This window comes from Enterobacter cloacae complex sp. AR_0002 (genome assembly GCF_001922365.1).
GTDB classification, from domain to species: domain Bacteria; phylum Pseudomonadota; class Gammaproteobacteria; order Enterobacterales; family Enterobacteriaceae; genus Enterobacter; species Enterobacter hormaechei_C.
Genome location: NZ_CP018814.1, coordinates 4,474,470 through 4,589,812, shown reverse-complemented (window position 1 = coordinate 4,589,812; position 115,343 = coordinate 4,474,470). Strand labels below are relative to the sequence as shown.

Annotated in this window: 108 protein-coding genes, 1 tRNA gene and 3 pseudogenes (2 of these 112 cut by a window edge); 55 read left to right on the top strand and 57 right to left on the bottom strand. The window is 54.3% G+C overall.

Features of this window, described 5'->3' with window-relative positions; genetic code table 11:
* A protein-coding gene (gene serA, locus AM329_RS22815) for a phosphoglycerate dehydrogenase (RefSeq protein ID WP_032610090.1) crosses the window boundary here: on the bottom strand, positions 1-172 show its start. Its footprint begins 1,061 nt before the window's first position; the window shows 172 of its 1,233 coding nt (coding positions 1-172); it begins with the start codon at positions 170-172; its stop codon lies off the left edge, out of view.
* A 266-nt stretch (positions 173-438) separates the two neighbouring features.
* A complete protein-coding gene (gene rpiA, locus AM329_RS22805; protein ID WP_003860091.1) occupies positions 439-1,098 on the bottom strand; it encodes a ribose-5-phosphate isomerase RpiA in 660 nt (219 codons plus the stop codon).
* 127 nt (positions 1,099-1,225) lie between these two features.
* Between rpiA and argP the strand changes: the two genes are divergently transcribed.
* On the top strand, positions 1,226-2,119 hold the full coding sequence (argP, locus tag AM329_RS22800; protein WP_003860089.1) for a DNA-binding transcriptional regulator ArgP: 894 nt from the start codon (positions 1,226-1,228) through the stop codon (positions 2,117-2,119).
* A 48-nt stretch (positions 2,120-2,167) separates the two neighbouring features.
* Here the strand turns inward: argP and AM329_RS22795 are convergent, their stop codons facing one another.
* The 7 genes from AM329_RS22795 to tkt all read right to left on the bottom strand — a co-directional run bounded on the left by AM329_RS22795 (position 2,168) and on the right by tkt (position 10,556).
* On the bottom strand, positions 2,168-2,908 hold the full coding sequence (locus tag AM329_RS22795; RefSeq protein ID WP_003860087.1) for an oxidative stress defense protein: 741 nt from the start codon (positions 2,906-2,908) through the stop codon (positions 2,168-2,170).
* Positions 2,909-3,000: 92 nt separating this feature from the next.
* On the bottom strand, positions 3,001-3,636 hold the full coding sequence (gene argO / locus AM329_RS22790; RefSeq protein WP_003860085.1) for an arginine exporter ArgO: 636 nt from the start codon (positions 3,634-3,636) through the stop codon (positions 3,001-3,003).
* A 144-nt stretch (positions 3,637-3,780) separates the two neighbouring features.
* A complete protein-coding gene (gene mscS, locus AM329_RS22785; protein WP_032610091.1) occupies positions 3,781-4,635 on the bottom strand; it encodes a small-conductance mechanosensitive channel MscS in 855 nt (284 codons plus the stop codon).
* Between the two features lie 187 nt (positions 4,636-4,822).
* On the bottom strand, positions 4,823-5,902 hold the full coding sequence (gene fbaA / locus AM329_RS22780) for a class II fructose-bisphosphate aldolase (RefSeq protein ID WP_003860079.1): 1,080 nt from the start codon (positions 5,900-5,902) through the stop codon (positions 4,823-4,825).
* 92 nt (positions 5,903-5,994) lie between these two features.
* Complete coding sequence (gene pgk, locus AM329_RS22775; RefSeq protein WP_003860077.1) at positions 5,995-7,158, bottom strand: phosphoglycerate kinase; 1,164 nt, start codon at positions 7,156-7,158, stop codon at positions 5,995-5,997.
* Positions 7,159-7,207: 49 nt separating this feature from the next.
* A complete protein-coding gene (gene epd / locus AM329_RS22770) occupies positions 7,208-8,227 on the bottom strand; it encodes an erythrose-4-phosphate dehydrogenase (protein WP_003860076.1) in 1,020 nt (339 codons plus the stop codon).
* A 337-nt stretch (positions 8,228-8,564) separates the two neighbouring features.
* On the bottom strand, positions 8,565-10,556 hold the full coding sequence (tkt, locus tag AM329_RS22765) for a transketolase (RefSeq protein ID WP_003860074.1): 1,992 nt from the start codon (positions 10,554-10,556) through the stop codon (positions 8,565-8,567).
* 272 nt (positions 10,557-10,828) lie between these two features.
* Between tkt and AM329_RS22760 the strand changes: the two genes are divergently transcribed.
* Positions 10,829-11,587 carry a M48 family metallopeptidase gene (locus AM329_RS22760; protein ID WP_032610092.1) on the top strand — a complete coding sequence of 253 codons (759 nt, stop codon included), beginning with the start codon at positions 10,829-10,831 and terminating at the stop codon, positions 11,585-11,587.
* A gap of 45 nt (positions 11,588-11,632) precedes the next feature.
* Here the strand turns inward: AM329_RS22760 and AM329_RS22755 are convergent, their stop codons facing one another.
* From AM329_RS22755 to AM329_RS22690, 14 genes are all read right to left on the bottom strand, one after another.
* A complete protein-coding gene (locus tag AM329_RS22755; RefSeq protein ID WP_032610093.1) occupies positions 11,633-13,273 on the bottom strand; it encodes a thiamine pyrophosphate-binding protein in 1,641 nt (546 codons plus the stop codon).
* A 13-nt stretch (positions 13,274-13,286) separates the two neighbouring features.
* On the bottom strand, positions 13,287-14,756 hold the full coding sequence (locus AM329_RS22750) for an aldehyde dehydrogenase (RefSeq protein WP_032610094.1): 1,470 nt from the start codon (positions 14,754-14,756) through the stop codon (positions 13,287-13,289).
* A gap of 9 nt (positions 14,757-14,765) precedes the next feature.
* Positions 14,766-15,536 (bottom strand): aspartate dehydrogenase, encoded by a 771-nt coding sequence (locus AM329_RS22745; protein ID WP_023314812.1) that lies wholly within the window; start codon positions 15,534-15,536, stop codon positions 14,766-14,768.
* 9 nt (positions 15,537-15,545) lie between these two features.
* Positions 15,546-16,340, bottom strand: coding sequence for an SDR family oxidoreductase (locus AM329_RS22740; RefSeq protein ID WP_032610095.1), 795 nt, complete (start codon positions 16,338-16,340; stop codon positions 15,546-15,548).
* The gene (locus tag AM329_RS22735) at positions 16,324-17,094 is read right to left on the bottom strand and encodes an alpha/beta fold hydrolase (protein ID WP_032610096.1); all 771 of its coding nucleotides are present in this window, start codon (positions 17,092-17,094) and stop codon (positions 16,324-16,326) included. Before AM329_RS22735 ends, AM329_RS22740 begins: the two co-directional genes overlap by 17 nt.
* Positions 17,095-17,103: 9 nt before the next feature.
* On the bottom strand, positions 17,104-17,634 hold the full coding sequence (locus AM329_RS22730) for a cupin domain-containing protein (protein WP_032610097.1): 531 nt from the start codon (positions 17,632-17,634) through the stop codon (positions 17,104-17,106).
* A gap of 10 nt (positions 17,635-17,644) precedes the next feature.
* The gene (locus AM329_RS22725) at positions 17,645-18,901 is read right to left on the bottom strand and encodes an MFS transporter (RefSeq protein WP_032610098.1); all 1,257 of its coding nucleotides are present in this window, start codon (positions 18,899-18,901) and stop codon (positions 17,645-17,647) included.
* 25 nt (positions 18,902-18,926) lie between these two features.
* Positions 18,927-20,114, bottom strand: coding sequence for an NAD(P)/FAD-dependent oxidoreductase (locus AM329_RS22720; protein ID WP_032610099.1), 1,188 nt, complete (start codon positions 20,112-20,114; stop codon positions 18,927-18,929).
* Complete coding sequence (locus tag AM329_RS22715) at positions 20,111-21,037, bottom strand: VOC family protein (RefSeq protein ID WP_032610100.1); 927 nt, start codon at positions 21,035-21,037, stop codon at positions 20,111-20,113. Before AM329_RS22715 ends, AM329_RS22720 begins: the two co-directional genes overlap by 4 nt.
* 78 nt (positions 21,038-21,115) lie before the next feature.
* Positions 21,116-21,904, bottom strand: a complete 789-nt coding sequence (locus AM329_RS22710) for an IclR family transcriptional regulator (RefSeq protein WP_003860053.1) — start codon at positions 21,902-21,904, stop codon at positions 21,116-21,118.
* 12 nt (positions 21,905-21,916) lie between these two features.
* Complete coding sequence (locus tag AM329_RS22705) at positions 21,917-22,666, bottom strand: SDR family oxidoreductase (RefSeq protein WP_003860050.1); 750 nt, start codon at positions 22,664-22,666, stop codon at positions 21,917-21,919.
* Positions 22,666-23,688 carry an aromatic ring-hydroxylating dioxygenase subunit alpha gene (locus AM329_RS22700; protein ID WP_003860047.1) on the bottom strand — a complete coding sequence of 341 codons (1,023 nt, stop codon included), beginning with the start codon at positions 23,686-23,688 and terminating at the stop codon, positions 22,666-22,668. Before AM329_RS22700 ends, AM329_RS22705 begins: the two co-directional genes overlap by 1 nt.
* 10 nt (positions 23,689-23,698) lie before the next feature.
* The gene (locus AM329_RS22695; RefSeq protein ID WP_022651826.1) at positions 23,699-24,007 is read right to left on the bottom strand and encodes a recombinase-like helix-turn-helix domain-containing protein; all 309 of its coding nucleotides are present in this window, start codon (positions 24,005-24,007) and stop codon (positions 23,699-23,701) included.
* The gene (locus AM329_RS22690; protein WP_003860044.1) at positions 24,004-24,327 is read right to left on the bottom strand and encodes a non-heme iron oxygenase ferredoxin subunit; all 324 of its coding nucleotides are present in this window, start codon (positions 24,325-24,327) and stop codon (positions 24,004-24,006) included. The genes AM329_RS22695 and AM329_RS22690 overlap by 4 nt, the downstream gene beginning before the upstream one ends.
* 415 nt (positions 24,328-24,742) lie before the next feature.
* Here AM329_RS22690 and AM329_RS22685 point away from each other — a divergent pair, with 415 nt between their 5' ends.
* Positions 24,743-25,954, top strand: a complete 1,212-nt coding sequence (locus AM329_RS22685) for an MFS transporter (RefSeq protein WP_032610101.1) — start codon at positions 24,743-24,745, stop codon at positions 25,952-25,954.
* Between the two features lie 3 nt (positions 25,955-25,957).
* Here the strand turns inward: AM329_RS22685 and speB are convergent, their stop codons facing one another.
* The 3 genes from speB to yqgB form a co-directional block, all read right to left on the bottom strand.
* Positions 25,958-26,878 carry an agmatinase gene (gene speB, locus AM329_RS22680; protein ID WP_017382921.1) on the bottom strand — a complete coding sequence of 307 codons (921 nt, stop codon included), beginning with the start codon at positions 26,876-26,878 and terminating at the stop codon, positions 25,958-25,960.
* A gap of 209 nt (positions 26,879-27,087) precedes the next feature.
* Entirely contained in the window at positions 27,088-29,064 is a 1,977-nt protein-coding gene (speA, locus tag AM329_RS22675) for a biosynthetic arginine decarboxylase (RefSeq protein WP_003860039.1), read from the bottom strand.
* An 8-nt stretch (positions 29,065-29,072) separates the two neighbouring features.
* Positions 29,073-29,204 (bottom strand): acid stress response protein YqgB, encoded by a 132-nt coding sequence (yqgB, locus tag AM329_RS22670; RefSeq protein ID WP_057979949.1) that lies wholly within the window; start codon positions 29,202-29,204, stop codon positions 29,073-29,075.
* 660 nt (positions 29,205-29,864) lie between these two features.
* Here yqgB and metK point away from each other — a divergent pair.
* From metK to ruvX, 8 genes are all read left to right on the top strand, one after another.
* The gene (metK, locus tag AM329_RS22660; RefSeq protein WP_003860037.1) at positions 29,865-31,019 is read left to right on the top strand and encodes a methionine adenosyltransferase; all 1,155 of its coding nucleotides are present in this window, start codon (positions 29,865-29,867) and stop codon (positions 31,017-31,019) included.
* Positions 31,020-31,436: 417 nt separating this feature from the next.
* On the top strand, positions 31,437-32,834 hold the full coding sequence (gene galP / locus AM329_RS22655; protein WP_015571832.1) for a galactose/proton symporter: 1,398 nt from the start codon (positions 31,437-31,439) through the stop codon (positions 32,832-32,834).
* A gap of 58 nt (positions 32,835-32,892) precedes the next feature.
* On the top strand, positions 32,893-33,390 hold the full coding sequence (locus tag AM329_RS22650; RefSeq protein ID WP_003860035.1) for a SprT family zinc-dependent metalloprotease: 498 nt from the start codon (positions 32,893-32,895) through the stop codon (positions 33,388-33,390).
* Between the two features lie 94 nt (positions 33,391-33,484).
* Positions 33,485-34,192 carry a deoxyribonuclease I gene (gene endA / locus AM329_RS22645; protein ID WP_003860034.1) on the top strand — a complete coding sequence of 236 codons (708 nt, stop codon included), beginning with the start codon at positions 33,485-33,487 and terminating at the stop codon, positions 34,190-34,192.
* Positions 34,193-34,243: 51 nt separating this feature from the next.
* Positions 34,244-34,975, top strand: coding sequence for a 16S rRNA (uracil(1498)-N(3))-methyltransferase (gene rsmE / locus AM329_RS22640; protein WP_003860033.1), 732 nt, complete (start codon positions 34,244-34,246; stop codon positions 34,973-34,975).
* A 31-nt stretch (positions 34,976-35,006) separates the two neighbouring features.
* On the top strand, positions 35,007-35,954 hold the full coding sequence (gshB, locus tag AM329_RS22635; protein WP_003860032.1) for a glutathione synthase: 948 nt from the start codon (positions 35,007-35,009) through the stop codon (positions 35,952-35,954).
* A 74-nt stretch (positions 35,955-36,028) separates the two neighbouring features.
* On the top strand, positions 36,029-36,589 hold the full coding sequence (locus tag AM329_RS22630) for a YqgE/AlgH family protein (protein WP_022649353.1): 561 nt from the start codon (positions 36,029-36,031) through the stop codon (positions 36,587-36,589).
* The gene (gene ruvX, locus AM329_RS22625; protein WP_003860030.1) at positions 36,589-37,005 is read left to right on the top strand and encodes a Holliday junction resolvase RuvX; all 417 of its coding nucleotides are present in this window, start codon (positions 36,589-36,591) and stop codon (positions 37,003-37,005) included. The genes AM329_RS22630 and ruvX overlap by 1 nt, the downstream gene beginning before the upstream one ends.
* A gap of 10 nt (positions 37,006-37,015) precedes the next feature.
* Here ruvX and AM329_RS22620 read toward each other — a convergent pair whose 3' ends face one another.
* Positions 37,016-37,996 carry a type IV pilus twitching motility protein PilT gene (locus tag AM329_RS22620; RefSeq protein WP_003860028.1) on the bottom strand — a complete coding sequence of 327 codons (981 nt, stop codon included), beginning with the start codon at positions 37,994-37,996 and terminating at the stop codon, positions 37,016-37,018.
* A 17-nt stretch (positions 37,997-38,013) separates the two neighbouring features.
* Here AM329_RS22620 and AM329_RS22615 point away from each other — a divergent pair, with 17 nt between their 5' ends.
* From AM329_RS22615 to AM329_RS22590, 6 genes are read left to right on the top strand one after another with little or no spacing between them, the layout of a single operon-like run.
* Entirely contained in the window at positions 38,014-38,715 is a 702-nt protein-coding gene (locus AM329_RS22615; protein WP_032610102.1) for a YggS family pyridoxal phosphate-dependent enzyme, read from the top strand.
* Positions 38,716-38,736: 21 nt separating this feature from the next.
* Complete coding sequence (locus AM329_RS22610) at positions 38,737-39,303, top strand: YggT family protein (RefSeq protein WP_003860024.1); 567 nt, start codon at positions 38,737-38,739, stop codon at positions 39,301-39,303.
* The gene (gene yggU / locus AM329_RS22605) at positions 39,300-39,596 is read left to right on the top strand and encodes a DUF167 family protein YggU (RefSeq protein WP_003860023.1); all 297 of its coding nucleotides are present in this window, start codon (positions 39,300-39,302) and stop codon (positions 39,594-39,596) included. The genes AM329_RS22610 and yggU overlap by 4 nt, the downstream gene beginning before the upstream one ends.
* Before the next feature lie 3 nt (positions 39,597-39,599).
* Positions 39,600-40,193 carry an XTP/dITP diphosphatase gene (locus AM329_RS22600; RefSeq protein WP_032610103.1) on the top strand — a complete coding sequence of 198 codons (594 nt, stop codon included), beginning with the start codon at positions 39,600-39,602 and terminating at the stop codon, positions 40,191-40,193.
* Positions 40,186-41,334, top strand: coding sequence for a radical SAM family heme chaperone HemW (gene hemW, locus AM329_RS22595; protein ID WP_032610104.1), 1,149 nt, complete (start codon positions 40,186-40,188; stop codon positions 41,332-41,334). Before AM329_RS22600 ends, hemW begins: the two co-directional genes overlap by 8 nt.
* Positions 41,335-41,390: 56 nt before the next feature.
* Positions 41,391-41,753 (top strand): endonuclease domain-containing protein, encoded by a 363-nt coding sequence (locus AM329_RS22590; RefSeq protein WP_022651832.1) that lies wholly within the window; start codon positions 41,391-41,393, stop codon positions 41,751-41,753.
* A gap of 66 nt (positions 41,754-41,819) precedes the next feature.
* On the opposite strand, the gene AM329_RS22585 is transcribed toward AM329_RS22590, so the two are convergent.
* Genes AM329_RS22585 through trmB form a run of 3 tightly spaced genes read right to left on the bottom strand, consistent with a single transcriptional unit; the run spans position 41,820 to position 43,639 of the window.
* Positions 41,820-42,536: a DUF2884 domain-containing protein gene (locus tag AM329_RS22585; protein WP_003862419.1), complete on the bottom strand. Its 717-nt coding sequence runs from the start codon at positions 42,534-42,536 to the stop codon at positions 41,820-41,822.
* 57 nt (positions 42,537-42,593) lie between these two features.
* Complete coding sequence (locus AM329_RS22580) at positions 42,594-42,920, bottom strand: YggL family protein (protein ID WP_003862421.1); 327 nt, start codon at positions 42,918-42,920, stop codon at positions 42,594-42,596.
* Positions 42,920-43,639, bottom strand: coding sequence for a tRNA (guanosine(46)-N7)-methyltransferase TrmB (gene trmB / locus AM329_RS22575; protein ID WP_015571843.1), 720 nt, complete (start codon positions 43,637-43,639; stop codon positions 42,920-42,922). The genes AM329_RS22580 and trmB overlap by 1 nt, the downstream gene beginning before the upstream one ends.
* A 144-nt stretch (positions 43,640-43,783) precedes the next feature.
* Between trmB and mutY the strand changes: the two genes are divergently transcribed.
* The 4 genes from mutY (at position 43,784) to AM329_RS22555 (ending at position 47,885) form a co-directional block, all read left to right on the top strand.
* On the top strand, positions 43,784-44,836 hold the full coding sequence (gene mutY, locus AM329_RS22570) for an A/G-specific adenine glycosylase (RefSeq protein ID WP_023314826.1): 1,053 nt from the start codon (positions 43,784-43,786) through the stop codon (positions 44,834-44,836).
* 26 nt (positions 44,837-44,862) lie between these two features.
* Positions 44,863-45,135: an oxidative damage protection protein gene (locus AM329_RS22565; protein WP_003862425.1), complete on the top strand. Its 273-nt coding sequence runs from the start codon at positions 44,863-44,865 to the stop codon at positions 45,133-45,135.
* A 124-nt stretch (positions 45,136-45,259) separates the two neighbouring features.
* Positions 45,260-46,336, top strand: a complete 1,077-nt coding sequence (gene mltC / locus AM329_RS22560; protein ID WP_003862427.1) for a membrane-bound lytic murein transglycosylase MltC — start codon at positions 45,260-45,262, stop codon at positions 46,334-46,336.
* A 292-nt stretch (positions 46,337-46,628) separates the two neighbouring features.
* The gene (locus tag AM329_RS22555; protein WP_003862429.1) at positions 46,629-47,885 is read left to right on the top strand and encodes a nucleoside permease; all 1,257 of its coding nucleotides are present in this window, start codon (positions 46,629-46,631) and stop codon (positions 47,883-47,885) included.
* A gap of 79 nt (positions 47,886-47,964) precedes the next feature.
* Here AM329_RS22555 and citG read toward each other — a convergent pair whose 3' ends face one another.
* The 8 genes from citG to AM329_RS22515 are packed head-to-tail and all read right to left on the bottom strand — an operon-like array spanning position 47,965 to position 55,276.
* Positions 47,965-48,768 (bottom strand): triphosphoribosyl-dephospho-CoA synthase CitG, encoded by an 804-nt coding sequence (gene citG / locus AM329_RS22550; RefSeq protein ID WP_032610106.1) that lies wholly within the window; start codon positions 48,766-48,768, stop codon positions 47,965-47,967.
* Entirely contained in the window at positions 48,746-49,285 is a 540-nt protein-coding gene (citX, locus tag AM329_RS22545; protein ID WP_023314828.1) for a citrate lyase holo-[acyl-carrier protein] synthase, read from the bottom strand. Before citX ends, citG begins: the two co-directional genes overlap by 23 nt.
* Complete coding sequence (gene citF, locus AM329_RS22540; protein ID WP_023314829.1) at positions 49,282-50,805, bottom strand: citrate lyase subunit alpha; 1,524 nt, start codon at positions 50,803-50,805, stop codon at positions 49,282-49,284. Before citF ends, citX begins: the two co-directional genes overlap by 4 nt.
* A 10-nt stretch (positions 50,806-50,815) precedes the next feature.
* The gene (gene citE, locus AM329_RS22535; RefSeq protein ID WP_032610107.1) at positions 50,816-51,691 is read right to left on the bottom strand and encodes a citrate (pro-3S)-lyase subunit beta; all 876 of its coding nucleotides are present in this window, start codon (positions 51,689-51,691) and stop codon (positions 50,816-50,818) included.
* The gene (citD, locus tag AM329_RS22530; protein ID WP_017382935.1) at positions 51,688-51,981 is read right to left on the bottom strand and encodes a citrate lyase acyl carrier protein; all 294 of its coding nucleotides are present in this window, start codon (positions 51,979-51,981) and stop codon (positions 51,688-51,690) included. Before citD ends, citE begins: the two co-directional genes overlap by 4 nt.
* A gap of 16 nt (positions 51,982-51,997) precedes the next feature.
* Complete coding sequence (gene citC, locus AM329_RS22525; RefSeq protein ID WP_032610109.1) at positions 51,998-53,020, bottom strand: [citrate (pro-3S)-lyase] ligase; 1,023 nt, start codon at positions 53,018-53,020, stop codon at positions 51,998-52,000.
* Between the two features lie 13 nt (positions 53,021-53,033).
* Positions 53,034-53,897: a fumarylacetoacetate hydrolase family protein gene (locus AM329_RS22520; RefSeq protein WP_032610110.1), complete on the bottom strand. Its 864-nt coding sequence runs from the start codon at positions 53,895-53,897 to the stop codon at positions 53,034-53,036.
* A 17-nt stretch (positions 53,898-53,914) separates the two neighbouring features.
* The gene (locus AM329_RS22515) at positions 53,915-55,276 is read right to left on the bottom strand and encodes a 2-hydroxycarboxylate transporter family protein (protein WP_022651841.1); all 1,362 of its coding nucleotides are present in this window, start codon (positions 55,274-55,276) and stop codon (positions 53,915-53,917) included.
* A gap of 345 nt (positions 55,277-55,621) precedes the next feature.
* Here AM329_RS22515 and AM329_RS22510 point away from each other — a divergent pair, with 345 nt between their 5' ends.
* Together AM329_RS22510 and AM329_RS22505 are read left to right on the top strand one after the other, a co-directional pair.
* Positions 55,622-57,259 carry a sensor histidine kinase gene (locus AM329_RS22510; RefSeq protein WP_003862446.1) on the top strand — a complete coding sequence of 546 codons (1,638 nt, stop codon included), beginning with the start codon at positions 55,622-55,624 and terminating at the stop codon, positions 57,257-57,259.
* On the top strand, positions 57,249-57,941 hold the full coding sequence (locus AM329_RS22505; RefSeq protein ID WP_003862448.1) for a response regulator: 693 nt from the start codon (positions 57,249-57,251) through the stop codon (positions 57,939-57,941). The genes AM329_RS22510 and AM329_RS22505 overlap by 11 nt, the downstream gene beginning before the upstream one ends.
* A gap of 93 nt (positions 57,942-58,034) precedes the next feature.
* On the opposite strand, the pseudogene AM329_RS22500 reads toward AM329_RS22505, so the two are convergent.
* A pseudogene (locus AM329_RS22500) lies at positions 58,035-60,170 on the bottom strand (ornithine decarboxylase).
* A 181-nt stretch (positions 60,171-60,351) separates the two neighbouring features.
* On the opposite strand from AM329_RS22500, the gene AM329_RS22495 reads away from it, so the two are divergent.
* Together AM329_RS22495 and AM329_RS22490 are read left to right on the top strand one after the other, a co-directional pair.
* Entirely contained in the window at positions 60,352-61,065 is a 714-nt protein-coding gene (locus tag AM329_RS22495; protein WP_003862452.1) for a DUF554 domain-containing protein, read from the top strand.
* 95 nt (positions 61,066-61,160) lie between these two features.
* Positions 61,161-61,236 (top strand) — tRNA-Phe (locus tag AM329_RS22490).
* 595 nt (positions 61,237-61,831) lie between these two features.
* On the opposite strand, the gene AM329_RS22485 is transcribed toward AM329_RS22490, so the two are convergent.
* Complete coding sequence (locus AM329_RS22485) at positions 61,832-63,250, bottom strand: hypothetical protein (protein ID WP_032610111.1); 1,419 nt, start codon at positions 63,248-63,250, stop codon at positions 61,832-61,834.
* Positions 63,251-63,790: 540 nt separating this feature from the next.
* Here AM329_RS22485 and AM329_RS22475 point away from each other — a divergent pair.
* On the top strand, positions 63,791-64,978 hold the full coding sequence (locus AM329_RS22475; RefSeq protein ID WP_032610113.1) for a site-specific integrase: 1,188 nt from the start codon (positions 63,791-63,793) through the stop codon (positions 64,976-64,978).
* 51 nt (positions 64,979-65,029) lie between these two features.
* Here AM329_RS22475 and AM329_RS22470 read toward each other — a convergent pair whose 3' ends face one another.
* The 4 genes from AM329_RS22470 to AM329_RS22450 form a co-directional block, all read right to left on the bottom strand.
* A complete protein-coding gene (locus AM329_RS22470) occupies positions 65,030-65,380 on the bottom strand; it encodes a hypothetical protein (RefSeq protein WP_032610114.1) in 351 nt (116 codons plus the stop codon).
* A gap of 75 nt (positions 65,381-65,455) precedes the next feature.
* The gene (locus AM329_RS25825) at positions 65,456-66,052 is read right to left on the bottom strand and encodes a hypothetical protein (RefSeq protein WP_045135561.1); all 597 of its coding nucleotides are present in this window, start codon (positions 66,050-66,052) and stop codon (positions 65,456-65,458) included.
* 210 nt (positions 66,053-66,262) lie between these two features.
* Entirely contained in the window at positions 66,263-67,378 is a 1,116-nt protein-coding gene (locus tag AM329_RS22455; protein ID WP_045135562.1) for a DUF927 domain-containing protein, read from the bottom strand.
* A 61-nt stretch (positions 67,379-67,439) separates the two neighbouring features.
* Positions 67,440-68,771, bottom strand: coding sequence for a tyrosine-type recombinase/integrase (locus AM329_RS22450; protein ID WP_032610116.1), 1,332 nt, complete (start codon positions 68,769-68,771; stop codon positions 67,440-67,442).
* A gap of 599 nt (positions 68,772-69,370) precedes the next feature.
* Here AM329_RS22450 and AM329_RS22445 point away from each other — a divergent pair.
* From AM329_RS22445 to AM329_RS22380, 14 genes are all read left to right on the top strand, one after another.
* Entirely contained in the window at positions 69,371-69,724 is a 354-nt protein-coding gene (locus AM329_RS22445) for a hypothetical protein (protein WP_023337776.1), read from the top strand.
* Positions 69,717-70,148, top strand: a complete 432-nt coding sequence (locus AM329_RS22440) for a hypothetical protein (RefSeq protein WP_050596928.1) — start codon at positions 69,717-69,719, stop codon at positions 70,146-70,148. Before AM329_RS22445 ends, AM329_RS22440 begins: the two co-directional genes overlap by 8 nt.
* Positions 70,149-70,195: 47 nt before the next feature.
* Entirely contained in the window at positions 70,196-70,624 is a 429-nt protein-coding gene (locus AM329_RS22435) for a DUF2787 family protein (RefSeq protein ID WP_023337778.1), read from the top strand.
* Positions 70,625-70,682: 58 nt separating this feature from the next.
* Positions 70,683-71,147, top strand: a complete 465-nt coding sequence (locus AM329_RS22430; RefSeq protein ID WP_032610117.1) for a lecithin retinol acyltransferase family protein — start codon at positions 70,683-70,685, stop codon at positions 71,145-71,147.
* Positions 71,135-71,365: a DeoR family transcriptional regulator gene (locus tag AM329_RS22425; protein WP_157843390.1), complete on the top strand. Its 231-nt coding sequence runs from the start codon at positions 71,135-71,137 to the stop codon at positions 71,363-71,365. Before AM329_RS22430 ends, AM329_RS22425 begins: the two co-directional genes overlap by 13 nt.
* Before the next feature lie 74 nt (positions 71,366-71,439).
* Entirely contained in the window at positions 71,440-71,826 is a 387-nt protein-coding gene (locus AM329_RS22420) for a hypothetical protein (protein WP_223870270.1), read from the top strand.
* A 143-nt stretch (positions 71,827-71,969) separates the two neighbouring features.
* Positions 71,970-72,719 (top strand): DUF3944 domain-containing protein, encoded by a 750-nt coding sequence (locus AM329_RS22415; protein ID WP_032610118.1) that lies wholly within the window; start codon positions 71,970-71,972, stop codon positions 72,717-72,719.
* A gap of 102 nt (positions 72,720-72,821) precedes the next feature.
* Positions 72,822-73,535, top strand: a complete 714-nt coding sequence (locus AM329_RS22410; protein WP_032610119.1) for a YafY family protein — start codon at positions 72,822-72,824, stop codon at positions 73,533-73,535.
* A 58-nt stretch (positions 73,536-73,593) separates the two neighbouring features.
* Positions 73,594-73,905, top strand: coding sequence for a hypothetical protein (locus AM329_RS22405; protein ID WP_000582609.1), 312 nt, complete (start codon positions 73,594-73,596; stop codon positions 73,903-73,905).
* Between the two features lie 70 nt (positions 73,906-73,975).
* Positions 73,976-75,844, top strand: a complete 1,869-nt coding sequence (locus AM329_RS22400; protein WP_223866199.1) for a DUF262 domain-containing protein — start codon at positions 73,976-73,978, stop codon at positions 75,842-75,844.
* Between the two features lie 203 nt (positions 75,845-76,047).
* A complete protein-coding gene (locus tag AM329_RS22395) occupies positions 76,048-77,604 on the top strand; it encodes a type I restriction-modification system subunit M (RefSeq protein ID WP_032610120.1) in 1,557 nt (518 codons plus the stop codon).
* Positions 77,601-78,824: a restriction endonuclease subunit S gene (locus AM329_RS22390; protein ID WP_032610121.1), complete on the top strand. Its 1,224-nt coding sequence runs from the start codon at positions 77,601-77,603 to the stop codon at positions 78,822-78,824. The genes AM329_RS22395 and AM329_RS22390 overlap by 4 nt, the downstream gene beginning before the upstream one ends.
* Positions 78,825-78,940: 116 nt before the next feature.
* The gene (locus tag AM329_RS22385) at positions 78,941-82,057 is read left to right on the top strand and encodes an HsdR family type I site-specific deoxyribonuclease (RefSeq protein WP_032610122.1); all 3,117 of its coding nucleotides are present in this window, start codon (positions 78,941-78,943) and stop codon (positions 82,055-82,057) included.
* Between the two features lie 143 nt (positions 82,058-82,200).
* Entirely contained in the window at positions 82,201-82,755 is a 555-nt protein-coding gene (locus AM329_RS22380; RefSeq protein WP_032610123.1) for a hypothetical protein, read from the top strand.
* Positions 82,756-83,220: 465 nt separating this feature from the next.
* Here AM329_RS22380 and AM329_RS22375 read toward each other — a convergent pair whose 3' ends face one another.
* Together AM329_RS22375 and AM329_RS22370 are read right to left on the bottom strand one after the other, a co-directional pair.
* Positions 83,221-85,005, bottom strand: a complete 1,785-nt coding sequence (locus AM329_RS22375) for a hybrid sensor histidine kinase/response regulator (protein WP_032610124.1) — start codon at positions 85,003-85,005, stop codon at positions 83,221-83,223.
* Positions 85,002-85,634, bottom strand: a complete 633-nt coding sequence (locus AM329_RS22370; RefSeq protein WP_003862456.1) for a response regulator transcription factor — start codon at positions 85,632-85,634, stop codon at positions 85,002-85,004. Before AM329_RS22370 ends, AM329_RS22375 begins: the two co-directional genes overlap by 4 nt.
* Positions 85,635-85,809: 175 nt before the next feature.
* Between AM329_RS22370 and AM329_RS22365 the strand changes: the two genes are divergently transcribed.
* Positions 85,810-86,124: a lipoprotein gene (locus tag AM329_RS22365; RefSeq protein ID WP_003862457.1), complete on the top strand. Its 315-nt coding sequence runs from the start codon at positions 85,810-85,812 to the stop codon at positions 86,122-86,124.
* Positions 86,125-86,240: 116 nt separating this feature from the next.
* Positions 86,241-89,318 carry an autotransporter outer membrane beta-barrel domain-containing protein gene (locus AM329_RS22360; protein WP_032610125.1) on the top strand — a complete coding sequence of 1,026 codons (3,078 nt, stop codon included), beginning with the start codon at positions 86,241-86,243 and terminating at the stop codon, positions 89,316-89,318.
* Positions 89,319-89,379: 61 nt separating this feature from the next.
* On the opposite strand, the gene AM329_RS22355 is transcribed toward AM329_RS22360, so the two are convergent.
* Positions 89,380-89,907: a LuxR C-terminal-related transcriptional regulator gene (locus AM329_RS22355; RefSeq protein ID WP_003862459.1), complete on the bottom strand. Its 528-nt coding sequence runs from the start codon at positions 89,905-89,907 to the stop codon at positions 89,380-89,382.
* A 668-nt stretch (positions 89,908-90,575) separates the two neighbouring features.
* On the opposite strand from AM329_RS22355, the gene pgaA reads away from it, so the two are divergent.
* From pgaA to pgaD, 4 genes are read left to right on the top strand one after another with little or no spacing between them, the layout of a single operon-like run.
* The gene (gene pgaA / locus AM329_RS22350) at positions 90,576-93,014 is read left to right on the top strand and encodes a poly-beta-1,6 N-acetyl-D-glucosamine export porin PgaA (protein ID WP_032610128.1); all 2,439 of its coding nucleotides are present in this window, start codon (positions 90,576-90,578) and stop codon (positions 93,012-93,014) included.
* Positions 93,015-93,022: 8 nt separating this feature from the next.
* Positions 93,023-94,960, top strand: coding sequence for a poly-beta-1,6-N-acetyl-D-glucosamine N-deacetylase PgaB (gene pgaB / locus AM329_RS22345; RefSeq protein ID WP_075155271.1), 1,938 nt, complete (start codon positions 93,023-93,025; stop codon positions 94,958-94,960).
* Positions 94,953-96,284, top strand: coding sequence for a poly-beta-1,6-N-acetyl-D-glucosamine synthase (pgaC, locus tag AM329_RS22340; protein ID WP_003862462.1), 1,332 nt, complete (start codon positions 94,953-94,955; stop codon positions 96,282-96,284). The genes pgaB and pgaC overlap by 8 nt, the downstream gene beginning before the upstream one ends.
* Entirely contained in the window at positions 96,281-96,715 is a 435-nt protein-coding gene (gene pgaD, locus AM329_RS22335) for a poly-beta-1,6-N-acetyl-D-glucosamine biosynthesis protein PgaD (protein ID WP_023323741.1), read from the top strand. Before pgaC ends, pgaD begins: the two co-directional genes overlap by 4 nt.
* A 52-nt stretch (positions 96,716-96,767) precedes the next feature.
* Here pgaD and gss read toward each other — a convergent pair whose 3' ends face one another.
* A complete protein-coding gene (gss, locus tag AM329_RS22330; protein ID WP_003862464.1) occupies positions 96,768-98,630 on the bottom strand; it encodes a bifunctional glutathionylspermidine amidase/synthase in 1,863 nt (620 codons plus the stop codon).
* 183 nt (positions 98,631-98,813) lie between these two features.
* Here gss and yghU point away from each other — a divergent pair, with 183 nt between their 5' ends.
* Positions 98,814-99,680, top strand: coding sequence for a glutathione-dependent disulfide-bond oxidoreductase (yghU, locus tag AM329_RS22325; RefSeq protein ID WP_003862465.1), 867 nt, complete (start codon positions 98,814-98,816; stop codon positions 99,678-99,680).
* 76 nt (positions 99,681-99,756) lie between these two features.
* A pseudogene (gene fucR, locus AM329_RS22320) lies at positions 99,757-100,518 on the top strand (L-fucose operon activator).
* On the opposite strand, the gene AM329_RS22315 reads toward fucR, so the two are convergent.
* Positions 100,508-102,055: a methyl-accepting chemotaxis protein gene (locus tag AM329_RS22315; protein ID WP_003862469.1), complete on the bottom strand. Its 1,548-nt coding sequence runs from the start codon at positions 102,053-102,055 to the stop codon at positions 100,508-100,510. The pseudogene fucR and the gene AM329_RS22315 overlap by 11 nt on opposite strands.
* Positions 102,056-102,207: 152 nt before the next feature.
* Here AM329_RS22315 and AM329_RS22310 point away from each other — a divergent pair, with 152 nt between their 5' ends.
* A complete protein-coding gene (locus AM329_RS22310; protein ID WP_032610129.1) occupies positions 102,208-103,248 on the top strand; it encodes an aldo/keto reductase in 1,041 nt (346 codons plus the stop codon).
* Positions 103,249-103,306: 58 nt separating this feature from the next.
* Here the strand turns inward: AM329_RS22310 and AM329_RS22305 are convergent, their stop codons facing one another.
* Complete coding sequence (locus AM329_RS22305; protein WP_003862473.1) at positions 103,307-103,795, bottom strand: TIGR00645 family protein; 489 nt, start codon at positions 103,793-103,795, stop codon at positions 103,307-103,309.
* A gap of 43 nt (positions 103,796-103,838) precedes the next feature.
* Positions 103,839-104,342, bottom strand: coding sequence for an ESA_00282 family adhesion-associated protein (locus tag AM329_RS22300; protein WP_003862475.1), 504 nt, complete (start codon positions 104,340-104,342; stop codon positions 103,839-103,841).
* Positions 104,343-104,444: 102 nt separating this feature from the next.
* On the opposite strand from AM329_RS22300, the gene AM329_RS22295 reads away from it, so the two are divergent.
* Both AM329_RS22295 and AM329_RS22290 read left to right on the top strand, forming a co-directional pair.
* A complete protein-coding gene (locus AM329_RS22295; RefSeq protein ID WP_032610130.1) occupies positions 104,445-104,849 on the top strand; it encodes a hypothetical protein in 405 nt (134 codons plus the stop codon).
* A gap of 1 nt (position 104,850) precedes the next feature.
* Positions 104,851-105,276 (top strand): hypothetical protein, encoded by a 426-nt coding sequence (locus tag AM329_RS22290; RefSeq protein WP_003862479.1) that lies wholly within the window; start codon positions 104,851-104,853, stop codon positions 105,274-105,276.
* Between the two features lie 80 nt (positions 105,277-105,356).
* Here AM329_RS22290 and exbD read toward each other — a convergent pair whose 3' ends face one another.
* Positions 105,357-105,782 (bottom strand): TonB system transport protein ExbD, encoded by a 426-nt coding sequence (exbD, locus tag AM329_RS22285; protein WP_001251472.1) that lies wholly within the window; start codon positions 105,780-105,782, stop codon positions 105,357-105,359.
* A 4-nt stretch (positions 105,783-105,786) separates the two neighbouring features.
* Positions 105,787-106,518 (bottom strand): tol-pal system-associated acyl-CoA thioesterase, encoded by a 732-nt coding sequence (gene exbB / locus AM329_RS22280; RefSeq protein ID WP_003862482.1) that lies wholly within the window; start codon positions 106,516-106,518, stop codon positions 105,787-105,789.
* A 251-nt stretch (positions 106,519-106,769) separates the two neighbouring features.
* Here exbB and metC point away from each other — a divergent pair, with 251 nt between their 5' ends.
* A complete protein-coding gene (metC, locus tag AM329_RS22275) occupies positions 106,770-107,957 on the top strand; it encodes a cystathionine beta-lyase (RefSeq protein ID WP_003862484.1) in 1,188 nt (395 codons plus the stop codon).
* Between the two features lie 142 nt (positions 107,958-108,099).
* Entirely contained in the window at positions 108,100-108,759 is a 660-nt protein-coding gene (gene yghB, locus AM329_RS22270) for a DedA family general envelope maintenance protein YghB (RefSeq protein ID WP_003862486.1), read from the top strand.
* Positions 108,760-108,802: 43 nt separating this feature from the next.
* Here the strand turns inward: yghB and AM329_RS22265 are convergent, their stop codons facing one another.
* The gene (locus AM329_RS22265; RefSeq protein WP_032660319.1) at positions 108,803-109,702 is read right to left on the bottom strand and encodes an AraC family transcriptional regulator; all 900 of its coding nucleotides are present in this window, start codon (positions 109,700-109,702) and stop codon (positions 108,803-108,805) included.
* A gap of 195 nt (positions 109,703-109,897) precedes the next feature.
* On the opposite strand from AM329_RS22265, the gene yqhD reads away from it, so the two are divergent.
* Complete coding sequence (yqhD, locus tag AM329_RS22260; protein WP_003862492.1) at positions 109,898-111,061, top strand: alcohol dehydrogenase; 1,164 nt, start codon at positions 109,898-109,900, stop codon at positions 111,059-111,061.
* 105 nt (positions 111,062-111,166) lie between these two features.
* On the top strand, positions 111,167-111,994 hold the full coding sequence (gene dkgA, locus AM329_RS22255) for a 2,5-didehydrogluconate reductase DkgA (RefSeq protein WP_003862493.1): 828 nt from the start codon (positions 111,167-111,169) through the stop codon (positions 111,992-111,994).
* An 86-nt stretch (positions 111,995-112,080) separates the two neighbouring features.
* On the opposite strand, the pseudogene AM329_RS22250 reads toward dkgA, so the two are convergent.
* The 3 genes and pseudogenes from AM329_RS22250 to AM329_RS22240 all read right to left on the bottom strand — a co-directional run.
* A pseudogene (locus AM329_RS22250) lies at positions 112,081-113,091 on the bottom strand (radical SAM protein); the annotation flags it as partial.
* A gap of 114 nt (positions 113,092-113,205) precedes the next feature.
* Complete coding sequence (locus tag AM329_RS22245) at positions 113,206-113,535, bottom strand: hypothetical protein (RefSeq protein ID WP_000140246.1); 330 nt, start codon at positions 113,533-113,535, stop codon at positions 113,206-113,208.
* 204 nt (positions 113,536-113,739) lie between these two features.
* Positions 113,740-115,343: the 3' portion of a P-loop NTPase fold protein gene (locus AM329_RS22240; RefSeq protein WP_157843391.1), read on the bottom strand. 1,111 nt of this gene lie beyond the right edge of the window; 1,604 of the gene's 2,715 nt are visible here — the last part of the coding sequence; the start codon falls outside the window, past its right edge — the gene reads right to left on this strand; it ends in the stop codon at positions 113,740-113,742.

Below are 115,343 nucleotides of genomic sequence, written 5' to 3'. Positions count from 1 at the left end.
CAATGAAATGGGCATCACGGATGGACGCTTTCAGCTCTTCGGTATCGAGCGCGCCTTTGTGAAATTCGATGTTGGTGTAACCTGCCGCACGAAGGCTATCGATTGCTTTTTGATGCACGCCCTCGACCAGCAGGAATTTAATCTTGTCTTTCTCCAGTGATACCTTTGCCATTTACCCGACCCTGTTTTTGTCTGAACTGATGTTGTGCTGGATATAAATCCGCTGTAGCCAACATATCAAAAAAAACTATTGCAGCAATATGAACGTTTGCGTCAGTACGCTGAAGGAAAGTCATACAGCGCAAAATGGCAGAGGAAAATGCTATGGAAATTTACAAACGCGGAAGGATCGGCAAAAGAGACATAAAAACGTGACACAAGTCACCGAATTTAGCGTTTCAAAAATTTTTTAGCGGGGGGAGGACTCCCCCCGTCAGATCATTTTACGATGGTTTTCACGCCGTCAGCGGTGCCGATCAGCGCCACATCCGCGCCACGGTTGGCAAATAACCCTACGGTAACAACGCCTGGAATGCCGTTGATCGCATTTTCCAGCGCAATGGCATCGAGGATCTCAAGGCCGTGAACGTCGAGGATCACGTTGCCGTTGTCGGTCACCACACCCTGACGGTATTCCGGACGACCGCCCAGCTTCACAAGTTGACGGGCAACCGCGCTGCGCGCCATCGGGATCACTTCGACCGGCAGCGGGAAATTCCCCAGAATGTCGACCTGCTTGGAGGCGTCCGCGATGCAGATGAACTTATCCGCCACGGAAGCGATGATTTTTTCGCGGGTCAGCGCCGCGCCACCGCCTTTGATCATCTGCATGTGGCCGTTGATTTCATCCGCGCCATCAACGTAAATGCCCAGACGGTCCACTTCGTTGAGGTCGAAAACGGTGATGCCGAGGCTTTTCAGCTTTTCCGTGGAAGCATCGGAGCTGGAAACCGCGCCCTCGATCTGCCCCTTCATCGTGCCCAGCGCATCGATAAAGTGCGCCGCCGTCGACCCCGTACCAACACCGACAATGGTACCCGGCTGTACGTACTGGAGAGCGGCCCATCCTACTGCTTTTTTCAGTTCATCCTGCGTCATGATCGTTTTGCCTGTGGTGTGAAAACTCAGGGCGCATTATAGAACACGTCGAATGGATTTCGTCTGCCACGAAGGGAAAATTGTGTCATAGTGCAGATTAAGCAAAATTAAGGAGTCAGCCAGAGCAATGAAACGTCCGGACTACAGAACACTACAGGCACTTGATGCAGTTATTCGTGAACGCGGTTTTGAGCGCGCGGCGCAAAAGCTGTGCATCACCCAGTCCGCCGTATCACAGCGTATCAAACAGCTTGAAAACATGTTCGGGCAGCCGCTGCTGGTGCGTACCGTACCGCCGCGTCCGACAGAGCAAGGACAAAAGCTCCTCGCCCTGCTGCGTCAGGTTGAACTGCTGGAAGATGAATGGCTGGGCGATGAACAAACCGGCTCCACGCCGCTGCTGCTGTCGCTGGCGGTGAACGCCGACAGTCTGGCAACCTGGCTGCTGCCGGCCCTTGCGCCGGTGCTGGCCGACTCCCCAATCCGCCTGAACCTTCAGGTTGAAGACGAGACCCGCACTCAGGAACGCCTGCGCCGTGGCGAAGTGGTTGGGGCGGTCAGTATTCAGCCGCAGGCGCTGCCAAGCTGTCTGGTGGATCAGCTGGGCGCGCTGGATTACCTGTTTGTCGGTTCAAAAGCCTTTGCCGAGCGCTACTTCCCGAACGGCGTGACTCGCGCCGCGCTGCTGAAAGCCCCTGCCGTCGCGTTCGACCATCTGGACGATATGCATCAGGCCTTCCTGCAACAAAACTTCGATTTGCCGCCGGGCAGCGTGCCGTGTCATATCGTTAACTCGTCCGAAGCCTTCGTACAGCTCGCGCGTCAGGGCACGACCTGCTGCATGATCCCGCATTTGCAGATTGAGAAAGAGTTGAAAAGTGGTGAGCTGATTGATTTAACCCCGGGGCTGTATCAGCGCCGGATGCTCTACTGGCACCGTTTTGCCCCGGAAAGCCGCATGATGCGCAACGTCACCGACGCGCTACTGGCGTTTGGGCATAAGGTGTTGAGACAGGATTAATCGCTTGAATTCCCTCTCCCTGTGGGAGAGGGTTAGGGTGAGGGCAAACTACTGCGCCTTAGCCGCCTCAGTTTGCTGAGTTTGAGTTGGCTCCAGCTGGAACACCACATCAACCTGATCGTCGAACTGAATGGTTGGCTGCTCGTAGGTTTCCTGAGCAGAAACCGGCGCGGCGTCCGCCTTCATCATCCGCACCATCGGGCTTGGCTGGTAGTTTGAAACGTGGTAACGGACGCTGTAAACCGGACCGAGCTTGCTCTTGAAGCCGGATGCCAGCTGCTGCGCCTGATGAATGGCATCATCAATTGCCGCTTTACGCGCTTCGTCTTTATATTTTTCCGGTTGCGCAACGCCCAGCGAGACGGAACGAATTTCGTTCAGCCCTGCCTTCAGCGCACCATCCAGCAATCCGTTGAGCTTATCAAGCTGGCGTACAGTCACTTCCACAGTACGCACGGCGCGATAGCCTTTCAGGATGCTTTTGCCGTTCTGGTAGTCGTAATCCGGTTGGGTACGCAGGTTCGCAGAGCTGATGTCTTTTTTCGCGACACCGTTCTGTTCCAGGAAAGAGAGGTATTGCGCAACACGATCGTCTGCCTGTTTCTTGGCGGAAGCAGCATCTTTCGCCGCCACGTTCACTTCAATTGCCAGGGTTGCAACATCGGGTACCGCATCCACACTTGCCGTGCCTGAAGTGACAATGTGCGGGCCGTTTGGCAGTTCATTCGCCTGCACCGACACCGCACCTAAACTTACTAATGCCGCCAGGGCCATCACCTTAAACTTCACTGTCATTCCTCCATGTTGCGAAGAGTGCCCTGTTAACAGGGCTCATGCCAGCAAGCTTAGCGGGTCTTGTTCAGATGTCCATAAGACAACGCTTAGTTGAACAATCCCTGTACGTGATGAATGCCCTCTTTCGCCAGCTGGAAGGCAATAAACCACATCACCAGCCCCACCAGGGTATTGATAATGCGCTGTGCTTTGGCGGTACGCAGTCGTGGCGCCAGCCACGCCGCCAGGATCGCAAGACCGAAGAACCAGAGGAAGGAGGCGCTGACCGTACCGAGCGCAAACCAGCGTTTCGGCTCAACGTCCAGCTGTCCGCCCAGGCTGCCCAGTACCACAAAGGTATCAAGGTAGACGTGCGGGTTAAGCCACGTCACGGCGAGCATGGTGACGATAATCTTCCAGCGCCCCTGCTTCATCACTTCGGCGCTCGCCAGCTCAAGATTGCTGCTCATGGCCGTTTTCAGGGCACCAAACCCGTACCACAGCAGAAACGCTACGCCGCCCCAGGTAACCAGCGCCAGCAGCCACGGCGACTGCATCAACAGGGCGCTGCCGCCAAAAATCCCGGCGCAAATCAGCAGCAGATCGCTCACCGCACACAGCAGGGCAATCATCAGATGGTACTGACGGCGAATGCCCTGGTTCATCACGAACGCATTTTGTGGACCAAGGGGAAGGATCATGGCCGCACCTAACGCAAGCCCCTGAAAATAATAAGATAACATGACGTAATTCTCGCAGAGTTGTCCTGGGGCAGACTATACTGCGGGAACGTCATTAGAGGAAATGGATAATATTAATTGGGGATTAGCCGGGCTAATAAAAGAAAAGCCCGGTGTCGCTGACGCTTACCGGGCCTACGGGAGACGTTACTCTGCTTCTTTGATTTTTTTGACGTTTACGTCCATCTGCGGGTACGGGAAGCTGATGCCGTTGGCATCGAAATCACGCTTGATGCGCTCCAGCACATCCCAGTAAACGTTTTGAAGATCGCTGCTTTTGCTCCAGATGCGCACCACAAAATTAATAGATGACGCGCCCAGCTCGTTCAGACGAACGGTCTGCTCGCGGTCCTTCAGAATGCGATCGTCAGAGGCAATGATGTTGGCGATCAGCGACTTCACCTGATCGATATCGGAGTCGTACGCCACGCTGATGATCAGCTCGTTACGACGCACCGGCTCGCGGGAGAAGTTAATGATATTGCCCGCAATGATTTTCCCGTTCGGGACTACCACAATGCGACCATCCACGGTACGCAGGGTCGTGGAGAAAATCTGAACCTGCAACACGGTACCGGCAATACCGCCCAGATCCACATACTCACCGGAACGGAACGGACGGAAGGTCACCAGCAATACGCCCGCCGCCAGGTTAGACAGCGAACCCTGCAATGCCAGACCAATGGCCAGACCGGCAGCACCGAGCACAGCGATGACGGATGCCGTCTGCACGCCGACACGCCCCAGCGCCGCAATCAGCGTAAAGGCGATAATGCCGTAACGGACCAGCGCGGAGAGGAAATCGGCGACTGTGGCATCAATGTGTCGTGCGACCATCACCCGGTTGACAGCGTTCGAAACGATACGCGCCACGATCATCCCGACAATGATGATGGCAATAGCGGCAACAATATTCACGGCGTAGCTCAGCAGTAGCGCCTGGTTGCGCACCAGCCAGTTACCCGCGTTATTGATGCTGTCTACAACATCAAGTTGTTCCATTTATTCTTCCTTTTGTTAAACCAAAACACAAAATCCATCCCCCATGGAGACAGGCAGGTCAGTAAAGGGTAAACAAAAAGCACCGGCTTTGCCAAACAGATCACAAAATCAGGTATTGCAGGATATTGAAAAAGCATAAAAAAAGGCCCGCATATGCGGACCTTCTTGACGCTATGAACAGCTCAAATTACAGAACGTCAACCGCGTTCAGTTCTTTGAATGCCTGCTCCAGACGAGTAATCATAGAAGTCTGGGCAGCGCGCAGCCATACGCGTGGATCGTAGTATTTCTTGTTCGGCTGGTCTTCGCCTTTCGGGTTGCCCAGCTGACCTTGCAGGTAAGCTTCGTTGGTTTTGTAGTATTGCAGGATACCGTCCCAGGTTGCCCATTGGGTGTCGGTATCGATGTTCATTTTCACTACGCCGTAGCTTACGGAGTCTTTGATTTCCTGAGCAGAAGAACCGGAACCGCCGTGGAAGACGAAGTTCAGGCTGTTGTGCGGCAGGTTGTGTTTTTTGGACACGTATTCCTGAGAATCACGCAGGATGGTCGGGGTCAGAACCACGTTACCTGGTTTGTATACGCCGTGTACGTTACCGAAGGACGCTGCGATAGTGAAGCGTGGGCTGATTTTGCTCAGCTCGGTGTAAGCGTAATCAACGTCTTCTGGCTGAGTGTACAGTGCAGAAGCGTCCATGTGGCTGTTGTCCACACCGTCTTCTTCACCGCCGGTGCAACCCAGTTCGATTTCCAGGGTCATGCCCATTTTGGACATACGCGCCAGGTACTTAGAGCAGATCTCGATGTTTTCTTCCAGAGACTCTTCGGACAGGTCGATCATGTGAGAAGAGAACAGTGGCTTACCGGTTGCCGCGAAGTGTTTTTCACCCGCGTCCAGCAGACCGTCGATCCACGGCAGCAGTTTCTTCGCGCAGTGGTCAGTGTGCAGGATAACCGGAACACCGTAGTGTTCAGCCATCTGGTGTACGTGGTGCGCACCAGAGATAGCGCCCAGGATTGCAGCACCCTGAGGAATGTCAGTTTTCACGCCTTTACCTGCGATGAACGCAGCGCCGCCGTTAGAGAACTGAACGATAACCGGTGCTTTAACTTTTGCAGCGGTTTCCAGTACGGCGTTGATGGAGTCGGTACCCACGCAGTTAACTGCTGGCAGAGCGAAGTTGTTTTCTTTAGCTACCTGGAACACTTTCTGTACGTCATCACCAGTGATAACGCCAGGTTTTACGAAATCAAAAATTTTAGACATGTTGCTTAGTCCTGTATCTTCGGCCGTTAGAAAAGGTGCGAGCTCTGATAAGCGCGCTGAAAATTGGGCAGGTTTCCCTGCCCCTGAATGGCTTACTTCTTAGCGCGCTCTTCGAGCATTGCTACTGCTGGCAGAACTTTGCCTTCCACGAATTCGAGGAATGCGCCGCCACCAGTGGAGATGTAGGAGATCTTGTCAGCGATACCGAACAGGTCGATTGCTGCCAGGGTGTCACCACCGCCTGCGATAGAGAACGCTTCGCTGTCTGCGATTGCGTTAGCCACGATCTCAGTCCCTTTGCGGAAGTTCGGGAATTCGAACACGCCGACAGGACCGTTCCACAGGATAGTTTTTGCGTTTTTCAGGATTTCAGCCAGTTTCTGTGCAGAGACGTCGCCCAGGTCCAGAATCTGCTCTTCATCTTTGATGTCGTTAACAGATTTCAGGGTTGCGGTAGCAGTTTCGGAGAACTCGGTTGCCACGCGAACGTCAGTTGGAACCGGGATATCACAGGTACCCAGCAGACGTTTGGCTTCGTCAACCAGATCCGCTTCGTACAGGGATTTACCCACGTTGTGGCCTTGCGCAGCAACGAAGGTGTTCGCGATACCACCGCCAACGATCAGCTGGTCAGCGATTTTGGACAGAGAATCCAGTACGGTCAGTTTGGTAGAAACTTTAGAACCACCAACGATAGCGACCATTGGACGAGCAGGTTCTTTCAGTGCTTTACCCAGCGCTTCCAGTTCGTCAGCCAGCAGCGGACCTGCACAGGCGACGTCTGCGAATTTACCGATACCGTGGGTAGATGCCTGCGCACGGTGAGCCGTACCGAATGCATCCATCACGAATACGTCGCACAGCGCAGCGTATTTTTTGGACAGGGTTTCGTCGTCTTTCTTTTCGCCTTTGTTGAAGCGAACGTTTTCCAGAACAACCAGCTCACCTTCGGCAACTTCCACGCCGTCCAGGTAATCTTTCACCAGGCGAACCGGGCTGGACAGTTTGTCTTTCAGGTAATTAACAACCGGCAGCAGAGAGAACTCTTCGTTGTACTCGCCTTCAGTTGGACGGCCCAGGTGGGAGGTGACCATCACTTTAGCGCCCTGCTTCAGAGCCAGTTCAATGGTTGGCAGAGATGCACGGATACGCGCGTCGCTGGTCACTTTGCCATCTTTAACCGGTACGTTCAGATCGGCACGGATGAAAACGCGTTTACCTGCCAGATCCAGATCGGTCATCTTAATTACAGACATGGTGAATCCTCTCGTTGATTCTTAAAGTTTTGCAAGCGCAAGGTGCGCTCTACCTGAAACCTTTCGCGGCCATGGCTAACGTGGTGTCGAGCATTCGGTTAGCAAAGCCCCATTCGTTATCACACCAGACCAGCGTCTTGATGAGGTGCGCACCACTGACTCGCGTCTGCGTGCCATCCACGATGGCGCTATGCGGGTCGTGGTTAAAATCTACTGAGACCAACGGTAATTCCGTATAGTCAACTATACCATGAAATGCTCCCTGTGCCGCTTTTTGCAGCAACAGGTTGACTTCACAGGCTTTTACCGGTTTTTTCACCGTCACGCTAAGATCGATTGCGGTGACGTTTATCGTCGGAACGCGCACGGCAATCGCTTCAAAACGGTCGTTAAACTGCGGGAAAATACGGGTGATCCCGGCAGCCAGTTTCGTATCCACCGGAATGATTGACTGGCTCGCCGCGCGAGTGCGTCGTAAATCCGGATGGTAGGCGTCGATTACCTGCTGATCGTGCATGGCGGAGTGAATCGTGGTCACGGTGCCGGATTCAATGCCATAAGCATCGTCTAACAGTTTAATGACCGGAATAATGCAGTTGGTGGTGCAGGAGGCGTTGGAGACAATGCGGTGTTCAGCGTGCAGCTCGTGCTGGTTAACACCAAACACGACGGTGGCGTCGAGGTCGTTACTGCCGGGATGGGAGAACAGCACTTTTTTCGCGCCAGCATTCAGATGCGCTTCGCCATGTTCACGGTTACCGTACACGCCGGTACAGTCCAGCACCACATCCACACCCAGTTCGCGCCAGGGCAGCCCTTCAATACTGTTCTCATGCAGCACGCGGATGGCATCGTCACCGACGAACAGCTGTTCCCTTTCCTGGCGAACATCCCAGGCAAAGCGACCGTGGCTGGTGTCATATTTCAACAAATGTGCCATGCCCGCAGCATCCGCCAGTTCATTGATTGCCACCACGGTGATTTCCGCACGACGCCCGGATTCATATAAAGCACGAACCACGTTGCGCCCGATGCGACCGAAGCCATTAATCGCTACGCGTACGGTCATAGATCTCCTGCAAAGCTATCCCTGAGTTTGAGGTGGCTGAAAGAGTAATCCAGCGACGCCCGAAGGGGAATCCTTGCTGTCACAAACTGCGATTGATTGGTCAATTGTCGAACATTTAATCGACTGAAACGCTTCAGCAAGAATAAGCGAATCGGGGAATAAAAGGAATGTCTGTCCAGATGAATAAGCGAGCTATATGACTTGCGTCACATTTTGGGTGGAATAATGCTTACAAAAAAGCCGGGTGGCGCGTTAGCGCTTACCCGGCCTACTTTATTCTCCCTCTCCCCGTGGGAGAGAGCCAGGGTGAGGGCATCAGCCCGCACCGGACAAACAATTACAGCAGTTCTTTCGCCTTAGCGACAACGTTTTCAACGGTGAAGCCGAACTCTTCAAACAGCTGTTCAGCTGGCGCAGACTCACCAAACGTGGTCATCCCGACGATAGCGCCGTTCAGACCCACGTATTTGAACCAGTAGTCTGCGATACCCGCTTCCACTGCCACGCGAGCGGAGACCGCTTTAGGCAGTACGGATTCGCGGTACGCGGCATCCTGCTTGTCGAACGCATCGGTAGAAGGCATAGAAACCACACGCGCTTTCACGCCTTCGGCAGTCAGTTTTTCCCATGCGGCAACGGCCAGTTCAACTTCAGAACCGGTCGCGATGAAGATCAGCTCAGGCTGGCCTGCGCAATCTTTCAGCACGTAACCACCGCGCGCGATGTTTGCCAGCTGCTCTGGGGTACGCTCCTGCTGCGCCAGGTTCTGACGGGAGAGGATCAGCGCGGTCGGGCCATCCTGACGCTCAACGCCGTATTTCCACGCCACCGCAGATTCAACCTGGTCACATGGACGCCATGTGCTCATGTTCGGGGTCACGCGCAGGGAAGCCACCTGCTCTACTGGCTGGTGAGTTGGACCATCTTCGCCCAGACCGATGGAGTCGTGGGTGTAGACCATCACCTGACGCTGTTTCATCAGCGCAGCCATACGCACGGCGTTACGTGCATATTCCACAAACATCAGGAAGGTAGAAGTGTACGGCAGGAAACCACCGTGCAGAGCGATACCGTTGGCAATCGCAGTCATACCGAACTCACGTACACCGTAATGGATGTAGTTACCGGCAGTATCTTCGTTGATTGGCTTAGATCCGGACCACAGGGTCAGGTTTGATGGCGCCAGGTCAGCGGAGCCGCCGAGGAATTCAGGCAGCAGAGGGCCAAACGCTTCGATCGCATTCTGAGATGCTTTACGGCTGGCGATCTTGGCTGGGTTCGCCTGCAACTTCGCGATGAACTCGTTCGCTTTGGCGTCGAAGTCAGACGGCATGTCACCTTTCATACGACGGGTGAACTCAGCCGCTTCCTGTGGGAAGGCTTTCGCGTAAGCCGCGAACTTCTCGTTCCAGGCCGCTTCTTTCGCCTGACCCACTTCTTTCGCATCCCACTGAGCGTAGATTTCAGACGGGATTTCGAAGGCAGGGTGTTTCCAGCCAAGCGCTTCACGGGTCAGTGCAATTTCCGCGTCGCCCAGCGGTGCGCCGTGGGAGTCGTGAGTGCCCGCTTTGTTCGGAGAACCGAAGCCGATGATGGTTTTGCACATCAGCAGGGACGGTTTGTCGGTCACGGCGCGCGCTTCTTCTACGGCACGTTTAATCGAGTCAGCATCGTGGCCATCAACGCCGCGCACAACATGCCAGCCGTAGGCTTCGAAACGTGCAGCGGTGTCGTCAGTGAACCAGCCTTCAACGTGGCCGTCGATAGAAATGCCGTTGTCGTCGTAGAACGCAACCAGTTTACCCAGCTTCAGGGTGCCTGCCAGGGAGCACACTTCGTGAGAAATGCCTTCCATCATGCAGCCGTCGCCCAGGAAGGCGTAGGTGAAGTGGTCAACGATGTCGTGGCCAGGACGGTTAAACTGCGCCGCCAGGGTCTTCTCTGCAATCGCCATACCTACGGCGTTAGCGATGCCCTGACCCAGCGGACCGGTAGTGGTTTCAACGCCAGCGGTGTAGCCCACTTCCGGGTGACCTGGAGTTTTGGAGTGCAGCTGACGGAAGTTTTTCAGCTCTTCGATTGGCAGATCGTAGCCAGTGAGGTGCAGCAGGCTGTAGATCAGCATAGAGCCGTGGCCGTTAGACAGCACGAAACGGTCGCGGTCTGCCCATGCCGGGTTCTGCGGGTTATGGTTCAGGAAATCACGCCACAGGACTTCGGCGATGTCAGCCATGCCCATAGGGGCGCCCGGGTGGCCGGATTTGGCTTTCTGTACTGCGTCCATGCTCAGCGCACGAATAGCATTAGCAAGCTCTTTACGTGAGGACATTTTAACTCCAGATCGGACTGTTAAAGGCCATGCCCTTGACGACAGCGCGTTTTGGGCTACGCCGGAAAAAAGTGCCAACAATGTAACCCAAGCCGCAGGGCATGTACATGGAGCATTCTTTTGCTGCTTAAGAAATCTCTGGATCATGCTCGCATGTTGCGCAATCTGCTCGCCCGCCCCTGTAGATATTCCTTATACTTAGCCCGACACCGGCTTCGTTGACGGTGCATTTTTCGGAATTAATTCAGATTAACGAGTACGGAAGCAACATCATGAAAATGCGTGCAATCGGGCTGGCTGTGGGAACAACGCTCCTGCTAAGCGGCTGTCAGAATATGGATTCTAACGGCCTGATGACCTCAGGCGCAGAAGCTTTTCAGGCCTACTCACTGAGCGATGCGCAGGTGAAAGCGCTGAGCGACGAGGCCTGTAAGGATATGGATGGAAAAGCTACGCTTGCCCCGGCAAACAGCACCTACACGCAGCGTCTGAACAAGATTGCTTCCGCGCTGGGCGACAACATTAACGGTCAGCCGGTGAACTACAAGGTGTATATGGCGAAAGACGTGAACGCCTTCGCGATGGCTAACGGCTGTATCCGCGTATACAGCGGCCTGATGGACATGATGACCGACAACGAAGTGGAAGCGGTGATCGGCCATGAAATGGGTCACGTTGCTCTGGGTCACGTGAAGAAAGGGATGCAGGTTGCGCTGGGCACCAATGCCGTGCGTGCAGCGGCGGCCTCTGCGGGCGGCATTGTCGGCAGCCTGTCCCAGTCGCAGCTGGGCGACGTGGGTGAGAAACTGGTTAACTCCCAGTTCTCCCAGCGTCAGGAGTCGGAAGCGGATGACTACTCTTACGATCTGTTGCGCAAACGCGGCATCAATCCATCAGGTTTAGCCACCAGCTTCGAAAAACTGGCGAAACTGGAGGAAGGCCGTCAAAGCTTTATGTTTGACGATCACCCGGCCTCCGTTGAACGCGCGCAGCATATCCGTGACCGCATGGCGGCAGACGGTATTAAATAATACTCCGGCCCGGTGCGCGCCGCGCTACCGGGCAACAAGACTCAATCAGTACAGCGTTTTCTGTGGCGGCCCGGCAAACTTAAGGGCGCCAATCTGCCCCATCCGCACCTCTACCACCGACGGCCCCGGCATCGCTAACGCTTCCATCATCACCGCGTCAAAATCCTCGGCCTGCTCAACGCTCCAGGCCTGTAGACCAATCGCCTGCGCCAGCAGGGTAAAATCCGGCGTATGCAGCGCGTTATAATACTGACGCCCGCCAAAATATTTATCCTGAATACCACGCATTACGCCGTAGCCCCCGTCGTTCATGATCAGCAGCGTCACGTTGGCTTTCTCCTGCGCCAGCGTCGCCAGTTCGCCTAAATTGAGGCTCAGGCCGCCGTCGCCCACCAGCCCCACCACCTTGCGCTGTGGGTTGGCAATCGCGGTGCCGATAGCCATCGGCAGGCCCATGCCAATCGCCCCGGCGAGGGAGTGAATATTCATCAGCGGACCGTTAGCCCTGAACAGGCGGCTACCCCACAGGCTGCCGGACACGGTGATATCGCGCACCAGCAGGCCGTCTTTCGGCAGGGCTTTCTCAATGGCGTCGTTAAGCTTCGCATAGGCGCCGCACTGCTCGCGCAGCCCCTGCTCAGCTTGCCCGACAGCCTGCTGTACCTGCGTATCCCACTGGGCGTTGCCCCACTCGCGGCCCTGCACTTTTTCAGCCAGCGCGCCAAGCAGCGCGGAACAATCGGCTATCAACGTGCTATCCATCAGATAGTTACGGCTTGCTGCCGCCGGGTCGATATCGAGCTGCACCCGCGGGGAAGGCAGCTCAAGCGTCCAGGATCGGGTTTCGTTGCTGCGCAGGCGAGAACCGGCCACCAACGTAAAATCACACTGCGCAATCAGCGCCTCAACCGACGGCGAATTATGGAACGCGCGAAGGCTGGCGCGGTGGTTGTCCGGCAGCACGCCGCGCGCGTGGGTGCTGGAAATCACGGTGATGCCCGCATCCGCCAGTTTTTTCACTGCCTCAGCGCTACCCAGCGCCCCGCCGCCCAGCCACAGCAGCGGCTGTTTCGCCTGTTTGAGCTGCGCCCACAGCGCGTCAACCATTCCGGTATCCACGGCCGGAGCCGATACCGGTTTGATCGGAGCGGTTACCAGCGACAGCGGAATTTTGGCGCTCTGAATATCAATCGGGATTTCCACCGAGACCGGTCCGCACGGCGGGGTCTGCGCGTCCTGGATGGCTTTATGCAGAATCGCTATCGCCTGATTCGCATTGCTGACGCGGTACGCCCGTTTTGAGCTGGCCTTCAGGAAGGTCAGCTGGTCACGGGTTTCATGGATAAACCCGGTGTCGGCGTCCAGCCAGGCTTTCTCAACCTGCCCGGTTAAATGCAGCAGCGGCGTGCAGGCATTCATGGCTTCCACCAGCGCGCCTACCGCGTTCCCGGCCCCCGCGCCGGTGCTGGTCAGCGCCACGCCGAGGCCGGAAAAGCGCCCGTGAGCATCGGCCATGGTGACGGAACCGGCTTCACCGCGCGCGGGCACAAAGCGGATATTGCCCCGCTGCCCAACCGCATCCGCGATCGGCAGGTTGTGAATGGAGATGACGCCGTAGATGGCCTCAACCTGATACTGCTCCAGCGTTCTGGCGATGGCGTCGCCGACGGTTATCATTTCGCTCATTGCTCACCCTTTCTCAGTCGCACCAGTGGTTGACGCTGTTACCCGTCGCCAGATAAATGCTCTTTTGTTGCATCCAGGCTTTCAGCCCCTGGATACCCTTCTCGCGGCCCAGACCGCTCTCTTTAAAGCCCCCGAACGGGGTCGAAATCGCAAAAACCTTGTAGGTGTTGATCCACACCGTGCCTGCCTCCAGCTGCTCGCTGAGACGCAGGGCGCGACCGGTATCGCGCGTCCAGATCCCCGCCGCCAGGCCGTACACCGAGTCGTTCGCCTCGTGGATAAGCGTGGCTTCATCGCCAAACGGCATCGCCACCAGCACCGGGCCGAAGATCTCTTCCTGACAGGCGCGGGCGCTGTTGCTCAGCCCTTCGATAATGGTTGGCAGAAAGAAGCTGCCGTTTACCAGAGCGGGATCGGCGGGGATCTCGCCGCCGCACAGCACGCGGCCCCCTTCACGCTTCGCCAGTTCGACGTACTGGATCACGCTCTGGCGATGTTTTTCGTTGATCAGCGGTCCTACATGGACGCCGTCGGTAAACGGATGTCCGACGCGCAGCCCGCGTGTTAATTCCAGCAGCCTCGCCATCAGCGTGGCGTAAATACTCTCGTGGATAAACAGCCGCGCCCCGGCGATACACGCCTGCCCCGCCGAGCTGAAAATGCCGTAGCAGATCCCGCGCGCGGCCTGTTCGATATCGGCATCCTCCAGCACGATGGTCGGCGATTTGCCGCCCAGTTCCAGCGAGGCCGGGATCAGTTTTTCCGCCGCCACGTGCGCCAGATGACGGCCCGTGGTGGTGCCGCCGGTAAAGGAAATTTTCCGCACGCGAGGATGACGCGCCAGCGCATCGCCAATCACCGAGCCTTTGCCCGGCAGGACGCTCAGCAGCCCGGCGGGCAGCCCGGCCTGTTCAAAAATCCGCGCCAGCTCCAGCGCCATCAGCGGCGTGGCTTCGGCGGGCTTGAGGATCACCGCGTTCCCGGCGGCAATCGCCGGTGCGACCTTCTGCATCTCGCTGGCAATCGGCGAGTTCCACGGCGTAATGGCCGCCACCACGCCAAGGGGCTCGTAGCAGCTCAGCGTCAGCAGATCCGGCTGGCGCGGCGTCGGAAGTTCCCCTTCCAGCAGCTCGCAGGCGGCGGCAAAGTAGCGCGCCGTTCCCGCCGCGCTCATCACCAGCCCGCGCGCTTCCGCCAGCGGCTTGCCGTTATCACGGCTCTGCATCTGCGCCAGCGCATCGACGCGGGATTCAATAAGATCGGCAACGTTATGCAGGATCTTCGCGCGCATGTGCGGCAGACTGTTACGCCATGCGGGATCGCGCCAGGCGCGCTCTCCGGCGGCTACCGCCTCCTCCAGGTCATCCAGACTGGCGGCATTCAGCGTCGCGTTGATCGACCCGTCTGCCGGAAAGTGGCTCTGCATCGGGTTGCCGCCGCCGCGTCGCCACTGGCCGCCGATAAAAATCTTCAGATCGTTCATCGTCACTCCTCAGCTCAGGGCCAGCTCGCGGCAGGCGCGCACCGCGCTCAGTGCCGCCAGGGTGGAGGTTTTAGGATTAGAAGCCAGCGGCAATCCGCTCAGTTCCAGATGGAACTCGCCGAATAATCCTTCGACATGCAGCGTGTGGGTGTTACGTTTCGTTGCCGGGTCAACCATCAGTTGCACGCGGGTGTCGTCCATCCCGACGCCGCCGAGCGCCACGGTCGCCGCCACGTTGGCGTTCGCCGGGAACAGGCGCGCCGCCTCGCGGGCGCTGCCCTCGAAGAAAACCTTTGCCTCTGACACCGCATTCAGATCGATAAGCTGCTCGGCATAGCTGCCGCGCCAGCTGGCCGGGCTTTTGCGCGACTGATAGGTAACGCGCTCAAGCCCGCCCTCTTTCGCCGCCGCCAGCCCGTCGATACCGGCCACCGCACCGGAAAGCAGGGTCAGTTTTCCGCCCGCGGCGAGCAGACGCTGCTCCAGCGCGCTGTCCGCCAGCGCGCCGGTGGAAATGATGGCCAGATGCCAGCCGCGACGCAGGATCTCTTCCCCGTACTGGGCCACCGCCTGCTGGCTGGCGCATTCCAGCACCAGATCCGGCGTTTGTGCGCACGCCATCGGCGACGTCAGCGCCTCGACCGCATTGCCAAACTGGTCGTGAATGGCGGGATGGTGAGACGCGCGCGCCACGATCCAGCCGATAGCCACGCCGGCGGGCAGGCGCTCAATCACCGCCTGCGCCATGGCGCCATAACCAATTAACATTACCTTTTTCATGATGCGTCCTTACAGATGGCGGCAAAAGCCGCCGGAAACGTCCAGCGCCGCGCCGGTGGTAAACGAGGCCAGCGGCGAGGCGAGGAACAGCAGCGCCTGCGCGGGCTCCTGCGGCTTGCCGAGGCGCGCCATCGGAATGCCGCGCTTGCGCGCGATCTCCGCCGTCCACTCCGGCCAGCTCTGGCTTTTATCCGCCCGGCTTTCAAAGCGGCGCTGCGACTGGCCGGACTCGACCATACCGAGCAGTATGGAATTGACGCGAATCCCTTTGCCCACCAGCTCTTTCGAGAGCGTCAGCGTCATGTTCAACAGCGCGGCGCGGGCTGCCGACGTGGCGATCATGTGCTCTTCCGGCTGAAGCGCCAGCAGGGAGTTCACGCAGGTGATGGAGGCAATGTCGGATCGTTCCAGCAGCGGCTGAAACGCCTGCACCGGGTTAATCACCCCGAACAGTTTGAGTTCGGCTTCGTGCAGCCACGCCTCGCGCGGCGTGTCATGGAAGTGCGCCACGTAGCCCTGCCCGGCGTTGTTGATCAGCATATCCGCCGCGCCAAAACGCGCCTGCACCGCATCCGCGAAGGCCTGAACTTCGTCGGCATTCAGCACGTCGCAGCGGTAAGCGAAAATCTCCCCGTGAGGAAATTCGTTTTGCAGCGTCGCATGGGCGCTGGCGAGCCGGTCCGCGTCACGGCCGCAGAAGGCGACTTTCGCCCCTTCTCCCAGCAGCAGGCGCAGCGTTTCAAAGCCAATGCCGGAAGAACCGCCGGTGACTACCGCTACGCGCCCGTCAATTTGTGCATTCATCGCGCACCTCTTCGTTAATGCGTAAAAGCTGTTGGTTGAAAAACGCGTCGTTATCGAGATAGCTGGCGTGCCCGGCCTGCGGAATGGCGATAAACGGCATGCCGTAGCGCAGCGCCAGACCCTGAACCAGCTCCGGCTGGGTGATGGCATCCTGCTCGCCGCACCAGACTTCAAAACTGCCGGAATAACGCTTCAGCCAGCCGTGGATGTCGTCATGCGCCAGCATCCACGAGGCGGCAAGGTAGCCTTCCGGGCGCAGCACCCGCATGCCCGCCGCGACGGTGGCGATATCTTCCGCGCGCGCGCCGGGGCGCAGCAGCTTCGGGGCGCGGGTCTGGGCGAGGATTTCGCCCCCCAGCGCCATCTGCTGCTCGCGGTTGCGCCAGACCTGCTCCCGCTGCTCCGGCGCGGCATTGCCGTACCCCTGCGCCGCGTCGGCCAGCACCAGATGAATGACGCGATCCGGGAACTTTGCCGCAAAGGCGCTGGCCACCAGCGCCCCCAGGGAATGGCCGACCAGCACTGTCTGCCAGACACCGGCGCGATCCAGCATGGCCGCCAGCGCGTCGGCGTAATCACCCGCGTTTGCCCGCGCTACGGCCAGCATCGGGCTTTCGCCATAGCCCGGCATGTCCCACGCCAGCACGCGAAAACCGTTCAGCGCCATCTGCTTGTGCCAGGAGGCGGCGCCGGAGCTGATCCCGTGCAGCAGCATCAGCGGAATGCCGCTTCCCTGTTCACGAAAACCCGTCATCATGCCCCCTTAGTTCCGCTTCACTTTGGAAAGCGGATGGTCGGACGGATAGGTCGGGATTTCCGGCTTATTGGTCCCCAGCATGACGCACATCAGCGCTTCTTCTTCGCCGTGGTTAGACAGGCCGCGATAGATGCCCGGCGGAACGGAGATCAGGTCACGCTCGCGCAGCACGGTTTCGGTGTAGTTGTCGCCGTCCTGGATCATCAGCGTGATCTGCCCCTTGAGCATGAAGAACACCTCTTCCACGTCGTCGTGCAGGTGCAGCGGTCCTTCGCACTTCGACGGCAGCACCATGGTGGAGAAGGTAAAATGGTCCGCCTGCACGGTGTTGGTGTCGTTCGCCACGCCGGTTGCGCCGGTGCCGATGTAGCGCATCTGCGCCCGGCGATATTTCGGATCAAAATCGGCCTGGAACTTCAGCGCGTTCCAGTCGTATTTACGGCCTTCGAAGCGCGCGATGCGCGACTCGACCCACTCTTCCATCGTCAGATGGTCAGGTTTGATGCCTGTTTTGTTGGTTACGGTTGAATCAGTCATGACACTCTCCTCAGTAACGTCTCAGCAGCGGCAGTAACAGGACGCAGCCCACCGCCGCCATCACCGCCAGAAAAATCAGCCCGGAATCCATGCTATGGGTAAAGGCGATAAGCGCGCCCATCACCGCCGGCGACAGCGCGCCCGCAAAGTTTCCCAGCCCGTTGAAGATACCGCCCGCCGTGGCGCTCACCCGGGGATGGGTGGCCTTCGCCAGCAGGGCGAAAATGTTGGGCGCGCCGGTGCCCCACATAAAGGTGCTGAAGCTCATCGCCGCGATGATGGCAAGCGGGGTGTCGAGGTGCATCACCGCCGCCAGCCCGACGGCCGCCCCCGCCATCGAGATAAAGCAGGCCGCCGCGCGCTTATCGACCCGGTCAGAGAGCCACGCGCCAATCACTTCCCCTGCCAGCATGGCGATGAACGGCATCGACGACAGCCAGCCCGCATGCTCCAGGTGGATGCCTTTGCCCTTAATTAAGTAGCCAGGCAACCAGCCGTTGATGCCCCACAGGTAGGTCAGGAAAGCGATGTTAAAGATGCAGATGATCCAGAAGTGCGGGCTGACAAACAGCTCACGCCGCGCCGCGCGCCGCTCGTCCCGGGACGCCTGCGAGGTGCCGGGTTTTGCCTCCAGGCGGATCCCGCGCAGACCAATGCGCACAAAGATAAGCACCGGCACGGTAAGCATGGCCATCACAAAGAAAGTGCTCTGCCAGCCAAAGGTGTTTAGCAGCCAGAGGGAGAGCGGGAAACCAATCGCCGCGCCCACCGGGGTGCCCAGCAGCCACAGCATGGTGGCGCGCGCCTGCAAATGCTGCGGGAAGTTGTGGCGCACAATGGCGAAGGCCAGCGGGAACAGCGGTCCTTCCGCCACGCCCAGCAGAATACGCAGGACGATCATCAGCGTGTAGTTATGGATAAAGCCCATCGCCACCATCAGCACGCACCACACTGCCATCATCCCGGTGAGCAGGCGCAGCGGCGCGATTTTGTCGCCTAAACCGCTTAAAAACACCGATGAGAAGCCGTAGCTCAGCAGGAAAGCGCTCATCAGAATGCCGAGGCGCGTGGTGTCGAAATCAATGCCCATCGCCTGCTGGAAATGGGTATCCGAAAAGAGCGCCGCGATGCTGATTTTGTCGAAAAAGGCCAGCAGCACGCAGGCCAGCAGCGACAGCGGGATGGCCCAGCGCACCGCTTTTTCGGGCGTGCGGGTTCCCTCACCGCTCGCCTCAACCGGCGCGGTGTTAGTCTCTAGTGTGGTCATTTCTCCCCCTACGGGTGCGGGTTAGCTATCGCAGTGACATCAGTGAAAATGTCGGGTCGGCAAGCGGTACGTCCGACAGATCCCGCCCTGCCGCCATCCAGCGCTTCGCCAGCTTGACGGTGCGCGCATCGTTGAACGCCACAAGCTGCGTTAGCCGCCCGTTGTCGTCCAGCGAGAAGTACAGCGCCTCTTCACGCACTATCGTTCGGCAGCCTGCCTGCGGTATGCCGAGGATCTGGATGTTGTGCTGATATTGATCCGACCACAGCCACGGCGCGTCGTCGTAGCCTGGCGCATCGGGGTTGAGCATCGCTTTTGCCGTCGCCACCGCCTGATTCTGTGCAAAGGCCCAGGACTGGATGCACAGGCCGTAGTGATGGTGCTGGGCGACATCTCCTGCGGCAAAGATGAACGGATCCGAGGTGCGTCCCTGGGCATCCACCACGATCCCGCGCCCGGTTTTCAGCCCCGCATCAAGCGCCAGCTCCAGATTGAGATCGACGCCGATCCCGACCACGACCGTATCAAAGGTTTCACGCTGGCCGTCGCAGTGGATGACCGGCAGGCCGTTATCGTCCTCCAGCTCCAGCGCGCCGCAGCCGGTACGGATCTCCACCCCCTGCTCGCGGTGGATGGCCTCCAGGCGCTGGGACACCTCGCCGCTCACCGAGCGCATGCAGAGCGCAGGCTGCTGCTCGAACAGGGTGACCGCCACGCCGCTTTTCCGCGCGGAAGCGGCAATCTCAAGGCCAATCCAGCCGCCGCCGATAATCGCGAGTTTGTGACTTTCCATCAGGCGACTTTTCAGGCGCTGCGCGTCCTGCCAGTGGCGCAGGGTATAGACCTGCGGATGGCTGGCCCACGCCTGCGAAGGCAGGCGCGCCCGACCGCCGGTAGCGATTAAAAGGATGTTGTAACTAAGCTGCTCGCCGTTGCTAAGAAGGACTTTTTTTTCAACGCGATCGACAGATTTTGCGCGCAGCGGTCGGTACCAGGTCAGGTTCAGCGCCTGCTGCACCTCGTCGGTAAACAGCCTTGGAAGCGCCGCGTCCGGTTCCACCAGAGACGCTTTTGACAGCGGCGGGCGCTCATAGAAATCCCATTCCTCTTCCGCTACCACGCAAATCTCGCCGTCGAAGCCCTCGTCACGCAGGGTTTTCGCCGCCCAGCCGCCTGACTGGCCGCCGCCGATAATGACAATGCGCGATGTCATACCGCCTCCCGCTTTTTCTGCTGACGGCGCGTGTCGTGGTCAATCCCACCTTCCACCGCCCACTCGGTGAAGGAGACCAGGGAATGCTCCAGCTCGCGCGGCTGCCAGTTTTCCGTCAGGTAATCATCGTTGGTGTAATACTCAAACGCGCCGCCGGTCGGGCTGTTGACGTACCAGAAGTACGCCGACGACACCGGATGACGTCCCGGTCCGATAAAGGTGCTCCAGTCATGTTTATTCATCGCGATACCGCCGCCGATCACCTCGTGGATATCGCGCACGGTGAAGGCCACGTGGTTAAGGCCGCGCTTGCGGTTCGGCAGTTGCAGCAGGAACAGGTTGTGATGGCCGCCACGCACGCCGCAGCGCAGGAACACGGCGCGGTTGATATAGCGATCCGAGACCTGGAAGCCGAGCACCTCGCGGTAGAATTTTTCCACCGCCGCCAGCTCCTCCACGAAGAACACCACATGCCCCACGTTGATCGGCTGGGCGCGATCGTAAACCGGGCTGGGCGTGTCGATACGGCGGGCGTCGCCCCACTGGTTTATTGGCTCGACGTTAAGCTCCACGTCGGTCTGCTGGGTCACCTGCACGCGCAGCGTCATGCCGTTCGGATCGAGGCATTCCAGCGCGTCGCCCACTTCGCGAAAGCCGGGCTGCTGCGCCAGCTTCGGGCGCAGCGCGTCGAGATCGGACTGTGCGGCAACCGCCCAGGTCATGCGGCGCAGGGTGTTGCCCGCTTCAAACGCGGGCGGCAGGTCGGGGCTGTCGATCGGGTTAAGCTCCACGCGCGCGCCGCTCAGGGTGGTGAAACGCTGGCCGCTGGCATCGCCCGTCAGGCCAAAATCACGCATAAATTTGGCGCAGTGCGTCAGGTCTTCCACACCAAATTCCAGCTTTTCAATTCCGGTTACACTCATCGTTCGTTGCCTCATCTGGCCCAGATTGGGCGTAAAACATGCCCGACGCAGTCAAGCGCCTGGCGTTAACTCACTGATTTAACTGGCCTGTGATAGATACCCTAAGAAGCCAGAAATTTTATCCGCCGCAAGGCGAACCTCGTTTTGCAGGCGCTCGCGGTCGCTCTGCGGGATCTCCTCCGACGGCACCAGAATGCTGACTACCGCCGCCACGCGGCCGCTTCGGTCATACACCGGGTAGACGATGGAAGAGATGCCGTGGCGGAAGAAGGATTCGCCGATGACATACCCGCGGGCTTTGTCCTGCTGCACCATCTGCCACAGGGCTTCACGGTCGTGAAGCTGCCCCGGCGTGTTGCCCGGCAGACGCTCATGCGGGAACAGCTGTTCGAAATCAGCGCGGGAAATATCGGTCAACAGCATGCGGCCCAGCGAGGTACAGTGCACCGGCAGACGGGTACCAATGCTGACCTGGTTGATACGCGACCCGGCGGCGCTGACGCGGGCGATGTATATAATGTCGCGCCCGTCGCGGATCGCCAGATGGCTGCTGCACTGGCTCACGTCGCGCAGTTGCTCGATCACCGGCTGGCCGACCTGCGCCACGTCCAGCGAGGCGATGTACTCAAAGCCAAGACGCAGCACGTTCATGCCCAGCGAAAAGGTATTGGTGCGCGTGTTGCGCTCCAGAAAGCCCATGTACTCCAGCGTCTGCACCACGCGATAGGCGGTCGCCTTCGGCATATCCACCAGCCGGTGCAGCTCGGCAAAAGTCAGATCGCGATGCTGCTCGCCAAAGGCCAACAGCAGCTGTAAACCGCGCTCCAGCCCCGGCACCAGATACTTCACTTCCTGATCGTTTGCCATCATCGCCCTACCTTAGTTAAAGACAAAACCGCCGTTGACCGGGATCAGCTGTCCGGTGATGAACCGAGACAGATCGCTTAGCAGCCAGACCACGCTGCCGGTGACATCTTCCGGCTGCTGCGCGCCGGTTAACGCGCGTCCGTTTTCGTAGAGCTGATGCCGTTCGGCGGGGACATATTCCGTCGCCTCGACGCGGGTTAACCCCGGCGCGATGGCATTAATGCGTATACGCTTTTCACCCAGTTCGCGCGCCATTGATCGGGTCATGGCAATGACGGCCCCCTTGCTGGCGACGTAGGCCATCAGGCGCGGCGCGCCCCACAGCGCGGTGTCGGACGCCACGTTCACAATGCCCGCCCCTTCACGCAGCAGCGGCACGGCGGCGCGCGTCACCAGCCAGGTGCCTTTGACATTGACGCTCATCACCCGATCCCAGAGATCCGGATCGTAATCGAGCATGTTTTTGCCGCCGACGCCCGTCGCCATCGCCGCGTTGTTCACCAGGCCATCGATCTGACCCTGCTCGCCAATGGCGCTGAACACCTGCTCAATGGACTGTGGATCGGCCAGATCGATAACGTGCGGTTCGATCGCATAGCCCCGCTCGCTCAGGGCGTGGGCGCTTTCGGCCAGCTCGCCCTTCAGGATGTCGCACATCACCACCGCCGCGCCCTGCTCCGCGCAGGCTTTGGCAAAGTGAAAGCCCAGCCCGCGCGCGGCGCCGGTTATGACGATGCGCTTGCCGCTCAGCAGCCCGTTCATCAGGCGGCTCCCTGCTGTGCTTCACGCATCGCCAGCTGCTCTTTGGCGGCCTTTTGCATCATGCGGCGCAGGCGCGAAAGACCGACGTCGTGCTGATACAGGTACTCATGATCGCGCGCGTTTGGCGCCAGGCTTTCCAGCACCACGCGGTCCTGCTCCAGCACTTCCCAGTGCAGTTTTTCCAGACGGTTGCGGTACATGAAACGCCACATATCGCGCTGCCAGCCCTGCACCCGGCGAATGCGCCAGAAGAAGACGCGGCAGTTGTCGTTATCTTCCGGCACCACCATGCCGACGATAAAGAAGTGGCCGCCCGGCCCGAAGCGCTTCTTGTACGGAATGGAGAGGCGCATCCAGCAGGTGCCGCTGTTGCCCAGCTCCACCCAGTCAAAATTGACGCCGCTCTGCCCTTTCTTCTCGAAAATAAAACCGGTTTTGGTCGGCTGGAGCACCATGTCGGCCTTGCGATCCCCTTCCGCCATCGAGTGCGACGAGGAGTGCAGATAGGTGCCGTGCATCGGGTCCATCACGTTTTCCAGCGCGTACTGGTAATTGCATTTCCACGCGGCGGTGCAGAGGAAGTTGCTGAAGCTGTCCGTATCGGCGAGCTCGTCCGGGAAGGTCAGCTCGTCCGGCTGCTGGTCCGCGGTGACGCCAAACCAGAGGAAGATGGCGCCGTGCGCCTCCTGCACGTTATAGCTGCGTACGCACTGCTGGCCGACCAGCGGACATTTATCTACGGCGGGCACGTCTTTCACTTCGCCGTTGCCCGCCACCTCTACGCCGTGATACCAGCAGGCAATGCGGTCCCCGAGGTTCCAGCCCATCGACAGGCGCGCGCCGCGGTGCGGGCAGCGGTCCTCCAGCGCCTGCACCTGGCCATCTTTATTGCGCCAGACCACAATCTGCTCGCCCAGGCGGGTGATGCCCACCGGCGCAGACTGCACTTCCCAGCTCGCCAGCACCGGATACCAGAGGCCACGCAGGCCTTTATCCAGATAATGTTGTACGGTCGTCGTCATCGCGTTGCCCTCAGTAGCCGTTAACCTGTAAGAATGCCTGGAAGCTGGCGTCGCTCCACGGCTCGCCCTGCTGGTCGTGCATGCGCACCGCGTTCAGCCCGCTTACCAGCTCCGGCAAGGTTTCAACGCCCTGCTCGAAGAGATCTTCCAGCGTCGCAATCAGCTTCACTTCCCAGCTTTCCGGCTCGCGGCTGCGGGTTTGCCAGATCAGGTTGGTGTAATCACCCGGCTTATGAATGGCGCCATTACCGCCCTCTGCCGGTGGGGTAAACTGGCGGCTTTCCGGCAGCGCCGGGTTGAAGTTCAGGGTGTCGCTCATGCCACGGTCTCCTCGACGAAGGTAATCTGAATCTGGTTTTCAAAGACCCGAACCGGGTAGCGGTTGAGGTTGCGCCCGCCGGGGCCGTGCAGGCACTGACCGGTTTTGACGTCGAATACCGCCTCGTGCAGCGGGCATTCCACCTTGCCGTCTTCCACGAAGCCCTGACTCAGCAGGGCATAGGCGTGCGGGCATACGTCCTCCAGCGCGTAATATTCACCGTCGATCAGGTAAACGCCGATCTCTTTACCGTCGACGTTGCCGCTAAAAGGGAAATCTTCCTGTACTTGCTCTGCGTCACATACGCCTATCCAGCTCATCACGATCCTCCAGGCTTTTGTTTCATATATGAAACTCTGTTTCTTATTTAATACGGTCAATATAAAAGCGATGAATGTTTCGTCAAGCGACAATGTGACGAATTTGTTAATTGATCAGCAATTAATTAACTAAGTGTGCAAGGGATCACGAAAAAATGCAGCGATATGAAATTTTCATTATTGCAGCGTGAGAAATACGTTTTTTTAATGGCCTCTTATTTTGAATAAAAGATATTGACTTCCTTTCTTTTTACTCTTTAAAAATAAATGAACGTCACCTCTTTCGCGTTTCACCTGTGAAACTAATTTTTAATTTATCTTTACTAAACAAAGAGTTTCACAGGTGAACCATTTTAGCTCCGTGACAATCACATTGATGAAAAATATAAGTTAAAAAAAACGTAAGGCGGACATGATGACGGCAAGATGGCAAGGCACGATTGCGCTTTTATTACTCATTATTATTTCGTACGTCGATCGGGTAAATATCTCGGTAATGATTTTAAACCCGGAATTTGCCGAACATTTTCAGTTAAATGAAAACAGAATGTTACAGGGCCTGCTCATGACCTGCTTTCTTCTGGGTTATGGTTTTTCCGCTCTATTATTAACGCCGGTTATTGAAAGCAAACTTCATTATCGGCAGGGATTATTAAGCAGCATTGCGATTTGGGCCGCGGTCTGCGCGGCTTCACCTTTGCTCGGCTCGCTGACGGGAATGCTCATCGCCCGCGTGATTCTGGGGATCGCGGAGGGTCCGCTATTTTCGCTGAAAACGCGCTTTATCAGCGATAACTTTAGCGCGCAAGAGATCGGTAAACCCAACGCCGTGACCGCGCTGGGCGTCTCGCTCGGGCTGGCCGTGGGCTTTCCGCTGGTGACCTGGCTGATGTCGCATCTGGGCTGGGCCGGATCGTTTTATGCACTGGCGGCAATCAACCTTCTCCTCGGGGGCAGCTTAATCTGGCGTTTTCTGCCCGCGCCGCGCAAGCTCCCGACCGCGAAAAAACCGGGGTTTGTCCACACCTTCACGCTGGCCTGGCAGACGCCGCTGCTGGGCTGGATCATGGTGGTTGAAATCGCCACCCTGAGCTATCTCTGGGGGAGCAGCGCCTGGCTGCCCGCGTGGCTGCGTGACGAGCATCATTTCTCGCTGCATGCCACGGGCTGGCTTGCGGCGATCCCCTTCCTGCTCAGCCTGGGGTCAAAGTTTCTGGGCGGCGTGCTGCTCGACAAAATGCGTCCGGAACAGGCACCGATGCTGTTTGTGGCGGGTGGGGCGATGACGGCGCTGTCCGTGGTCGCGCTGATGCTCAGCCATCAGCCTGCCTGGCTGGCGCTGTTTATGCTTTCGGCTAATGTCTTCTGGGGGCTACAGGGGGCGGCTATTCCGGCGGTGATCCAGCATCACGCCGCGCGGGAAGCGGTGGGCAGCGCTTACGGCATAATCAATGGGATCGGCAATATCTGCGCGGCGTTTATTCCGCTGCTGATGGGGATGGTGATGAGATCGGTGGGGTCGGTCAGTTCAGGCTTTTCGGTGCTGGTCGTCTCGCAGGTTGTCACCCTGCTTGCCGGGGGAATGTTGCTGCTGCGCATGCGGCGCGCAGCAGCAATCAGCGCGTAAGGCTTATTCGCCTTTTTTCGCCGCCTGGATATAGAGCATTTCCAGCGCCAGGGTCGCCGCGGCCAGCGCGGTGATCTCGGACTGGTCATAGGCCGGAGCCACTTCCACCACGTCCATCCCGACGATGTTCAGATCCTTCAGGCCGCGCACCAGCTTGATGGCGCGGTCTGATGTCAGGCCGCCGATCACCGGCGTACCGGTACCCGGTGCGAATGCCGGATCCAGGCAGTCGATGTCGAAGGTCAGATAGACAGGCATGTCGCCGACGATCTGCTTAACCTGAGCCAGAATATCGTCCACGCCGCGATCGTTCACCTGGCCCGCGTCGAGTACGGTGAAGCCGTTGTCTTTGTCAAACTCGGTGCGGATGCCGATCTGCACCGAGTGGTTCGGATCGATCAGGCCTTCCTTCGGCGCGGTGTAGAACATGGTGCCGTGGTCGAACTCGCAGCCGTTCGCGTAGGTGTCGGTGTGCGCATCGAAGTGCACCAGCGCCATTTTACCGAAGTGCTTCGCGTGGGCGCGCAGCAGCGGCAGGGTCACGAAGTGGTCACCGCCGAAGGAGAGCATGCGTTTACCGGCCGCCAGCAGCTTCTCGGCGTGTGCCTGCAATTTTTCGCTCATCTCACGCGCGTCGCCGAAGGCGTACACCAGATCGCCGCAGTCCACCACGTTCAGGCGCTCGCGCATGTCGAAGTTCCACGGGAAGCGGTTGTGCTCCCAGGCCAGGTTAGTGGAAACCTGACGGATCGCCGCCGGACCATGACGACCACCCGCGCGACCGGACGTTGCCATGTCGAACGGTACGCCGGTGATCACCCAGTCCGCATCGCTGTCGTACGGCTGGAAGTTCATCGGAAGGCGTAAAAAACCAAACGCGTTAGATACCAGAGAGTTATCGTACTGATGACCTAAAGTGCTCATGTCCTGACCTCTTATAAAGTCGATACATTAAAAACAGATGAAAAAAAATCCCCTCCGCGTCGTTAAACCCGACGAGGAAGGGATTGATTCGTAAATCGCTAATTGGGGCGAATTATCGCCGTTAATTCATACGGGTTCAAGTGAGTATAGGGCATTGTGCGGTCTGTTGCCCTCACTCCGCCCCTCTCCCACCGGGAGAGGGAGTTTACCTACTCATCTTCCAGGTAGGTGTACCCGTACAGACCCGCTTCAAACTCTTCCAGGAACTGCTGCTGTAACGCGTCGTCCAGACCGGTGTTTTTCACCTGATCGCGGAACTGGGTGAGCAGTTTTTTCGGATCCAGCTGAACGTATTCGAGCATGTCCGCCACGGTGTCCCCTTCGTCGGACAGCTCAACCTCCACGCTGCCGTCAGGGAAGACAAACACGTCAACCGCTTCGGTATCACCGAACAGGTTGTGCATGTTGCCGAGGATCTCCTGATACGCCCCCACCATAAAGAAGCCCAGCATTGGCGGGTTCTCCGGATCGTACTCCGGCATTGGCATCGTCGTTGCGATACCGTCACCGTCAACGTAATGGTCAATCGCGCCGTCAGAGTCACAGGTGATGTCCAGCAGCACGGCGCGGCGTTCCGGGGCGTGGTTCAGCCCTTCCAGCGGCAGAACCGGGAACAGCTGGTCGATACCCCAGGCATCCGGCATCGACTGGAACAGGGAGAAGTTGACGTACATTTTGTCCGCCATACGCTCCTGCAACTCGTCGATAATCGGACGGTGCGCGCGGTTGCTCGGGTCGAGCTGTTTCTGCACTTCGTGGCACATATTCAGGTAGAGCTGCTCGGCCCACGCGCGCTCTTGCAGGCTGAATGTGCCTGACGAGTAGCCGACGTGAATATCGTGCAGGTCCATCTGGCTGTCGTGCAGCCATTCGCGCAGGGAACGACGCGTGCCCGGCTCGTGCATCTCCTGCCAGGTTTCCCACATGCTTTGCAGGGAACGTGGGGCATCGTCTGCCGGAGGCGTGGCTTCGGTGATTTCGCTACGCTCAACGCCAATGATGTTAGAGACCAGTACCGTATGGTGCGCCGTGACCGCGCGGCCGGATTCGGTGATCACCGTCGGGTGCGGCAGGCCGTGCTCTTCGCAGGCATCGCCAATCGCCCAGATGATGTTGTTGGCATATTCGTTCAGGCCATAGTTTACCGAACAGTCAGACTGCGAGCGGGTCCCTTCGTAGTCCACGCCCAGGCCGCCGCCCACGTCAAAGCACTGAATATTCACGCCGAGCTTATGCAGCTCAACGTAGAAACGTGCCGATTCACGCACGCCGGTGGCGATGTCGCGAATGTTGGCCATCTGCGAGCCGAGGTGGAAGTGCAGCAGCTGAATGCTGTCCAGACGACCGCGCTCGCGCAGAATTTCCACCAGCTGAAGCACCTGGTTCGCCGCGAGGCCGAACTTGGATTTTTCACCGCCGGAAGACTGCCATTTACCGGAACCCTGCGACGCCAGTCGCGCACGCACGCCAAGGCGCGGGATCACGTTCAGACGCTCGGCCTCTTCCAGCACGATCGCGATTTCGGTCATCTTCTCGATCACCAGATAGACCTTGTGGCCCATCTTCTCGCCAATCAGCGCCAGACGAATGTATTCGCGATCTTTATAGCCGTTACAGACGATCACCGACCGGGTCATGCCCGCGTGCGCCAGAACCGCCATCAGCTCCGCTTTAGAGCCTGCTTCCAGGCCCAGCGGCTCGCCGGAGTGGATCAGGGACTCAATCACGCGACGGTGCTGGTTGACCTTGATCGGGTAAACGAGGAAATAGTCGCCGTTATAACCATACGATTCCCGCGCGCGTTTGAACGCGGCGTTAATAGAACGCAGGCGATGTTGCAGGATCTGCGGGAAGCAGAACAGTGCAGGCAAGCGCTGACCCTGCGCTTCACGGGTTTTCACCAGTTTAGCGAGATCCACGCGCGCTTCCGGGACGTCCGGATCCGGGCAGACACTGATGTGGCCCAGCTCGTTAACGTCGTAGTAGTTATTGCCCCACCAGGCAATATTGTAAGTGCGCAGCATCTTGCTGGCTTCCTCGGAGCTCATCGCAACCTCCTGCATAGAACGTAGTACACCCTGTTCGCCCGCTGACGAAGGCGAAAAAGAAGACATGTCGTCAGACATAGCGAACCTCAACTCTTTGTATTAAGTGTAAAACAGTTGACTACTATCGCAGCGTTATACGGCGATAACAACCCATTAACGGCTCCATTTCCCAGCAGAGTATGCTGAAATCCAGACCGTGCGACCGGTTTCTTATTCATATCATTGTAAAACACGTATCCGAACTCTGTATGACAAGGTTCGGCGAAACCACGAGAAAACTCCTGTATTAACAAGAGCGCCCTTGTTCAGTTTTCACAAAGCGTGACCGGCTCTGGAATCCTGAGAAGCACCGAGATGGGTATAACATCGGCAGGTGTTTAGACCAGAAGTGCGGGTGGGAATCAAATGCGCGCCAGAACGGCTGCGCTGAATGAGCGGAAAACGATGGTTCATTATCTGGTATCACCTCCACGGCCGCCTCTGCTGAAACGGACCACAAGCCAAAGCTAAAAGTTCACTGCTTAACCCGGCTGGAAGTGGCGACACGATGTGTTCATCGAGCGCTTATTTTATATGAGCCGCGCGCCGCGTTTTATACCGAGAAGGTCGCTAAAAAGCAAAACAAAAATGCGCAGGTTGCCAGCGTCGTCAGGAAAAATTTCCAGCAGCGTTTTCAACGCAGTGAGAGGTGAGTCAAAAAAAACTGGAAATCGGGTGAAGAAGTGACCTAAAATAGACGTCCAGATGTTAATCCATCCATACCGATTAACACTCAGACTGCCAGTGTCAAAATCCTGTAGGCCTTGGTAGAATTATCTCCTATGGCTATTCCACACAGCAGCTTGAGCTAACCAAATTCCTCTTAGGTGAAATAAAACATGGCAAAACACCTGTTTACGTCCGAGTCCGTATCAGAAGGACATCCTGATAAAATTGCTGACCAAATCTCCGATGCGGTGCTGGATGCGATCCTCGCGCAGGATCCAAAGGCGCGCGTAGCGTGTGAAACCTATGTCAAAACCGGCATGGTTCTGGTTGGCGGTGAGATCACCACCAGCGCATGGGTTGATATCGAAGAGATCACCCGTAACACGGTGCGTGAGATCGGTTATGTACATTCTGATATGGGCTTTGATGCCAACTCCTGCGCCGTACTGAGCGCGATTGGCAAACAGTCTCCGGACATCAACCAGGGCGTTGACCGTGCCGATCCGCTGGAACAGGGCGCGGGCGACCAGGGCCTGATGTTCGGCTACGCAACCAACGAAACCGACGTACTGATGCCAGCGCCGGTGACCTACGCACACCGTCTGGTGCAGCGTCAGGCTGAAGTGCGTAAAAACGGCACTCTGCCGTGGCTGCGTCCGGATGCAAAAAGCCAGGTGACCTTCCAGTATGACGACGGGAAAATCGTCGGTATTGATGCCGTGGTTCTTTCCACGCAGCATGCTGAAGAGATTGACCAGAAATCCCTGCAAGAAGCGGTGATGGAAGAGATCATCAAGCCGGTTCTGCCAACTGAATGGCTGAGCTCTGCGACCAAATTCTTCATCAACCCAACCGGACGCTTTGTTATCGGCGGCCCAATGGGTGACTGCGGTCTGACCGGTCGTAAAATCATTGTAGATACCTACGGCGGCATGGCACGTCACGGCGGCGGCGCATTCTCCGGTAAAGATCCGTCTAAAGTTGACCGTTCTGCCGCGTACGCTGCACGTTATGTGGCGAAAAACATCGTTGCTGCCGGTCTGGCTGACCGCTGTGAAATTCAGGTTTCCTACGCCATCGGCGTGGCTGAGCCAACCTCCATCATGGTGGAAACCTTCGGTACTGAAAAAGTGCCTTCTGAACAGCTGACCCTGCTGGTGCGTGAGTTCTTCGACCTGCGTCCATACGGTCTGATTCAGATGCTGGATCTGCTGCACCCAATCTACCAGGAAACCGCAGCGTACGGTCACTTTGGTCGCGAACATTTCCCATGGGAAAAAACCGACAAAGCCGCCCTGCTGCGTGATGCTGCCGGTCTGAAATAATCGACTGCCAGCAGCTTAAAAAGGCCAGCCTTTGTGCTGGCCTTTTTTATGTCGGGTGGCGGCTATGCCTTACCCGACCTACGGGTAGTGAGTTTTTGTAGGCCGGGTAAGGCGCTAGTAGCCACCCGACAATGTTTGGAACCGTTTACACCTCACTCTCTATATCCCGCTTTCAGAATATTCTCTTTGCATGATCGCATTTCTTCTGCTGTTACATTCCCTTTCAGTTAAGTCTGAAATTTGTGCAAACGCGATGCACATCAATTAATTTACCTCTATATTTTCAAAGCTTTAATTATTTTTACGGTTACAAGCCAGTGTAACCGATTACACCGTTGTGATTTGACTCACATATTTTTATGAGCCGCTCACCTACTCTTTATATCGTAAAAACTGATAACCCAACTGGAGGGCATAATGCCTGACAATAATAAACAGGGGCGTACGTCCAATAAGGCAATGACGTTCTTCGTCTGCTTCCTCGCCGCTCTGGCAGGATTACTCTTTGGCCTGGATATTGGCGTAATTGCCGGTGCATTACCTTTCATCACCGATGAGTTCCAGATTAGCGCACACACTCAGGAATGGGTGGTTAGCTCCATGATGTTCGGTGCCGCCGTCGGCGCGGTCGGCAGCGGCTGGCTCTCCTTTAAGCTCGGGCGTAAAAAGAGCCTGATGATCGGCGCGATCCTGTTCGTTGCCGGCTCACTGTTCTCTGCGGCTGCGCCTAACGTTGAAGTGCTGATCATCTCCCGCGTGCTGCTCGGTCTGGCAGTGGGCGTGGCGTCTTATACTGCCCCGCTGTACCTGTCTGAAATCGCTCCGGAAAAAATCCGCGGCAGCATGATTTCCATGTATCAGCTGATGATCACCATCGGTATTCTGGGGGCTTATCTCTCCGATACCGCATTCAGCTACAGCGGCGCATGGCGCTGGATGCTGGGCGTCATCATCATTCCTGCCATCCTGCTGCTGATTGGCGTCTTCTTCCTGCCGGACAGTCCGCGCTGGTTTGCCGCCAAACGCCGCTTCCATGATGCCGAACGCGTGCTCTTACGCCTGCGTGATACCAGCGCCGAAGCCAAAAACGAGCTGGAAGAGATCCGCGAAAGCCTGAAGGTCAAACAGTCCGGCTGGGCGCTGTTCAAAGAGAACAGCAACTTCCGCCGCGCGGTGTTCCTCGGCGTGCTGTTACAGATCATGCAACAGTTCACCGGGATGAACGTCATCATGTATTACGCGCCGAAAATCTTCGAACTGGCGGGCTACACCAACACCACCGAGCAGATGTGGGGCACCGTGATCGTCGGCCTGACCAACGTGCTGGCGACCTTTATCGCTATCGGCCTGGTGGACCGCTGGGGACGTAAGCCAACCCTGACGCTGGGCTTCCTGGTGATGGCCGTCGGGATGGGCGTGCTGGGTACCATGATGCACATGGGCATTCACTCCCCAACGGCACAGTACTTCGCCGTGGCGATGCTGCTGATGTTTATCATTGGGTTTGCGATGAGCGCCGGTCCGCTGATTTGGGTGCTGTGCTCTGAGATCCAGCCGCTGAAAGGACGTGATTTTGGCATCACCTGCTCTACCGCGACCAACTGGATTGCCAACATGATCGTCGGCGCAACGTTCCTGACCATGCTTAATACTCTGGGTAATGCCAACACCTTCTGGGTCTACGCCGGTCTGAACCTGTTCTTTATTGTTCTCACTATCTGGCTGGTTCCTGAAACCAAACATGTTTCACTGGAACACATTGAACGTAACCTGATGAAAGGTCGTCCTCTGCGCGAAATCGGCGCACACGACTGATTCTCCTGCGGGAGGCGCCTCTTGCGCCTCCCCGCTTCCCGCTTTATGCTCTGCCCCTATGAAAGCACCCCGTCTCCCCATCGCCATTCAGCAAGCCGTTATGCGCAGCCTGCGGGAAAAACTCGCCCAGGCCAACCTGAAGCTCGGCCGCAATTATCCTGAACCGAAGCTGGTCTATCAGCAGCGTGGCACCGCGGCAGGTACCGCCTGGCTGGAATCGTATGAGATCCGCCTCAACCCGGTGTTGATGATGGAAAATCAGCAGGCGTTTATCGAAGAAGTGGTGCCGCACGAGCTGGCGCATCTGCTGGTGTGGAAGCACTTTGGCCGCGTCGCGCCGCACGGCAAAGAGTGGAAGTGGATGATGGAGGCGGTGCTCGGCGTTCCGGCCCGTCGCACCCATCAGTTCGAGCTGGAATCGGTACGCCGCAATACCTTCCCCTACCGCTGCCAGTGCCAGCAGCACCAGCTTACCGTCCGCCGCCATAACCGCGTAGTGCGGGGCGAGGCGACCTACCGCTGCGTTAAATGCGGCGAACCGCTGGTTGCGGAATAATCACGCGAACTTTCAGGAACTTTCCTGATCTGACTGATTGCATACGGGAACAACATTCGTTACGTTGCGGGCTCGTTTTGACACGGAGTGTAAGATGTCCCGTAATGTTTCTCTCGCGGTCGCTTTTCTGGCGACAGCGCTCTCCGGCCATGCTCTGGCCGACGGTATTCACAGTTTCTCTCAGGCAAAAACCGCAGGCGTAAAGATTAACGCCGACGTACCGGGTGATTTCTACTGCGGCTGTAAAATTAACTGGCAGGGTAAGAAAGGGGTCGTGGATCTGGGATCCTGCGGCTATAAGGTGCGCAAGAACGAGAACCGCGCCAGCCGAATCGAATGGGAACACGTCGTTCCGGCCTGGCAGTTTGGCCACCAGCGCCAGTGCTGGCAGGACGGTGGACGTAAAAATTGCGCAAAAGATCCGGTCTACCGCCAGATGGAAAGCGATATGCACAACCTGCAACCCGCCGTGGGTGAGGTCAATGGCGACCGCGGAAACTTCATGTACAGCCAGTGGAACGGTGGCGAAGGCCAGTACGGTCAGTGCGCCATGAAGGTCGATTTCAAAGAGAAAGTCGCCGAACCGCCTGCCCGCGCGCGCGGTAGCATCGCCCGCACTTATTTCTATATGCGCGACCGCTACGATCTCAATCTTTCCCGCCAGCAGACGCAGCTCTTCAATGCCTGGGACAAGCTCTACCCGGTGACGGACTGGGAATGCCAGCGCGACGAACGTATCGCCAAAGTCCAGGGGAATCACAACCCTTACGTCCAGCGGGCTTGCCAGGCGCAAAAGAGCTAACCTACACTACGGCAATTCGCTTATATCGCATGACACATGGAATTTCTGACTATGCGCATCCCTCGCATCTATCACCCTGAACTGATTACCCCAGGCGGCGAAATCGCCCTGTCTGATGATGCCGCAAACCATGTAGGCCGCGTGCTGCGCATGGGTGCAGGCCAGGCGATTCAGCTCTTTGACGGCTCTAATCAGATTTTCGACGCTGAAATTACGCGCGCCGATAAAAAAAGCGTGCACGTGAAGGTGCTGCGTGGCGACGTGGATGACCGGGAATCGCCGCTGCACATTCACCTGGGCCAGGTGATGTCGCGTGGGGAAAAGATGGAGTTCACCATTCAGAAATCCATTGAACTGGGTGTAAGCCTCATTACGCCACTTTTTTCTGAGCGCTGCGGCGTTAAACTGGATGCGGAACGTCTGAACAAAAAGATCCAGCAGTGGCAAAAAATTGCCATTGCGGCCTGCGAACAGAGCGGCCGCAATCGTATCCCGGAGATCCGCCCGGCGATGGATCTGGAGGACTGGTGTGCAGAAGAGGAAAGCGGGCTTAAGCTCAATCTTCATCCGCGCGCCAGCGCCAGCATCAATACGCTGCCGCTGCCCGTTGAGCGTGTACGCCTGCTGATTGGCCCGGAAGGCGGCCTGTCGGCTGACGAAATTGCCATGACGGCGCGTTACCAGTTTACTGATATTCTGTTGGGACCTCGCGTTCTGCGCACTGAGACAACGGCACTCACCGCCATTACCGCGCTACAGGTGCGATTTGGCGATCTGGGTTGAAGCAAAGCCTGACCCATAATCGGAGAAGAAGATGATTAAGCTCGGCATCGTGATGGACCCCATCGCAAACATTAACATCAAGAAAGACTCCAGCTTCGCTATGCTGCTGGAAGCGCAGCGTCGCGGCTATGAACTCCACTACATGGAGATGAACGATCTTTACCTGATCAACGGTGAAGCCCGCGCACGCACCCGCATCGTTAACGTCGAGCAGAACTACGAAAAATGGTACGAATTCGGTACCGAGCAGGATATTGCCCTGGCCGACCTCAACGTCATCCTGATGCGTAAAGATCCGCCGTTCGACACCGAATACATTTATTCCACCTATATCCTTGAGCGTGCCGAAGAGAAAGGCACGCTGATCGTCAACAAACCGCAGAGCCTGCGCGACTGCAACGAGAAGCTCTATACCGCATGGTTCTCTGACCTGACGCCGGAAACGCTCGTCACCCGCAGCAAAACGCAGCTGAAAGAATTCTGGCAGAAGCACGGCGACATCATCATGAAACCGCTGGACGGCATGGGCGGCGCGTCGATCTTCCGGGTGAAAGAAGGCGATCCGAACATTGGCGTGATTGCCGAAACGCTGACCGAGCTGGGAACCCGCTACTGTATGGCACAGAACTATCTGCCAGCCATTAAAGACGGCGACAAGCGTGTGCTGGTCGTAGACGGCGAGCCGGTGCCTTACTGCCTGGCGCGTATCCCGCAGGGAGGGGAAACCCGTGGCAACCTGGCGGCTGGCGGCCGTGGCGAACCGCGTCCGTTAAGCGAAAGCGACTGGGAAATTGCCCGCCGCGTCGGCCCTACGCTTAAAGCCAAAGGCCTGATCTTCGTTGGCCTCGATATCATCGGCGATCGTCTGACCGAAGTGAACGTCACTAGCCCAACCTGCATTCGTGAAATCGAAGCGGAATTCCCGATCTCGATCACCGGAATGCTGATGGACGCTATCGAAAAACGTTTACAGAAATAACCTGTGACAGCGCCTGTGTTTATCCCCATACTGGGCGCTGTCGCTTTTTAAACCAGGAAACAGTACCTCTGACAATGAATTTACAGCATCACTTTCTTATTGCCATGCCTGCTCTCCAGGATCCGATTTTCCGCCGCGCCGTGGTCTATATTTGTGAATACAACGAAGACGGCGCGATGGGGATTATCATCAATAAGCCGCTGGAAAACCTTCAGGTTGAAGGGATTCTGGACAAGCTGAAAATCCCTGCTGAAGCGCGGCTGCCGGAAATCCGTCTCGATAAACCGGTGATGCTCGGCGGCCCGCTTGCAGAAGATCGTGGTTTTATCCTGCATACCCCGCCGGTTTTCTCGTCCAGCATTCGTATCTCCGATAACACCGTCGTCACCACCTCTCGCGATGTGCTCGAAACACTGGGCACGGCAAATCAGCCTTCTGAGGTGCTGGTTGCGCTCGGCTACGCTTCCTGGGAAAAAGGGCAGCTGGAACAAGAAATTCTGGACAACGCCTGGCTGACGGCCCCTGCGGATATGAATATCCTGTTTAAAACCCCTATCGCCGATCGCTGGCGTGACGCGGCAAAACTGATTGGCATTGATATTCTGACCATGCCTGGCGTTGCGGGGCACGCGTAATGAGCGGCACCCTTCTCGCCTTCGACTTCGGCACCAAAAGCATCGGCGTCGCTGTGGGTCAACGGATCACCGGCACCGCCCGCCCGCTCACGGCGCTGAAAGCTAACGACGGCACGCCGGACTGGAACCTTATTGAGCGCTTGCTCAAAGAGTGGCAGCCGGACGACGTGATTGTCGGCCTGCCGCTGAACATGGACGGCACCGAGCAGCCGCTTACCGCCCGCGCGCGCAAGTTCGCGAACAAAATCCATGGCCGCTTTGGTGTCTCCGTTAAGCTGCACGATGAACGTTTGAGCACCGTCGAGGCACGCGCTGGCCTGTTCGAGCACGGTGGCTTCCGGGCGTTGAACAAAGGCAGCGTGGATTCAGCTTCAGCCGTCATTATCCTCGAAAGCTATTTCGACCAGGGTTACTGAGCGCCGGGGTCTACAGCCGCCCCTGCGCCCGTCGCTCCGCCAGACTCTGCTCAAAGTTCTGCATTCCCGCCTGCTGCCCCGTTTGAATAATGCCCGGCAGTTGCCAGGTTTTGCCTTCGCGGATCAGGTTTGCCGCCGCCGAGGTATTCACCAGCAGCTCATACAGCGCCACGCGCCCGCCCTGGACATCCTGACGCAGCTTCTGCGCCAGAACCGCACGCAGGCTTCCCGCCAGCTGATTACGCACCGGATCTTTCTCCTGCGCCGGAAAGGTGTCGACCAGGCGCTCGATCGCCTGCGCCGCACCGCGCGTGTGCAGCGTGGCCAACACCAGATGGCCGGTTTCCGCCGCCGTCAGCGCCAGGCGTATCGTCTCGCTGTCGCGCAGCTCACCAAGCAGAATCACATCCGGATCTTCACGCAGAGCGCTGCGCAGGGCCTCGGCAAAGGACGGGCTGTGCAGGCCTATCTCCCGCTGCTGGATCAGGCAACGTTCACTCTGGTACATAAACTCCACCGGATCTTCCAGGGTCAGAATATGCCCGTCCGTCTGGTGATTGAGGAAATCGACCATCGCGGCCAGAGTGGTCGATTTCCCGCTGCCGGTGGCGCCGGTGACCAGAATCAGGCCATTGTCATTGGACAAAAGCTCCGGGATCGCGCGCGGCACGCCTAACGCAGAGAGCTGCGGGCACGTCAGCGGCAACAGGCGCAGCGCGATCGAAACGCCGTGCATATGCTTAAACGCACTGCCGCGCAGCCGCTGACCGCCTGTGAGGGTAACGGCAAAATCCACCTGCCCGTTTGCCCACCAGGCGCCCTGCTGTTCATCGTTGAGCCACGCTTTTAATAACGCCTCCACATCCGGGGGCGGAAACGGCGCAGGTTCAAGACGGCCTGACCTGCGCCAGCGCGGAGGTGAATCACTGCACAGGTGTAGATCGGAGACGTTATGCTTTACACTAAGGGCCACAATTTCTTCCACATCCATAGACTACTCCTCGGAAAATGAACGACATTGCGCATAACCTGGCACAGGTCCGGGACAAAATCTCAGCCGCGGCAACACGTTGCGGCCGTGCTCCAGAAGAAATTACGTTGCTTGCAGTCAGCAAAACCAAGCCTGCGAGCGCCATCGCAGAAGCGATAGCCGCCGGTCATCGTGCCTTTGGTGAAAACTATGTGCAGGAAGGCGTAGATAAGATTCTCGCTTTCCGGGAACGGGGAAATGCAGACCTGCAATGGCACTTTATCGGTCCGCTACAGTCGAACAAAAGCCGTCTGGTAGCAGAGCACTTCGACTGGTGTCACACCATCGATCGTCTGCGTATCGCTACCCGTTTGAGCGACCAGCGCCCTATTGAGATGCCAGCGCTTAACGTGCTAATTCAAATCAACATCAGCGATGAAAACAGCAAGTCCGGCATTACGCTGAGCGAACTGGATGCGCTGGCGGCGGACGTGGCGGCGCTGCCGCGCTTAACCCTGCGCGGGCTGATGGCTATCCCGGCGCCAGAGTCAAGTTATGAAAGGCAGTTTGCCGTAGCACAGCAAATGGCTGTAGCATTTGAGGCGCTTAAAGCGCGCTATGACACGGTAGACACGCTTTCTCTGGGCATGTCGGATGATATGGAAGCCGCCATCGCGGCAGGCAGCACCATGGTGCGCATCGGCACAGCAATTTTCGGTGCGCGCGATTACCCCCAATAATAAGGAAACCTGAGGAACGCCATGAAGACGTTGACTTTCCTGCTTTCAACGGTCATTGAACTGTATACGATGGCGCTGCTGTTGCGCGTCTGGATGCAGTGGGCCCGTTGTGATTTTTACAATCCATTCTCACAATTTATCGTGAAAATCACGCAGCCCATTGTGGGGCCGCTTCGCCGCATCATTCCGGCAATGGGGCCGATTGACAGTTCATCTCTGCTGATGGCGTTTATTCTGAGCGTTATCAAAGCGATCGTGCTGTTTATGGTCATCACTTTCCAGCCGATTATCTGGATTTCAGCCGTTCTGATCCTGGTTAAAACCGTCGGCTCGCTGATCTTCTGGGTCCTGCTGGTGATGGCGATCATGAGCTGGGTAAGCCGGGGCCGTAGCCCGGTGGAGTACGCGTTGATTCAGCTGACAGAACCGTTGCTGCGTCCAATTCGTAGCCTGCTGCCTGCGATGGGCGGAATCGACTTCTCACCGATGCTTCTCGTTCTGCTGCTGTACGTGCTGAATATGGGTATCGCGGAACTGTTACAGGCGACGGGTAATATGCTGCTGCCGGGGCTGTGGATGGCGTTATGAGTGCAGTTAGCCCCTGCGCCGACGGGCTGGTTTTACGGCTGTACATTCAGCCGAAAGCCAGCCGCGACAGTATTGTTGGGCTGCATGGCGACGAGCTAAAAGTCGCCATCACGGCCCCGCCGGTTGACGGCCAGGCGAATGCGCATCTGACCAAATATCTGGCTAAACAGTTTCGCGTCGCTAAAAGCCAGGTCATCATTGAGAAAGGTGAACTTGGCCGGCATAAACAGGTAAAAATCCTTAACCCGCAATCTATCCCGACGGAAGTCGCGGCTCTGACAGAACAGGACTAAACCATGCAGAAAGTTGTTCTCGCCACCGGTAACGCCGGTAAAGTGCGCGAGCTGGCCTCGCTATTAAATGATTTTGGGCTGGACGTGGTGGCTCAGACCGAGCTGGGCGTGGACTCCGCCGAAGAGACCGGCCTGACGTTTATCGAAAACGCCATTCTGAAAGCGCGCCATGCGGCGCAGGTAACCGGACTGCCCGCGATTGCCGATGATTCCGGTCTGGCCGTGGATTTTCTGGGCGGTGCGCCGGGGATTTACTCCGCCCGCTATTCCGGGCCGGACGCCACCGACCAGCAGAACCTGGAAAAGCTGCTTGTGGCCCTGAAAGACGTTCCTGACGAACAGCGTACCGCGCAGTTCCACTGCGTGCTGGTCTACATGCGTCACGCGGAAGATCCCACGCCGATTGTCTGTCACGGCAGCTGGCCGGGCGTGATCACCAGTGAAGCGGCGGGCAACGGCGGCTTTGGTTACGACCCGATTTTCTTTGTCCCGACCGAGGGCAAAACCGCTGCGGAACTCACCCGCGAAGAGAAAAGCGCGATCTCCCACCGTGGACGCGCCCTGAAACTGTTACTGGAAGCACTGCGTAATGGCTAATTTGCCGCCTCTGAGTCTTTATATTCACATCCCATGGTGCGTGCAGAAATGTCCGTACTGTGATTTCAACTCGCACGCGCTGAAGGGTGAAGTGCCGCACGATGATTACGTCGCGCATCTGCTGGCCGATCTGGATGCCGATGTACCGTACGCACAGGGACGTGAAGTGAAGACCATTTTTATTGGTGGCGGTACGCCGAGCCTGCTTTCAGGCCCGGCGATGCAGACGCTGCTGGACGGTGTGCGCGCACGCCTGAACCTGGCAGCGGATGCTGAAATTACGATGGAAGCCAACCCCGGCACCGTTGAGGCCGACCGTTTTGTCGAGTACCAGCGTGCGGGCGTGAACCGTATCTCTATCGGCGTGCAGAGCTTTAGCGAGCCAAAGCTGAAGCGTCTGGGGCGCATTCACGGCCCGGAAGAGGCAAAGCGCGCGGCAAACCTGGCAACGGGGCTTGGGCTGCGCAGCTTTAACCTCGACCTGATGCACGGCCTGCCGGATCAGTCGCTCGAAGAAGCGCTTGACGATTTGCGTCAGGCGATTGAACTGAACCCGCCGCATCTGTCGTGGTATCAGTTGACCATTGAACCGAACACCCTGTTTGGTTCGCGCCCGCCGGTGCTGCCGGACGACGACGCGCTGTGGGATATCTTCGAGCAGGGCCACCAGCTTTTGACCGCGGCGGGATATCAGCAATACGAAACGTCGGCGTATGCGAAGCCGGGCTATCAGTGTCAGCACAATCTGAACTACTGGCGTTTTGGCGACTATCTCGGAATTGGCTGCGGTGCGCACGGCAAGGTGACCTTCCCGGACGGACGCATCCTGCGTACCACCAAAACGCGTCATCCGCGCGGGTATATGGAAGGCCGCTACCTGGAGCGTCAGCACGACGTCGAGGCGGTGGATAAGCCGTTTGAGTTCTTTATGAACCGCTTCCGTCTGCTGGAAGCCGCTCCGCGCGCGGAATTTACGCGTTATACCGGGCTGCCGGAGTCAGTGATTCGCCCGCAGATTGACGAGGCGCTGGCGCAGGGGTATCTGACCGAGTGTGATGTGTCCTGGCAGATCACCGAGCACGGCAAGCTGTTCCTGAACTCCCTTCTTGAGTTGTTCCTCGCTGAAAATCCTGAAGGCTGATTCAGGATTTTACATCCCGTTCTGCTGGCTGAGGGAAAGGCTGGCAGAGTGTGGGGATGGAAACAATACGTTCATACGCAAAGCAGCTCAGACGCGAGCTGACACAGGAAGAAAGACGGCTTTGGTATTTACTGCGCAGCCGCCGTTTCGAAAATTATAAATTTCGCCGACAGCACCCGGTAGGTAACTACATTCTGGATTTCGCCTGTTGCGCGGCTCGGCTGGCCGTTGAGCTGGATGGCGGACAACATGATGAAAATCAGGAATACGATCGACAAAGGACATTGTGGTTAAACCATAAGGACTGGCACGTCATTCGATTCTGGAACAACGAACTCTGGAATAACGAAGAGGCGGTGTTAGAAAGGATCCTTGAAACGCTGCAAGCGCTGCAACCCTCACCCCGGCCCTCTCCCTGAAAGGGAGAGGGGGCAAACATCCCCTCGCCCCTTTGGGGAGAGGGTTAGGGTGAGGGGCTAAGTGAATTACTTCAACGTCCCCACCAGCGCCTTCCGGCTGTCTTCCAGCGACACCACGCGCTTACACACGTCTTTGCCGAACTGCTGGAAATCGGCTTCCTGATTCTTCCACTCGTTCTGAATCGAGGTTTGCAGTCCGCCCAGACTACCCAGTACACCCTGCAAAGGATTACCGCCACCCTTCAGCACCGCTTTGGCGCCCATCTCGTTGATGCTGTCCTGGAGAATGCCGCCCATCGCCTGGTTCACCAGCTGCTGACCGTCGGCACGCACCTGATCGATCGCCTTATAGTGGAACGTCAGGCCATCAGAGCGCGTCTCGATAATACGGTTCATCTGCTCTTTCAGCTGCTTATCCAGCTTCGTCAGGCGGGTGCGCATATTGCTGCTCTCCCCCACCTCTTTGGTGATAATTTTATCCAGCGCCACGCGGCTCTTTTCAACGCGGGTCAGCGCGCCATCGTTGATCCAGGGCAGCGCGGTACGCAACTCGGCCTGGTAGTCCATCGCCTGCTCGCGCTGGGCGGCCGTCAGGTTTTGCGGTTTGCCGTTAAAGGTCACGTTGCCATCCGGCGTAATCACCAGATTGCCATTCTCGCCCTTAACCTGCACGGTTTGCGGACTCAGCACCACGTCATCACGCGGGGTGACGCTACATTTATACTCCGCATGGGCGGTGGATCCGATTGCCAGTAAAGCAACAGCCAGCAACGTTTTGCGCATCTTAAACACTCCCTCAGACAAAATGGGCCAGCTAATGCTGGCCCCGTTCTTGCTCTATTAGTCCCACCAAACGTCGAAAAGTTCGCTAACGCGGACATCTTCCAGTTTGTGGTCTTCAAGCCATTTGCGTACCAGCGCCTGATGCTCTTCGGTGCATTTCCCCACTTCCTGGGTGCAAATCAGACCTTCCCACGCCAGATAGCCGCTACCGTCGAAGGCCAGCTTGTTTGGCTCGATCACCTCGTTGATGAACGCATCAACGTCCTGATCGATCTGCTCAACGCTGGTGCCTTCCGGGAAACGCCAGGCAACGGAGAAACCCACTTCCTGGAATTCTTCGATGTGCATCTTTTTACGCAGACGACGGCTACGATTCTTTGCCATTATTTCACCCTCTCGAACATTAAGTCCCATACGCCGTGACCAAGACGATGGCCACGCTGTTCAAATTTTGTCACCGGACGTGAATCCGGACGCGGTACGTAGTCGTTGCTTTCAGACTGATTTTTATACCCGTCCAGGGACGACATCACTTCCAGCATATGTTCCGCATAAGGTTCCCAGTCGGTTGCCATGTGGAAAACGCCGCCCAGCTTGAGCTTACTTTTCACCAGCTCGGCAAACGGTGCCTGAACGATACGGCGTTTATTATGACGCGCTTTGTGCCATGGGTCAGGGAAAAAGAGCTGAACCATGTTCAAAGAATTGTCAGGAATCATTTTGTGCAGCACTTCCACCGCGTCGTGACACATCACGCGCAGGTTCTCAACGCCCTCTTCGTGGGCCGTTGCCAGGCACGCGCCGACGCCCGGCGAATGTACTTCAATACCGAGGAAGTTCTGCTCCGGGCGCGCTTTCGCCATAGTGACCAGCGAGGTGCCCATACCAAAGCCGATCTCCAGGGTCACTGGCGCGTCGCGGCCAAACAGGTCGGTGAAGTCGAGCGGTTGCTCGCTGAACTCAACGCCCATCACCGGCCAGTAGTTGTCCAGCGCGTGTTGCTGCCCTTTTGTCAGGCGCCCCTGACGGCGGACAAAGCTGCGAATACGGCGCAGCGGGCGACCGTTTTCATCAAATTCCGGTGAAATGACGTCGTTTTTCATAAAAGAGTTGTCTGCTTGTGAGAATGTTCGGGAAACGGGCATTATCCAAAGTTAAGGCTTCTATGCAAGCATGGGAAAGATCCGGTTTACAGCAGATTGACGCTGTGCTGCAATCTGCGTCCCTGATTAAGCGAATCGATGACCATGCAAGCCTCTCAATTTTCAGCCCAGGTGCTGGACTGGTACGACAAATACGGGCGTAAAACCCTGCCCTGGCAAATTGAAAAAACGCCGTACAAAGTATGGCTCTCCGAGGTGATGTTGCAACAAACGCAGGTCGCGACGGTCATTCCTTACTTCGAGCGTTTTATGGCGCGCTTCCCGACAGTTACCGATCTGGCGAACGCCCCGTTGGACGAGGTGCTGCACCTGTGGACTGGGCTTGGCTATTACGCCCGCGCGCGCAACCTGCACAAGGCCGCACAGCAGGTCGCGACGCGCCACAACGGTAAATTCCCGGAAACCTTCGACGAGGTGGCGGATTTGCCCGGCGTCGGGCGTTCGACCGCAGGCGCAATCCTCTCCCTCTCTTTAGGCAAACATTTCCCTATTCTCGACGGCAACGTCAAGCGCGTGCTCGCACGCTGCTACGCCGTAGATGGCTGGCCGGGTAAGAAAGAGGTTGAGAAACGCCTGTGGGAGATCAGTGAAGCGGTCACTCCGGCGAAAGGGGTGGAGCGTTTTAACCAGGCGATGATGGATCTGGGCGCGATGGTCTGTACCCGTTCAAAACCGAAGTGCGAACTCTGCCCGGTAAACAACCTCTGCGTGGCCTATGCGAACCACACCTGGGCGCAGTATCCGGGGAAAAAACCGAAGCAGACGCTGCCTGAACGCACCGGGTACATGCTGCTGATGCAGCATGGCGACGAGGTGTTTCTCGCTCAGCGCCCGCCGAGTGGCCTGTGGGGTGGTCTATACTGCTTCCCACAGTTTGAGGATGAAGCCTCGCTTCGGGCATGGCTTGAACAGCGCGGCATTGCGGCCGAAACCCTGACGCAACTCAACGCGTTCCGTCATACCTTCAGCCATTTCCATCTGGACATTGTGCCGATGTGGCTTCCCGTGTCCTCATTCACGTCGTGCATGGATGAAGGCACCGCTCTCTGGTATAACTTAGCGCAACCGCCATCAGTCGGGCTGGCGGCTCCCGTGGAGCGCCTGTTACAGCAATTACGTGTCGGTGCAATGGTTTAGCATCGGCAAGACAAAGAGGAATGAGTATGGCCAGAACCATTTTTTGTACTTTCCTACAGCGCGACGCTGAAGGCCAGGATTTCCAGCTCTACCCGGGCGACCTGGGTAAGCGCATTTACAACGAGATCTCCAAAGAAGCCTGGGGACAGTGGCAGAAAAAACAGACCATGCTGATCAACGAGAAAAAGCTCAGCATGATGAACCCGGAACACCGCAAACTGCTGGAGCAGGAGATGGTGAACTTCCTGTTCGAGGGTAAAGACGTCCACATCGAAGGCTATACGCCACCGGAAAAATAATAACGCGCAGCTGCTGCCCGGCTGCGCTGCGCTTGCACGGGCCTACGGTTTTGTAGGTCGGGTAAGCGCAGCGCTACCCGGCAACAGCAACCCCAAAGCAAACACAACACGCACTCCCGGAATGATGAAAAAACTTTTAGCGCTAGCCCTTGTTGCGCCGTTGCTTGTGTCTTGTTCTTCCAAAAAAGGCGATGAATACAACGAAGCCTGGGTCAAGGACACCAACGGTTTTGACATTTTGATGGGGCAGTTTGCCCACAACATCGAGAACATATGGGGATTTAACGAAGTTCTTATTGCCGGACCGAAGGACTACGTTAAGTATACCGACGCCTATCAGACCCGTAGCCACATCAACTTTGATGACGGTACGATTACGGTTGAAACCATCGCGGGGACTGAACCTGCGGCGCATTTACGTCAGGCCATCATTAAAACCCTGCTGATGGGCGACGATCCGGGGTCTATCGACCTCTACTCTGATGCCGATGACATCACCATCTCCAAAGAGCCGTTCCTGTATGGCCAGGTCGTTGACCAGACCGGTCAGCCGATCCGCTGGGAAGGCCGCGCCACGAAATTTGCCGACTATCTGCTGCAAACGCGCCTGAAAAGCCGTACCAACGGCCTGAAAGTGATCTACAGCGTCACCATCAACCTGGTGCCGAACCACCTCGACAAGCGTGCGCATAAGTATCTGGGCATGGTGCGTCAGGCGTCGCGTAAGTATGGCGTGGATGAGTCGCTGATCCTGGCGATTATGCAGACCGAGTCCTCGTTCAACCCCTACGCGGTAAGCCGTTCCGACGCGCTGGGGCTGATGCAGGTTGTGCAGCACAGCGCCGGTAAAGACGTGTTCCGCGCGCAGGGGAAATCCGGCACGCCGAGCCGCAGCTACCTGTTTGACCCGCAGAGCAACATTGATACCGGCACGGCCTATCTGGCGATGCTGAACAATGTCTATCTCGGCGGGATTGATAACCCAACCTCACGTCGCTATGCGGTGATCACCGCCTACAACGGCGGGGCGGGCAGCGTGCTGCGCGTCTTCTCAAATGACAAAGTGCAGGCCGCAAACATCATCAACAGCATGGCGCCGGGGGATGTGTACGCTACCCTCACCACCCGCCACCCGTCTGCGGAATCCCGCCGCTATCTGTATAAGGTGAATACGGCGCAGAAGAACTATCGTCGCCGCTAAAAACCAACACCATCCCTCACCCTGCCCTCTCCCCAAAGGGGAGAGGGTGTTCAAGTTCCCTCTCCCCTTTGGGGAGAGGGTTAGGGTGAGGGGGCATCAGGCCGCACTCACTCCACCCCACCCATACGAAAATGCTATTTGCATCACAATCCAGACTGCAAATTAATGTGGATTGCATTTTTTTGCGGGAGGTAACAAAACATAACGTTGCCAACTGATAGAATTGCATCAAATAACAACCCTGAATGTTCCTATAACAACATATCTCCCGCTCACTTGTGAGGAAAGTAACATGAACCTTAAGCTGCAGCTTAAAATCTTGTCGTTTCTGCAGTTCTGCCTGTGGGGTAGCTGGCTGACTACACTCGGCTCCTATATGTTTGTGACGCTCAAGTTCGATGGTGCGTCGATCGGTGCCGTTTACAGCTCGCTGGGCATTGCGGCTGTTTTCATGCCAACGCTGCTCGGTATCGTGGCGGATAAATGGTTAAGTGCGAAATGGCTATACATGCTTTGCCATCTGGTGGGTGCGGGGACGCTGTTTATGGCGGCCGAAGTGACCACGCCGGGGGCGATGTTTATGGTGATCCTGCTTAACTCGCTGGCGTATATGCCAACGCTTGGCCTGATCAACACCATCTCCTACTACCGCCTGAAATCTGCCGGACTGGATATCGTCACCGACTTCCCGCCTATCCGTATCTGGGGCACCATCGGCTTTATCATGGCGATGTGGGGCGTGAGCTTCGCGGGCTTCGAGCTGAGCCATATGCAGCTGTATATTGGTGCCGCGCTCTCCGTGCTGCTGGCGCTGTTCACCCTGACGCTGCCCACCATTCCGGTGTCTAACCAGCAGAAAAACCAGAGCTGGAGCACCATGCTTGGCCTGGACGCTTTCGCACTGTTCAAAAACAAGCGCATGGCGATCTTCTTTATCTTCTCCATGCTGCTGGGCGCGGAACTGCAAATCACCAACATGTTCGGTAATACCTTCCTGCACAGCTTCGATAACGATCCGCTGTTTGCCGGGAGCTTTATCGTCGAACACGCGTCGGTGATGATGTCCATCTCGCAGATCTCCGAGACGCTGTTCATCCTGACCATCCCGTTCTTCCTGAGCCGCTACGGCATCAAGAACGTCATGCTGATCAGTATCGCCGCCTGGATGTTGCGCTTCGGTCTGTTCGCCTATGGCGACCCAAGCGCGTTCGGCACCGTGCTGCTGGTTCTGTCGATGATTGTTTACGGCTGTGCCTTCGACTTCTTCAACATCTCCGGCTCGGTGTTTGTGGAAAAAGAGGTGAAGCCTGAAATCCGCGCCAGTGCGCAGGGCATGTTCCTGATGATGACCAACGGCTTCGGTTGTATTCTGGGCGGCGTGGTAAGCGGTAAAGTGGTTGAGATGTACACCACCAACGGCATTACAGACTGGCAGCCGGTGTGGCTGATCTTCGCCGGGTACTCGCTGGTGCTGTTCTTCGCGTTCATCGCGCTGTTCAAGTACAAGCATGTTCGCGTGCCGAATGGTGCGCAGCCGATCGCGCATTGATTGTTGTGCCCGGTGGCGCTGCGCTTACCGGGCCTACAAAACCAGACCGTAGGCCGGGTAAGGCGTAGCCGCCACCCGGCTATTTTATAGCAGACAGCACCCACCCCACCGACAGCAAATCCGCGCTGCCGCCCGGACTCAGGTTTCGTTCAATCAGTGCCTTATCCATCTTAAGCAACGCCTCGCGATCCCAGCCGTTAGCCAGCAGTTCCCGCGCGTAGCCCTGAACATAGCGCAGCCCCTGAATGCCGCCGCGTGACACGAGATTACTGTCCTGATTGACCGCCATCAGGCGCAACAGCAGGTCGTGAAGCAACTGTCCGTTCCACTGCCCCAGCGCCTTACGCACCGTCGCAAAGCCGCTCTCCGCCTCGCCTCGCGCCCCGGTTAAGCCGTAATGCTGAAACTGCCGCTCCCCCGCCGTTGCCTGCCCGCTGCGCCCGGCCAGCTCCCGCGCCACCAGCCCGCGACAGATGTTACTTACCTCACAACAGAGGCTATCCGCAGAGATATTTTTCACACGACCGGCGGCGAAGCAGAGCAAACCAAGAGCAAAAATACCGCCCTTGTGGGTATTTACCCCGCCCGTGGCGGCGTACATTGCCTGCTCGCAGGCCATTCCCATTGGGCGGAGAATCCGCAACTGCCGATCGGCAGGTTTGGCCGCATGTGCTTCACCCAGTTCCGCAAACCGGGCAAACCACGGCGTAATCGCCATAATGCTGCGGACAAACAAGGCATGGTCCATATCCCGATGCGAGCCGTTATTGAGCCTGTCCACCAGCCCCGGCTTGGGCGTCAGCTCCAGCTCCTGCCACAGCGCCGCTTCGGCAAGCGCAGGCACGTCAACCGGGCGCGGTTTAGTCGCGAGCAAACCAGTCATCGATCATCTTCTCCACGCGGGAAACCACCTGCTCAACGGGATGGTGGCGCGAACGGGAACAGGCGTGGGCGGGCTCGTCGCAAATCAGACAGCGTCTGAGGTGTGAACCCAGCGACTGACGGCCCACGAGGCCGTTTTCAGGGCAGATCACGTCCAGATCCCACAGTCTGCCGAGCGGGTGCGTCTGCTCCAGTTCTGCACAGTGCGCCTTAATTTCCGCCGCCGGATGCGCGACGCACCACAGCGCTTCAGGTCCGGTGGGTAGCCAGAGCACCTGGCGGTCCAGCACCTGCCAGCGGTTTTCCCACAGCAGCTGGTCGCACATCTGTAACGCCACCCCCATGGTGTTGCGGTAGCGCAGGCTGTCTTTGATTTCCCCGGGCGTGACCAGCGTGAGGGAGATCACCGGTTGTTGATAGTGCGTAAGCCAGTCAGCCTGGCGGGCTGCGCGGCGCTCTTTCGCCGCCAGCAGTTCCTCCAGGCTGACACCCGCCCGCACGGGTGTCGCAAAAGTCATACTTCCTCCTTCACCTGTCGCACAGTGTCGATCACGCTGCCGTCGCGGTAGCGGATCACCCCGACGATTTTGTCGGTGAACTCAATCGGTTTCGGTACGCCTGTCAACGAAATCGCTCGCTCATACAGCGCGTTGATATCTACAACCTTCATCCCTGCTTCCATGAGTCGTTCGCGGATCTCCGGGCGCGCCGGGTTGACCGCAATACCGTGGTCGGTGACCAGCACGTCAATGCTCTCCCCCGGCGTGAGGCGAGTGGTAACGCGCTTCACGACGGTCGGGATGCGGCTTCGCAGCAGCGGCGCGACCACAATGGTCAGGTTGGCTGCCGCCGCCACGTCGCAGTGTCCGCCGGATGCGCCACGCATCACGCCATCGGAGCCGGTGATGACATTGACGTTAAAGTCGACGTCGATTTCCAGGGCGCTGAGGATCACCACGTCGAGCTGGTCGCAGCTTGCCGCCTTGCTGCCGGGGTTGGCGTAGACGTTGGTGGAGATCTCCACGTGGTTCGGGTTACGCGCCAGCGAGGCCGCCGCCTGACCGTCAAAACACTGGGTATCGAGCAGCTTTTCGATGAGCCCCTTCTCGTGCAGATCCACCAGGCTGCCGGTGATGCCGCCGAGCGCAAAGCGCGCCTTCACGCCGCTGCGCTCCATCTTCTCTTCCATAAAGCGAGTGCAGGCCGTGGCCGCCGCGCCGGAGCCGGTCTGCATCGAGAAGCCCGGTTTGAAGTAGCCGGAGTGTTCAATCACGTCCGCCGCATAGCGGGCGATCATCAGCTCGCGCGGGTTGCTGGTGACGCGCGCTGCGCCGACGCTGATTTTCGCCGGGTCGCCCACGCTCTCCACCTGCACGATGTAGTCCACCTGATCCTGCACCAGGCTGGCGGGCATATTGGGGAACGGCACCAGCGCTTCGGTCAGCAGCACCACCTTACGGGCAAACTGCGCGTCCACCATCGCGTAGCCCAGCGAGCCGCAGCACGATTTGCCGTGCGTGCCGTTGGCGTTGCCAAACTCATCGCTGCACGGCACGCCGAGAAACGCCACGTCGATGTTCAGCTCGCCGTCCTGGAGTAGCTTCACGCGCCCGCCGTGGGAGTGAATTTGTACCGGCTCCTCCATCAGCCCGTGAGAGATGGCATCCGCCAGCCTGCCGCGCATGCCGGAGGTGTAAATCCGAGTGATGACGCCGCTTTCGATATGCTCGATCAGCGCGTCGTTGCAGGTCATCAGCGAGCTGGAAGCCAGGGTCAGATTTTTGAAGCCCATCCGCGCCAGCAGCGCCACGACGGTGTTGATCACCCGGTCGCCTTCGCGAAAGGCGTGGTGGAAGGAGATGGTCATCCCGTCCTGCAAGCCGCAGCGCTTAACCGCCTCTTCAATAGAGGCGCAGAGCTTGCGGCTGTGCTTCGCCTCGCTGTCCGCCAGCCACGGCGTCGCGCTGTGGGCGGTATCAAAGGGTTTCAGATCCCGCAGATGGGGGAAATTCATATGGAGAAGTTCTGTCTGATTCATTATGTCATCCTTACCGACGCACGCCGGAGGCCGCCGCGCGCTCCAGCACCACCTGCGCGTGGTTAATAATCGGTGCATCCACCATTTTGCCGTTGAGCGACACCACGCCCAGGCCGTTACGCTCGCCCTCTTCTGCCGCCTCAATCACCCGTTTCGCGTGTTCCACTTCTTCCCGTGTCGGGGCGTAGGCGTTGTGCAGCAGGTCTATCTGGCGCGGGTTAATCAGCGATTTGCCGTTAAAGCCCATCTTGCGGATCAGATCGACTTCGCGCAGGAACCCGGCTTCATCGTTAACGTCTGACCACACCACGTCGAAGGCGTCGATGCCTGCCGCGCGGGCGGCGTGCAGCACGGCGCAGCGGGCGTAGAACAGCTCGGTGCCGTCGCCGCGCTCGGTCTGCATGTCCATCACGTAGTCAAAGGCGGCCAGCGCAATGCCGATCAGGCGCGGGGAGCTGCGGGCAATCGCCACGGCGTTGATGACGCCAATGGCCGATTCAATCGCCGCCATCACGCGGGTGGAACCCACCTCGCGGCCGCACGCCTGCTCGATACGCTCGAGGTGGCCTTCCAGCTCGTAAATATCGTCCGGGGTGTCGGTTTTCGGCAGGCGTATCACGTCCACGCCCGCGCGCACGGCGGCCTCCAGATCCAGCAGGCCAAACGACGTGCTCAGCGGGTTAATGCGCACCACGGTTTCGATATCCTGATACATCGGGTGCTGCAACGCGTGGAACACCAGCATGCGTGCGGTGTCTTTCTCGCGCAGGGCCACGGCGTCCTCAAGGTCAAACATGATGGAGTCGGGGCGGTAGATAAAGGCGGTAGAGAGCATGGCGGCATTGGCGCCCGGCAGGAACAGCATACTGCGGCGGAGTTTGCTCATTTCAGCGCCCCCCAGTTGATGGCCTGTTCATCGGCGGCACGCAGAAGCGCGCTTTGCAGGCGAGCGCGGATCACACAGTCCAGCGCCCCTTTGTCTTCAATAATGATTAATCCCTGGTGCACGTTCATGGCGCGCAATGTGTCGTTGACCACCTGGCGAATCTGCTCGCCAAACTGCTTAATCACTTCGCTGTGGATGACGATCTCCAGCTCACCGTGAGCGGGGGCGATTTTCACCATCAGGTCGCTGGACTCCTGCGTTCCGGCCAGCGCCTCCCTTACAATATTCATGATAAATTCCTGATAGTTATGCGACTTCCGCACTCGCACGATAATGTGCTTCGAGGTGCGCGAAGGTGGAGTCCGGGACAATCTCCCGGATCCGGGAAAACTGCTGTGTCTTGAGTAAACGGCGCACTTCCGAGGCCGAAATGGCGTTGCCGGTGGCCTTGATGCGCGGCATCTCCACCACGTCAATATGCGAGGCCAGCAGGTCGTGCAGCGTCTGGTTGTACTGGCGGGTGATATCGCAGAACGGCTCCGAGCCGATGAAACGGTGCGTGATGCCCAGCGCCGGGGCGATGAAGTCCCGGAAGATCAGCACGTCGATCTCGCTCCACGCCTGCTGCACTTTGCCGGTCTCCTTCAGGAAGTAGGCCGGAAACGTGGCGCGGGAGATGATGTACTGCGAGCCTTCATGCACCACCACGCTCGGCAGATGCGCCACGCCCGCGCGCACCATCTCAAGGCGCGCGCTGAACGGGAAGAACGAGGCGTCTTCACGCACTACAAACAGATGCAGGGCATCGCACTGCGCCGCCGCCTGCTCCACCAGATGACGGTGGCCGAGGGTGAATGGGTTGGCATTCATCACAATGGCACCAATTTTTTCCCCGCCCCTTCGCATCCGGCTTAAGGTACGGCAGTAGCGCGCGATCCCCTGCGGGGTGTTCTCCATTAGCACCGCGTTGTTCCCGCTCTGGGCAATCGGCCAGAAACCGCTGCGGCCAAAGCGTTCCTTATTGCACGGACGGGTGCAGAGGAAGAGGTGAAAATGGCCGCGCTCCAGCGCCGCATTTTCCACCTCTGCCAGCAGACGCGCGCTGAGGTTTTCCCCACGAAGCTGCTCGTTGACCGCCACGCATTTGATGACGTTGGCAGCCAGCCCGGCGCAACCCACCAGCTGCGCGCCGGACCAGGCTTCGACGAACAGCGTGATGTCGTTGTCCAGGCCAAGGCCGCTGTCTGCCAGCAGGTAACGGATCTGACTCAAGCGTTCCGGGTGTTTCGCCACCAGCGTGTGGCGAAAATCGATGGGTTGCGAATGCATGCTGCCGCCTTACTTAATGTGCTGCCGCAAGCCCGACGGCTGGCGCTTCCACGATCACGTTGCTCAGATGACCGATATGCTCGATCTCCACCTCAATGCGATCCCCCTCTTTCATAAACAGCGGCGGGTTACGCTTTTTACCCACCCCACCTGGGGATCCGGTGATGATCACATCGCCAGGACTTAAGCGGGTGAAGGTGCTGATGTACTCGATCAGCTCCGCCACCTTGTGGATCATGCTGCTGGTGTTGTCTTCCTGCACCATGCGGCCGTTCAGCCAGGTGCGGATTGCCAGTTGGTGCGGATCAGGGATCTCGTCCGCCGTCGCCATCCACGGGCCAAACGCGCCGGTTTTGCGCCAGTTTTTACCGGCGGTAAACCAGGTGTGCTGCCAGTCGCGGGCGGAGCCGTCCATGTAGCAGCTGTAGCCGGCCACATGGCGCAGGGCGTCGTCGCGGCTGATGTTCTCCCCGCCTTTACCGATGATCACCGCCAGCTCGCCTTCGTAGTCGAATTCGCTGGAGTGGCGCGGCTTCGGCACCGGCTCGTTGTGGCCGGTCTGTGAATCCGGGAAGCGAACAAACAGCGTCGGGGCCGGGTTGTGCTGGTCAAACTCCTTGCGCTTGTCGGCGTAGTTCATGCCCACGCAGAGGATTTTTTCCGGCTGCTCAATCACCGGTAAGAAGGTGATGGCGCTCATCGGCACGTCCACGGCATCGTTCAGGTAGCGGGTAGCCTGCGCCAGCCCGTTGCCCTGCAGCAGCGCCTTAAGGTCGCTGTAGCGGTCGCCCAGACGGCGACCTAAATCAATCACGCCGTCGGCCTGGACAATGCCGTAGCTGCGTTTTCCCTGGTATAAAAAGCTTGCGAGTTTCATTGTTCTTTCCTGAAAACTTAAACGAGGAAGTTGCCCAGAATCAGCAGAGAGATGGAGACGTTAATCGCCCCGCCGATACGGGTAGCAATCTGGGCGAACGGCATCAGGCTCATGCGGTTGCCTGCGGTCAGGATCGCCACGTCGCCGGTACCGCCCTGGCCGCTCTGGCAGCAGGAGACGATGGCGACATCAATCGGGTGCATGCCAATCTTTTTGCCGACGAAGAACCCGGTTGCCACCAGCGCGGAGACGGTGCTGATAATCACCAGCAGGTTGGTCAGCGTGAAGGCGGCCACCAGTTCATGCCATGGGGTGATGGCTACGCCAACGGCAAAGAGAATCGGGTAGGTCACAGAGGTCTGGAAGAATTTGTACACCACCTGAGAGCCCTCCAGCAGACGCGGAGAGGCACCGTTGCAGAGCTTCACCAGCACCGCCATAAACAGCATGCCCACCGGCGCTGGCAGACCAATCAGCTTGTGACCGAGCATACCCAGCATGTACAGCAACACCGCCAGCAGCGCGCCGGAGGCGATGGTCGTCACGTCCGCTTTGCCGGAGAACGCAGGCTGAGAGACGGTGGCATCGGCATTGGCGCGATTCGGCATCAGCTGGCCTTCACCGGTCAGGTGCGGGTAGCGTTTCCCGAGCTGGTTGAGGCAACCGGAGATAATGATCGCCGTCAGGCCGCCGAGCATCACCATCGGCAGTACGCGGCCGAGCGCCACGCCCTGATCCATATGCAACAGGGTGGCATAGCCGATGGAAAGCGGGATTGCCCCTTCCCCGACGCCGCCCGCCATGATCGGCAGAATGATAAAGAAGAAGATCTGGAACGGCTCGAGGCCCAGCGCCAGCCCAACACCCATGCCGACAATCATGCCGACGATTTCACCGCACAGCATCGGGAAGAAGATGCGCAGGAAGCCCTGGATCAGCACGGTGCGGTTCATACTCATGATGCTGCCGACGATAATGCAGCAAATATAGAGATAAAGAATGTTGGTGGATTTATAGAACTTAGTGGTGGATTCCACTACTACATCCGGCAGCAGGCCGTAATAGACCAGCGCGGAAGGGATAAAGGTGGCGCAAATTGCCGCCGCGCCGAGCTTGCCGACAATCGGCAGGCGTTTGCCGAACTCACCGCAGGCAAAGCCGAAGAAGGCCAGCGTGGCCACCATGACCACAATGTCGCTCGGTAGTTTTCCGCCCAGGCAATCAATCGCAATCAGCGCGCCCGCCAGAACGAACAGCGGCAGAGGTATAATGCCGATTTTCCAGGTATCCATAATATGCCACCAGCGCTCTTTGAGCGATGGCCGCTGAATATCAATCGGGTCGTGGGTAACAGAGAATGAATCGTCAGTTGTGCTCATAATAAGCCCCTTAGTTATTTTGTGCGTTCAGCTTAGAGTCACAAAGGCTTACTTTATGTGAGGGATGGCATATTAAAAGCGAAGTTTTAATGGACACTATGGTTTTAATGGTTTCTTTTATTTAATGTGATTTATGCCTTATTTATTGCCGTGGTTTTTATGGTTTCTTTTCTTAACTGAACAAAGAAATAACATTTATTCATTTAACCTTAAGAGGATGAGACTTTCGGAAAAATCTTTTACAGGCTGCGCTGTGCAAGGGATCACAAGTTTTCGGCAAAGCGGGCATCCTGGCCTTAAAAGATGATATATTCAGCCGACCTGTTGATATCTCGCGTGATAGTTATGAAAGTATCGTTTCAGATCAAGCTGTTTATTTCGCTGGTCGCCTTTTTCTCAGTGCTGTTCGCATTACTGGGCGGATATTATTATGTCGATGTCGGCAGGCAGCTTTATCAGGAAATGAGCGCGCGCGCAAAAATACAGGCTGAAGAAATTGCGCTTATTCCAACCCTGCGAAAAGAAGTCGAACAAAAGGATATCCAGGGCATCCATGACTTTATGCAGAAAATAGCCGCCCGCAGCGACGCCAGTTTTATTGTGATTGGTGACAATAAGGGGCTGCATCTTTTCCACTCCGTGTTTGCCGACCGGGTAGGCAAAACGCTGGTTGGCGGAGATAACGACGAGGTATTACACGGCAAAAGTACCATCACCATCCGCAAGGGCGGGTTAGGCATTTCACTGCGCAGCAAAGCGCCCATTTTTAATGATGCCGGGCAGGTGGTGGGGATTGTTTCGGTAGGCTATCTCACAAGCTATCTGGACACCATCACCGTCAGCAAGGTGGTTAATATCCTGATTGCCGCCGTGCTGCTGCTTATCGCCCTGTTTATTTTCTCCTGGTTCTTCACCCGCAGCATCAAGAAGCAGATATTCTCTCTGGAGCCGCGCGAAATCGGCCTGCTGGTGCGCCAGCAAAAGGCGATGATGGAATCCATTTATGAAGGGGTGATTGCCATCGATGACGATCTCCGCATTGAGGTGATCAACCAGGCGGCGCGTAAATTATTAGGCTTACGCCAGCCCGCCCGCGAACTGCGGGGTCAACTCATCAGCCAGGTGATCGCGCCCGTCCCGTTCTTCAATGCGCAAACCATGCTTGCGAAAGACACCCACGATGAGATCTGTCGCTTTAACGATCTCACGGTCATTGCCAGCCGGGTGCGGATAATGCTGGAAGATGCATTGCAGGGCTGGGTGATCACCTTTCGCGATCGCAACGAGATCGACTCGCTCAGCGCCCAGCTCAGCCAGGTGAAGCGCTACGTTGATAACCTGCGCATCATGCGCCATGAACAGCTGAACCGCATGACTACGCTGTCCGGCCTGCTGCATATGGGCCGTTATGACGAGGCAATTCGCTACATACAGGCGCAGTCGGAACACGCTCAGGAGCTGCTGGACTTTATCTCGTCCCGCTTTAGCTCTCCGACGCTGTGTGGTTTGCTGCTTGGAAAGGCCGCCCGCGCGCGTGAAAAAGGCGTTGAGCTGAGTTTCGATCCGGCCTGCCGGGTGGATAAACCGTTCCTGCCGCTGCTCGAATCGGAACTTATCTCGATCATCGGGAACTTGCTGGATAACGCCATTGAAGCGACCCAGCGTGCACCGCTCCCGCATGCCCCGGTGGACGTGCTGATAAAGCTGAACGAGCAGGAACTGATTATTGAAGTCGCCGACCAGGGCGTCGGCATCACACCGGAGATCCGCGACCGGATCTTTGAGCGCGGCATCACCACCAAAACGCGCGGCGATCATGGTATTGGCCTGTATCTGATTGAAAGCTATGTCACACAGGCTGGCGGTGCAATTGAAGTTGCCGATAACACCCCACGCGGTGCCATTTTCTCACTGTTTATTCCCGCCACGGGAACGGCCCGGCACCCCGTACAGGAACTGGAAGATACCGACTATGCAACATGAACTTATCGACGTACTGATTGTTGAAGACGAGAACGAACTGGCGCAACTGCACGCGGAGCTTATCGGTAAACATCCGCGTCTGAGGCTGGTGGGGATTGCCGCGTCGCTGGCCGACGCGCAGGTACAACTGGAGAGCAAACAGCCGAAGCTGATGCTGCTGGATAACTACCTGCCGGACGGCAAAGGCATCACCCTTATCAGCAACCCGATGCTCACCCGCGCCAACTGCTCGGTGATTTTCATCACCGCCGCCAGCGATATGGACACCTGTAGCCAGGCCATTCGTAACGGCGCGTTCGACTATATCCTTAAGCCGGTCTCCTGGAAGCGGCTCAGCCAGTCGCTGGAGCGTTTTGTGCAGTTTGCCGAACAGCAGCGCGTCTGGAAGATTGTCGACCAGCAGAACGTGGATTCACTCTATCAGTTACAGGCGAAAAACTATCGTCTGGACAACGGCAGCAAAGGGATAGAGGAGAACACGCTGGCGCGGGTGCAAATGCTGTTTAACAACAAGGCGGCGCACTGTTTTACGGTGGATGAGGTGGTGAGCGAGACGGGCCTGAGTAAAACCACCACCCGGCGCTATCTGGAACACTGCGTGGAGGTGGGTTTTCTGACGGTGGAGATGCTGTACGGTAAGATTGGACATCCGAGAAGGATGTACAGGCGTAGTGCGACTTAACTCCCCTCACCCCGGCCCTCTCCCCAAAGGGGCGAGGGTGAAAAGACGGCTCCGTGCAATCCCCTCTCCCCTTTGGGGAGAGGGTGAGGGTCCCTACTTCAATACGTACCCATACAGCCGCTTGATCCCGTCCGCATCCTTCTCGCTGTAAACGCCCTGCAACTCTGGGGAGAAACCCGGCAGCATATTAATGCCCTCTTCCAGTGCCAGGAAGTAGCGCTGTACTGCTCCACCCCAGACTTCCCCCGGCACCACGCACAGCACGCCCGGCGGGTATGGCAGCGCACCTTCGGCGGCAATGCGTCCTTCGGCGTCACGAATACGCACCAGTTCGACGTTCCCGCGAATGTACTCCTGGTTGGCATCCTGGGGGTTCATCACCACGGCAGGCAGGCTCTCCTGACGGAACATCGCCTTCTGTAAATCCTTCACGTTAAAGCTGACGTAGAGATCGTGCATCTCCTGGCATAGCTGGCGGATCGTATAGTCGCGGTAACGCACCGGGTATTTCTGATAGATGGTAGGAAGCACATCCGCGAGCGGTGTGTCGTCTTCAATATGCTGTTCAAACTGCCCCAGCATCGCCACCAGCTGCATCAGCTTCTCCGCGCTCTCGGCTGGCGTCAGCAGGAACAGGATGGAGTTGAGATCGCACTTCTCCGGCACAATGCCGTTCTCGCGCAGGTAGTGGGCGAGAATGGTCGCCGGAATGCCGAAATCGGTATAGTGCCCTGTTTCAGCATCAATGCCCGGCGTGGTCAGCAGCAGCTTGCACGGATCGACGAAATACTGCTCGCGGGCATAGCCTTCAAAACCGTGCCATTTTGCACCCGGTTCAAAACTAAAGAAGCGACGTTCGCTGGCGATGGCCTGCGTGGGGTGATCCTGCCATGGCCGCCCCGCCACCACCGGTGGGATAAACGGTTTGATCATATGGCAGTTAGCGATGATGGCCTTGCGCGCTTCAATGCCCAACTCGACACACTCCGCCCACAGCCTGCGTCCGCTTTCGCCCTCGTGGATCTTGGCGTTCACGTCCAGCGCCGCAAACAGCGGGTAAAACGGGCTGGTGGAGGCATGCAGCATGAACGCGTTGTTCAGCCGCTTGTGCGGGCAGAAGCGCGACTGACCGCGAATATGGTTATCCTTTTTATGGATCTGCGACGTTTGTGAGAACCCGGCCTGCTGCTTGTGGACCTACTGGGTCACGAAAATTCCCGGATCGTTCTCGTTCAGTTCCAGCAGAAGCGGAGACGTTTCCGCCATCATCGGGATAAATTGCTCGTAGCCGACCCAGGCGGAGTCAAAGAGGATGTAGTCGCAAAGGTGCCCGATATTGTCGATCACCTGACGGGCGTTGTAGATCGTGCCATCGTAGGTGCCGAGCTGAATGATCGCCAGACGGAACGGGCGCGCCTCGGCGGCTTTCTGCGGCGCGACGTCACGGATCAGTTCCCGCAGCCAGGCCTCATCAAAGCAGTGCTCATCAATCCCGCCGATAAAACCAAACGGATTACGGGCTGCCTCAAGATAGACAGGCGTTGCCCCGGTCTGGATCAGCGCCCCATGATGGTTGGACTTGTGGTTGTTACGATCGAACAGCACCAGATCGCCACGAGTCAGCAGCGCATTGGTCACCACTTTATTGGCCGCCGACGTGCCGTTCAGCACGAAGTAGGTTTTATCCGCGTTGAACACTTTCGCCGCGAACTTTTGCGCGTGCTTGGCAGAACCTTCGTGGATCAGCAAATCACCGAGCTTCACGTCGGCATTGCACATATCGGCACGAAACACGTTTTCACCGAAGAAGTCGTAGAACTGCCGCCCCGCCGGGTGTTTTTTGAAAAAGGCGCCGTGCTGGTGACCCGGACAGGCAAAGGTGCTGTTTCCCATCGCCACATACTGGCTCAGGGTGTCAAAAAAGGGTGGCAGCAGGTTCTCTTCATACCGGCAGGCGGCAGATTCCAGTTCCAGCAATTCCTGTGCTTTACCCGAGATGATCGCCGTGACACCCTCTGGCACCTCTCCTGGCTCTGTTGAGAACATAAATACCGGTAGCTGAAAGCCCGTACGCTTCAGCAACGCGAGAATGCCGCTGTAGCTTTCAACAACCGTAATGACGACTGCCGCCACATCGGTGAAATCAGTGTTATCCAGCATAACCTTTTCGCGATGCGTAGAAACTTTGGATACCAGCTCGCGGCTGACGGCAATTTTCATGGTTTTCATAGGCGCAAATACCCTCACCGAACGGTGAGACAGGAAGGAGAAAATTCGCGCAATCATGTCACCTTTTATTTTCAGGTGCAAGAAGGAATCAGTATGCGTTACGCCTCCCAAAGCTAAGCGTAATCAGGGACGAACGTGCCATAATGATGCAATGCCAGTGCTTAAATAACAGGAGTTAAACGTGGTAATTGGACCCTTTATCAATGCGGGAGCCGTATTGCTGGGCGGTGTACTTGGGGCAGTATTAAGCCAGCGGTTGCCGGAGCGTATTCGCGTCTCCATGCCCTCCATTTTTGGCCTGGCGTCGTTAGGGATTGGTATCCTTTTAGTGGTGAAATGCGCCAACCTGCCGGTGATGGTACTGGCGACGCTGCTCGGCGCGCTGATCGGCGAATTTTGCTATCTGGAAAAGGGCATCAATCACGCGGTAGGCAAAGCCAAAAATCTGATTGCCCGACCGGGCAAGGCGAAGCACGGCACGCACGAGTCGTTTATTCAGAACTACGTTGCGATCATTATTCTGTTCTGCGCCAGCGGCACGGGGATATTCGGTTCGATGCAGGAAGGGATGACCGGCGATCCCAGCATATTGATTGCGAAAGCGTTTCTGGATTTCTTTACTGCCACCATCTTTGCCACCACCCTCGGCATCGCCGTCGCCGCGATTTGCGTGCCGATGTTGCTTATTCAACTGGCGCTGGCCACCTGCGCCACGCTGATCCTGCCGCTGACAACGCCAGCGATGATGGCAGACTTTACCGCCGTCGGCGGCCTGTTGCTGCTGGCGACAGGGCTGCGAATCTGTGGCATTAAGATGTTTGCAGTGGTGAACATGCTCCCTGCCCTCCTGCTCGCGATGCCGCTATCCGCGCTCTGGACGCACTTTTTCGCTTAATTTTGCGACGAAATGGTGAGAGAGTGTGCAGTCTGCACCGAAAGCAACAAATTTCGTTGACGCCGGAGGGAGGATCGGGTTTAATGCGCCCCGTTGCCCGGATAGCTCAGTCGGTAGAGCAGGGGATTGAAAATCCCCGTGTCCTTGGTTCGATTCCGAGTCCGGGCACCACTATTCATAAGGCCTCGCTGCAAAGCGGGGCTTTTTCCTTTCTTAGCTACGGTAGATTTCTGGTCGTTGCAACACGTTATTTGTTTGCTGGATTTCTCGCCATTTTCGCAGATGTTCGTTACTTTTACACACCTCAACACCCTCTGATGTGTCTCTTCCTTACCCCACTGCTACGGTCTTTCTACGGTCCTCTACGGTTCCTTTCTCTAAGATTATTCATAATGAAGCAGAGAATACGGGGGAAATGGGGGATTTCATAATTTACTTTATTTAACAACAAATTACCTTCCATTACCCCCGGGGGAAGACCGGGGAGACTCCTCTTCAGGCAAGGGGGAAGAACTCAGCGTTATCAACTCCCCTTGTCAGTCGGGTGTTTCCACCATCTACTCCACCTGTAATATTCCTGTTTTTCACCTTATGATTCTTCGCATCAGCAAAATCCCCCGCTTTCCACGTCATTAAAAAATGACTCAGCCCCATCGGAATTCCTTACCTGAACATAAACTTTGAACTGTAATACTTACATTAAACAATGTGTATTACCGATTTAAAATAGACTTAATCCAGCCCCTTATAAAGGGGCTAGATTTTGTTAGAAAATAATATTACTTATATCAGAAATAGCATTCAAAGATCCTCTATAGTCGCTCCCTGTTTTAGGAAGAATGTAAGAGTATCTGGAATCACCATTATATACTATCTTCCAATGTTTACCTTCCTCAGACAACTCAAACCCAAGTTCCTTAAGCTGCCTTGACGTTGCCTTATCCATACTCCTGTAGCCATTAAGTGCTCTTTTCAAATGAGTTTGACGCGAATTTGCTTCCATGGTTTGAGGGTTGTTGGAAATTAAAGAAGATAATATATGATTACTTCGACTGCCCTCTTTCGTATTCACAATAGCAACCTTCAGAGCTTCTATTATTACATCTTTGATCTCACCATTGAAAAAGTCAGTTTCTTCCCCTGCATTCATTACTATACTTCCTTGAGCTGAAGCTTGTGATTGAAGCATTCGAACACGATATTCTAAAGATAATATATTACTTTTGAGTTCTTCTATTGTTTCATCTTTTGCAACATTATCGGCCTCATACAAACCCATCAATTCACTTGTGTATTCACCTCTAATCTTAAGAGTATTAATAGAATCCTTAGTTCTTCTTTTTTGTATTTCACTCCATCCCCCCTCAGAGACGGGAGCCATTGTAGATGTAGCTTTTACGACATAATCAAATAATTCATCTTCAAACTCCTTCGCTGTTTTCTCACCCCGACGGTAAAAGGAGATATTTTGTCCTCGCGGCCAGTAAATTCCGACTGCACCTGCGTAAGCATTTTTAGAATTTGTCTCATTTTTTAGTTTTATTGAAAACATTTTCTCACGTGGTTCAATTAGAACATGAGCTATGCCACACACCTTTCTTGCTAATCGCTCAGGAATAATGTTATGAGGATGTTCATTGTAAAAATATTTCGAACTGACATAGATTATTGGCAGCCTGTTTTCAGTTTCTCCATTGATAACTTTTGCCGCCAACTTTAAATGCTCTTCAGAATTCGAAAGGTAATCAGGTTCTATTGATGTTTTGAAGGCATCATCCAAACCACCAGAAAATTTATCTATCAACCTAATTACTATCAAAGGTTTTTTAGGTTGAGGTGCTAAATATGCAGCCTCCTGACTAACCACACTTGATTCAACTTGGATCCATACCGTATTATTTATTAAGTTCTTATTTACAGATATATCAGTCACCCATTTGTGTGGTTCGGAAATTTTTGAATATCTGAAGCAACCTAACTGAACATCTTGGTTGCCATGAGTAATTACATCAATCCTTTCATTACTTGACTCTACATAAAAATCTTCACTAAGATAGTCACACGTTAATTGTGCAGGTATAAATTTCGTGTGTGGTGACTCATGAATCCAAGAAAAACACTCATTGAATATATCGTCAAACGAAACATCATTTGAAACATAGAAACCAGTGGAGAAAAACTTCATTGGCATTGTCCTTTTGATATGAGGTTACCTTAAGAAGATAATGAAAATTAAATTTAAAATCAACCCACAAGCCCTCCCTTCCCCCAAAAAAACAACTATATCAACTGAGATAGGGGGGGCAGAACAAAGACGATGTATTCCACATGATCATGAAATAAACCTACAACACCAAAATTAAAAAATGTAGCCCTATAAAAAACAACACCTACTAAATTAATGATTAATCATTAATGCAGAAGCATGCTCTCAAAATAAGCACATACTCTCCAATAAGGTATTTCTGGATAATGTCGCCCATATATGTAATTAAAATCAACCAAAGCACATATTATTTTTTTGAATACATCCCCCACCGGTATTTTTTCCATTAAGACCAGAAACAGACCGTAACACCTATTTTTGCGGCATTTCTCGCCTTCAATCATCTCAAGTAACACCAGCATCCCCTTCGCCACGCTAGAAAATCAACTTAGCCATTTACAACACCGTGCCGGGGATGGGTCAACCCTGACGTACTTAACACCAGTCACAGGAGGTAATATGTCCAGCCCGAAACGCTTCCGTTTTACTAATCAGCTCATTAAATCCCTGCCCCCTAACACATCAGATTCACACAGCACCGATGCCGAATACAGCGATACCGAGATTTCTGGCCTGAAGTGTCTGGTCAGCAAAGGGGAAGGACGTAAAAAATTTTTGCTCCGCTACCTCTATCATGGACGAAAACGCGCCATAGCTATTGGTCACTGGCCTGAGGTAGATGTCACCTTAGCCCGTAAGATTTCCATGGAGCATAAACGCTCACTTGCCACCGGAACTGACCCTAAGCAGGAACGTGAAAACAAGAGACAAGAAATGACATTCGATGAACTCTTTAACCAGCATTATCTGGTATGGGCAAAATCTGCAAAACGTAGCTGGGGAAAGGATTTCCAGCGCTACCGGGATCATATCCGTCCCGTCTTAGGTCTAATGCTACTGAGTGATATCACACCAGCCAGGATTCTTCGCCTCCAGCAGACGTTAAGCATTTCACTGTCAGCAGCAACCTGTAATCGTGTCATCGTACTGGTTAAAGCGGTATTTACCTGGGCAGGAAGGCGAGGCATTACCTCTATCCATCCGGCAAGAGTGGTACAGCTTCTCAGGGAGAACAACGCCCGACAGCGCTATTTCACCGAGGATGAAATTCGTCGTATTTTTCTCTCCGCCGATGATGATACCAGCACCGTCGCTGCATGCTATGTCAAACTGCTGTTACTGACCGGCCTTCGTCGTGATGAGCTGCGTCTGGCTAAGTGGGAGCATGTTGACCCGGTTAAACGCACCCTGTGGCTCCCTGAAACCAAGAATGGCTATGGACGGATTGTTCATCTTAACTCACTGGCGATGGACGTAATCAGAACGCTGCCAACACAGCGTGGAAATCCGTGGTTGTTTATCGGTAAAAAACAAGGAATGCCGCTGAACAATCCGGTCAAAGCCTTTCAGCGTATCGTGCGACGGGCGGGAATTTTCGACAAAGAAGTGTGTATTCATACCTGCCGCCATTCGGTTGCGGCGCTCATCGTTTCCCATGGTGGAACGCTGTATGACGTTCAGGCGCAGTTAGGTCATCGCAGTAGTCAGTCATCACAGCGTTATGCGCACCTTCATCCTCAGCGCTTACAAAACACCAGCCAACTTCTGGCGGAAAGGATAACAGCTCAGCTACCTTCTTTGCGATAACTGAAAAGCAGAGGCAAATGCCCCTGCTTTTTTTGAGGGTAAACTCATCAATCAGAATGGGATGTATTCATAAGCGGTCTCATCCTCATTACTTCTGGCAAGATATCGGGCTTTATTGCGAGCCTGATCGATTGATAGTGTTGGTAATTCGCCAAGATAATCATAACGAACGTTACCTTTGAAAATATAACTGGCAAAGAAACGAATCTTTTCTTTCCGGTTAATCATTGCTTTTAATTCAGGATACTCACTGTCTGTCACTTCCCTACAGATACCATAGAAATTGCATTTAGCCTGCGTCATGATAAGACCATAAAGCGTAAATGGTGGACGAATAGTTTCACAGCCTGTAATAGCGCCAGGAAAAAAGTGAGTCTCATTTAATTCGCAGAATTCAGTCATGGGGTTCCCCTTCTGTTAATTTATTCAGAATAATAAGTTTAAAGATAAGTTAGTTAACTACATTCAGATAATGCTTTAAGAAAAATTCAAATCAACACTGATAAACTCCCGCTTAATATGGTAGTAACACTTATCCATACCAGTAAGAGGACGCTTTTTGTAATGCCCTTTACTTTCTACCCGAAGAAGTTTTCGGCATGCCAGCTCCTTAGCGACTTCTCGAGCGCTTAATGAATGTTTCTGGCACCACTCTTCAAATACAGGTGCGAAGATTAAAAAATCCTCATTAGTATGGTGGATATACCCCCAGTGGTTTCCGGGTTTACGGCTCTCACGATCTTTCAGGCCGATGAAATGTGCCCCTTCCCTTTTTACAAGATCACGCTGAATATCAATCAATGCTTGCTGGACCGGGTTATATTGCACAGAGGTATCACTCAGCCAACGAACAACTATTTCCCAGACGGCGGTCGCAATTCGTTCCGGAGAGTAAGGCAAGATACCCAGTTCCTGCGCCAGCAGACCTACAGCCATTACGAAAGAAAAGCGTCGAAGCGCACGGAGTTGAACATCCGTCAGGAGATACCCTTCATCAATCAGCTCAGCCAGAAGCAGGCCTTCACATTCTGATACCTTAGCTTTAACGGATTCATGTAACCATTGATAACTCACGGGAAGCCCCTCTTCATCAGTCTGAGAAAGCAGACTACGGAGAAAAGCGGGTCCAGCCGTCCCACAGAAGTGCTCAAGTCCCGACTTAAGTTTGTCAGCATGCTGACGAATAATTTCCGGCCCCTCTCCAGGGGCTCCGGCATCTTTCGGGAAAATCTGGAGATTGATAACCCGATGCTCATGACCGCCCTGCAGGTTTTGTTTTTTTTCTCACAGCTTATGGGAAAATGATATCTCGCCGGAAGACACAAAGAACGAGTTCCACCTTAACGGTTCGCGCATCTCCTGCGTTTTATCCATACGAATTTTTGAGACACCGGATGTCAGGTTATAGATCAGGGAGGAAAGCTCTTTTCCAGAAAATGCTCCTAATTCATCAAGACATACCACGGTACCGGATTGTAAAGCAGCATGACTCTCGATACCGTTGCTCGTGGCATTCCACCGGGCAATGAGCGACGGGCCGTTACTTCCGGCATCTCCTCCATACCCGTGACACGATGCACTCAGTTGCAGCAGGATTGTTTTTCCTGTCGTGGAAAGACCATAGAAATGGAATATAGCAATATCCTGCCCGGCAAGCCCAAGCAAAGGGGATGCAAGAGAGAGCATGATGGCAAAAATTTGATAATCACCTTTTGCATGTTCAGCAATAAGTTCCTGCCACTGATCTAGCTCACCGTATTCCTTAATCCCTTCGGGGATACGCTTTACAGAAGCCGGGATAATATTTTCAAATCCGTCAAGGTCACAGAAAATAGGGGTTTTTCCGTGCAAAAAAGCGGCTTTCTTATCGATCATCCCCATAGATGGCGTCACCAGATAACACGGTAACTTCATATCCATGCACTTGAGAATGAATCTAATCAGTTCATTTTTACGAACAGGATCAATCGCAACGCCTCTGTGAGCGAGAGAGGCCATTACCCGATCAATATCGGCATACAGTTCATCCATTTTGATACGAATAGAAATAATCTTTCCAGCCTGATTCCTTGCAACAAGCAACAACTGCATATCAGACTGACTATCAGCAGAAAAGCATTTCGCATAAGGAAATACAGGTGTAAATGTAAACGGTACCGGGGCCTTACCTGAGAGTGAATAAAGCGCTTCTGCACTGGCTCCATAACCCTCCGGCAATCCCTCACGGAATACCATTTCGTTGATAACGGAAAGATCGATATCTTTATGTTGTGAAGCTTTTCTCAGCAGCTTCTTGACATCTGACCTGTCAGTTTTTTCACGATGCATATTTGACATAATTTTCGCGAGTGGTGAAAGCGCAGGTGGTAGCGTTGATAATGTTTTAGTTTCAATTGTCATTAATTCTGTCCTGTAAAATATATAACGGTATAAGCCATGTCCTGCTCTATGAATGTTTTCATTAAGTCATGTTTACAAGGTTCAAATCTGCCATCGCCCGGTTAACGGCTTCGTGGTAACGCGCCGGTGATGAGTGCAAGTAAAGTGACGTTACTTTGATCGTGCTGTGGCCCAGTAAGTCTTTGACGGTGTGAATGTCGGCCCCGCTCTCAATGAGCTTTGTCGCAAAGGTATGACGCATCTCATGGATGGTGAACGGTGGAATACCCGCAGCCTCACAAAGTCGTTTTTGCAGGCGACGCGGCTCAGCAACCGGATTGTCGGTCCCCTTGCCCGGAAATACCCAGCCTTCATCACCCAGATGCTGACGCTGTTCTGTCAGAAGAACGAACGCCTTATCACATACCGGTACACGGCGGAGTTTGCCGTTTTTGGTGTGGCGAAGAGTGATAACTTTGCGGCTCCAGTCCACATCCTCAAGGCGAAGATGACGGGTTTCCCCCAGACGCAGTCCCGTCAGGGCAAGGAACATGAGCAGAGCAAGGGCTTCATGATCGGGTTTACCATTACGCCAGCACTCACACACTTCCATCCAGCACTGAAGCTGGGAATCATCCATGGCGCGGCGATCTGACGTCACTTCAGGCAGCGCTTTGATATAAAGCGCCGGAGAGCGGTTGGTGTATCCCATGCGTATAGCCCAGGTAAACACCGCTTTAATGAGCGCCAGATGGCGGTTGCGGGTGGCTGGCTTGAGATCGAGAGCATACAGATAGCTCAGAATATCCGCCTCCGTCATACCTGCCAGCTTTTTGTCACCGAGAAGAGGGCGCAGGTATTTACGGATCTTAGAAAGGTCGGTGTTAGCTGAACGCTTAACGCCCGTGCTGAGTACGCTTTTCTCATACTCATCCACAAGCTCATTAAACGTCATTTTACTGTGAGTAAGAAAACGCTCACCGTAAGCCTCAACGGCGGTCTTGAGCTCCTGAATTATTTTAAAGGCATGCTCCCTTGCATCTTTAATTGAAATTTCCGGGTAGCCTCCTACGGCAACGTAGATATTCTTTCCGCGAATACTTTTGCGGACAATAAATTTAATGCGACCTGATGGATAGAATATTGCCTTAAGTCCGGTTAACTTCTTATCGCTGGTCTCGATTGTTTGTGCAGCTTGTACTGCACGGATTTTATATTCATCAAAAAGGGCTTTAGTAAAAACACCTCCAGTATTTTTAGGTGCAACCCCTGGATATTCTACAACATCAGATACTCCAGAGTCGGAATACCCCTGAGCTTCCACATCTACATTGAAGGAATTTTTATGAGCAGCTGTGATGCTCTTTTCATCCAGCACTTGCGTTATTTTATTTAAAGGGTAATTAACATTCATAATATGTACATGGTCCTCTGAAAATTCAGATGATAATGAGTAATTTAATATGTCGGCCAACAATGGGATAAGCTTATTTATTCGTGGCATCACTTTCAAGCCCATGAAAAATCAGCTCTTACATGCCCATTGACATTTAATACTCAAGTCAGAAAGACCATGATGATTCATCAGGAGTACTCCTGCTCAGGGAAAAGGGAAAATAGCGTTAAACCCTATAAAAAAATTGTGTTCCGGATGCATCGCCCAAAGTAAGTCAACTTTTGAGGCCCTGAAATAAGAAAATGGTAATAGACCCCACCGATTTTCGACTAAAAAACAACCCAATAAGGCATTTAAAATTAATGCTATTTAAATCAATAGATTAAAGTGATGATTTTGACAATATGCAGCCCAACTTAAGGGTAAATCAACCTTTCAACAATCAAAACCACACTCCATTAATTTTTATTATTGTGACAATCATCACATTTTACACCTGCGGGTGCTTTGATTTTGTACATTCACAAAGCTCACCAACCCCAACGACTATGAACGTAAAAAACCTCTTTTTATGCACATATTATTTCCATGTAAATCAATTCATTATGGAGATAATCATGTTCAAGCTCACGACACCCACCAGTCTTCCCCTTCTCAACCTGCCCGCCTCCGCACTGGCGGCCCTCAGCAATGAAATTCTTGGCCCCGTAGATGATATCGACCTGTTTACTGCTTTCTGGAACGAAACAAGAACCCTGCTCTGGCATCTCAACCACGACGACACTCTCCCCGAAGACCCGCTGCTGGCAGTGGCACTGGCTAACCCGGAATACGTCACCGCACTTGATGATGGCTGGTATCTCCTGCTCGGTATCGTCTGCGATAACGGACAGGGTATCTATCTGGTGTTCCCGGACACGACCGTTATCACTCAACTCCAGAACCTGATTGAGGCGCTGAACCATGAGTAAGAAAAAAGTCGCTACCGAAGCCGCCGTCACCGAAAGCTATACCGTGTTCTACGGGGGTGAAGCCGAGAAAATCAGTCCATACAGTAAGGGACTGCTGACGTATGAGCTGGGTAAGGAGGATGAAACCGGAAGCCTTGCCCTGCGTTTAACCGCCAATGGCGAAGGGGGCCTGTTCTCCCGTGAATGGATAGCGCTTGATGCGATTCACGCCATTCTGGAACAGCAGCCAGACAGCTTTCCGTCCCGTGTATTTCGCCCACTGTTTGGTCAGGGCAGCACCAATAACGCAGGGTTTCTTGCCGCTGTGCTCAGAAGTCCGGATATCTGCCTTATCGAAGCGGACAGCAGCAGACTCTTTATGCACCGTTGTTATGCCGACTGGCAACATCGTATGACGCAGCTTGCTGCGCTCAGTCAGGACTAATCCTCACTTTTTCTGTGTTCCGTTAATCCAAAATCAGGATATTCACTATGTCATCACCCGCAATATTGCAGGGCGGCTATGTGCTGCCTGTCTCCCGGTCATTCACCCAAATGCTTCTGGATATCGTCGCGCAAAAACCGCCTCATCGTCACCCCATCACCGGATTAACCATTAACTTTCGTGACCCTGAATACTCACCGGAAACGGGCGGCTGGCATCCGGTCGAAATACGCCTCACCTCTGCCGGAGAAGACTGGCAGCTCGATTACGTCACCGACTTTCACTATGCAGGGTATCCGTGGCCTGAACTTGAAAAAGATGTCGATGTGAGCTGGACGCATCAATACACGTGGCTTTCCCGCTGTGGCGATATCTCTCATATCGACGCCCGTGAGTTCTGGTCGCTATGGGAAAGTAACTTTATGGCTTACCACGATATGGGGGTTTTCACGGTCCGTACGTTGTGGGAAAGCTGAGTGTTCACTACGTTTCCCACGCATCCCCCCTCTCCCCCGTAGTAAGGAACTGAATGTTATGTACCGGCTTCTGCTGCTGAACTTCGTGGATTCATTTATCGATAACTGCATTCTGTCCTGCGTCGATGAACCGGCTTACGGCGGTATCGTGCAGTGCGAACTGCTTTTTGGCCTTGCCGCACACAGCGGTATCTATGTGGGTAATGGCAACATTGTTCATCTTGACGGTGACGGCATCGTTATCAGAAGTCAGGCCAGCGAGTTTCTTGACCGGCTCGATGGCTGGAACTCCGCTATCTCGGTGTATACCGACTGTATGGATTTAACTCCACAGGGCTGTACGCAGGCCGCTGAACGGGCAAAGGCGGCAGTGGGTCAGCGCTATACCTACAGCCTGCTGGATTTTAACTGCCACCGGTTTACTGCCCGCTGCGTTACCGGCAATTCATGCCCTGATATCTGGCTTGCCAGACACCTCGATAGATTTCAGAAAGGGGACCGATGGCGCGTATGGCAACGATGAATGTTAATCGTCGCAGGCAACACACTACCGGACAGGGAGAACGGCTTATCCGGCTGACCATGGCCCTGTTTTACGGTCAGACAATATCTGTTCGCTACATCATCCGGCAGTTTGACGTGTCTCCCCGTACAGCAAGACGGGACCTCACCCATCTGGCCTTTGTGCTGGAATCCGCTGGCCCTCACCTCTGGCGACTCTCTCCCTCTCTTAAACCCTGACTTTTTTCTCTGCCGGACATCTCCTGACCACCCCGTATGGCAGGCTGTCTCCGCTTTTCAATCCATAAGGGAACATGATGAAAATTTTAAAACTGTTAACCGCCACAATTCTGCTTTCAGCCTTCAGCCACAGCGCGTTCGCCGACGAGCAGGCTGACGCTCAGATGATAACCAACTCGACCTTCTGCGCGATGTACTCCACCCGCCTGACCCAGACCAGTGACAGCGGCCTTCAGGTAAAAGGCGTTAATCTCAATGCCCGCTTCAACGGCTCGGTATTCAACAAGGTACTTCAGGTGATGAACAAAACCTATGGCAGAACCTGGCTCGAATCAAATGCCCGTAACGGCAGCATGACCGCCATGCAGCTTTCGCAGTCGGAGCTGCTCTATAACCCCGAGTATGCCCGGCAGTGCGATGCCTTTGCGGATAAAGTGGAAAAGGAATGGCGCGGAAAGTAATCCCGACGCGTTATACCTCCATCCGGTGAACAGAAACCTGCTTTCGGGCAGGTTTTTTTTTACTTTTTTGTTTTTCAGGCGGACAAACCCTGTCCGGGGGCTTCCTTAAACTGTCAGGTCCAATATCTGCAATGAGGTGAAATATGGCTACCTACCGACACGACCCTGACCTTGAGTTTCTGCGCCACTGTCATCGTGACGATCTGGATTTACTGGTTTCTGTGCTTATCTGCGATCCGAAAGACGGACTGGCACGCATCACGGAAACGCTGACCTACGATCCTCAGTATAAAAAACACAAACCCAACCACCCGCGCTACTGGGATGCCATTGCCGCCGAGGTTCAGACGTTTGGGGCAAACAGCTTTGCCACGCTGCTCCGCTGGGGTAAAGGGGTGCTGTACCGGGAAATTCTTACCGATGCCTGCGATAAAATGAAGGTGAACTACAACAGCAAATCCAGTGTTGAAACCATTGAAATGAATCTGCTGATGAAGATCCTGGAGAAAAGCCTTGAGAAGATGACACCCGCTCAGCTAAAGACCGTGGCGGAAGAATTGCAGACAGGCTACAGCAATCCCACGCCGGAGCTGCTGACCATGGCAATCCAGGCGGGGATTAAAACATCCGGGTTTGCGGCCTATCAGATGGCACTTGTTGTCACAAATGGTGTGGCGAAAGCCCTGTTAGGCAGAGGGCTGACCGTTGCAGGAAATGCCATGCTGACGCGTACCATGGGCGCTTTTGCCGGTCCCGTGGGCTGGGTGCTCAGTTCTCTCTGGCTGCTGATTGATTTAGCCGGTCCCGCATACCGGGTGACGCTACCATCCTGCATTTTTATTGCCTACATGCGCCAGAAGCATCTTTATTCACCTGAGAATACTGACGTTTAGCACTTACATTTAAGGTATTCAGACTTTAAAAAACTTCAGAGGGCGGACAAATCCTGTCCGCTACTGCTGGCATTATTTCCCGGCTAAATTCGGAAATGATGTATGACGCTGATAACACAAGAAAACGAACATGACAGACTGGCAACCCGCCTTTCCATCATCCTGAGCCGTTTGTTTCAGGGTGAAAAGCTGCATATCGGGACGCTGGCAGAGGAATTTGGAGTGACGACGCGAACGCTGCGACGGGATTTTAACGTCCGCCTCACCTATCTTGATATTGAACAGAACAACGGCGTATATCAGCTCGCTTCGCATTACTTTCGTCGCCGCACGGAACGGGATATGAAGATACTGGCGAGACTGCTGCATCTTGACCGTCTGTTACCCGCGATGGATGCCAAACTGCTGAGCCTTCTGCTTGACGGGGAGCACCCTTCACCCTACAGGATTATGCTACCGGAGCCGCACCAGAAACCCACGCTCTTTGGTGATTTCAGCAGACTGACGCTCGCCATACTTAACCAGACCCAGGTGCGTATCAGAACCGACGAAAACGTCAGCCATACCGTTCATCCCTACCGTCTGCTTTGCAGCCATGCGGAGTGGTTTCTTGCCGGATGTACGTCATCGGGCGTGTTCGTTATTTCCCTGTCCCGAATCAGGCTGGTTGAGGTATTACCGGATACAACGTTTGAGATCGATAACACACTCATTTCGCTGATTGAACAGTCTGACTTTATGGAAGCCTTACCCCACATGAACATTATTCATCAGATAATGCATTACGGGAGAAAACAGACGAATAATCGTAATTAAAATCACAACATATTATTAGTGATGATTAAATCACATTAACATGATAAGTGAGAAAGTTATGATTATCGATAAAGAATACGCACTTGTAGATGCAACAGCAAGACTTAACACTGACCTGAGGGATTATGAACATGAAATAAACAACGCCGCCATTATAACATTTGGCAATGACCTCATTGAGGTAATCGTATATCAGTTCAGCTTTATCATCAGCATCAGGGCAGAGGGTGAAAAAATAAAGCACGGCCTACTTGTTAACTTCGGTAAAAATATAGCAAGACAGGTTTCATCACTTTGTGCATCCGCAATGCGAGTCTACCCGAATGAAAAACACAAACCGAGCCGTCAGCTTTTCCATTGCATAAATTAGTTTGTGCAAAGACTGTACTACCGACACGCAATAAATTAAAATAGGCCAGCTAATATAACATATGAGGTTTATGATGGCTGGCCAGTATGAAAAAGCAATAACGATAAAACAAGCGATAGATTCAATTAATTTACGCCACTATCTTCTGCCTGCAATTCAGAGGAAGTTCGTCTGGAACAGCAGTCAAATATGTTTGCTGTTTGATTCCATCATGCGAGACTACCCGATAAACTCTTTCATGATGTGGGATATCCGTAGTGCCAGTATTAAAAATGATTACAAATTCTATGAATTCCTGAAAGAATACTGTCAGCGATTTAATGAAGAAAACCCCTGCGTAGCAACAAATGCTGGATTTCATGATTTCAAGGCGGTGATTGATGGTCAGCAGCGTCTCACATCATTATATATTGGATTGTGTGGAACGTATGCGTATAAACAGCCCCGGGTGTGGTGGCCTTCGGCACAGGATGATCGCATCCTGCCGCCAAGAAAGCTTTACGTCGATTTAACAGCGCCACTTAATTCAGACGATGAGCTCATGATGAAGTATAACTTCAGGTTCCTGACCGACAAGCAATACACTGATTCACTTACAGACAACAAACATCACTGGTTCTGCCTGCACGAAATATTCAAATACGAGCAGTATGATTCCCCGGATGATATTTTATTTAACGTTGTCGTACCAGAACTTGAAAAAAGAGGACTCATTTCCAGTGAGTTTTCCAGAAAAACTCTGCTTAAACTTTATACCAAGATAAGAACTGAGAATCTTATCCACTACTTCAATGAGAGCAGTCAGGACATTGATCATGTGCTGGATGTTTTCATCCGCACGAACAGCGGGGGGACAAAACTTGAGTTCTCCGACTTACTGATGTCAATAGCGGTAGCGCACTGGCAGGGTGATTTCAGAAGAGAACTGGATGAACTGACAAAAAACATTTATCAGAATAATGAAATGGGGTTTTATATTGAAAGAGACTGGTTCTTAAAAACCAGCCTGATGCTTATTGACTCTGACGTCCGGTTCAAAGTAAAAAACTTCACTTCAGAGGAGGTCGGTAAGATACAACAGCAATGGTCTGAAATAAAATCCTGTATCAAGGAGACCTTTATTCTTATCAGGCGATTCGGCATCAATCCACAGTCTTTGATATCTAAAAATGCAGTCATTCCTGTGGTCTACTGGCTTTACAAAAAGCAAACCAGTGGACATCCATTATATACAACGATTAATCTCCTGAATAAGAACCACAATGAACGCTCAGTAATTAGCCAGTGGTTTTACATGGTACTTCTGAAAGGGATCTTTGGAAGCCAGGCCGATGCGCTACTCACGAGCATCAGAGATGTAATGAAAAATAGTCTTTCAGATATTCATTTTCCTCTTGAGAAGATTATTGACAGATATAAAGGCTCGAATAAGGACCTCAGATTTGACGACGAATACATCGAAAGCCTTCTCAATATCAGATATGGCGAAGGTCGTTGCCGCGCACTATTGCATCTTCTGTTCCCTGAAATGAATCCGACCGAGGTGTTTCATATTGATCACCTTCACCCAAGAAATCATTTTTCAAAGAAATATCTTGAAAAATTAGATTATGTTGCGAACTCACCAGAGAACCTCAGCTTTTATGAAAATCCGGAATACTGGGACACCATACCGAATCTTCATTTACTGAATCACTCTCAGAATATAAGTAAACAGGATACTTCCCTGAAACAATGGCTATCTCAGCCATCAAACAACTATTCGCCATCAATGCTGTTAGTTTCAGATGAAAATATTGAGTTCATTCGCTTCCCGGAATTCTACAATGAGCGAAGAAACGCCCTGAAGCAAAGACTACTGAATCGGGTATTTCTTACAACAAAAATAGATTCATCACCATCCACAATGGATACGGATGAAGAAATTCTCACCGACTGAACGTTCAGCCCCGATAGTATTGGGGCTTCAGTATTTATCGTCAGCACAACGTTTCTACTGGCCTGACTGAAAGAGCGTTGGCTACACAACCGGGAAAACGAACTCTCAGTGAAACGTATGACATACAAAGCCTGTCATCAATATGAAATTGCGATAAAATCGGGCCAATAACAGTACTTAAGAATCATACAACAGGATACAAAATGACAAGCCTTCAGCAGCGTGCCGAGCTACACCGTCAAATCTGGGCCATTGCCAATGATGTCAGAGGCTCCGTAGACGGATGGGATTTTAAACAGTATGTACTCGGTGCACTTTTCTATCGCTTCATCAGTGAGAATTTTTCCAGCTACATGGAAGCAGGGGATGAGAGCATACATTATGCAGCACTTGATGACAGCATCATTACCGATGACATCAAAGATGATGCCATCAGGACTAAAGGCTATTTCATCTACCCGAACCAGCTGTTCTGCAACGTTGCAGCTAAAGCTAACACCAACGACAGGCTGAATGCTGATTTAAACAGTATCTTCGTCGCTATTGAAAGCTCTGCCTACGGCTATCCGTCTGAGGCCGACATCAAAGGTCTCTTTGCCGATTTCGATACGACCAGCAATCGACTGGGGAACACAGTCAAAGACAAAAACACCCGTCTTGCCGCCGTTCTCAAAGGCGTTGAGGGGCTAAAACTGGGGAATTTTAACGAGCACCAGATTGACCTGTTTGGTGATGCCTACGAGTTCCTGATTTCTAACTATGCGGCAAATGCCGGTAAGTCTGGCGGGGAGTTCTTCACACCTCAGCACGTCTCTAAGCTGATTGCTCAGCTTGCGATGCACGGTCAGACTCACGTCAACAAAATCTATGACCCTGCAGCTGGCTCCGGTTCACTGCTGCTTCAGGCGAAAAAACACTTTGATAACCATATCATTGAAGAAGGTTTTTATGGTCAGGAGATAAATCATACAACCTTTAACCTGGCGCGTATGAACATGTTCCTACATAACATCAACTACGACAAATTTGATATCAGACTGGGGAATACCCTGACTGAGCCTCACTTTGTCGATGAAAAACCGTTTGATGCGATTGTCTCTAACCCGCCGTACTCGGTTAAGTGGATTGGCAGTGACGACCCGACCCTGATTAACGATGAGCGCTTTGCTCCGGCTGGCGTACTGGCCCCGAAATCAAAAGCGGACTTTGCATTTGTCCTACATGCGCTGAACTACCTGTCTGCTAAAGGGCGTGCAGCAATAGTTTGCTTCCCCGGTATTTTCTACCGTGGCGGTGCAGAGCAGAAAATCCGCCAGTACCTGGTCGACAATAACTATGTTGAAACGGTGATTTCTCTGGCACCGAATCTGTTCTTCGGCACCACCATTGCCGTTAACATTCTGGTGATGTCAAAGCACAAAACAGATACCCGCGTTCAGTTTATTGATGCCAGCGGGTTGTTTAAGAAAGAAACCAATAACAATATCCTGACTGATGGTCATATCGAAAAGATTATGCAGGTCTTTGCCAGCAAAGCAGATATTGACCACCTCGCGAAAACAATCCCTTATGAAACAGTATCCGCCAATGACTATAACCTGTCAGTCAGCAGCTACGTCGAAGCCATGGATACCCGCGAAATTGTAGATATTGCAGTGCTGAATGCCGAGCTAAAAACTACCGTCAGCAAAATCGATCAGTTGCGCAAAGACATTGATACGATTGTGGCCCAAATTGAAGACAATGAGGCACGGGCATGAGCGAGTTAAGTTATCTGGAAAAACTGCTGGATGGCGCTGAGGTTGAGTGGCTGCCACTCGGTGTTTTAGGTGAGCTTGTTCGTGGAAATGGCTTACCAAAAACTGATTTTACTGAGGCAGGTATTCCTGCTATTCACTATGGTCAGATTTATACCTTTTATGGCCTTTCAACAGAAACCACAAAGTCCTTTGTTTCACAAGATACAGCTAAAAAGCTGAAAAAAGTAAATACTGGCGATGTAGTGATCACTAATACAAGTGAAAATCTTGATGATGTCGGTAAAGCCCTGGTTTATCTTGGTAAAGAGCAAGCTGTCACCGGCGGCCATGCGACAATATTTAAGCCCAGGGAAGGTATTATTGGAAAATACTTTGCTTATTTCACCCAGACAAATTCATTTTACAATGAAAAAAGAAAGTACTCAAAAGGGACAAAAGTAATTGATGTTTCCGCATCAGATATGGCAAAAATAATCATCCCCATACCTTGCCCCAACAATCCAGAAAAGTCTCTTGCTATCCAGTTAGAAATTGTCCGGATTCTGGATAAGTTTACTGCACTTACAGCTGAGCTTACAGCTGAGCTTACAGCTGAGCTTAATATGCGAAAAAAACAGTACAACTACTATCGCGACCAGTTGCTGAGTTTTGATGAGGATGAAGTTGAGTGGAAGATGCTGGGAGATCTAGGGGAAAATCTGGATTCGAAAAGGAAACCCATTACCAGCGGTCTGAGGGAAGCCGGAAGTATTCCTTATTATGGCGCTTCTGGAATTGTCGATTATGTTAAAGATTACATTTTTGATGGTGATTTTTTACTGATTTCTGAAGATGGCGCAAATTTGTTAGCCCGCAATACGCCTATAGCATTTAGTATCAGTGGTAAGTCTTGGGTAAACAATCATGCACATGTGATTAAATTCGATTCCTATGCAGAACGAAGGTACGTGGAGTACTATCTGAATAGCATTGATTTAGCCCCCTATATTTCCGGAGCAGCGCAACCAAAACTAAATAAGAAAAATTTAGAGAGCATACGTATTCCAAATCCTTCACCTGAAGATAAAGAGCGAATAGTTTCTATTCTGGACAAATTTGATGCGCTAACAAACTCCATCAACGAAGGCCTTCCTCGTGAAATCGAGCTACGTCAAAAGCAGTACGAGTACTATCGTGACTTGCTGTTCAGCTTCCCGAGACCAGAAACCGCCAGCAACTGACGGACCATTGATACCGGCAGGGTTTGTTCTCACCCGCCCGGTATCAGGCTTTACGAATGCCGGAAGACGCTTCTGATATCCTTCCGGACTTTGCCAGATGACGCACAGGATGCACCATGACACAACAGACACACACCATTGCTGAATCAAATAACTTTATCGTCCTTGATAAATACACCAAAGTTCTGGATACCGGTGACAGCTACCAGAGCGAATCGGACCTTGAGCGGGAGCTGATTCAGGACCTTCTTAATCAGGGGTATGAGTTTATCTCCGTTAAGTCACCGACTGCGATGCTGGCGAATGTGCGGGACCAACTTCAGCGTCTTAATGGTGTGGTGTTTAACGAAAGTGAATGGCGGCGTTTCGCAGAGCAGTATCTCGACAGCCCCAGTGACAGCAGCCTGGACAAAACCCGTAAAATCCATATCGACTATATCTGTGATTTCACGTTTGATGACGGTCGTCTGGAAAACATCTATCTGATAGATAAAAAGAACCTGCTGCGCAATAAGGTGCAGGTCATTCAGCAATTTGAGCAGACTGGCTCACACGCTAACCGTTATGACGTCACCATTCTGGTCAACGGCCTTCCACTGGTGCAAATCGAACTCAAAAAACGCGGTGTGGCGATTCATGAAGCCTTTAACCAGATACACCGTTACAGCAAGGAAAGCTTTAACAGCGATAACTCCCTGTTTAAATACCTGCAACTCTTCGTGATTTCCAACGGGACTGATACCCGGTACTTTGCCAGTACCACTAAGCGGGATAAAAACAGCTTTGATTTCACCATGAACTGGGCAAAGTCGGATAACACTCTGATTAAGGACCTGAAGGACTTTACCGCCACTTTCTTCCAGAAGCATACTCTGCTGAATGTTCTGTTTAATTACAGCGTGTTTGACAGCAGCCAGACGCTGCTCGTCATGCGCCCCTATCAGATTGCTGCCACTGAGCGAATCCTCTGGAAAATCAACAGCTCTTTTAAAGCGAAGAACTGGTCAAAACCCGAAAGCGGTGGATTTATCTGGCATACCACAGGGTCAGGAAAAACCCTGACCAGCTTTAAGGCCGCACGTCTGGCTACGGAACTGGACTTTATTGATAAAGTCTTCTTCGTGGTCGACAGGAAAGACCTCGATTACCAGACCATGAAGGAGTATCAGCGCTTCTCTCCGGACAGTGTCAATGGTTCCGATAATACAGCAGGCCTCAGAAGAAACCTGGATAAGGACGATAACAAAATCATCGTCACAACCATTCAGAAACTCAATAACCTGATGAAAGCCGAAGCTGACCTGCCCGTCTATCAGCAGCAGGTGGTGTTTATCTTTGATGAGTGTCACCGCAGCCAGTTTGGTGAGGCCCAGAAAAACCTCAAGAAAAAATTCAGACGCTTTTATCAGTTTGGTTTTACCGGTACGCCTATTTTCCCGGAAAATGCACTGGGGGCAGAAACCACCGCCAGCGTCTTCGGGCGTGAATTACATTCTTACGTAATTACTGATGCGATTCGTGATGAAAAAGTGCTGAAGTTTAAGGTGGACTATAACGATGTCCGCCCACAGTTTAAGTCTCTTGAAACGGAAACAGACGAGAAAAAACTCAGCGCGGCTGAAAACCAACAGGCATTTTTGCACCCCCTGCGTATCCAGGAAATAACGCAATACATTCTCAATAACTTCCGGCAGAAAACGCACCGAACCTTCCCGGGAGCTAAGGGCTTTAACGCCATGTTAGCAGTTAGCAGCGTGGACGCGGCGAAAGCTTATTACACGACGTTTAAAATGCTACAGGAAGAAGCAGAGAAGAAATCTGGCAGCTATAAATGCCTTCGGGTGGCAACCATCTTCTCCTTTGCTGCAAATGAAGAGCAAAGCGCCATTGGTGATATTACTGACGAAAGCTTTGATACCAGCGCGATGAACAGTAGTGCGAAGGAATTTCTGGATGCAGCCATTGATGACTACAACAACCACTTTAAAACCAATTTCAGCACCGACAGTAACGGCTTCCAGAACTACTACCGCGATTTAGCTCAACGAGTGAAAAATCAGGATATCGACCTTCTCATCGTGGTGGGAATGTTCTTAACCGGCTTTGATGCCCCGACGCTTAACACTCTTTTCGTTGACAAAAACCTCCGTTATCACGGCCTGATGCAGGCATTTTCCCGCACAAACCGTATCTATGATGCCACCAAAACCTTCGGCAATATCGTGACTTTCAGGGACCTGGAGCGTCCGACCATTGATGCCATCACACTTTTTGGCGACAAAAACACCAAGAATGTGGTACTGGAAAAAAGCTACGAAGAGTACATGCAGGGCTTTACCGATGCGGCAACCGGTGAGGCTAAACGAGGTTTTATGGCTGTTGTTTCGGAGCTGGAGCAGCGCTTCCCTGACCCTGCTAGTATCGACAGTGAAAAAGAGAAAAAAGCCTTCGTCAAACTGTTTGGTGAATATTTGCGGGCAGAAAACATCCTGCAAAACTATGATGAATTTGCCACGCTGAAAGCCCTGCAGAAGGTTGATATTAGTGACCCGGAAGCGGTAGAAACCTTTAAAGCAGAGCACTATGTGGATGATGAAAAATTTGCTGAATTACAAACCATTCGTCTCCCGGCAGAACGTAAAGTTCAGGACTATCGCTCAGCATACAATGATATCCGGGACTGGCAGCGACGCGAAAAAGCAGCAAACGACAGGGATAAATCAACCACAGACTGGGATGACGTGGTGTTTGAAATTGACCTGCTCAAGTCGCAGGAAATTAACCTGGACTACATTCTTGGCCTGATTTTCGACCACAACAGAGAGAAAAAAGGTAAAGAAGCCCTGACTGAAGAGGTCAGACGCTTAATCCGGTCAAGTCTGGGCAACCGTGCCAAAGAAGGTCTGATTGTTGACTTTATTCAGCAAACTAACCTTGATGACATGCCGGACAAGGCCAGTATCATTGATGCATTCTTTACCTATGCTCAGCGTGAACAGCAGCGGGAAGCGGAAGCGTTGATTAAGGAAGAAAACCTCAATGAAGAGGCTGCAAGGCGTTACATCCGCACATCACTCAAACGGGAGTATGCTACCGAAAATGGCACTGAGCTAAATGAGACGCTACCAAAGCTCAGTCCGCTGAATCCTCAGTACAAAACGAAAAAGCAGACTGTATTCCAGAAAATTGGTGCCTTTATAGATAAATTCAAAGGTGTTGGCGGAAATATTTAGTAATATACACAATGGAAATAATTTGAGGCTCTTTTTACCGCGATTGCTCTGTTCTCTCAAATCGGATTAAGTAGCCTCAGCGTGTTCTTTGGCTGCTGCATGTTGGTAGCAGCAAGTAGCAGTAAGACATTGAGATGAAATAAATGATAAGAATCAGGCTCGTCACTCTCACTTCTCTGGTAGTTGCATTCGCACTGACAGGCTGCAATGAGTCAGACATCGACAAAATAACGTTAATTGGGAAAGACAAAAGTGCCCTTGAGAGCCAGTACCACGCACTCTTTGAGAAACGAACTCCAAACATCGAAGCATTCGCGCTGTTTGAAAAAATAACACCTGAAAGTAAAGAACCGCATACCACCGGTGGTTTAATTGATGGAAAAGTAGAGTCGAGCATGACGACAAAGGTTGGCAAATACACCTTCATGCAACTCGATGAAATGCTGTCGAAGGAGTACGGTAAGCCAGTAGCAACCAAAGATCAGGTGTTGGATGTGACAGCGTTAGATGGTCTAGATTGTGCTAAAACCATGTCATGCGCAGCAGGTAAGTATTATGAAATCTTCCGTGGTAAGGAACGGCTGATCATGATGATTAACGGCACCGGATTCATGAATAATGAAGAGGGTGTGACGTTACTGACCTTCACCGACAAACATTTAAAAATGGCACGTCTGGAAGAGGACAATAGAAAATAATTGGCACTTCCTTAGTTTTTTTGCTCCGTAAAGCACCCCATAAAATCATGATGGTTTAAGGTTCCAATGGAGAAAATTCTATCAAACATGTTCTTATTCCAATTACAACCAAATCAAGATTAGATCCGATGGTTCAAAATCAACGAGAAAAACTCTGTTATGCTGCATCACCCATTCAGTGGATATCTTATCCACATGGTAGCTTTCTGGTAGTTGATGTATGTTTTTTTTTGAACAAGATAAGTAATTCGCTTAACTCATATGGATTTTTCAGCAAGGTCTTCCTTACGAGAATTGTAGTTAATAAGAATTATGTTCTTTCTTTGGCCATTTTTAAAAGGGATTGAAAATCCCCGTGTCCTTGGTTCGATTCCGAGTCCGGGCACCAAATTTCCTATTAACGGACCTCCACGGAGGTCCGTTTTTGCATTCTGAGCCCGCCAGAATCATTACTTCTGCATTCCCTTAACGACACCCCAACCACTGCGTCAGCAGCGCATGCAGTTTAGCTGGCTCCAGAGGCTTACGGAGTACCAGGTACCCCTCCTGCTCCGCCTCCAGCAGAACCGGTGAATTAAATTCGCCGCTAACTATCGCGCCGCTCATATCCGGCAGACGTTCAAAAAGCGCTTTCAGGATATCGAAGCCGCTTTCGCCGGATCGCAGGCGCTGGTCGCACAGCACGGCGAACGGCGTAAAGCCGTCGTCGATTATGGCAAACGCTTCTTCAGCTGAGGCCGCACAGCGTACGTCGATTCCCCAGACGCTCATCAGACTCTCCCAGGCAGACGTCACCAGCGGGTCGTCATCGACAACCAGGCAGGAACCGTGCAGCGGCGCATAGCGTACCGGCGTGGCGGTGTTATCAGCGGCGGGCGGGGTATCCAGCACGCTATCTTCGCCAGTATATTGGGTAAAGCGCATCCAGAAGCGTGAGCCTTTACCTTCAATGGATTGCATCCCGTATTTCACCTTCATCAGCTTGGCGCAACGGGCAACGACGGCCAGTCCCAGCCCGTGTCCGGCGCTGTCGATCTTCCATGCCAGCTCGGGGCGGTAGTAAGGTGAGAAGATTTTGCCCTTCTCTTCATCGGCGATACCGACTCCCGTGTCCCACACCTCCACCATACACTCGTCACCGCGCGGTCGGATGGCGACCAGCACCCCGCCCTGGAGCGTGTAGCGAAGGGCGTTTTGAATCAGGTTGATCAGGGACTGTCGCACCAGTAGCGGATCGCCCATCACGTAGATATGGCGTTTAGGCCGCCGGATGCACAGCCTAAGCGCGCGGCTGTTGGCCTCTTCACGAAACAGCGTGATGACCGAGTCGAGCAGAGCACCGATATCCACTTTGGTCGGGGCAGAGAGGACATTCCCGGATTCTATTTTGCTGAGATCGAGCAGAGAGTTGAGCATTAAATGTACCGAGCGAACGCTCTGCTGAAGGTCAAGAAGCTGTGGCGTCAGGCTGCCGTCCCGGTTTCGATGGAGGATGGCTTCGATCAGAAAGCCCATAGCATGCACAGGCTGGCGCAGATCGTGGCTGGCGGTGGTCAGAAACTGATTTTTATCCAGCAGTGCCTGCTCCGCGTCCTCTTTGGCCTGACGAAACTGTTCCGCCAGCCGTGAGCTTTTTTCCTCCAGCAGCGCTTGCTGAATAAAGAACGCATGGGAAGTTAACGCATGGCGGTAAATTGCGAAGCCGTAAAGTAGATTCAGCATGAGCACGATGAACATCAACTCATCCAGCCGCCAGATAATACCGAGGTTCAGCACCCCCCAGGAGGCGAAGAAAAAACGCGTGAAGGTACTAATGACAGGCGTCAGATGTGTCGCATTGGCGGCGACGATGGCGGCGATGCTGATATTAAGTAACAGGAAAAAGTCAAAATTCTGCGTCTGTGGCGTAATTAAATAGAGTGAAGAAATTCCCAGCCCGTGAATAAAGGCAATATTATTAATACGCGGAAGCCAGCGTCGCAGGACGTCCCTCTCACCGTTTTCTTTCGCTTCACGCTGATAGCATCGGTGCAATAGTCGTATCGCCACGGCACATAGCAGATAAATAATTATCCAGATAATCGTTGGGCCGAGGTCGTCCCCAAGCATATAAATCCAGATGGCGAAAGGAATACCCACAAAGGGCACAGCACTAAAGCTAAATACCAGCCGCAGAAAGGTGTTGTTTAGCAAACGGATCTGCGCCGGAGCAGAGATACCATCATTTTGTAAGCTCTGGAAAAACCTCATTCCGACGGTTCCTGCTTGCCATGCAGAAGCGTGATGGCTTCAACCCGGCTGTTAACGCCTATCTTTTTCAATATATTGCTGATGTGTTCTTTGACCGTGGGCTCAGAAATTGAAAGCTGTGCGGCGATTCGTTTATTTGGCAGGCCGCGCATAATCATATTTAACACGTCTATTTGTCGCGGCGTTAAGTTAAATTTACTTAACTTCTCATTATTGGCCTTAACGGAAATTTCGTTTCCCTCAGGAAACCAGGTCTGATTATCAGTGAGTGCGAAAACGGCCCGCGAGAACATCTCAGGTGGCTCGCTTTTCAATACAAAACCGTGTCCCCCGGCGGCATTAACTTTGCGCCAGATATCATTATTGTCATCCCCGCTGACCACCAGGAGTCGTACCTGTGGGTAAAGTTGTTTTACTTCTTTGAGTAATTTCAGGGCCGTTCCGGAAGAGAGCCAAAAATCGATTACCAGCAAACGTGGCGGGCCATGATCTCTAATTTGTCGGTAGCAATCATCCTCATTCGTCACCACACACGCCTGTTTAAACTGGCAATGTGTAATCAGAAAATTGGCGATGCCGCTTGCTACCAATGGATGGTCATCAACGACTAACGCATAATTCTGTCCCAAAGGATCCTCCTTTTACCTTCGCATATCTTAGAGTACAGATGAATTATTATCTACCCACCCTACTTTAGGAGGGTTTTTTCGATTAGGAAAGAGAAATATATTATTCGCTGATTTGGGTAAAAGAAAACATAAATAAAATCAGTGAAATTAACTGGTTGGATATCAAGGATAATTTATGAAAAAACCACTAATCGTTTTAACCGTTACGTTGATGTTAGCCGGTTGTTCCACGTTGAAAACCGATCAGGCTATTCCACTCCTCCAGGCGGAGACCGCTAAAATGCTGGGACTGGGCTCATCGGATGAAATAACTGTGACCAACGTTAATGGCGCCCAGCCGGACGCACTGGGAGGACAAAAACTCTCTTATCGCGCCACGACGGAAAAAGGGCGTATTTTCGATTGCTCATCAATGATGATGCCGGGAATTTTAGGATCCGCACCGACGCTGAGCGCGCCAACCTGTACACCTGTTGTCACACATAAATAATTAACGCCGCATCAAAAGGCGTACATAAATAACGCCTTTTACATTATCTGGCGTATCTGAGTTTTCATAAAAAAACGATGTTCCTGACATCATGCTAATGAGTACGGAGATAGCCCGTGAATAACTCTACATCGCATTCTTTAGCGGTTAAGACGCCGCTTTCCAGACTTTACCTCGCTCTATTTTCCGCGCCGCTGTTACTGTTTTTACCTGCCGATATAGCGCGTGCAGCCGATGCCTTTTTTGATGGCGACGCGCGTATTACCGAAACGCTGGGTTACACCGGAGATGTTTATGTTGGACGTAATCAACGCGGAAACCTGTTGATCGATAATGGCAAAATCACCGCCTATAACATCAATATCGGTCGGCTGTTCGACGGCAAAATTTATGAAAGCGTGGTCACGGTCCGTGGGCCAGACGCTGAGCTTAACGCGGTGAACGATCGGTACGTCCTGCGCGGCGACCTGAATCTTGGCCTCGGCACCCTGCGAGTCGAAGAGGGCGCGCTGGCGAGTGCAAAGGAGATTGTTGTCGGCACCACCCGCGGCTACGACAGCCACCTTATCGCCACGGGTGCTGGCTCTCGTGTGACCAGTAATTTTCTCAGCGTAGGCACCGATCTGGGCGCACGCTCCACGCTTGCGATTGAAGACGGCGCTGCGCTCAATACCGCTTACGATGCACGCATCGGCAACGGTACCGGACCGGGTGAAACCGACACGCTGAGCCCGAAAGCCACCGTCACAGGGAGCGGCTCACAGTGGAACGTTGGCCGTACGTTGACGCTTTATGGTGACCTGGACGTGCTGAACGGCGGAACGGTTAACGTTGGCGACGTGCAGGTGGCAGGCGTCTCCGGGGCAGGGAAAACCGCCGAGCTGGTTATTGCGGGCGAGGACTCACGCTTTACCAGCGGCAGCAGCGTGAGCGTGGGCGATTACGGTAATGGCGTGCTGTCTGTGATTGACGGCGGTTCATTTTCCGCTGGCAGCAATGCGCTGATCGTGGGGACATCGGGTTCCGGCTCGAACCGGGGTGCGCTCATCATCGGCAGCCGCGGCAATATGGACACCGGCACGGGTTTAACTGAGCCAACGCTTGGCACGGCGGGCGGCGCAGGTACCCTCGATGCGAAGACGGCAATAAGCCTGCGTGGCGGACTGTTCGGCAGCTATGTCTACTTCAACCATACCGACGGAAATTACATCTTCAGCAACACGATGAGCGGTGAAGGTGATGTGATCAACACCTCCGGGCAGACGACGCTGAACGGCGATCTTTCCGCACTCAAGGCGAACGTCACCGCGCGGGGCGGTAAAGTCATTATTGCCAGCAATATTAATACCCAACCAGAAGACGATATTTTTGACGTCCAGACGCTTAGCGCGGAGAACGGCGGCACGCTGATCCTCAATGCGACGGCGGGTTCAGACGTCAGCAACGGGGTGGGTTACAGCAGCGCCGCGTCAATCAAGTCCGGCGGCACGCTGGGCGGCAACGGGACGCTGGGCCAGACCGAGATCCTGTCCGGCGGACATATCTCGCCCGGCGACGGCACTATCGGTACGTTGACGCTGAAACGCTATCTGAACTTTATCGGCGAATCCTTCTATGACGTCGATATCGCAGGAGATGGCCGCAGCGACCAGCTACTGGTATCGGGCAAAACCACCATCAGCAATCAGGCTAAGGTACAGGTCACCGCGCTGGATCCGCAAACCAGCTATAAAACGGGCCAAAGCTACCGCATTTTGACCTCCGACGGGGGAATTGACGGTGAGTTCGCCGGCGCGATCTCCAAATCCGCCTTCCTCGACGTGGCGCTTAAGCAAAGCACCAATGCCGTCGATCTGACCATCGCGCAGAAAGAGACCGGTGGCGAGAATCCTGGAGGAGAAAATCCCGGAGGCGAAAACCCTGGCGGTGAGAATCCTGGTGGTGAAAACCCCGGAGGCGAAAACCCGGGCGGTGAGAATCCTGGCGGTGAAAACCCCGGAGGTGAAAATCCTGGCGGTGAGAATCCTGGTGGTGAAAACCCCGGAGGTGAAAACCCGGGCAGCGGCAAGCCGGGCATTTTCCAGACCGTGGCCCAAAGCAGCAACCAGTGGAATACCGCTGGCGCGCTCTCCACGCTGACGCAAAGCGGCCAGTCTCTGGCGCTGTATAACTCGCTGCTTCTGCTAAGCGCGCCGGAAGCGCGCGAGGCGTTCAACCAGCTTTCTGGTGAAGTTTATCCGTCAATGCAGTCCAACCTGATCGCTGGCAGCACGCAGGTGTTTAACGTGTTAAACCAGCGCATGCAGCGCGCGTTTGATAACGACAGCCTGCCGATACCACCGTTAGCCATGTCGCTGGTGCAGCAGCCGGAGCCGCAAAACAATGGCGTCTGGGGCCAGACCTTCAGCTCCTGGAGCCGAAACAGCGGCGACGGTAACGTGGGCAAGCTGGACGGCAACACCACCGGCTTCCTGCTGGGGGCAGATCGCAAGCTGGCGGACCATAACGTGCGTGTCGGCGGCTACTTCGGCTACAGCCGGGGTGATTACGACGTCGACAGCCGTCGCTCCTCAACGGATACCGACAACTATCACCTTGGCCTGTATGCGGCGGGTCAACAGGATGCGTTCTCCCTTCGCGGCGCGCTGGGTTATACCTGGCACAAGATCGAAGGCGAGCGCAATGTTGATTTCAGCGGTTTCTCGGATCGGCTGAAGTCAGATTACGACGCCAACTCCCTGCTGGCGTTCACCGAAGCGGGCTACCGTTTCGGCCAGCCAGACAGGAATATTGAGCCGTTCGTCAATTTATCGTACATCCGGCTACATACCGACAGCTTCAGGGAAGACGGCGGTGCCGCTGCGCTGAGCGTCCGTAACGAAACGATGAACACCTTCTACACGACACTCGGGTTGCGCGGTGTGACCGAGCTGCCGAAGCACGTTAACCTCTACGGTTCATTGGGCTGGCAGCACGCCTATGGCGATAAGAATACCTCTTCGCGCATGGCGTTTGCGGGCAGCGACGCGTTCATTACTCAGGGACAGGCCGTGGATGAGGATGTGATGGTCGGTGATATCGGCGTGAGCGTACAGCTGTCGCGTGCTGCGACGCTGGATGTGGGTTACCAGGGACAATATGGTGCGGATACCCGCGTCAACTCGGTTAACGCCAATCTGCGCTGGTCGTTCTGAATTATTTCCATTAAAAGAACCCGCCCTCGTGGCGGGTTTCTGCTTTTGGCTTCTGACGAAGCTAGGGATCGTTCCCAACCGCGTCCAGCAGTTTGTTTTTAAAGATAAACAAACACGCCTCGTTGAAATTCCCTGCCCCTAACCGCTCTGACAGCACCGTTCGCTTGCGATAGAGACTTTTAACCGACATATTCAGCTTATCTGCAATCTCTTCCATTGACCTCCCTGCCTTCAGCAACCGGATCATTATCGCTTCGTGTCGACTCAGCCGTAAGTTAAGCAGCCATTTGGTGGTCAGACGCCTGCCTTTCATATCGAGCACCAGATTGAATAACGACGCCATATCCGGAGCCGTAAGCGACGTGTTCATAAACAGCTTCATACTGAGAAGATCCTCCTCTCGAGGACGCATATCCAGCATAACGCAGCAGATCGTTTTTCTCGTTCTGGCCGGATGGCGTATCAGGTAATCATATAAACGGAGCGGCGTACGGCTATCAATCAGTACAGTATATTCATTTGCGTCGGTATCAAATATGTTTCTGTCTATCGAACTGAGGCAAATTATATCCGGGAAAAATAGCCGCATCCCCCTGACAAGGAAACAATCCTGAGTCACTAACACTATTGAAGTCGCCACTAACCATCCCTTTTAGATTAAAGCAAGCCCGCCTCTTAAGAAACAAGAACGCTTTCGTTTATAGCGTTTTACATTAACGGCAAATGTTTTCTGGCTTTGATCATCCCTCAATATGACATTGGTGAGCTAGACTTTTTGCAGACTATCACTCAATGCCTGGCGTTAATTATAAATAAAAAAGAATTTCAGAAAAGTCACTTCTCTGAACATTAAGAATTTTTGTCATGAAACTTCCCAAACATGCACCAGAAAGTACTTTAATTAACTCAGAAGAACTTCATTTCGAATATAACAAAACAGGAAAAAGAGAAAGAAAAATCATTTAATATCAATCAACTAAAAACACCAACCCTGCACTGAATTATCTAAAAAACTTACTTCTCCCAGAATTATCTCAAAACCTCCCAGCCGCTTTTCAACTTATTTATCCCCCAACACATCGGGTGTACATTAAGCCCAATCAGACCACTGAGATGAGGGCTCATAATTACCTTTAAGTAAGTACCCCATAACGTAGCATCATTCAGATTTAATGTTCTCCTTTATGCCCTTTAACGCAGAGTTAAAAGGCGGCCGTGTTATGCAATGGATTCACAATAAACAAATGGCAAATAGATATGGAAAGATCGCTTAGCTTCACTACGTTATTCTTTTATCGCACCACAATATTATTGTTCCTGCTTTTACTCTTTCCTGTTCTGGTTCAGGCTGATGAATCCGTTTATGAGCATCAGATACAACAGGCACGTAACGGTAATTACGCTCTGTTTCTTGATTACCTACAGCGCTATGAGCAACAACATGCTTTAACACCCGGACAGGTTGCGGACTGGTTACAGGTAGCCTCCTGGGCAGGACGCGATGACGAAGTTATCCGGGTCTGGCAGCGTTATGGTATTTATATGCCGCTGCCCGCTCGCGCCATCGCTGCCGTCGCCCAGTCCAGAAGAAACCAAAAAGCCTGGCCATCGGCCTTATCGCTGTGGAAAGAGGCGCTCAGCCTTGCGCCGGATAACGACGATTACCGCATCGGCTATGTGAAGACTCTGGCCGATGCCCGCAAAGATCGCCTCGCGCTTTCGGAAGCCCGGCAGCTGGTTAAAGACAATCCTTCTCCCGCGCACCTTGAGACGCTCTCCTATGTCTGGATGCGCCAGGGAAAAAACAGGGATCGGCTGCTGGCTGACATGCGCGCACTAAGCGCCGCGCCAGGGAATGAGGCCCTTCTTCGCGAGACGATCGATGCGCTAACGGATAACCGGGTAAGCACGCCCGCACTCTGGCTGTCACAAAACGCGGCGATGTCCCGCGCGGAGCGTCGCCGCCTTGAGCGTAACGCCGCGGCTGAACGGGTACGCCTGGCGGATGTGCCTGGCAGAACGGAGAAAGAGCGCCTGCGGCTGGCACAAAACGCGTTAGATCGCTATCACGCCCTGCTTTCCCGCTGGCAAAACGACCCGCAGGCGGCTGAAGACGTCATCCTTGCCCGTATCGATCGGCTTGGCGCCCTGTATGCGCAGGGTAATTACCGGCAGGTCATTAGCGAATATGAGTCGCTGACGGCCGCACAGCATCCGGTGCCGGACTGGGCCATCGGCTGGGTGATCTCTGCATATTTGCAGGAGAAAAACACCGTTGCCGCCTTCTCGCTTGTGCAACGCTATCCACACTACGCCTCCGATCCGCAGGATGAGGAGCATGCGCTTTTCTACGCCTGGCTGGATACGGGGCAGTATCAGGCCGCCCGCCGCTACGTTGAGCGCGAGACCCGCAGCGTTCCCTGGACCCGCTACGATTTCGGGTCCCCCGCCGCCCAGCCAAACGATCGGTGGCTTACCGGGCAGTCACTCAAATTTAACTATTTGCTGGCAACCAACGCCCTGCCGGAGGCCGAAAAGCTGTCGTATCGTCTGGCGTCAACGGCGCCGGGAAATCAGGGATTACAGATTGATTATGCCGCCCTGCTTCAGGCCAGAGGCCTGCCGCGCGCGGCCGAGCAAAAGCTTAAACGAGCAGAGGCGCTCGAACCCACGAATCTGGAGCTTGAAAAACAGCAGGCTTACGTCGCAATGGACCTTCAGGAGTGGCGCCAGATGGATTTACTGGCTAATAACGTAATTGCTCGCGCCCCCGCCGATCGCAGCGCCCGTCGCCTGGACAGACTCAGAATGGTCCACCATATGTCTGAGCTGCGTCTGAAGGCGGGTAAAGGATTGCACTCAGATAACCCCGTCAGCGGTAGCCACGACATGAACTGGGACGCCACGCTCTATGGCCCGCCCGTGGCGGATAGCTGGCGGCTGTTTGCCGGCACCCGCTATGCCCAGGGGAATTTCGACGAAGGTAAAGGCATCAGCCGCCACCTGTTGGGCGGCGTTGAGTGGCGCCCCCGTGACCTCACGCTCGAAGCCGAGCTCTCCGGCAACCACTATCACGGCAAAAACAGGCCGGGCGCACGGCTCTCAACAACTTACAGCCTGAGTGATAACTGGCAGGTCAGTGGTAACCTCGAGCGCTTGTCACGCGCCACACCCTTACGGGCATTACGCAATGGGATTAGCGCCAACCGGGGTGAAGGTGGGGTGCGCTGGTATCAAAACGAGCGACGTGAATACCAGTTCAACGCCGCAATCAGCCGCTTCTCAGACCACAACCGCCGTCAGGAATACACCCTCTCTGGGAAAGAGCGTCTCTGGCAGACCCCGACCCTGACGCTGGATCTCGAACCGGGGATCGCCGCCAGTAAAAACAGCCTGCGGAATACGCTCTATTACAACCCGGCACGGGATCTGTCCGTGACGGCTGCCCTGTCCGTTGACCATGAGATGTACCGCCACTACGACACTCTCTGGAGCCAGCAGTTCGTGGCAGGCGGGGGCAGCTACTGGCAGAAAAATCAGTCACCTGGCGCCGTTACCCTGCTGGGTTACGGGCAACGCATCCAGTGGAACAACGTTGTCGATACTGGCGTGATGCTGAACTGGGATAAGCGCCCTTACGACGGCAAACGCGAGAGCAATCTCTCCGTCACGTTAGATGCGACTTTACGCTTTTAAGGATGAATATGCTGAACACACGTTTTTCTGTAAGCCTGATCGTCATCGGCTGGCTCTGCCTCAGCGCGAGCCTCTGCGCGCAGCCGCTCTCCTTTATGGCCCCTGAAGAGAGGCCGCAGCTGGAGGCCAGCAAACCCTGGCCGGAGAATCAGTTTTTGGTCCTGGCCTACCACGACGTCGAAGATGATGCCGCCGATCAGCGCTACCTCTCCGTTCGCACCAGCGCGTTAAACGAGCAGATAAGCTGGCTTTTGCACAACGGCTATCACGCCATTAGCGTGCAGGACATTCTGGATGCGCATGAAGGAAAAAAAGCGCTGCCGCCGAAAGCCGTTTTGCTCAGCTTCGACGACGGTTATAGCAGTTTTTACACCCGGGTCTGGCCCCTGCTTCAGGCCTGGAACGTTCCTGCGCTGTGGGCACCGGTGGGCAGCTGGGTGGATACGCCGGCAAATCAAAAAGTTAACTTCGGCGGTCTGATGACGCCCCGCGATCGCTTTGCCACCTGGGATATGGTTCGCGAGCTCAGCCAGTCCCCGCTGATTAAGATTGGCTCGCATACCTGGGCCTCGCATTACGGCATTCCGGCCAACCCGCAGGGAAGCCGTGAACCCGCCATCGCTAACCGTTTTTTTGATAACGCGACGGGGCATTACGAAACCGATGAACACTTCAATCAGCGGATCGCCGCAGACGTACGGAAAGTCACCGATAAAATCACCCAGGTGACGGGAAAAGCGCCGCGTGCCTGGGTGTGGCCCTATGGGGCTGCTAACGGTACATCGCTCGCTATCGCCCAGAAACAGGGCTATCAGCTGGCCTTTACCCTGGAGGACGGGCTGGCAAACGTGCGCGACCTCGGCAACATCCCGCGCCTGCTGATTGCCGGAAATCCGTCGATAAAAACCTTTGCCAACACGGTTAGCCGCGTTCAGGAGTTTGAACCGGTGCGCGTCATGCATGTTGATCTTGATTACGTCTACGATCCCGATCCGGCCCAGCAGACGAAAAACATCAACAAACTCGTCCAGCGGGTCTACGACATGAAAATCAGCCATGTGTTTCTCCAGGCGTTTTCGGATCCGCGGGGCGACGGCAGGATCAGCGCGCTCTATTTCCCCAACCGTCGTCTTCCGGTCCGGGCCGATCTCTTTAATTTTGTCGCCTGGCAGCTACAAACCCGCGCGGGAGTGAAAGTCTTCGCGTGGATGCCGGTTCTCTCTTTCGATCTCAGTCCAGCCTTGCCGCGCGTGCAGCGCCGTGAGCGTCAAACGGGAGAGTTGACCGTGGCCGCCGAGCCCTATATCCGGCTCTCCCCCTGGAGTCCGCAGGTTCGCCAGCAGGTGACGGAGATCTATGAAGATCTGGCCCGCTATGCCAGCTTCAACGGGATCTTGTTCCATGACGACGCAGTGCTGACGGACGTTGACGATGCCGGACAGGATACGACCCGGCAGAAGAGCCAGCGGCTTATCGGCTTTACCCGCACCCTGAGCCAGGCGGTGAAAAACATCCGTGGCCCGCAGATCAAAACCGCGCGGAACATGTTCGCGTTACCCATTCTCGAGCCGGAAAGCGAGGCATGGTTTGCGCAAAATCTGGATGATTTTCTGGCGGCCTACGACTGGACGGTGCCGATGGCAATGCCGCTGATGGAGTCCGTCCCGGCAGAAGAGAGCAATGCCTGGCTGACGCGTTTAGTCAAAGCCGTCGCCGCACGCCCCGGCGCGCTAAATAAAACGATTTTTGAGCTACAGGCCAGGGACTGGGCACAGAAACCGCAGCGTGCCGTAGCCGATGAACGTCTGGTGGAGTGGATGCGGGTGCTCCAGCTGAACGGCATCAAAAATTACGGTTATTACCCCGACGACTTCCTCAACAACCAACCTGATATTTCGCGTATCAGGCCTGAATTTTCTTCGTACTGGTATCCTGACAATGACTGATCGCATTATCGCCTTCTCTATTTTGTGTCTGGTATTCGGGTTGCCGTTAGGCGTAGCCGCGCTGTTTACTGGCGAACTGATTCTGGACTTTGTCTTTTTCTGGCCGCTGTTTATGTCCGTGCTCTGGGTAACCGGCGGCCTCTATTTCTGGTTTCAGCTTGAACGGCACTGGTCGTGGGATAACGCAACACCCGCCCCCGCCTTAGCCGGTGAGCCGTTAATCTCGATTCTTATTCCCTGCTTCAATGAGGAACGCAACGCACGGGAGACCATTAGCGCCGCGCTGGATCAGCGGTACTGGAATGTAGAAGTTATCGCCATCAACGACGGTTCTTCTGATAACACGGCGGAGGTACTGCAACAGCTGGCGCGGGAGCAGCCGCGCCTGCGGGTGATTAATCTCGCGGAGAACCAGGGGAAAGCCGTGGCGCTCAAGGCCGGCGCTGCGGCGGCCCGGGGCGATCTGTTGGTCTGCATTGACGGCGACGCCCTGCTCGACCGCGACACCGCGGCGTATCTGGTGGCACCGCTGATTCAGTATCCCCACGTTGGGGCCGTCACCGGAAATCCGCGTATTCGCACGCGCTCAACGCTGATTGGTCGTATTCAGGTGGGCGAGTTTTCTTCCATTATTGGCCTCATCAAGCGAACGCAGCGGATCTATGGCCGGGTCTTTACCGTCTCCGGCGTCATCGCCGCCTTTCGCCGACAGGCGCTGGCGGATGTCGGGTACTGGAGTCCGGATATGATCACAGAGGATATCGACATAAGCTGGAAGCTTCAGCTTCGCCACTGGGATATCTTTTTCGAGCCGCGGGCACTGTGCTGGATCCTGATGCCGGAGACGCTAAAGGGACTGTGGAAACAGCGTCTGCGCTGGGCGCAGGGGGGTGCAGAGGTGTTTCTGGTTAACCTGCGCAAGATGGCCCGCTGGGAGCATCATCGCATGTGGCCCCTGTTTCTCGAGTACGCCCTATCAACGCTGTGGGCATTTGCCTATGGGGCGACCGTGGTGTTGTTCATTCTCAGCCATATTATCCCTCTTCCCGCGAACCTGGCCGTTGCGAGCCTGTTTCCCCCGGCGTTTACCGGGCTGCTGCTGGGCGTAATGTGCCTGCTGCAATTCCTCGTCAGTTTGTATATCGAGCGGCGCTACGAGCGGAATGTGGCAGGCTCGCTGTTCTGGGTAATCTGGTTCCCGATGGTGTACTGGATGATTGGCCTGTTTACCACCCTCGTGGCATTTCCGAAAGTCATGCTTAAACGTAAACGCGCCCGCGCGCGCTGGATCAGTCCGGACCGGGGTAAAGGGAGCATTCAATGAACGAGAGTACGTTAATTTTGACTGAACATCGGCTGGCACCGCGTCTTTTCGATGCTGCATTAACGCTGATAGCCTGGGGAGGATTCCTGTTTTTCCTGTACGCCAGGCTGTGGATGCAGTTAACCGAGGAGGGCGATCACCGCTGGAACGTAATTATCGCCTCGTTTAATACAGTGCTGGTTTATCTGCTGATTGCCGCGTTCAACGGCTGGCTGCTGATCCTGTGGTATCAGTACAATCGCCGCCGCGCGCATGTGAGGCGGCGTCATCCGGAAATGTTGCGCCATGACGAGCTTGCCCAAAGTTTTAACGTCACGCCGCAAATTATGTCCGAGATGAGCCAGTACAACCTGCTGACGGTTTACCATGACCAGATTGGCCGGATCATTGATTTGAAGATCAGCGAGCAGCAGGACGAGAAAGAAGAGTAAGAAAAAGCCCCCGCAGGTTATCCGGCGGGGGCTTTTTTTTCGCGGGTATGAATTAGTTATCCTTCACCACAATCAGCGGTTCAATATCGCTCTCTTTCTTCACCACCAGCGAGTTATCCCCACGCAGACAGGTTCCGCCATAGTTCCCGCCCACGGTAAAGGTGCAGACCTGAATGTATCTGCCGTCAACCTTCGGCAGGCACCATAGCTGCTGGTAGATATTCTTGCGGTCAACAAACTTGCCGCTGGACTGGTCCAGCAGTTCGTCCTGGGCGCCGATCAGATCGATATTGCTCCCGCAGCGTCCGGCGATCGGTTTAACGGCATAACCGGTCCGTTTGAGCAGATCGTTGACCTCAAAATCGGTATCCAGCAGGTAACGGTGGTTCGGGAAGAGCTGCCACAGCACCGGCAGGATCGCCTTGTTACCTGGGATCACCGTCCACAGCGGTTCAAAGACCAGCACTTCCGGACGCAGCAGGACATCAATCAGGCGCACTTCACCTTGCGGGTGACCGGTGCGGATAGGCACGGCGGCGTACTCGGTTTCGCTCACCTCGCGGATCTGCTCAATCGCCGTTTCCCATGCCCAGGTTTTCCATACGCAGTTAACGTGACGGCCTTCATCATCAATCAGTTGCCCGGCGGCATCCCAGCTCAGCGCGCCCAGTCCATGCAGGATTTTGGTTTCAAACCCGGCCTGGATCAGCGAGCGCTGAATAAAGAGCGCGTGGTAATCCTCTTCAATATCGTTGTCCTGCATGATATGGACGAACGGCCGCGCGTGGCTGTGCTTCCATGCGCCGGTCAGCTCCTCCAGCAAGCCTTCCGCCGGATTGTGGCCGGTGCCGCGATAGCCGTTTTTCACCCACTCTTCAAGAATCAGCCCGCCCTCGGTATGGCAGGAGGCGGAATCCGCGTTGTACTCGTAAACCTTAATGCCGCGCTCATCCATGCAGAAATCCATACGACCGGTGATCATATGGTGGCGACGCCACTGCCAGGAGAGGCGCAGACGCGGCCAGAGGATTTTTGGGATGTCGAAAAGCGCGAGTAAGCTGTCGTCTTTCAGCACCTTGTCGGTGGCATGAAGGTACATCAGGTGCAGTTCGTTGGTGGCTTTGATCAGCTCCTGCTCGGCGCTTTCGGTAATGGTGAAGTACTGGCAGGGATCGTTGTTGATAACGTGGCCGTTGGCGCGAACGTACGCCTGTTGCAGGGCGTCGTTTTCATTGAGCCATTTTCCGTCGAACTGGCGGTTGTTCTTCAACCGCGCGCCGCTGATTTTCAGCAGTTCACCGTCGATCTCCGGCTGAGGAATACTGTGTTCCGTCTCCTCCGTCTGGATCATCCAGCCGAGGATCTCGGTATCGTTGAACGTGTCATGAAGCGTATAGCAACCGTCCTCCACGCTCAGACGCAGCTCGCGCGTCCACTGCTGCCCCATCGGCAGCGGGGAGTGAATAACGTTCTGCTCGGCAATGCGCACTCTGTCATCCAGCAGCTGGGTAATGACGGCGACGTGGCCGGTCTCATGAAACTCACCGCCCTTTTGCCAGATGAGCAGCGCACCGGCCTGCGGCGCGCGTTTTGAGCCATTGGCAAAGGCCTGTAGCGGCAGAATATTGTCGTTTACCACCTGGCGCAAAAAACGCAGGGAGAAGATCTCCCACGCCATCCCGACGTCGGTAAAGACAAACCCGTGATTGAGAAACAGGAAACGGCGCGCAAACTCAACGCACTGCCATTTATGGCCCATGTACTCGTTGCCGATATAGCTGCGGAATTCCGCATCTTCCGGGTAGTGACGCGGATCGAGACTGCCGTAATTTGAAGAGTAAATCGCCACGCCACCCGGCGCATAACCTAATAACGTCCCGAAGGGGGCGTCACTGCTTAACGTTCCTTTACGCATGTGTCCAACCTAAAACAGGCAGGCGGCAATTTTTTTGTGGGGTTGTCGTCGTCTGCACGTTGTAATTAACTGACAGAGGTGGCGTTATCATACACCCGCCCTGCCCATTACGCTCGCATCGTTAAACGGTTCCTGCATCTCCTGCTACACTGCCTCAACACAACACCAAAGAGGCAGGCCAACATGTCAGATAACACCTATCAGCCACCGAAAGTGTGGGAATGGAAACAGAATAACGGCGGCGCGTTCGCCAATATCAACCGTCCCGTCTCGGGCGCGACGCACGAGAAAGAGCTACCTGTGGGCGCACACCCGCTCCAGCTGTACTCACTCGGTACGCCGAATGGACAGAAAGTTACCATCATGCTGGAAGAGCTGCTGGCGCTGGGCGTGACGGGCGCGGAATACGACGCATGGTTGATCCGCATTGGCGAGGGCGATCAGTTCTCCAGCGGTTTTGTCGACGTGAACCCGAACTCGAAGATCCCGGCCCTGCGTGACCACTCCACCACCCCGCCAACGCGCGTCTTTGAATCCGGCAATATCCTGCTCTATCTGGCCGAGAAATTTGGTCACTTCCTGCCAAAAGATCCGGCAGGACGAACGGAAACCCTGAACTGGCTGTTCTGGTTACAGGGCGCGGCCCCGTTCCTCGGCGGCGGTTTTGGCCACTTCTATAACTACGCGCCAGTGAAGATTGAGTACGCTATCGATCGCTTCACCATGGAAGCTAAACGCCTGTTCGACGTGCTGGACAAACAGCTGGCGCGCGGTCGTTACGTAGCGGGTGAGGAATATACCATTGCGGATATGGCAGTCTGGCCATGGTTTGGCTGCGTGGCGCTGGGCAGCGTCTATAACGCCGCCGAGTTCCTGGATGCCGGGAAGTACACCAACGTGCAGCGCTGGGCAAAAGATGTGGCGAATCGTCCGGCCGTGAAACGCGGGCGCATTGTTAACCGTACCAACGGCGAGCTGAACGAGCAGTTGCATGAGCGTCATTCAGCAAGCGACTTCGATACCCAGACGGAAGATAAACGTCAGGGTTGATCCATGACCGGGCGGTTCGCCGCCCTTCTTCCGCGATGAGAAAAATGCGTCAGCACGCGTGCGCAAGGAGCCTCGTATGTCAGACCAGACGCTAAAAGCGACCCGACAGCAGAGCCTTATCACCCTGCTGAGTCAAAGCGACTGGCTGACTACCGAGGTGCTGGCTGAAAAGCTCTCCGTCAGCAAAGAGACGATCCGCCGGGATCTGAAGTCGTTGCAGCAGCAGGGGAAGCTTCTGCGCCAGCACGGGCGCGCGCGTCTGATTCACCCGGACAGCCGCGACAGCGGTGAACCCTTTGGCGCACGCCTGAAAAGCCATTATGCCGACAAAGCCGATATTGCCCGCCACGCGCTGGGCTGGATCAGCGAAGGGATGACCATCGCCCTCGACGCCAGCTCAACCTGCTTTCATCTGGCGCGCCAGTTGCCGGACATCGACCTCACCGTATTTACCAACAGCCTGCCTGTCTGCCACGAGATGGCAAAGCGCGAGCGGATCACGCTTATCTGCTCCGGCGGAACGCTTGAGCGTAAGTATCGCTGCTATGTTAATCCGGCGCTGGTGACGCAGCTAAAAGGGCTGGAGATCGATCTGTTTATCTTCTCGTGTGAAGGGGTCGATGAGCATGGCTTCTCTGGGATCCGTCCGAGCACAACGCGGGCTTTAAGGCGCTGCTGTTAAACCGCGCCAGCCAGTCGCTGCTACTGATCGACAAAAGTAAATTTATGCGGGCAAGCGAAGTGAAAATTGGTCAGCTGTCGCAGGTAACACAGATTATTCAGAGCGATAAACGTCAGGCCGCCAGAGACGGCCTGACACGATGAGGTTACGCGGTGAGACGGAATTTCTGCACTGAGCGCTGGAGTTCTTCGGTCTGCCGTTCCAGTGCGGCGGCGGCGGCGGAAACCTGCTCCACCAGCGAGGCGTTCTGCTGGGTCACGCCGTCCATCTGCGTGATGGCAACGCCGACCTGAGAAATTCCTTTGCTCTGCTCCTCTGACGCGGTGGCGATCTGCTTCATAATGACGGTCACTTCCGTCACGTCGCGCAGGATTGCTTCCATCGTGGTGCCGGTATCGTTCACCAGCTGCGCCCCCTGCTCCACGCGGGCAACGGAATCCGCAATCAGCCCTTCGATCTCTTTGGCCGCATTCGCGCTGCGGCTGGCCAGATTACGTACCTCACCCGCCACGACCGCAAAGCCTCGCCCCTGCTCCCCGGCCCGGGCGGCTTCCACCGCGGCGTTCAGCGCCAGAATATTAGTCTGGAAAGCGATGCTGTTGATAACGGTGGTGATTTCAGCGATTTTTTTCGAGCTGTCCGAAATGCCGCTCATGGTCGTAACCACATCTTCCACCAGCGACCCGCCGCGGCTGGCCGTGCTGGAGGCGACATCCGCAAGCTGGCTGGCCTGGCGCGCGCTTTCGGCGTTCAGCTTCACCGTTGCGGTAAGCTGCTCCATGCTGGCCGCGGTCTCTTCCAGCGCGGCGGCCTGCTCTTCGGTACGCGAAGAAAGATCGTTATTCCCGCTGGAGATCTCCGTTGCCCCGCGCCAGATATTCTCGCTGCCGGAACGAATCGTGCTGACCGCCTCCCGCAGGCTGTCCTGCATTGCACTCAGCAGCGGTACCAGTTGCCCCACGCAGTTGCGGCCCAAAGATTCAATCGGCTGGCTGAGGTCGCCCTGCGCAATCTGGCGGAACTGCTGACGGATACGATCCAGCGGTTTTACCAGTATCGCCACCAGGTAGCGGTCGGTGAAAAGCAGGATCAGCAGACCCACGATCGTGGCGGTGATAATTACCGTCCGGGTCATGCTGGTGAGGCCGTCGACCACCACGCGCGTGCTGTCGAGCGCCTTCGCCGCGGTATTGTTAAAGTTCTCAGCCGCTGACCCGAATGCACGGCTTAGCGGCGGCGTGACGTTGTTGGCATGCTGACGATAACCTTCGAGCGTCGCCTGCTTCGCCTGCGCCATCTGCGGTGTAACGCCCTGATCGAGCAGCGCCTGCCAGGTGGAAATCACCTGCGCAGACACCTTTTCATCCATCGGGCCCGGGGAGATAGCTTTCATCTCTGCCAGCTTTTTACTCATGTTATCCAGCGCCTGCTGAGCAGGAGCCAGGTCCGGCGTGCCGCCCGCCGCTTTAACTTCCATTGCCCGGCTCAGGCGGGTGACGAAACGGAAATACTGATCGTTGCCCTGGCTCAGCACCGTCATTTGCCGGACCAGCTGGCGGTCAACGTCATTACCATCAGAAACACGAGACAGAGACCAGGTGCTGTAAAGCCCCACGCCTGCCCACATGACACAAAAGATCCCCAGTATCGTCAGCATGACGAAACGGATGGTGAAATTACGAAGCATCTTCATTGAGTATTCCTTGCCGTGAGGGTGAATTCGCCCAGAGGCGAGTACTCCCCTCGTTATCGGCAGATACTGTAGAAAATATACTTTTTTCATTATCGAGTCGGCATAGAATGAAAACGTTGTTTCGAAAATTCACCGACAAGAAAGGAGACATCATGTCCTGGCACCCTTACACCGGCCGATACGAAAACATGCAGTACCGATACTGCGGCAAAAGCGGCCTGCGCTTACCGGCACTGTCGCTGGGCCTGTGGCACAGCTTCGGTCACGTTCAGCCGCTCGATTCCCAGCGCGCGCTGCTGCGTAAGGCCTTCGATCTCGGCATTACCCACTTTGACCTTGCCAACAACTACGGCCCCCCTCCGGGCAGCGCTGAAGAGAATTTTGGCCGCCTGCTGCGGGAGGATTTTGCCGGCTATCGTGACGAGCTGATCATCTCCACCAAAGCGGGCTACGACATGTGGCCAGGACCGTATGGTTCGGGCGGTTCACGTAAGTACCTGCTCGCCAGCCTCGACCAGAGCCTGAACCGCATGGGTGTGGAGTATGTGGATATTTTCTATTCTCACCGCGTAGACGAAAACACGCCGATGGAAGAGACCGCCGCCGCGCTGGCACACGCGGTGCAGAGCGGAAAAGCGCTGTATGTCGGCATTTCGTCTTACTCCACGGAACGCACGGCGGCGATGACCAAATTGCTGCGCGAGTGGAAGATCCCGCTTTTGATCCACCAGCCGTCTTACAACCTGCTTAACCGCTGGGTCGACAAGACCGGCCTGCTGGACGCGCTGGAGAAAAACGGAACGGGCTGTATCGCCTTTACCCCGCTGGCACAGGGCCTGCTCACCGGAAAATACCTGAACGGCATTCCGGACGGTTCACGTATGCAGCGCGAAGGGAAAAAAGTGCGCGGCCTGACGGAGAAAATGCTGACGGAAGCCAACCTGAGCAGCCTTCGTCTGCTGAACGAGATGGCGCACGCGCGCGGGCAGACGATGGCGCAGATGGCGCTAAGCTGGTTGTTGAAAGATGAGCGTGTAACGTCGGTACTGATTGGCGCGAGCCGCCCGGAGCAGCTGGAAGAGAACGTTCAGGCGCTGAATAACCTGCGCTTTAGCGAAGATGAACTGATGCGGATTGACCAGCACGTTGCGGATGGTGAGCTGAATTTGTGGCAGGCGTCGTCGGATAAATAGTGCGGCCTGCTGCCCTTACCACGCCCCCTCTCCCACAGGGAGAGGGGGCGTGGTGAATTTATTTCTTACTGATCTTATCCAGATACCCCATCACAAACGCCGACAGCACAAACGTCAGGTGGATAATCACATACCACATCAGCTTATTATCCGGGACGTTTTTCGCGTCCATAAAGACGCGTAACAGGTGAATAGACGAAATTGCAACAATCGACGCCGCGACTTTATTCTTCAGCGATGAGGCGTCCATTTTCCCCAGCCAGCTGAGCTTTTCTTTGTGCTCGGCGATATCAAGCTGAGAGACGAAATTCTCATAACCGGAGAACATCACCATCACCAGTAATCCTCCCACCAACGTCATATCTACCAGCGACAGTAGAACCAGAATCAAATCGGCTTCTGCCACGGAGAAAATGTTTGGCAGGACGTGGAATATCTCCTGAAAGAACTTAATCGTCAGGGCGACCAGCGCCAGGGAGAGACCAAAATAGACGGGTGCGAGCAGCCAGCGAGAGGCATACATTGCGTTTTCAAAGAAGCGTTCCATAAAATCCTGTCTGCAAACGAAACCAGCGCTGAGTATATCTCAACTATACCTCGTTGGGATCTACATCCGGACGCGCATACTCCGGCCAGACCAGCGCGACCAGTTCCGGGTAGGCTTCCAGGCTAAACTCACGAAAACACTGGCGCAGATTTAATACATCTAAATCGGAGTACGACACCTTCTCGCCATTCAGACAGCGCTTTTTGATATTGTCGTAATATTTATAGACCGCCGAATTAAGGTCGCTACAGCGGCGCTGCGCGTCGAACAGGCCGGGCGTATCATTAATTTCGGCCATTTTCATTCGCTTAATTGTCGCATGGAGGAAATCGATATATTCGTGATTTACTCGCCAGTACCAGACCGGCGTCACGGCGTTCATCAATACGGAGAAATGATCTTCCCCCTCCTCTTTCGACATCAATTCAGGCTGCGGCGGTTCACTGACGTCTTTTGACACTTTCGTTTTATTGAACTCTTGCATCAATAAAAGCACGCCAGCGGTCAGTAATAGTAACGTTATGACCGTGAAGAAAATGCTGTTCATGGGTAGGCTCCATTTTTTTTGATTTTAAAATTGCCTCATGATATTGTCAACGAATCTCACCCTTTTTCCAACCCCACCCTTTTGAAATTAAAGGAAATTAAAATGCTGCCCGACAATCTTGTCCCGGCAAAGTACCACATTACGCCTGTGGAACAGCCTTCGACGGAAGCAGATAAAGAGGCGAATTTCACTCAAGGAAAAAGAAAACTCTCCGACTATGAAGCCGACATATTAATTGGTGTTACACGCACTGGCAAATCCCGTAATATGGTGCTGGAAGAGCACGATCGCCATTTAAAAGAGCGTTTATTTCGCGCGATCAAGATTGAAGCCTTAGTTCATCTGCTGAATGATTTACAGGCCGAAGGGGAAATAGACGCCCAGACGCTAAGTCAAATAATGGTCGGGAAAACGCAGCAAATAAATGAAGCCGGCAATGAAATTTGGCTTAATTTAATTACGCGTGAAAAAAACAATCCCATTTTTTATAACCTGGGGGAAGATTAACGTGAATGATGATAGCGGCAATAACGTTTATTTGACTTTAGATGATAAAAAAAGCGATGAATTTATCTTAAAGCAGAATCTCGACGCCCTGAAAAAGATAAAAAATGACGAGATGACGCGAATTACGCAGGATTTGGTTTCGATTCCGGCCACGCTGGTACGCCTGAAATGGCAGAACCGTCGGGAGATTTACGCCTTGCAGGCCAAGGAGGAGATTTACGGCGCAGTGATGAACGCCATTATTGAGCAGCGTCCTGAGCTTAAAGAGAAGATCCTCGGGCGACTGGAGGCGAACTATCAGTACCTGCTGGCACGCGAGACAGCCACCCTGCGCCTGACCCGTAAACTCTCGGAAGGCAATTACCGTACATCAAACGTGACCTGTGTGGCGCTTGATGAAGAGGCGCCGACGGCGCCTTCAGAGTGAGACAACAATGATTGTTGCGGAATGCAGGCCGGGTAATGCGACGCCGCCACCCGGCAGGCAAGGCTGCAAGAGCCTTCGTTTTACTTCGCGGCCGCTTTCTCTTCGCCGACCAGACCAATCTTCAGGTATCCCGCCTGATGCAGCGTGTCCATTACCTTCATCATGGTTTCATAATCGACGGTTTTATCCGCGCGGAAGAAGACGGTGGTGTCTTTCTTGCCGCCGGTGAGCTGGTCCAGCGCCGGAATAACCGAGGCATCCGTTACCGGATCGTTGCCCAGGAACATGGACTTATCGGCCTTCACGGACAGGTAGATAGGCTTTTCCGGACGCGGTTGCGGCTGGCTGGAGGACGCAGGCAGATTCACCTTCACGTCCACCGTCGCCAGCGGTGCGGCAACCATAAAGATAATCAGCAGAACCAGCATGACGTCGATAAACGGCGTCACGTTGATCTCATGCATTTCACCGTTATCGTCCAGATTTTCATTAAGACGCATTGCCATACAATCAACCTACGCGCAGTTTGGACGCCGCATGAACCGGTTTAACGGCGCTGGCGTTCAGGTCCAGATCGCGGCTTTGCAGCAGCAGAACCTGCGCGGCAACGTCACCCAGTGTGGCTTTGTAACTGCCAATCATGCGCGCGAAGATATTATAGATAACAACCGCCGGGATAGCGGCAACCAGACCGATAGCCGTTGCCAGCAGCGCTTCTGCGATACCCGGCGCGACGACCGCAAGGTTAGTGGTCTGCGTCTGGGCGATACCGATAAAGCTGTTCATGATGCCCCAGACGGTACCGAACAGGCCGACGAACGGGGAGATAGCGCCGATAGTCGCCAGGTAGCCGTTACCGCGGCCCATATGACGACCCACGGCCGCAACGCGACGCTCCAGACGGAAGCCGGTACGCTCTTTAATGCCTTCGTTATCTTCACTGCCTGCGGAGAGTTCCAGCTCGTTCTGCGCTTCGTTCACTAACAGGGTAGTCAGGCTTTTCGCATGGAAGGATGAGGTGATATCAGAAGCCTGATCCAGAGAACGGGCTTCCGCCAGCTGCTTCTGCTCACGCTTGAGGCGGCGTTTTTGTGAAAGAAGTTCGGCGCTCTTGCTGAAGAAGATAGCCCAGGTGATCACGGACGCCAGAATCAGGCCGATCATCACAATCTTAACTACGATGTCAGCATGTTGATACATGCCCCAAACGGAGAGATCCGTCTGCATCAAATTATTACCCACTCTGTATCTCCAGGACGCAAATCACAAAATCTGAACGTAATAATATCAAAACGTCGTCGAATTGATAGTAGTTCTCATTAGTATTTACATAGTGCCGTAATTTTCGCTCACTTTCCTTGCGCTTACGCAGTAAAAATTTCTTATGCGAATTTTTGATAATATTTTCTGCTTATTCGATAAGCATCCGGATGCACATTCTGACAATCGTGGTAGTCTGGACGTCCAGACGTATAAAAATAGGGTTAGCGAACATGACTAAAAAGCAGCTTGAGACCACGCTGGTGCAGGCAGGACGCAGTAAGAAATACACTCAGGGCTCGGTCAACAGCGTGATCCAGCGCGCCTCCTCGCTGGTGTTTGATACCGTTGAAGATAAAAAAATCGCTACGCGTAATCGCGCGAAGGGCGGGCTATTTTACGGTCGTCGTGGCACGTTAACCCATTTCTCGTTGCAGGAAGCCATGTGCGAACTGGAGGGCGGCGCGGGCTGCGCGCTGTTCCCGTGCGGCGCGGCGGCGGTCGCCAATACCATTCTGGCGTTTGTGGAACAGGGTGACCACGTCCTGATGACCAATACCGCTTACGAGCCAAGCCAGGACTTCTGCACCAAAATACTCAGCAAGCTCGGCGTCACCACCAGCTGGTTCGATCCGCTGATTGGGGCCGGTATTGCCGGGCTTATTCAGCCCAACACGCGCGTTGTGTTCCTGGAATCTCCCGGCTCCATCACCATGGAAGTGCATGACGTCCCGGCCATCGTGAAGGCGGTGCGCAGCATAGCGCCGGAAGCGATCATCATGATCGACAACACCTGGGCGGCAGGTGTGCTGTTTAAAGCCCTGGAATTTGACATCGATATCTCCATTCAAGCGGCGACCAAATACCTGATTGGCCATTCCGACGGCATGATCGGTACGGCGGTATCTAACGCCCGCTGCTGGGATCAATTGCGTGAAAACGCCTACCTGATGGGCCAGATGGTGGATGCCGATACCGCCTACATGACCAGCCGGGGCATCCGTACGCTCGGCGTGCGTCTGCGTCAGCATCACGAAAGCAGCCTGCAAATTGCACAGTGGCTGGCGCTGCATCCGCAGGTGGAGCGCGTTAACCATCCGGCGCTGCCGGGCAGCAAAGGCCATGAATACTGGCAACGTGACTTTACGGGCAGCAGCGGGTTGTTCTCATTTGTACTTAAAAAGCGCCTGAATGACGCCGAACTGGCAAGCTATCTGGATAACTTTACCCTCTTCAGCATGGCCTATTCATGGGGTGGGTTTGAATCGCTGATCCTGCCCAACCAGCCGGAGCAGATTGCGGCCCTGCGCCCGGGCGGCGAGGTGGACTTCGAAGGGACCTTAATCCGCCTGCATATCGGGCTGGAAAATGTGGACGATTTAATTGCGGATTTATCGGCAGGATTTGAGCGCATCGTGTAAAGTGCTGACTGAAATGTACTCCCCGGACGCAATTCTGAACACCGCAAGCAGAAAAGTCTGTATGAGATGCGCCTGCGATCAACCCCGACAGGCAAAATTGGGAGTACAATAGCGTTATATCTGCTGTTCCACAGGAAAGTCCATGGCTGTTATTCAAAATATCATCACGGCGCTCTGGCAACACGATTTTGCCGCGCTGGCGGACCCGCATGTCGTCGGGATTGTCTATTTCGTGATGTTCGCGACGCTGTTTCTGGAAAATGGACTACTGCCAGCCTCATTTTTACCCGGCGACAGCCTGCTCCTGCTCGCAGGGGCGTTGATCGGCAAGGGCGTGATGGACTTCGCACCGACAATGGTGATCCTCACCTCTGCGGCCAGTCTCGGCTGTTGGCTGAGCTACCTGCAAGGGCGCTGGCTTGGAAACACCCGCGTGGTGAAAGGCTGGCTGGCACAGCTGCCGCATAAATATCACCAGCGCGCCACCTGCATGTTTGACCGCCACGGCCTGCTGGCGTTACTTGCCGGGCGTTTTCTGGCGTTTGTTCGCACCCTGTTGCCTACCATGGCGGGTATTTCAGGCCTCCCTAACCGCCGCTTCCAGTTCTTCAACTGGCTGAGCGCTCTGCTCTGGGTGGGCGTAGTCACCACGCTCGGCTACGCGCTGAACATGATCCCGTTTGTTAAGCGCCATGAAGACCAGGTGATGACGTTCCTGATGGTGCTGCCGATCTTCCTGCTGGTTGCGGGCCTGGTCGGCACAATCGCGGTGGTGATTAAGAAGAAGTATTGCAGCGCCTGATACCCCATCCTGATTCTCTTCCCGCGGGGAGAGAATCAAAAGCCTAAGCGCCCTGCATCGTTCTGATGCGCGACGCATCCTCCCCCGGCGTGACGCCGAAGTAGCGCTTAAACTCCCGACTAAACTGCGACGCGCTTTCATACCCAACCCGCATCGCCGCGGCGCTGGCCTTCATGCCATCGTGGATCATCAGCATCCGCGCCTTATGTAGACGGTAGGTTTTGAGGTACTGCAACGGCGACGTGCTGGTGACGGATTTAAAGTTATGGTGAAACGCCGAGACGCTCATGTTGGCTTCCGCCGCCAGCTGGTCAACGCTGAGGTTTTCCGTGTACTGGCTCTCAATGCGCTTGAGCACGCGGCTAATCAGGCTAAAGTGCGTCTGGCGGCTTACCAGTGCCAGCAGCGCCCCGCCGCCCGGCCCGAGCAGCACATGGTAAAGAATTTCGCGGATAATCTGCTTTCCGAGAATACGCGCATCCAGCGGCCTTTCCATCACGTCTAACAGGCGTTCAATCGCGCAGAGAATTTCCTCCGATAGGGTCGCGGAGTTGATACCGCTTGCCGCCATCGACGGCCGGAAAAGTTCGTCCTCCCCAATATCCATCAGCAGCTCCTGCAACTGGAGGATGTCGACGTTGACGCGGATCCCGGCCAGCGGCACCTCCTCTGTCGCGAAAGTTTCACATTCGAAGGGTAAAGGTACTGTCAGAAGCAGATATTCATTGGTGTCGTAACGGAACACGCGCTCATTGATATAGCCAATCTTATGGCCAGAAAAGAGAAACACGATGCCGGGCTGATACATCACCGGGGTGCGCGTCCCGGGCTGGGTACCGTACAGCAATCGAATATCCGGCAACAGCTCAGCCGAATCATTTCCGTTATCAATCAGTCTTTTAATCTGCGACGTTAGCTGGCGGCAGATGGCATCACGGTTCATTTTCAGTTACTCCGGGTACGGTTTCCGACGCTGACAGTGTGCGCATTTTCTTACCGTTTCTCCAGCGCGCTGTAGAAATGGGCAAGACATCGGCAGGAATGTGCATTGAGAGGATAGCGCCTGCCCGCCACAATGAGCAGCATCAGGTTGCCTTCTGCGCCACCACGATTTTTTACCCACTACAGGGAACAAGCCATGAACAACTTTAATCTTCATACCCCAACCCGCATTCTGTTTGGTAAAAACGCTATCGCTGACCTGCGCGCGCAAATCCCGACGGACGCCCGCGTCCTGATTACCTACGGCGGCGGCAGCGTGAAAAAAACCGGCGTACTGGATCAGGTGTACAGCGCTCTGGAAGGTCTGGACGTGCGCGAGTTCGGCGGTATCGAGCCTAACCCGTCTTATGAAACGCTGATGAACGCGGTAAAAATCGCCCGCGAGGAGCAGATCACCTTCCTGCTGGCGGTGGGCGGCGGTTCCGTGCTGGACGGCACCAAATTCATCGCGGCGGCGGCCCATTACGCTGACGGCATCGACCCGTGGCATATTCTGGAAACGGGCGGCAGCGACATCAGCAGTGCGATCCCGATGGGCTCCGTGCTGACGCTGCCGGCCACCGGATCAGAGTCCAACAAAGGCGCGGTCATCTCCCGTAAAACCACCGGTGACAAGCAGGCCTTTATGAACGAACACGTTCAGCCCGTGTTCGCGATCCTCGATCCGGTTTACACCTATACCCTGCCTGCGCGTCAGGTGGCGAACGGCGTGGTCGACGCCTTTGTTCACACCGTTGAGCAGTACGTTACTTACCCGGTAAACGCCAAAATTCAGGATCGTTTCGCGGAAGGCATTCTGCTGACGCTGATTGAAGAAGGTCCGAAAGCGCTGAAAGAGCCTGAAAACTACGACGTGCGTGCCAACGTGATGTGGGCAGCCACCCAGGCGCTGAACGGCCTGATCGGCGCAGGCGTGCCGCAGGACTGGGCTACCCACATGCTCGGCCACGAGCTGACGGCGATGCACGGCCTGGATCACGCCCAGACGCTGGCGGTGGTTCTGCCTGCGCTGTGGAACGAAAAACGTGACGCTAAACGCGCCAAACTGCTCCAGTACGCCGAACGCGTGTGGAACATCACCGACGGTTCCGACGATGCGCGTATCGATGCCGCGATTGAAGCCACCCGTCACTTCTTTGAAAGCCTGGGCGTGCCAACGCGTCTCTCTGGCTACGGCCTGGACGGCAGCTCCATCCCTGCCCTGCTGGCGAAACTGGAAGCACACGGTATGACGCAGATCGGCGAGCATGGCGACATCACCCTTGACGTCAGCCGTCGTATTTACGAAGCGGCACGCTAAGCGTTTTTAGGATCCTGACTTTCGTTTTTTGACATTTCGTCCAGACTTAATGCACATCACATCGTCGGAGGTTCCCTCCGGCGATGAGCACCTGAAGGAGGAAAAATGGCAAACCAAACCGTAATCAAGCTACAGGACGGCAACGTGATGCCCCAGCTGGGGCTAGGTGTATGGAAAGCCGGTAACGACGAGGTCGTCTCCGCCATTCATAAAGCCCTGGAAGTCGGCTATCGGTCCATCGATACCGCCGCCGCCTATAAAAACGAGGACGGCGTGGGAAAAGCGCTTGCCAGCGCCGGCGTTCCCCGGGATGAGCTTTTCATCACCACCAAGCTGTGGAACGACGATCAAAAGCGTCCCCGCGAAGCGTTGCAGGAGAGTCTGGAGAAACTCCAGCTCGATTTCGTCGATCTTTATCTCATGCACTGGCCGGTACCGGCTATCGACCATTACGTTGATGCCTGGAAAGGGATGATTGAACTGCAAAAAGAGGGGCTGATAAAAAGCATCGGCGTCTGTAATTTCCAGGTTCATCATCTGCAACGCCTGATTGATGAAACGGGCGTCGCGCCGGTGATTAACCAGATTGAGCTGCACCCGCTGATGCAGCAGCGCCAGCTTCATTCATGGAACGCCACGCACAAGATCCAGACCGAATCCTGGAGCCCGCTGGCCCAGGGCGGCGAAGGGGTGTTTGACCAGAAAATCATCCGTGAACTGGCGGATAAGTACGGTAAAACCCCGGCGCAGATCGTCATTCGCTGGCATCTGGATAGCGGTCTGGTGGTGATCCCGAAATCGGTCACGCCATCGCGTATCGCCGAGAACTTCGACGTCTGGGATTTCCGCCTGGATAAAGACGAGCTGGGTGAAATTGCGAAGCTGGATCAGGGCAAGCGGCTTGGGCCGGACCCGGATCAGTTTGGCGGGTAATCCCCTCACCCTGCCCTCTCCCCGGAGGGGAGAGGGTTAGACCTGTAGACCCGGTAAGCGCAGCGCCACCGGGTATTGTTACAGGTTTAACCGGTCTTACGTTTTACGTTCTTCTTCGTTCCCGCAACACCATTCGAACGCTGATGCGCAATCGGGGTATGTTTGGTCAGCGCCGGGCGCGTGTTGCGGTTCTGGCGGCGCGCTTCGCGCATCTCTTCCAGCGTTGGCGCAGGCACCAGGCAATCACGACGCGAGCCGATCAGGTGCTTTTTCCCCATCTCTTCCAGCGCCTGACGGATCAGCGGCCAGTTTTTCGGATCGTGATAGCGCAGCAGCGCTTTATGCAGACGGCGCTGTTTATCCCCTTTCGGCACCACCACGTCTTCGCTCTTATAACCAATCTTACTCAGCGGGTTTTTGCCGGTGTAATACATGGTCGTCGAGTTGGCGAGCGGCGACGGGTAGAAGTTCTGCACCTGATCCAGACGGAATCGACGCTGCTTCAGCCACAGCGCCAGGTTCACCATGTCTTCATCACGGGTGCCGGGGTGTGCGGAGATGAAGTATGGGATCAGATACTGCTCTTTCCCCGCCTGTTTTGAATAGGTATCAAACAGCTGTTTAAAGCGGTCATAGCTGCCCATGCCCGGCTTCATCATTTTGGACAGCGGGCCTTCTTCGGTGTGCTCCGGGGCGATCTTCAGATAACCGCCAACGTGGTGCGTCGCCAGCTCTTTGATGTAGCGCGGATCTTCCACCGCAATGTCGTAACGCACGCCGGAGGCGATCAGGATCTTCTTGATGCCTTTCAGGTCACGGGCGCGACGGTAAAGGTTGATCGTCGGCTCGTGGTTGGTGTCCATATGCTCGCAAATGCTCGGATAGACGCAGGAGAGACGACGGCAGGTCTGCTCGGCGCGCGGCGATTTACAGCGCAGCATGTACATGTTGGCCGTTGGACCACCCAGATCGGAGATCACACCGGTAAAGCCCGGCACCGTGTCGCGAATGGCTTCGATCTCGTTAACAATCGACTCTTCGGAACGGCTCTGAATAATACGGCCTTCGTGTTCGGTGATCGAACAGAGCGAGCACCCTATAATTCTGATCATTTAGAAATTTTTTTGCGTTTAAAATCAATGAATTGAAAGATTTCATTTTTCTAAGTCTGATAAAACAGATGAAAACCCAACTGACTATACTCATAAAACTCAATCTTTGCGCTGCTGTACGATACCAGTAATTACAGGCGCCGAGTTTAACATCATGAAAAGTAGCCCAATAATGAATGACGCAACGCCAGCTGCGGTGCCTAACTTCTGACTGAACACCATTGAAACAAAGTACATATTTGGGATAAAAACGGACATAGCAATCACGAAAAGTAACTTATTCAGATAATTATTTATTCGGGTCTTAACCTCAACTCTATCATAAAAAGCCATCGAAACGTAAGCAGTTATCAGTGAATAAAAAGACCATGTCATATAGTTAACCGATTCATTAAATGCCTCTCGCAAAAGCAAAGCACTTTCTGTCATTCCCTACCTCATTAAATCAATAGAAAATAAATCTGAATAATTTATTTTTAAAAGAAAAGAACACAACATAACTTCAGTAGTTATGATTAATCCCTGAATGATTATTTCTTAGCAAGATATAACATGCTTAATGTATATCAGGCAATAAAAAAACTCCCAAAGACCACCGCTGTGGTCTTCAGGTATAGGATTTAAAGAACGAACTCAGTCCGGAAACGTATCACTATCTTCTGTAACGTCCGCTTTCTCTGGTAACATTCTGTTTTTAATATACTGTGAATTCCTGCAGATGAGAGGAAAAATCTCCGAGTTATTCATTATACAACTCGTTGCCGTACGGGCGTCCTCCGGAGACCATGATGAAAATGAAAACGTCTGACGGTCAAGCCATTGAGACAATAATACATTATCAACAGAAGCGCTAAACAGCGCCGCAATAGCCCTGCGTTCAACGGCCTTCTCAGGTTCAATAAACGACAACTCATTATGAAAACGGGTAATAATCGCAATACGGCTGTCAATACGAATATGTCTTTCAAGTAAGACATCGTGCAACTCATCAAGTACAGTCTCTCTCTGGGTATCGTCGAGGCAAGACCACAGGAAATGAATGTTCTCGGCATTTGTGACAACGTCTGGCTCTGCATCACGGAACCATGATGCAAAGATACCCACACTACCTTCCATCCGGATATGCTGCCCCTGAAGTTGCATTTGTTCAAGGATAAAGCGCATGTTCACAGGAAGAACCGTAAAACACTCAATAAGCCTTTCAGAAGAACTAAATACTCCACATGCCAGGGCGTTCAGCTTTTTCTTCAAAATATCAAACTGCTCACCTGACTGATATACGTCATGGAGAAATACTGGACCCATAGCATTCACATCAGACTCAATTATTTTCTCTGACAGTGCTTTTTGACGCTCTCGCACAAATATTAAAAGAGAGGTTGCATTTGTAGCTTCTTTGATGACGTCATACTGACCTTTAACAAAGCTCAGGACAGGTATATTCACCAGAAGACCTAAATCAACAATCCTGCCAACAGCATTTTTGATGTACGGCAGAACATTTTTATCCTTAAGTGCTATAAAGATACTCTCGGCAGTACGTAGATAACGAAGATATGCAGCCAAAGCCAGGTCAAACCGTTCCTCACCAATATGTTCACTGTACGACTCGATACCGGCATAGTTACCATGGAGCACCATGTGAGCAACAGCCTGTGCAGCAAATTCCGCAGGGAAGAGATTCCTCGTCGCCGTATTATTAAGATAATATTGATTTAAAACATTATTATTCCAGTCCGGGCTCAGAACAATTTTTCTGAAATGGATAACGTCCTCAACAACCTGACGATTTTTAAGCGTCATTATTGCAGAGCTAACCTGAGCCCCACCTGTACCATCATTCTTTCCAATTACGTTCTGTACCGCCTTCGATGCAATATTGATATGCCGGATAATTCCCGGATTAAAAAGGTCTATCTGAGGTTGCTCAGCTCCATAGCGTAACATCTCCTCCCGACCGTGATTTCCGATATCTAGTGTGCCAATTTTCAGGTTTGACAAGGTCTCTTCATTATTGACAAGGTATTCCACATAAAATACGCCATCTACAAAATTCTCCATTTTATTCAGTAGTGATTCACCGGCCAGAACAGAGTATGAATCAGCTTCCTGCAGCAACGTCTGCGTGGATTCAGCCTCCAATTTTTCTGAATCCTGAATTTCATCAAGTTTACTCACAATAAACGATATTTGCCTTTCGACGAAAGGCTCTAGGCTTATCCGCCCGTCAGCCATCA

Bases quoted from the DNA above. Each gene is read 5' to 3' on its own strand.
- rpiA (WP_003860091.1), bottom strand. From the start codon at position 1,098: ATGACGCAGGATGAACTGAAAAAAGCAGTAGGATGGGCCGCTCTCCAG.
- argP (WP_003860089.1), top strand. From the start codon at position 1,226: ATGAAACGTCCGGACTACAGAACACTACAGGCACTTGATGCAGTTATT.
- argO (WP_003860085.1), bottom strand. From the start codon at position 3,636: ATGTTATCTTATTATTTTCAGGGGCTTGCGTTAGGTGCGGCCATGATC.
- mscS (WP_032610091.1), bottom strand. From the start codon at position 4,635: ATGGAACAACTTGATGTTGTAGACAGCATCAATAACGCGGGTAACTGG.
- fbaA (WP_003860079.1), bottom strand. From the start codon at position 5,902: ATGTCTAAAATTTTTGATTTCGTAAAACCTGGCGTTATCACTGGTGAT.
- pgk (WP_003860077.1), bottom strand. From the start codon at position 7,158: ATGTCTGTAATTAAGATGACCGATCTGGATCTGGCAGGTAAACGCGTT.
- epd (WP_003860076.1), bottom strand. From the start codon at position 8,227: ATGACCGTACGCGTAGCGATTAATGGCTTCGGTCGCATCGGGCGCAAC.
- tkt (WP_003860074.1), bottom strand. From the start codon at position 10,556: ATGTCCTCACGTAAAGAGCTTGCTAATGCTATTCGTGCGCTGAGCATG.
- AM329_RS22760 (WP_032610092.1), top strand. From the start codon at position 10,829: ATGAAAATGCGTGCAATCGGGCTGGCTGTGGGAACAACGCTCCTGCTA.
- AM329_RS22755 (WP_032610093.1), bottom strand. From the start codon at position 13,273: ATGAGCGAAATGATAACCGTCGGCGACGCCATCGCCAGAACGCTGGAG.
- AM329_RS22750 (WP_032610094.1), bottom strand. From the start codon at position 14,756: ATGAACGATCTGAAGATTTTTATCGGCGGCCAGTGGCGACGCGGCGGC.
- AM329_RS22745 (WP_023314812.1), bottom strand. From the start codon at position 15,536: ATGAAAAAGGTAATGTTAATTGGTTATGGCGCCATGGCGCAGGCGGTG.
- AM329_RS22740 (WP_032610095.1), bottom strand. From the start codon at position 16,340: ATGAATGCACAAATTGACGGGCGCGTAGCGGTAGTCACCGGCGGTTCT.
- AM329_RS22735 (WP_032610096.1), bottom strand. From the start codon at position 17,094: ATGACGGGTTTTCGTGAACAGGGAAGCGGCATTCCGCTGATGCTGCTG.
- AM329_RS22730 (WP_032610097.1), bottom strand. From the start codon at position 17,634: ATGACTGATTCAACCGTAACCAACAAAACAGGCATCAAACCTGACCAT.
- AM329_RS22725 (WP_032610098.1), bottom strand. From the start codon at position 18,901: ATGACCACACTAGAGACTAACACCGCGCCGGTTGAGGCGAGCGGTGAG.
- AM329_RS22720 (WP_032610099.1), bottom strand. From the start codon at position 20,114: ATGACATCGCGCATTGTCATTATCGGCGGCGGCCAGTCAGGCGGCTGG.
- AM329_RS22715 (WP_032610100.1), bottom strand. From the start codon at position 21,037: ATGAGTGTAACCGGAATTGAAAAGCTGGAATTTGGTGTGGAAGACCTG.
- AM329_RS22710 (WP_003860053.1), bottom strand. From the start codon at position 21,904: ATGGCAAACGATCAGGAAGTGAAGTATCTGGTGCCGGGGCTGGAGCGC.
- AM329_RS22705 (WP_003860050.1), bottom strand. From the start codon at position 22,666: ATGAACGGGCTGCTGAGCGGCAAGCGCATCGTCATAACCGGCGCCGCG.
- AM329_RS22700 (WP_003860047.1), bottom strand. From the start codon at position 23,688: ATGACGACGACCGTACAACATTATCTGGATAAAGGCCTGCGTGGCCTC.
- AM329_RS22695 (WP_022651826.1), bottom strand. From the start codon at position 24,007: ATGAGCGACACCCTGAACTTCAACCCGGCGCTGCCGGAAAGCCGCCAG.
- AM329_RS22690 (WP_003860044.1), bottom strand. From the start codon at position 24,327: ATGAGCTGGATAGGCGTATGTGACGCAGAGCAAGTACAGGAAGATTTC.
- AM329_RS22685 (WP_032610101.1), top strand. From the start codon at position 24,743: ATGACGGCAAGATGGCAAGGCACGATTGCGCTTTTATTACTCATTATT.
- speB (WP_017382921.1), bottom strand. From the start codon at position 26,878: ATGAGCACTTTAGGTCATCAGTACGATAACTCTCTGGTATCTAACGCG.
- speA (WP_003860039.1), bottom strand. From the start codon at position 29,064: ATGTCTGACGACATGTCTTCTTTTTCGCCTTCGTCAGCGGGCGAACAG.
- yqgB (WP_057979949.1), bottom strand. From the start codon at position 29,204: ATGAATAAGAAACCGGTCGCACGGTCTGGATTTCAGCATACTCTGCTG.
- metK (WP_003860037.1), top strand. From the start codon at position 29,865: ATGGCAAAACACCTGTTTACGTCCGAGTCCGTATCAGAAGGACATCCT.
- galP (WP_015571832.1), top strand. From the start codon at position 31,437: ATGCCTGACAATAATAAACAGGGGCGTACGTCCAATAAGGCAATGACG.
- AM329_RS22650 (WP_003860035.1), top strand. From the start codon at position 32,893: ATGAAAGCACCCCGTCTCCCCATCGCCATTCAGCAAGCCGTTATGCGC.
- endA (WP_003860034.1), top strand. From the start codon at position 33,485: ATGTCCCGTAATGTTTCTCTCGCGGTCGCTTTTCTGGCGACAGCGCTC.
- rsmE (WP_003860033.1), top strand. From the start codon at position 34,244: ATGCGCATCCCTCGCATCTATCACCCTGAACTGATTACCCCAGGCGGC.
- gshB (WP_003860032.1), top strand. From the start codon at position 35,007: ATGATTAAGCTCGGCATCGTGATGGACCCCATCGCAAACATTAACATC.
- AM329_RS22630 (WP_022649353.1), top strand. From the start codon at position 36,029: ATGAATTTACAGCATCACTTTCTTATTGCCATGCCTGCTCTCCAGGAT.
- ruvX (WP_003860030.1), top strand. From the start codon at position 36,589: ATGAGCGGCACCCTTCTCGCCTTCGACTTCGGCACCAAAAGCATCGGC.
- AM329_RS22620 (WP_003860028.1), bottom strand. From the start codon at position 37,996: ATGGATGTGGAAGAAATTGTGGCCCTTAGTGTAAAGCATAACGTCTCC.
- AM329_RS22615 (WP_032610102.1), top strand. From the start codon at position 38,014: ATGAACGACATTGCGCATAACCTGGCACAGGTCCGGGACAAAATCTCA.
- AM329_RS22610 (WP_003860024.1), top strand. From the start codon at position 38,737: ATGAAGACGTTGACTTTCCTGCTTTCAACGGTCATTGAACTGTATACG.
- yggU (WP_003860023.1), top strand. From the start codon at position 39,300: ATGAGTGCAGTTAGCCCCTGCGCCGACGGGCTGGTTTTACGGCTGTAC.
- AM329_RS22600 (WP_032610103.1), top strand. From the start codon at position 39,600: ATGCAGAAAGTTGTTCTCGCCACCGGTAACGCCGGTAAAGTGCGCGAG.
- hemW (WP_032610104.1), top strand. From the start codon at position 40,186: ATGGCTAATTTGCCGCCTCTGAGTCTTTATATTCACATCCCATGGTGC.
- AM329_RS22590 (WP_022651832.1), top strand. From the start codon at position 41,391: ATGGAAACAATACGTTCATACGCAAAGCAGCTCAGACGCGAGCTGACA.
- AM329_RS22585 (WP_003862419.1), bottom strand. From the start codon at position 42,536: ATGCGCAAAACGTTGCTGGCTGTTGCTTTACTGGCAATCGGATCCACC.
- AM329_RS22580 (WP_003862421.1), bottom strand. From the start codon at position 42,920: ATGGCAAAGAATCGTAGCCGTCGTCTGCGTAAAAAGATGCACATCGAA.
- trmB (WP_015571843.1), bottom strand. From the start codon at position 43,639: ATGAAAAACGACGTCATTTCACCGGAATTTGATGAAAACGGTCGCCCG.
- mutY (WP_023314826.1), top strand. From the start codon at position 43,784: ATGCAAGCCTCTCAATTTTCAGCCCAGGTGCTGGACTGGTACGACAAA.
- AM329_RS22565 (WP_003862425.1), top strand. From the start codon at position 44,863: ATGGCCAGAACCATTTTTTGTACTTTCCTACAGCGCGACGCTGAAGGC.
- mltC (WP_003862427.1), top strand. From the start codon at position 45,260: ATGAAAAAACTTTTAGCGCTAGCCCTTGTTGCGCCGTTGCTTGTGTCT.
- AM329_RS22555 (WP_003862429.1), top strand. From the start codon at position 46,629: ATGAACCTTAAGCTGCAGCTTAAAATCTTGTCGTTTCTGCAGTTCTGC.
- citG (WP_032610106.1), bottom strand. From the start codon at position 48,768: ATGACTGGTTTGCTCGCGACTAAACCGCGCCCGGTTGACGTGCCTGCG.
- citX (WP_023314828.1), bottom strand. From the start codon at position 49,285: ATGACTTTTGCGACACCCGTGCGGGCGGGTGTCAGCCTGGAGGAACTG.
- citF (WP_023314829.1), bottom strand. From the start codon at position 50,805: ATGAATCAGACAGAACTTCTCCATATGAATTTCCCCCATCTGCGGGAT.
- citE (WP_032610107.1), bottom strand. From the start codon at position 51,691: ATGAGCAAACTCCGCCGCAGTATGCTGTTCCTGCCGGGCGCCAATGCC.
- citD (WP_017382935.1), bottom strand. From the start codon at position 51,981: ATGAATATTGTAAGGGAGGCGCTGGCCGGAACGCAGGAGTCCAGCGAC.
- citC (WP_032610109.1), bottom strand. From the start codon at position 53,020: ATGCATTCGCAACCCATCGATTTTCGCCACACGCTGGTGGCGAAACAC.
- AM329_RS22520 (WP_032610110.1), bottom strand. From the start codon at position 53,897: ATGAAACTCGCAAGCTTTTTATACCAGGGAAAACGCAGCTACGGCATT.
- AM329_RS22515 (WP_022651841.1), bottom strand. From the start codon at position 55,276: ATGAGCACAACTGACGATTCATTCTCTGTTACCCACGACCCGATTGAT.
- AM329_RS22510 (WP_003862446.1), top strand. From the start codon at position 55,622: ATGAAAGTATCGTTTCAGATCAAGCTGTTTATTTCGCTGGTCGCCTTT.
- AM329_RS22505 (WP_003862448.1), top strand. From the start codon at position 57,249: ATGCAACATGAACTTATCGACGTACTGATTGTTGAAGACGAGAACGAA.
- AM329_RS22485 (WP_032610111.1), bottom strand. From the start codon at position 63,250: ATGAAGTTTTTCTCCACTGGTTTCTATGTTTCAAATGATGTTTCGTTT.
- AM329_RS22475 (WP_032610113.1), top strand. From the start codon at position 63,791: ATGTCCAGCCCGAAACGCTTCCGTTTTACTAATCAGCTCATTAAATCC.
- AM329_RS22470 (WP_032610114.1), bottom strand. From the start codon at position 65,380: ATGACTGAATTCTGCGAATTAAATGAGACTCACTTTTTTCCTGGCGCT.
- AM329_RS22455 (WP_045135562.1), bottom strand. From the start codon at position 67,378: ATGACAATTGAAACTAAAACATTATCAACGCTACCACCTGCGCTTTCA.
- AM329_RS22450 (WP_032610116.1), bottom strand. From the start codon at position 68,771: ATGAATGTTAATTACCCTTTAAATAAAATAACGCAAGTGCTGGATGAA.
- AM329_RS22445 (WP_023337776.1), top strand. From the start codon at position 69,371: ATGTTCAAGCTCACGACACCCACCAGTCTTCCCCTTCTCAACCTGCCC.
- AM329_RS22440 (WP_050596928.1), top strand. From the start codon at position 69,717: ATGAGTAAGAAAAAAGTCGCTACCGAAGCCGCCGTCACCGAAAGCTAT.
- AM329_RS22435 (WP_023337778.1), top strand. From the start codon at position 70,196: ATGTCATCACCCGCAATATTGCAGGGCGGCTATGTGCTGCCTGTCTCC.
- AM329_RS22430 (WP_032610117.1), top strand. From the start codon at position 70,683: ATGTACCGGCTTCTGCTGCTGAACTTCGTGGATTCATTTATCGATAAC.
- AM329_RS22425 (WP_157843390.1), top strand. From the start codon at position 71,135: ATGGCAACGATGAATGTTAATCGTCGCAGGCAACACACTACCGGACAG.
- AM329_RS22420 (WP_223870270.1), top strand. From the start codon at position 71,440: ATGATGAAAATTTTAAAACTGTTAACCGCCACAATTCTGCTTTCAGCC.
- AM329_RS22415 (WP_032610118.1), top strand. From the start codon at position 71,970: ATGGCTACCTACCGACACGACCCTGACCTTGAGTTTCTGCGCCACTGT.
- AM329_RS22410 (WP_032610119.1), top strand. From the start codon at position 72,822: ATGACGCTGATAACACAAGAAAACGAACATGACAGACTGGCAACCCGC.
- AM329_RS22405 (WP_000582609.1), top strand. From the start codon at position 73,594: ATGATTATCGATAAAGAATACGCACTTGTAGATGCAACAGCAAGACTT.
- AM329_RS22400 (WP_223866199.1), top strand. From the start codon at position 73,976: ATGATGGCTGGCCAGTATGAAAAAGCAATAACGATAAAACAAGCGATA.
- AM329_RS22395 (WP_032610120.1), top strand. From the start codon at position 76,048: ATGACAAGCCTTCAGCAGCGTGCCGAGCTACACCGTCAAATCTGGGCC.
- AM329_RS22390 (WP_032610121.1), top strand. From the start codon at position 77,601: ATGAGCGAGTTAAGTTATCTGGAAAAACTGCTGGATGGCGCTGAGGTT.
- AM329_RS22385 (WP_032610122.1), top strand. From the start codon at position 78,941: ATGACACAACAGACACACACCATTGCTGAATCAAATAACTTTATCGTC.
- AM329_RS22380 (WP_032610123.1), top strand. From the start codon at position 82,201: ATGATAAGAATCAGGCTCGTCACTCTCACTTCTCTGGTAGTTGCATTC.
- AM329_RS22375 (WP_032610124.1), bottom strand. From the start codon at position 85,005: ATGAGGTTTTTCCAGAGCTTACAAAATGATGGTATCTCTGCTCCGGCG.
- AM329_RS22365 (WP_003862457.1), top strand. From the start codon at position 85,810: ATGAAAAAACCACTAATCGTTTTAACCGTTACGTTGATGTTAGCCGGT.
- AM329_RS22355 (WP_003862459.1), bottom strand. From the start codon at position 89,907: ATGCGGCTATTTTTCCCGGATATAATTTGCCTCAGTTCGATAGACAGA.
- pgaA (WP_032610128.1), top strand. From the start codon at position 90,576: ATGGAAAGATCGCTTAGCTTCACTACGTTATTCTTTTATCGCACCACA.
- pgaB (WP_075155271.1), top strand. From the start codon at position 93,023: ATGCTGAACACACGTTTTTCTGTAAGCCTGATCGTCATCGGCTGGCTC.
- pgaC (WP_003862462.1), top strand. From the start codon at position 94,953: ATGACTGATCGCATTATCGCCTTCTCTATTTTGTGTCTGGTATTCGGG.
- pgaD (WP_023323741.1), top strand. From the start codon at position 96,281: ATGAACGAGAGTACGTTAATTTTGACTGAACATCGGCTGGCACCGCGT.
- gss (WP_003862464.1), bottom strand. From the start codon at position 98,630: ATGCGTAAAGGAACGTTAAGCAGTGACGCCCCCTTCGGGACGTTATTA.
- yghU (WP_003862465.1), top strand. From the start codon at position 98,814: ATGTCAGATAACACCTATCAGCCACCGAAAGTGTGGGAATGGAAACAG.
- AM329_RS22315 (WP_003862469.1), bottom strand. From the start codon at position 102,055: ATGAAGATGCTTCGTAATTTCACCATCCGTTTCGTCATGCTGACGATA.
- AM329_RS22310 (WP_032610129.1), top strand. From the start codon at position 102,208: ATGTCCTGGCACCCTTACACCGGCCGATACGAAAACATGCAGTACCGA.
- AM329_RS22305 (WP_003862473.1), bottom strand. From the start codon at position 103,795: ATGGAACGCTTCTTTGAAAACGCAATGTATGCCTCTCGCTGGCTGCTC.
- AM329_RS22300 (WP_003862475.1), bottom strand. From the start codon at position 104,342: ATGAACAGCATTTTCTTCACGGTCATAACGTTACTATTACTGACCGCT.
- AM329_RS22295 (WP_032610130.1), top strand. From the start codon at position 104,445: ATGCTGCCCGACAATCTTGTCCCGGCAAAGTACCACATTACGCCTGTG.
- exbD (WP_001251472.1), bottom strand. From the start codon at position 105,782: ATGGCAATGCGTCTTAATGAAAATCTGGACGATAACGGTGAAATGCAT.
- metC (WP_003862484.1), top strand. From the start codon at position 106,770: ATGACTAAAAAGCAGCTTGAGACCACGCTGGTGCAGGCAGGACGCAGT.
- yghB (WP_003862486.1), top strand. From the start codon at position 108,100: ATGGCTGTTATTCAAAATATCATCACGGCGCTCTGGCAACACGATTTT.
- AM329_RS22265 (WP_032660319.1), bottom strand. From the start codon at position 109,702: ATGAACCGTGATGCCATCTGCCGCCAGCTAACGTCGCAGATTAAAAGA.
- yqhD (WP_003862492.1), top strand. From the start codon at position 109,898: ATGAACAACTTTAATCTTCATACCCCAACCCGCATTCTGTTTGGTAAA.
- dkgA (WP_003862493.1), top strand. From the start codon at position 111,167: ATGGCAAACCAAACCGTAATCAAGCTACAGGACGGCAACGTGATGCCC.
- AM329_RS22245 (WP_000140246.1), bottom strand. From the start codon at position 113,535: ATGACAGAAAGTGCTTTGCTTTTGCGAGAGGCATTTAATGAATCGGTT.